Annotated in this window: 106 protein-coding genes and 4 pseudogenes; 48 read left to right on the top strand and 62 right to left on the bottom strand. The window is 49.1% G+C overall.

Annotated features, from left to right (window positions below):
* Positions 1-208: 208 nt before the first annotated feature.
* Together HMPREF2952_RS10200 and HMPREF2952_RS10195 are read left to right on the top strand one after the other, a co-directional pair.
* On the top strand, positions 209-1,192 hold the full coding sequence (locus HMPREF2952_RS10200) for a ribose-phosphate pyrophosphokinase (protein WP_100066646.1): 984 nt from the start codon (positions 209-211) through the stop codon (positions 1,190-1,192).
* Between the two features lie 65 nt (positions 1,193-1,257).
* Positions 1,258-1,830: a 50S ribosomal protein L25/general stress protein Ctc gene (locus HMPREF2952_RS10195; protein WP_004519902.1), complete on the top strand. Its 573-nt coding sequence runs from the start codon at positions 1,258-1,260 to the stop codon at positions 1,828-1,830.
* A 111-nt stretch (positions 1,831-1,941) separates the two neighbouring features.
* Here the strand turns inward: HMPREF2952_RS10195 and hscB are convergent, their stop codons facing one another.
* Positions 1,942-2,442 carry a Fe-S protein assembly co-chaperone HscB gene (gene hscB / locus HMPREF2952_RS10190; protein ID WP_004519901.1) on the bottom strand — a complete coding sequence of 167 codons (501 nt, stop codon included), beginning with the start codon at positions 2,440-2,442 and terminating at the stop codon, positions 1,942-1,944.
* Positions 2,443-2,521: 79 nt separating this feature from the next.
* Here hscB and HMPREF2952_RS10185 point away from each other — a divergent pair.
* Positions 2,522-2,744: pseudogene (locus HMPREF2952_RS10185) on the top strand (alternative ribosome-rescue factor A).
* On the opposite strand, the gene iscA reads toward HMPREF2952_RS10185, so the two are convergent.
* The 7 genes and pseudogenes from iscA to iscR all read right to left on the bottom strand — a co-directional run bounded on the left by iscA (position 2,704) and on the right by iscR (position 6,544).
* Positions 2,704-3,024: an iron-sulfur cluster assembly protein IscA gene (iscA, locus tag HMPREF2952_RS10180; protein WP_003685774.1), complete on the bottom strand. Its 321-nt coding sequence runs from the start codon at positions 3,022-3,024 to the stop codon at positions 2,704-2,706. The pseudogene HMPREF2952_RS10185 and the gene iscA overlap by 41 nt on opposite strands.
* A gap of 70 nt (positions 3,025-3,094) precedes the next feature.
* Positions 3,095-3,339: pseudogene (locus HMPREF2952_RS11565) on the bottom strand (recombinase RecA).
* A 107-nt stretch (positions 3,340-3,446) separates the two neighbouring features.
* Positions 3,447-3,833 carry a Fe-S cluster assembly scaffold IscU gene (gene iscU, locus HMPREF2952_RS10170; RefSeq protein ID WP_049335285.1) on the bottom strand — a complete coding sequence of 129 codons (387 nt, stop codon included), beginning with the start codon at positions 3,831-3,833 and terminating at the stop codon, positions 3,447-3,449.
* A gap of 68 nt (positions 3,834-3,901) precedes the next feature.
* Entirely contained in the window at positions 3,902-4,030 is a 129-nt protein-coding gene (locus HMPREF2952_RS11560) for a hypothetical protein (protein ID WP_004519897.1), read from the bottom strand.
* A 116-nt stretch (positions 4,031-4,146) separates the two neighbouring features.
* The gene (locus HMPREF2952_RS10165; RefSeq protein WP_049335283.1) at positions 4,147-4,755 is read right to left on the bottom strand and encodes a hypothetical protein; all 609 of its coding nucleotides are present in this window, start codon (positions 4,753-4,755) and stop codon (positions 4,147-4,149) included.
* A 76-nt stretch (positions 4,756-4,831) separates the two neighbouring features.
* A complete protein-coding gene (locus HMPREF2952_RS10160) occupies positions 4,832-6,046 on the bottom strand; it encodes an IscS subfamily cysteine desulfurase (RefSeq protein WP_049335281.1) in 1,215 nt (404 codons plus the stop codon).
* A 51-nt stretch (positions 6,047-6,097) separates the two neighbouring features.
* On the bottom strand, positions 6,098-6,544 hold the full coding sequence (gene iscR / locus HMPREF2952_RS10155) for a Fe-S cluster assembly transcriptional regulator IscR (protein WP_004519894.1): 447 nt from the start codon (positions 6,542-6,544) through the stop codon (positions 6,098-6,100).
* Positions 6,545-6,903: 359 nt separating this feature from the next.
* Here iscR and HMPREF2952_RS10150 point away from each other — a divergent pair, with 359 nt between their 5' ends.
* Positions 6,904-8,076: an alpha-hydroxy acid oxidase gene (locus tag HMPREF2952_RS10150; protein ID WP_049344453.1), complete on the top strand. Its 1,173-nt coding sequence runs from the start codon at positions 6,904-6,906 to the stop codon at positions 8,074-8,076.
* A gap of 61 nt (positions 8,077-8,137) precedes the next feature.
* Here HMPREF2952_RS10150 and dsbD read toward each other — a convergent pair whose 3' ends face one another.
* Entirely contained in the window at positions 8,138-9,943 is a 1,806-nt protein-coding gene (gene dsbD, locus HMPREF2952_RS10145) for a protein-disulfide reductase DsbD (RefSeq protein WP_070695637.1), read from the bottom strand.
* Positions 9,944-10,161: 218 nt separating this feature from the next.
* Positions 10,162-10,935: a GTP cyclohydrolase FolE2 gene (gene folE2 / locus HMPREF2952_RS10140; RefSeq protein ID WP_004519889.1), complete on the bottom strand. Its 774-nt coding sequence runs from the start codon at positions 10,933-10,935 to the stop codon at positions 10,162-10,164.
* Positions 10,936-11,113: 178 nt separating this feature from the next.
* Between folE2 and HMPREF2952_RS10135 the strand changes: the two genes are divergently transcribed.
* The 5 genes and pseudogenes from HMPREF2952_RS10135 to HMPREF2952_RS10115 all read left to right on the top strand — a co-directional run bounded on the left by HMPREF2952_RS10135 (position 11,114) and on the right by HMPREF2952_RS10115 (position 15,275).
* A complete protein-coding gene (locus HMPREF2952_RS10135; RefSeq protein ID WP_070695636.1) occupies positions 11,114-12,271 on the top strand; it encodes a trans-sulfuration enzyme family protein in 1,158 nt (385 codons plus the stop codon).
* 49 nt (positions 12,272-12,320) lie between these two features.
* Positions 12,321-12,518: pseudogene (locus tag HMPREF2952_RS10130) on the top strand (hypothetical protein); the annotation flags it as partial.
* A gap of 350 nt (positions 12,519-12,868) precedes the next feature.
* Positions 12,869-13,312, top strand: a complete 444-nt coding sequence (locus HMPREF2952_RS10125) for an META domain-containing protein (RefSeq protein ID WP_070695635.1) — start codon at positions 12,869-12,871, stop codon at positions 13,310-13,312.
* A gap of 98 nt (positions 13,313-13,410) precedes the next feature.
* Positions 13,411-14,190: a ferredoxin--NADP reductase gene (locus HMPREF2952_RS10120; RefSeq protein WP_004519886.1), complete on the top strand. Its 780-nt coding sequence runs from the start codon at positions 13,411-13,413 to the stop codon at positions 14,188-14,190.
* A 77-nt stretch (positions 14,191-14,267) separates the two neighbouring features.
* Complete coding sequence (locus HMPREF2952_RS10115; RefSeq protein ID WP_070695634.1) at positions 14,268-15,275, top strand: adenosine deaminase; 1,008 nt, start codon at positions 14,268-14,270, stop codon at positions 15,273-15,275.
* Positions 15,276-15,329: 54 nt separating this feature from the next.
* Here the strand turns inward: HMPREF2952_RS10115 and HMPREF2952_RS10110 are convergent, their stop codons facing one another.
* The gene (locus HMPREF2952_RS10110) at positions 15,330-15,809 is read right to left on the bottom strand and encodes a DUF302 domain-containing protein (protein WP_003680761.1); all 480 of its coding nucleotides are present in this window, start codon (positions 15,807-15,809) and stop codon (positions 15,330-15,332) included.
* 131 nt (positions 15,810-15,940) lie between these two features.
* A complete protein-coding gene (bioB, locus tag HMPREF2952_RS10100) occupies positions 15,941-16,993 on the bottom strand; it encodes a biotin synthase BioB (RefSeq protein ID WP_070461800.1) in 1,053 nt (350 codons plus the stop codon).
* Between the two features lie 217 nt (positions 16,994-17,210).
* Between bioB and miaA the strand changes: the two genes are divergently transcribed.
* The 3 genes from miaA to hpnC are packed head-to-tail and all read left to right on the top strand — an operon-like array spanning position 17,211 to position 19,748.
* Complete coding sequence (gene miaA, locus HMPREF2952_RS10095) at positions 17,211-18,152, top strand: tRNA (adenosine(37)-N6)-dimethylallyltransferase MiaA (RefSeq protein WP_004519883.1); 942 nt, start codon at positions 17,211-17,213, stop codon at positions 18,150-18,152.
* 3 nt (positions 18,153-18,155) lie between these two features.
* Positions 18,156-18,878: a tRNA adenosine(34) deaminase TadA gene (tadA, locus tag HMPREF2952_RS10090; RefSeq protein WP_004519882.1), complete on the top strand. Its 723-nt coding sequence runs from the start codon at positions 18,156-18,158 to the stop codon at positions 18,876-18,878.
* 54 nt (positions 18,879-18,932) lie between these two features.
* Positions 18,933-19,748, top strand: a complete 816-nt coding sequence (hpnC, locus tag HMPREF2952_RS10085) for a squalene synthase HpnC (protein ID WP_004519881.1) — start codon at positions 18,933-18,935, stop codon at positions 19,746-19,748.
* Positions 19,749-19,796: 48 nt separating this feature from the next.
* On the opposite strand, the gene htpX is transcribed toward hpnC, so the two are convergent.
* The 6 genes from htpX to surE form a co-directional block, all read right to left on the bottom strand.
* Positions 19,797-20,636, bottom strand: a complete 840-nt coding sequence (gene htpX / locus HMPREF2952_RS10080; protein ID WP_004520292.1) for a protease HtpX — start codon at positions 20,634-20,636, stop codon at positions 19,797-19,799.
* A 189-nt stretch (positions 20,637-20,825) separates the two neighbouring features.
* Complete coding sequence (gene hemF / locus HMPREF2952_RS10075) at positions 20,826-21,734, bottom strand: oxygen-dependent coproporphyrinogen oxidase (RefSeq protein WP_004520293.1); 909 nt, start codon at positions 21,732-21,734, stop codon at positions 20,826-20,828.
* A 128-nt stretch (positions 21,735-21,862) separates the two neighbouring features.
* A complete protein-coding gene (locus tag HMPREF2952_RS10070) occupies positions 21,863-22,396 on the bottom strand; it encodes a C40 family peptidase (protein ID WP_004520294.1) in 534 nt (177 codons plus the stop codon).
* 43 nt (positions 22,397-22,439) lie between these two features.
* The gene (locus tag HMPREF2952_RS10065) at positions 22,440-23,963 is read right to left on the bottom strand and encodes a phospholipase D family protein (RefSeq protein WP_004520295.1); all 1,524 of its coding nucleotides are present in this window, start codon (positions 23,961-23,963) and stop codon (positions 22,440-22,442) included.
* A 78-nt stretch (positions 23,964-24,041) separates the two neighbouring features.
* Positions 24,042-24,953, bottom strand: a complete 912-nt coding sequence (locus tag HMPREF2952_RS10060; protein ID WP_049335267.1) for a peptidoglycan DD-metalloendopeptidase family protein — start codon at positions 24,951-24,953, stop codon at positions 24,042-24,044.
* Between the two features lie 93 nt (positions 24,954-25,046).
* Complete coding sequence (gene surE, locus HMPREF2952_RS10055; protein WP_004520297.1) at positions 25,047-25,802, bottom strand: 5'/3'-nucleotidase SurE; 756 nt, start codon at positions 25,800-25,802, stop codon at positions 25,047-25,049.
* Positions 25,803-25,900: 98 nt separating this feature from the next.
* On the opposite strand from surE, the gene HMPREF2952_RS10050 reads away from it, so the two are divergent.
* Positions 25,901-26,239 (top strand): cupin domain-containing protein, encoded by a 339-nt coding sequence (locus HMPREF2952_RS10050; RefSeq protein ID WP_004520298.1) that lies wholly within the window; start codon positions 25,901-25,903, stop codon positions 26,237-26,239.
* Positions 26,240-26,294: 55 nt separating this feature from the next.
* Here the strand turns inward: HMPREF2952_RS10050 and HMPREF2952_RS10045 are convergent, their stop codons facing one another.
* Complete coding sequence (locus HMPREF2952_RS10045; protein WP_003686323.1) at positions 26,295-26,663, bottom strand: rhodanese-like domain-containing protein; 369 nt, start codon at positions 26,661-26,663, stop codon at positions 26,295-26,297.
* A gap of 112 nt (positions 26,664-26,775) precedes the next feature.
* The gene (locus tag HMPREF2952_RS10040) at positions 26,776-27,111 is read right to left on the bottom strand and encodes a carboxymuconolactone decarboxylase family protein (RefSeq protein ID WP_003686488.1); all 336 of its coding nucleotides are present in this window, start codon (positions 27,109-27,111) and stop codon (positions 26,776-26,778) included.
* A 128-nt stretch (positions 27,112-27,239) separates the two neighbouring features.
* Between HMPREF2952_RS10040 and HMPREF2952_RS10035 the strand changes: the two genes are divergently transcribed.
* On the top strand, positions 27,240-28,196 hold the full coding sequence (locus tag HMPREF2952_RS10035) for a cupin domain-containing protein (protein WP_070695633.1): 957 nt from the start codon (positions 27,240-27,242) through the stop codon (positions 28,194-28,196).
* Between the two features lie 101 nt (positions 28,197-28,297).
* Here HMPREF2952_RS10035 and typA read toward each other — a convergent pair whose 3' ends face one another.
* Positions 28,298-30,109, bottom strand: a complete 1,812-nt coding sequence (gene typA, locus HMPREF2952_RS10030; protein WP_070625580.1) for a translational GTPase TypA — start codon at positions 30,107-30,109, stop codon at positions 28,298-28,300.
* Between the two features lie 419 nt (positions 30,110-30,528).
* Between typA and bfr (HMPREF2952_RS10025) the strand changes: the two genes are divergently transcribed.
* Entirely contained in the window at positions 30,529-30,993 is a 465-nt protein-coding gene (gene bfr, locus HMPREF2952_RS10025) for a bacterioferritin (RefSeq protein WP_070695632.1), read from the top strand.
* Positions 30,994-31,023: 30 nt separating this feature from the next.
* Entirely contained in the window at positions 31,024-31,497 is a 474-nt protein-coding gene (gene bfr / locus HMPREF2952_RS10020; RefSeq protein WP_049335261.1) for a bacterioferritin, read from the top strand.
* A 121-nt stretch (positions 31,498-31,618) separates the two neighbouring features.
* Here bfr (HMPREF2952_RS10020) and HMPREF2952_RS10015 read toward each other — a convergent pair whose 3' ends face one another.
* Entirely contained in the window at positions 31,619-32,734 is a 1,116-nt protein-coding gene (locus HMPREF2952_RS10015) for a methyltransferase (RefSeq protein WP_049335259.1), read from the bottom strand.
* A 226-nt stretch (positions 32,735-32,960) separates the two neighbouring features.
* Here HMPREF2952_RS10015 and HMPREF2952_RS10010 point away from each other — a divergent pair, with 226 nt between their 5' ends.
* Entirely contained in the window at positions 32,961-34,754 is a 1,794-nt protein-coding gene (locus tag HMPREF2952_RS10010) for a 2-isopropylmalate synthase (RefSeq protein WP_049330811.1), read from the top strand.
* Between the two features lie 82 nt (positions 34,755-34,836).
* Here HMPREF2952_RS10010 and HMPREF2952_RS10005 read toward each other — a convergent pair whose 3' ends face one another.
* The 5 genes from HMPREF2952_RS10005 to HMPREF2952_RS09985 form a co-directional block, all read right to left on the bottom strand.
* Complete coding sequence (locus tag HMPREF2952_RS10005; RefSeq protein ID WP_004520308.1) at positions 34,837-35,169, bottom strand: hypothetical protein; 333 nt, start codon at positions 35,167-35,169, stop codon at positions 34,837-34,839.
* A gap of 96 nt (positions 35,170-35,265) precedes the next feature.
* A complete protein-coding gene (purE, locus tag HMPREF2952_RS10000; protein WP_003686478.1) occupies positions 35,266-35,751 on the bottom strand; it encodes a 5-(carboxyamino)imidazole ribonucleotide mutase in 486 nt (161 codons plus the stop codon).
* A gap of 80 nt (positions 35,752-35,831) precedes the next feature.
* A complete protein-coding gene (locus HMPREF2952_RS09995; RefSeq protein WP_004520309.1) occupies positions 35,832-36,587 on the bottom strand; it encodes a tetratricopeptide repeat protein in 756 nt (251 codons plus the stop codon).
* 14 nt (positions 36,588-36,601) lie between these two features.
* The gene (locus HMPREF2952_RS09990) at positions 36,602-37,270 is read right to left on the bottom strand and encodes a class I SAM-dependent methyltransferase (RefSeq protein WP_004520310.1); all 669 of its coding nucleotides are present in this window, start codon (positions 37,268-37,270) and stop codon (positions 36,602-36,604) included.
* Positions 37,271-37,281: 11 nt separating this feature from the next.
* Positions 37,282-37,467: a DUF3460 family protein gene (locus HMPREF2952_RS09985; RefSeq protein ID WP_004520311.1), complete on the bottom strand. Its 186-nt coding sequence runs from the start codon at positions 37,465-37,467 to the stop codon at positions 37,282-37,284.
* A 218-nt stretch (positions 37,468-37,685) separates the two neighbouring features.
* Between HMPREF2952_RS09985 and HMPREF2952_RS09980 the strand changes: the two genes are divergently transcribed.
* Positions 37,686-39,038 carry a polynucleotide adenylyltransferase PcnB gene (locus tag HMPREF2952_RS09980; RefSeq protein WP_004520312.1) on the top strand — a complete coding sequence of 451 codons (1,353 nt, stop codon included), beginning with the start codon at positions 37,686-37,688 and terminating at the stop codon, positions 39,036-39,038.
* Between the two features lie 104 nt (positions 39,039-39,142).
* On the opposite strand, the gene rpoD is transcribed toward HMPREF2952_RS09980, so the two are convergent.
* Both rpoD and dnaG read right to left on the bottom strand, forming a co-directional pair.
* Positions 39,143-41,095, bottom strand: a complete 1,953-nt coding sequence (gene rpoD / locus HMPREF2952_RS09975; protein ID WP_004520313.1) for an RNA polymerase sigma factor RpoD — start codon at positions 41,093-41,095, stop codon at positions 39,143-39,145.
* A 194-nt stretch (positions 41,096-41,289) separates the two neighbouring features.
* On the bottom strand, positions 41,290-43,062 hold the full coding sequence (gene dnaG, locus HMPREF2952_RS09970; protein WP_049335257.1) for a DNA primase: 1,773 nt from the start codon (positions 43,060-43,062) through the stop codon (positions 41,290-41,292).
* Between the two features lie 329 nt (positions 43,063-43,391).
* On the opposite strand from dnaG, the gene HMPREF2952_RS09965 reads away from it, so the two are divergent.
* Positions 43,392-44,828: an NAD-dependent succinate-semialdehyde dehydrogenase gene (locus HMPREF2952_RS09965; protein WP_004520316.1), complete on the top strand. Its 1,437-nt coding sequence runs from the start codon at positions 43,392-43,394 to the stop codon at positions 44,826-44,828.
* A gap of 50 nt (positions 44,829-44,878) precedes the next feature.
* On the opposite strand, the gene HMPREF2952_RS09960 is transcribed toward HMPREF2952_RS09965, so the two are convergent.
* Both HMPREF2952_RS09960 and HMPREF2952_RS09955 read right to left on the bottom strand, forming a co-directional pair.
* The gene (locus HMPREF2952_RS09960; RefSeq protein WP_003680720.1) at positions 44,879-45,865 is read right to left on the bottom strand and encodes a malate dehydrogenase; all 987 of its coding nucleotides are present in this window, start codon (positions 45,863-45,865) and stop codon (positions 44,879-44,881) included.
* A 121-nt stretch (positions 45,866-45,986) separates the two neighbouring features.
* Positions 45,987-46,961, bottom strand: coding sequence for a PhoH family protein (locus HMPREF2952_RS09955; protein ID WP_004520317.1), 975 nt, complete (start codon positions 46,959-46,961; stop codon positions 45,987-45,989).
* Positions 46,962-47,063: 102 nt separating this feature from the next.
* Between HMPREF2952_RS09955 and HMPREF2952_RS09950 the strand changes: the two genes are divergently transcribed.
* The 3 genes from HMPREF2952_RS09950 to rlmB all read left to right on the top strand — a co-directional run bounded on the left by HMPREF2952_RS09950 (position 47,064) and on the right by rlmB (position 48,891).
* Entirely contained in the window at positions 47,064-47,774 is a 711-nt protein-coding gene (locus HMPREF2952_RS09950; protein ID WP_070695631.1) for an AzlC family ABC transporter permease, read from the top strand.
* Complete coding sequence (locus HMPREF2952_RS09945) at positions 47,771-48,079, top strand: AzlD family protein (RefSeq protein ID WP_070695630.1); 309 nt, start codon at positions 47,771-47,773, stop codon at positions 48,077-48,079. The genes HMPREF2952_RS09950 and HMPREF2952_RS09945 overlap by 4 nt, the downstream gene beginning before the upstream one ends.
* A 62-nt stretch (positions 48,080-48,141) precedes the next feature.
* The gene (rlmB, locus tag HMPREF2952_RS09940; protein ID WP_070695629.1) at positions 48,142-48,891 is read left to right on the top strand and encodes a 23S rRNA (guanosine(2251)-2'-O)-methyltransferase RlmB; all 750 of its coding nucleotides are present in this window, start codon (positions 48,142-48,144) and stop codon (positions 48,889-48,891) included.
* Positions 48,892-48,944: 53 nt separating this feature from the next.
* Here rlmB and HMPREF2952_RS09935 read toward each other — a convergent pair whose 3' ends face one another.
* The 3 genes from HMPREF2952_RS09935 to pdxH form a co-directional block, all read right to left on the bottom strand.
* The gene (locus HMPREF2952_RS09935) at positions 48,945-50,537 is read right to left on the bottom strand and encodes a vWA domain-containing protein (protein ID WP_070695628.1); all 1,593 of its coding nucleotides are present in this window, start codon (positions 50,535-50,537) and stop codon (positions 48,945-48,947) included.
* Positions 50,538-50,788: 251 nt separating this feature from the next.
* Complete coding sequence (locus HMPREF2952_RS09930) at positions 50,789-51,847, bottom strand: pseudouridine synthase (RefSeq protein WP_070695627.1); 1,059 nt, start codon at positions 51,845-51,847, stop codon at positions 50,789-50,791.
* Positions 51,848-52,006: 159 nt separating this feature from the next.
* A complete protein-coding gene (pdxH, locus tag HMPREF2952_RS09925) occupies positions 52,007-52,639 on the bottom strand; it encodes a pyridoxamine 5'-phosphate oxidase (RefSeq protein ID WP_070695626.1) in 633 nt (210 codons plus the stop codon).
* Between the two features lie 111 nt (positions 52,640-52,750).
* Between pdxH and dut the strand changes: the two genes are divergently transcribed.
* From dut to guaA, 3 genes are all read left to right on the top strand, one after another.
* Positions 52,751-53,203 (top strand): dUTP diphosphatase, encoded by a 453-nt coding sequence (gene dut, locus HMPREF2952_RS09920; RefSeq protein WP_070695625.1) that lies wholly within the window; start codon positions 52,751-52,753, stop codon positions 53,201-53,203.
* Positions 53,204-53,389: 186 nt separating this feature from the next.
* A complete protein-coding gene (locus tag HMPREF2952_RS09915) occupies positions 53,390-53,716 on the top strand; it encodes a hypothetical protein (RefSeq protein WP_039862324.1) in 327 nt (108 codons plus the stop codon).
* A 148-nt stretch (positions 53,717-53,864) separates the two neighbouring features.
* Complete coding sequence (gene guaA, locus HMPREF2952_RS09910) at positions 53,865-55,430, top strand: glutamine-hydrolyzing GMP synthase (protein WP_003686344.1); 1,566 nt, start codon at positions 53,865-53,867, stop codon at positions 55,428-55,430.
* A gap of 70 nt (positions 55,431-55,500) precedes the next feature.
* Here the strand turns inward: guaA and gloB are convergent, their stop codons facing one another.
* From gloB to HMPREF2952_RS11555, 10 genes are all read right to left on the bottom strand, one after another.
* The gene (gene gloB, locus HMPREF2952_RS09905; protein ID WP_070695624.1) at positions 55,501-56,250 is read right to left on the bottom strand and encodes a hydroxyacylglutathione hydrolase; all 750 of its coding nucleotides are present in this window, start codon (positions 56,248-56,250) and stop codon (positions 55,501-55,503) included.
* Between the two features lie 23 nt (positions 56,251-56,273).
* A complete protein-coding gene (locus HMPREF2952_RS09900; RefSeq protein ID WP_070695623.1) occupies positions 56,274-57,359 on the bottom strand; it encodes a hypothetical protein in 1,086 nt (361 codons plus the stop codon).
* Positions 57,360-57,647: 288 nt separating this feature from the next.
* Positions 57,648-58,451: an HNH endonuclease gene (locus HMPREF2952_RS09895; protein WP_070695622.1), complete on the bottom strand. Its 804-nt coding sequence runs from the start codon at positions 58,449-58,451 to the stop codon at positions 57,648-57,650.
* 152 nt (positions 58,452-58,603) lie between these two features.
* Positions 58,604-62,500 (bottom strand): phosphoribosylformylglycinamidine synthase, encoded by a 3,897-nt coding sequence (gene purL, locus HMPREF2952_RS09890; protein WP_070695621.1) that lies wholly within the window; start codon positions 62,498-62,500, stop codon positions 58,604-58,606.
* A gap of 307 nt (positions 62,501-62,807) precedes the next feature.
* Complete coding sequence (rep, locus tag HMPREF2952_RS09885; RefSeq protein WP_049335237.1) at positions 62,808-64,808, bottom strand: DNA helicase Rep; 2,001 nt, start codon at positions 64,806-64,808, stop codon at positions 62,808-62,810.
* 90 nt (positions 64,809-64,898) lie between these two features.
* Positions 64,899-65,834: a dihydroorotate oxidase gene (locus HMPREF2952_RS09880; protein ID WP_049335235.1), complete on the bottom strand. Its 936-nt coding sequence runs from the start codon at positions 65,832-65,834 to the stop codon at positions 64,899-64,901.
* Positions 65,835-66,038: 204 nt separating this feature from the next.
* Positions 66,039-67,220 carry an aspartate aminotransferase family protein gene (locus HMPREF2952_RS09875; RefSeq protein ID WP_070695620.1) on the bottom strand — a complete coding sequence of 394 codons (1,182 nt, stop codon included), beginning with the start codon at positions 67,218-67,220 and terminating at the stop codon, positions 66,039-66,041.
* Positions 67,221-67,332: 112 nt separating this feature from the next.
* A complete protein-coding gene (locus HMPREF2952_RS09870; RefSeq protein WP_004520340.1) occupies positions 67,333-68,277 on the bottom strand; it encodes a class I SAM-dependent methyltransferase in 945 nt (314 codons plus the stop codon).
* A gap of 15 nt (positions 68,278-68,292) precedes the next feature.
* Positions 68,293-68,685, bottom strand: coding sequence for a hypothetical protein (locus tag HMPREF2952_RS09865; RefSeq protein ID WP_004520341.1), 393 nt, complete (start codon positions 68,683-68,685; stop codon positions 68,293-68,295).
* A 21-nt stretch (positions 68,686-68,706) separates the two neighbouring features.
* Positions 68,707-68,910: a hypothetical protein gene (locus HMPREF2952_RS11555; RefSeq protein WP_004520342.1), complete on the bottom strand. Its 204-nt coding sequence runs from the start codon at positions 68,908-68,910 to the stop codon at positions 68,707-68,709.
* Positions 68,911-69,025: 115 nt separating this feature from the next.
* Between HMPREF2952_RS11555 and HMPREF2952_RS09860 the strand changes: the two genes are divergently transcribed.
* A complete protein-coding gene (locus HMPREF2952_RS09860) occupies positions 69,026-70,435 on the top strand; it encodes a DEAD/DEAH box helicase (RefSeq protein ID WP_004520343.1) in 1,410 nt (469 codons plus the stop codon).
* A 128-nt stretch (positions 70,436-70,563) separates the two neighbouring features.
* Here HMPREF2952_RS09860 and leuB read toward each other — a convergent pair whose 3' ends face one another.
* The 8 genes from leuB to leuC form a co-directional block, all read right to left on the bottom strand.
* Positions 70,564-71,634, bottom strand: coding sequence for a 3-isopropylmalate dehydrogenase (gene leuB / locus HMPREF2952_RS09855; protein ID WP_004520344.1), 1,071 nt, complete (start codon positions 71,632-71,634; stop codon positions 70,564-70,566).
* 66 nt (positions 71,635-71,700) lie between these two features.
* The gene (locus HMPREF2952_RS09850) at positions 71,701-72,564 is read right to left on the bottom strand and encodes a DUF1444 family protein (protein WP_049335226.1); all 864 of its coding nucleotides are present in this window, start codon (positions 72,562-72,564) and stop codon (positions 71,701-71,703) included.
* A 38-nt stretch (positions 72,565-72,602) separates the two neighbouring features.
* Positions 72,603-73,064, bottom strand: coding sequence for a NanQ anomerase/TabA/YiaL family protein (locus HMPREF2952_RS09845; protein WP_049335225.1), 462 nt, complete (start codon positions 73,062-73,064; stop codon positions 72,603-72,605).
* A gap of 97 nt (positions 73,065-73,161) precedes the next feature.
* Positions 73,162-73,830 carry a DUF2625 domain-containing protein gene (locus tag HMPREF2952_RS09840; protein ID WP_049335224.1) on the bottom strand — a complete coding sequence of 223 codons (669 nt, stop codon included), beginning with the start codon at positions 73,828-73,830 and terminating at the stop codon, positions 73,162-73,164.
* Between the two features lie 68 nt (positions 73,831-73,898).
* Positions 73,899-74,540, bottom strand: a complete 642-nt coding sequence (gene leuD / locus HMPREF2952_RS09835) for a 3-isopropylmalate dehydratase small subunit (RefSeq protein ID WP_063067850.1) — start codon at positions 74,538-74,540, stop codon at positions 73,899-73,901.
* A gap of 48 nt (positions 74,541-74,588) precedes the next feature.
* Positions 74,589-74,954 (bottom strand): VOC family protein, encoded by a 366-nt coding sequence (locus HMPREF2952_RS09830; RefSeq protein ID WP_049335221.1) that lies wholly within the window; start codon positions 74,952-74,954, stop codon positions 74,589-74,591.
* 103 nt (positions 74,955-75,057) lie between these two features.
* A complete protein-coding gene (locus HMPREF2952_RS09825) occupies positions 75,058-75,312 on the bottom strand; it encodes a hypothetical protein (protein WP_049335219.1) in 255 nt (84 codons plus the stop codon).
* A 129-nt stretch (positions 75,313-75,441) separates the two neighbouring features.
* Complete coding sequence (gene leuC / locus HMPREF2952_RS09820) at positions 75,442-76,851, bottom strand: 3-isopropylmalate dehydratase large subunit (protein ID WP_049335217.1); 1,410 nt, start codon at positions 76,849-76,851, stop codon at positions 75,442-75,444.
* Between the two features lie 264 nt (positions 76,852-77,115).
* On the opposite strand from leuC, the gene gshA reads away from it, so the two are divergent.
* The 7 genes from gshA to HMPREF2952_RS09785 all read left to right on the top strand — a co-directional run bounded on the left by gshA (position 77,116) and on the right by HMPREF2952_RS09785 (position 86,536).
* On the top strand, positions 77,116-78,474 hold the full coding sequence (gene gshA, locus HMPREF2952_RS09815; RefSeq protein WP_004520351.1) for a glutamate--cysteine ligase: 1,359 nt from the start codon (positions 77,116-77,118) through the stop codon (positions 78,472-78,474).
* Positions 78,475-78,582: 108 nt separating this feature from the next.
* Positions 78,583-79,653 carry a magnesium/cobalt transporter CorA gene (gene corA / locus HMPREF2952_RS09810; RefSeq protein WP_004520352.1) on the top strand — a complete coding sequence of 357 codons (1,071 nt, stop codon included), beginning with the start codon at positions 78,583-78,585 and terminating at the stop codon, positions 79,651-79,653.
* Between the two features lie 114 nt (positions 79,654-79,767).
* Positions 79,768-80,250, top strand: coding sequence for an acyl-CoA thioesterase (locus tag HMPREF2952_RS09805; RefSeq protein WP_003686444.1), 483 nt, complete (start codon positions 79,768-79,770; stop codon positions 80,248-80,250).
* Positions 80,251-80,377: 127 nt separating this feature from the next.
* Positions 80,378-83,149, top strand: a complete 2,772-nt coding sequence (gene gyrA, locus HMPREF2952_RS09800) for a DNA gyrase subunit A (protein ID WP_070695619.1) — start codon at positions 80,378-80,380, stop codon at positions 83,147-83,149.
* Positions 83,150-83,213: 64 nt separating this feature from the next.
* Positions 83,214-85,055 (top strand): excinuclease ABC subunit UvrC, encoded by a 1,842-nt coding sequence (gene uvrC / locus HMPREF2952_RS09795; protein ID WP_049335213.1) that lies wholly within the window; start codon positions 83,214-83,216, stop codon positions 85,053-85,055.
* A 27-nt stretch (positions 85,056-85,082) separates the two neighbouring features.
* On the top strand, positions 85,083-85,832 hold the full coding sequence (gene aroD, locus HMPREF2952_RS09790) for a type I 3-dehydroquinate dehydratase (protein WP_004520356.1): 750 nt from the start codon (positions 85,083-85,085) through the stop codon (positions 85,830-85,832).
* Positions 85,833-85,966: 134 nt separating this feature from the next.
* Positions 85,967-86,536, top strand: a complete 570-nt coding sequence (locus tag HMPREF2952_RS09785) for an acetate uptake transporter (protein WP_004520357.1) — start codon at positions 85,967-85,969, stop codon at positions 86,534-86,536.
* A 77-nt stretch (positions 86,537-86,613) separates the two neighbouring features.
* Here the strand turns inward: HMPREF2952_RS09785 and yfaE are convergent, their stop codons facing one another.
* The 3 genes from yfaE to nrdA all read right to left on the bottom strand — a co-directional run bounded on the left by yfaE (position 86,614) and on the right by nrdA (position 90,744).
* Positions 86,614-86,913 carry a class I ribonucleotide reductase maintenance protein YfaE gene (yfaE, locus tag HMPREF2952_RS09780; RefSeq protein ID WP_003686421.1) on the bottom strand — a complete coding sequence of 100 codons (300 nt, stop codon included), beginning with the start codon at positions 86,911-86,913 and terminating at the stop codon, positions 86,614-86,616.
* Between the two features lie 105 nt (positions 86,914-87,018).
* Entirely contained in the window at positions 87,019-88,152 is a 1,134-nt protein-coding gene (gene nrdB, locus HMPREF2952_RS09775; RefSeq protein ID WP_004520359.1) for a class Ia ribonucleoside-diphosphate reductase subunit beta, read from the bottom strand.
* Between the two features lie 312 nt (positions 88,153-88,464).
* On the bottom strand, positions 88,465-90,744 hold the full coding sequence (gene nrdA, locus HMPREF2952_RS09770; RefSeq protein ID WP_004520361.1) for a class 1a ribonucleoside-diphosphate reductase subunit alpha: 2,280 nt from the start codon (positions 90,742-90,744) through the stop codon (positions 88,465-88,467).
* Between the two features lie 391 nt (positions 90,745-91,135).
* Here nrdA and HMPREF2952_RS09765 point away from each other — a divergent pair, with 391 nt between their 5' ends.
* Positions 91,136-91,468: a hypothetical protein gene (locus tag HMPREF2952_RS09765; protein ID WP_039862332.1), complete on the top strand. Its 333-nt coding sequence runs from the start codon at positions 91,136-91,138 to the stop codon at positions 91,466-91,468.
* 51 nt (positions 91,469-91,519) lie between these two features.
* Here the strand turns inward: HMPREF2952_RS09765 and HMPREF2952_RS09760 are convergent, their stop codons facing one another.
* Together HMPREF2952_RS09760 and HMPREF2952_RS09755 are read right to left on the bottom strand one after the other, a co-directional pair.
* Entirely contained in the window at positions 91,520-92,254 is a 735-nt protein-coding gene (locus HMPREF2952_RS09760) for an epoxyqueuosine reductase QueH (RefSeq protein WP_004520363.1), read from the bottom strand.
* Positions 92,255-92,367: 113 nt separating this feature from the next.
* Positions 92,368-93,810 carry a patatin-like phospholipase family protein gene (locus HMPREF2952_RS09755; protein WP_070695618.1) on the bottom strand — a complete coding sequence of 481 codons (1,443 nt, stop codon included), beginning with the start codon at positions 93,808-93,810 and terminating at the stop codon, positions 92,368-92,370.
* A 140-nt stretch (positions 93,811-93,950) separates the two neighbouring features.
* Here HMPREF2952_RS09755 and recO point away from each other — a divergent pair, with 140 nt between their 5' ends.
* From recO to HMPREF2952_RS09705, 10 genes are all read left to right on the top strand, one after another.
* Positions 93,951-94,694 carry a DNA repair protein RecO gene (gene recO, locus HMPREF2952_RS09750; RefSeq protein WP_049335205.1) on the top strand — a complete coding sequence of 248 codons (744 nt, stop codon included), beginning with the start codon at positions 93,951-93,953 and terminating at the stop codon, positions 94,692-94,694.
* Between the two features lie 69 nt (positions 94,695-94,763).
* A complete protein-coding gene (gene pdxJ / locus HMPREF2952_RS09745; protein WP_004520366.1) occupies positions 94,764-95,492 on the top strand; it encodes a pyridoxine 5'-phosphate synthase in 729 nt (242 codons plus the stop codon).
* A gap of 88 nt (positions 95,493-95,580) precedes the next feature.
* Positions 95,581-95,958: a holo-ACP synthase gene (gene acpS, locus HMPREF2952_RS09740; RefSeq protein ID WP_003746639.1), complete on the top strand. Its 378-nt coding sequence runs from the start codon at positions 95,581-95,583 to the stop codon at positions 95,956-95,958.
* A gap of 154 nt (positions 95,959-96,112) precedes the next feature.
* On the top strand, positions 96,113-96,913 hold the full coding sequence (locus HMPREF2952_RS09735) for an NUDIX domain-containing protein (RefSeq protein WP_191620584.1): 801 nt from the start codon (positions 96,113-96,115) through the stop codon (positions 96,911-96,913).
* 1 nt (position 96,914) lies between these two features.
* Positions 96,915-97,337, top strand: a complete 423-nt coding sequence (locus HMPREF2952_RS09730) for a hypothetical protein (RefSeq protein WP_070695617.1) — start codon at positions 96,915-96,917, stop codon at positions 97,335-97,337.
* A gap of 763 nt (positions 97,338-98,100) precedes the next feature.
* A complete protein-coding gene (gene prpB, locus HMPREF2952_RS09725) occupies positions 98,101-98,976 on the top strand; it encodes a methylisocitrate lyase (RefSeq protein WP_070695616.1) in 876 nt (291 codons plus the stop codon).
* 84 nt (positions 98,977-99,060) lie between these two features.
* On the top strand, positions 99,061-100,215 hold the full coding sequence (gene prpC / locus HMPREF2952_RS09720) for a bifunctional 2-methylcitrate synthase/citrate synthase (protein ID WP_070695615.1): 1,155 nt from the start codon (positions 99,061-99,063) through the stop codon (positions 100,213-100,215).
* Between the two features lie 389 nt (positions 100,216-100,604).
* Entirely contained in the window at positions 100,605-103,211 is a 2,607-nt protein-coding gene (gene acnD / locus HMPREF2952_RS09715; RefSeq protein WP_070695614.1) for a Fe/S-dependent 2-methylisocitrate dehydratase AcnD, read from the top strand.
* 117 nt (positions 103,212-103,328) lie between these two features.
* Positions 103,329-104,498 carry a 2-methylaconitate cis-trans isomerase PrpF gene (prpF, locus tag HMPREF2952_RS09710; RefSeq protein WP_004520374.1) on the top strand — a complete coding sequence of 390 codons (1,170 nt, stop codon included), beginning with the start codon at positions 103,329-103,331 and terminating at the stop codon, positions 104,496-104,498.
* 212 nt (positions 104,499-104,710) lie between these two features.
* Positions 104,711-105,922 carry an acetate kinase gene (locus HMPREF2952_RS09705; protein WP_004520375.1) on the top strand — a complete coding sequence of 404 codons (1,212 nt, stop codon included), beginning with the start codon at positions 104,711-104,713 and terminating at the stop codon, positions 105,920-105,922.
* 74 nt (positions 105,923-105,996) lie between these two features.
* On the opposite strand, the gene purM is transcribed toward HMPREF2952_RS09705, so the two are convergent.
* The gene (gene purM / locus HMPREF2952_RS09700; RefSeq protein WP_070695613.1) at positions 105,997-107,031 is read right to left on the bottom strand and encodes a phosphoribosylformylglycinamidine cyclo-ligase; all 1,035 of its coding nucleotides are present in this window, start codon (positions 107,029-107,031) and stop codon (positions 105,997-105,999) included.
* A 203-nt stretch (positions 107,032-107,234) separates the two neighbouring features.
* Here purM and HMPREF2952_RS09695 point away from each other — a divergent pair, with 203 nt between their 5' ends.
* On the top strand, positions 107,235-108,305 hold the full coding sequence (locus HMPREF2952_RS09695) for an AI-2E family transporter (RefSeq protein ID WP_049335191.1): 1,071 nt from the start codon (positions 107,235-107,237) through the stop codon (positions 108,303-108,305).
* Positions 108,306-108,371: 66 nt separating this feature from the next.
* Positions 108,372-109,088, top strand: a complete 717-nt coding sequence (locus tag HMPREF2952_RS09690) for an S-methyl-5'-thioinosine phosphorylase (protein ID WP_049343856.1) — start codon at positions 108,372-108,374, stop codon at positions 109,086-109,088.
* A 46-nt stretch (positions 109,089-109,134) separates the two neighbouring features.
* Here the strand turns inward: HMPREF2952_RS09690 and HMPREF2952_RS09685 are convergent, their stop codons facing one another.
* The 3 genes from HMPREF2952_RS09685 to HMPREF2952_RS09675 all read right to left on the bottom strand — a co-directional run bounded on the left by HMPREF2952_RS09685 (position 109,135) and on the right by HMPREF2952_RS09675 (position 111,511).
* Positions 109,135-109,629: a hypothetical protein gene (locus HMPREF2952_RS09685; protein WP_049328665.1), complete on the bottom strand. Its 495-nt coding sequence runs from the start codon at positions 109,627-109,629 to the stop codon at positions 109,135-109,137.
* A gap of 147 nt (positions 109,630-109,776) precedes the next feature.
* Positions 109,777-110,211 carry a hypothetical protein gene (locus HMPREF2952_RS09680; protein WP_004520379.1) on the bottom strand — a complete coding sequence of 145 codons (435 nt, stop codon included), beginning with the start codon at positions 110,209-110,211 and terminating at the stop codon, positions 109,777-109,779.
* Entirely contained in the window at positions 110,204-111,511 is a 1,308-nt protein-coding gene (locus tag HMPREF2952_RS09675) for a homoserine dehydrogenase (protein WP_004520380.1), read from the bottom strand. Before HMPREF2952_RS09675 ends, HMPREF2952_RS09680 begins: the two co-directional genes overlap by 8 nt.
* A gap of 206 nt (positions 111,512-111,717) precedes the next feature.
* Between HMPREF2952_RS09675 and HMPREF2952_RS09670 the strand changes: the two genes are divergently transcribed.
* Complete coding sequence (locus tag HMPREF2952_RS09670; RefSeq protein WP_004520381.1) at positions 111,718-112,092, top strand: Mth938-like domain-containing protein; 375 nt, start codon at positions 111,718-111,720, stop codon at positions 112,090-112,092.
* 274 nt (positions 112,093-112,366) lie between these two features.
* The gene (locus HMPREF2952_RS09665) at positions 112,367-112,810 is read left to right on the top strand and encodes a histidine phosphatase family protein (protein WP_283120705.1); all 444 of its coding nucleotides are present in this window, start codon (positions 112,367-112,369) and stop codon (positions 112,808-112,810) included.
* Here HMPREF2952_RS09665 and HMPREF2952_RS09660 read toward each other — a convergent pair.
* A pseudogene (locus HMPREF2952_RS09660) lies at positions 112,790-112,975 on the bottom strand (NADPH quinone reductase MdaB); the annotation flags it as partial. The gene HMPREF2952_RS09665 and the pseudogene HMPREF2952_RS09660 sit on opposite strands and share 21 nt — an antisense overlap.

The following is a 112,975-nucleotide window of genomic DNA, read 5'->3' as shown; positions in this document are numbered from 1 at the left end:
ATGCGAAGGTTCGAATCCTTCCTCCCCAGCCAAATAAAAGCGTGTAAGTTTTCTTACACGCTTTTTTATGCTCAGAGCGCAATAACGCTGAAAAACTTTTTTTTACCCGTCTTTACGCGTATAATCGCATAATTAGTGTCTTAGACATAGGGCAAAGGGAAGCGTAATGTTTTCTGAGCGTAAATCAAATCTAGAATCAGGTGAAGATATGGCTGCTTATGACAGTTTAATGGTGTTTACCGGTAATGCAAATCCGGAATTGGCACAACGTGTTGTCAAACATTTGGATATTTCACTCGGTGAAGCCACCGTTTCCAAATTCTCTGATGGCGAAGTAGCCATTGAATTGTTGGAAAATGTGCGTGGTCGCGATGTGTTTATTTTGCAACCTACCTGCGCGCCAACCAATGATAACCTGATGGAAATTTTGACTATGGCCGATGCACTCAAACGTGCTTCTGCCGGTCGTATTACTGCCGCGATTCCTTACTTTGGCTATGCGCGTCAAGATCGTCGTCCTCGCTCTGTTCGTGTACCGATTTCTGCTAAATTGGTAGCGAATATGTTGTACTCCGCAGGTATCGACCGCGTATTGACTGTTGACTTGCATGCCGACCAAATTCAAGGTTTCTTTGATATTCCGGTAGATAATATTTACGCTACCCCGATTTTGTTGAACGACATTAAACAACAACGTATCGACAATCTGACTGTTGTCAGTCCTGATATCGGTGGTGTTGTACGTGCACGTGCTGTTGCTAAATCTTTAAATGCTGATTTGGCCATTATCGATAAACGCCGTCCTAAAGCCAACGTGGCTGAAGTGATGAATATCATTGGCGATATTCAAGGCCGTACTTGCTTGATCGTAGATGATATGATCGATACGGCAAACACCTTGTGTAAAGCGGCTGTAGCCCTGAAAGAGCGCGGTGCAGAACGTGTACTGGCATACGCTAGCCATGCAGTATTCTCCGGTGAAGCAGTGAATCGAATTGCTTCTTCCGAAATTGACCAAGTAGTTGTGACAGATACGATTCCGTTGTCTGAAGCAGCTAAAAAATGTGAACGCATCCGTCAAGTTACCATTGCCGGTTTGCTGGCTGAAACGGTACGCCGTATTAGCAATGAAGAATCCGTCTCATATCTTTTCAATGAAGATGTGATGATTGGCGGCATGTTGCTGCCATAACCCGATGTCGTCTTAAGCTGGTCGCGGCCGATGACGACGATTTTATCTAAATTGGAGTATTAAACATGACTTACGAAATTCAAGCCTCTGTTCGCGAAGCCCAAGGCACTGGTGCGAGCCGCCGCCTGCGTCGCGAAGGCCAAATCCCTGGCATTCTGTATGGTGAAGGTCAAGAGCCTGTTGCTATCGCTGTAGACCACAAAACTGTATTCTACGCATTGGAAAAAGAATCTTTCCATACTGCTTTGATTAAACTGTCTTTGAACGGTGAAACTAAAGACGTTATCGTGCGTGACTTCCAAATGCACCCATTCCGTCGCGAAGTTCAACACATCGACTTCCAAGCTGTAAAAGCTGATCAACCTGTACGCATCCGCGTTCCTCTGCACATTGTTAACGCTGAAAACTCTCAAGCTGTTAAATTGCAAGGTGGCCGCGTATCTCTGTTGAACACTTCTGTTGAAGTAGTTGCTTTGCCTGCAAACATTCCTGCTTTCTTGGAGTTGGATTGTGCATCTGTAGTTGCTGGCGACATTCTGCACTTGTCAGACATCAAATTGCCAGAAGGTGTTGAAAGTGTTTCTCTGAAACGTAATGAAAACCTGGCTGTTGCTACTGTTACTGGTAAAAAACGCTAATAGGTAGTTAATATAAGAAAACCGTATCAGATAAATCTGATACGGTTTTTGTTTTACATATAAAATCATTTGCCATAATAAAACTTAGGCAAATGCAGCAGCATATGTACTTTATAAGATTGAAGCAATTTCATTGCGAAGTTTATTAAGAAAGCGGCCATGCCGTACCCATTGTGCGGCCGATTCATAATCCTGTTGTTCAAATGCTTGTTGTAAATCTTGATATAGGTTGCTTTGTACTTCTTGGATTTCTTGATCCAGCGCTCGGATGGCATCATGGTTTTGTTCCATTTGTGCATCCATCAATGTTTCCCGCCATTCCATCTGCTGCATGAGGAATTCTGGTGAAAACGAAGTGTGTTCAGGTGCATCAGCATCGATATTTTGGCTTTTCAAGAGATAAGCGGCTCGATCAATAGGGCTTTTTAATGTGCGGTAGGCGTCATTAATTGTAGAAGACATCATAACGGCTTGTTTCTGCTCAAAAGCTGAAGCAGAAGCAAATTTATCGGGATGAAAACGGGCAGCTAAAGCTCGATAGATCTGTTCGAGTGCTTCGGTATCAATATTGAAAGATGGCTCAAGCTGAAAGAGGTTGAAGTATTGAGACATGATATCAAAGGAAAAAATCTAAAGAAGAGGATTATTTTACGATATAATCCAGAAACTGTTTATACGAAAGGAAAACAATATGACCGGTAAGGTGCAACACAATAAAGGCAAAATACGAGACAATGCCTTAAAAGCCTTAGTCAAATCTGATTTGTTCCGACACAAAGTAGAACGAAAAAGAAAAGGCAAGGGTAGCTATAATAGGCAAGAAGCCAAAAAATGGCGGGATGGTTTTGATACTTTCTCGCCATTTTTGATATTTTAAACGTGGAAGCTCTCGCCACAGCCGCAGGAATCTTTAACGTTTGGGTTTTCAAATTTGAAACCTTCCTGTAATCCTTCTTTGGTGTAATCGACTTGCGTGCCGTCTAGATAAACCAAGCTTTTCGGATCGATATAAACGCGTGCGCCGTGTTCTTCAAAAATCAGGTCATCCTCGTTCACTTCATCGACAAATTCAAGGTTGTATGCCATGCCTGAGCAGCCGCTGGTTTTCACACCCAAGCGCACGCCCAAACCTTTACCGCGTTTGGTCAGGTAGCTGTTGATGTGTTTGGCTGCGTTTTCTGTGATGGTAATCATGCTTTTTTCCTCATTTCGCAATCATTTTCTGTTTTGTCTGCTTTTTTATTTCAGATGGCCTCTTGAACTATCAGGCCGTCTGAAAACGCTGTTTTGCCCACTCTATTGCGGCAGTAATGGCAGCTTTGGCCTGCGGACTATTTTTCCAACAGGTTGAGCCGGTTAATTGTGCGCCCTGTTCCAAAATATCGTCTAAATCCGCAACCTCCAGAGTGGCAATATCATCAATCCCATTTGCTGCAAACGCTGCAATATGGTTTTACCTATTCCTTTGACAGCAAGTAGGGATTGGATTTCTTCATCGGTAAAAGGCATATCGTCTTCTTTGATTTTGCAGGTACTGGCGCACTTATATGGCAAGTTGGGCCTATCAAGCCGATTTAGACATTAATGTCTGCAAACTAAGTATCTGGCAAACAAGGTTATTTGTTTTCCTGACGTTTGCGATAGTCGGCAACGGCTGCTTTTACCGCATCTTCAGCCAAGATGGAGCAGTGGATTTTTACCGGCGGCAGCTCCAATTCTTCGGCGATTTCGCTGTTTTTGATTGCCAGCGCGTCATCCAAGCTTTTGCCTTTTACCCACTCGGTAATCAGGCTGGAAGAAGCGATAGCAGAGCCGCAGCCGTAAGTTTTAAATTTTGCATCTTCGATAATACCCTCATTGTTTACTTTGATTTGCAGACGCATTACGTCACCGCAGGCCGGTGCACCGACCATGCCGGTACCGACAGATTCGTCGTTTTTGTCGAAAGTACCGACGTTGCGGGGGTTTTCGTAGTGGTCGATTACTTTATCGCTGTATGCCATGATGTGGTTTCCTTTGTGTTTTTAGTGGTGTAAATGGTTTGTTTACGAATATTCAGACGGCCTGAAGTTTAGATTTTGCACGCGCCGCCTTCGCAGCCGTCATCATTCTCTGAATCAACGCCGCCTTCTACGGTAACGCCGTCAAAATCTTCGAGCAGGTTGTCGAGATTGTCGAGGTCGAGTTCTTGTTCGTCCATGGGTTTGTATCCTTAATTTGAAGATTGTGGCTTTTAGGTCGTCTGAAAAGGTATATTTTTAGAGTTTCAGACGTCCTTTTTAATGTCTAAGTTGATTATCTATTACAGTTGTTTTATCAGCCATTTATAAAGGCACATTCTAAAATTGTTTGGGGTTTTCCGTTAACATTAATCGGTTTTAGTTTTGCTTGCAGGGTTTCGTATTCTTCTAAAATCAAACTGTATTTTCGAATAGGGCGGTATTTTCCTTTTAACACCTTGCGTGCCTGTCCCAAAGGTACATCCAACAATAAACGGGTGTAACTGTAACCTGCGGTTTCTACTTGGAACGTCTGGCTGATATGAACCACAGGCAAGCCATAGTAAGTACCGCTGAGTTTCAAACGGGTTTGATCAAGAATAAACGGTTTTCCATCTTCACTAAATTCCGTGCGGTGCAAAGTCATCGGAGGGTGCGCAAGATCACGGTAAGCCTTTGGCAGCTTGACTCTATTGGGATAATTCAAACGCAGGTTTTGATATTTAGAGTCTTTATCGTTCCAGTCATAGCTTACATCACTAAATGGATCCAACAGGTTTTCCAAATGTTTATCGAATTGGCAGCCATTTTCAAATGATTTGAATATAGTTGACCAATCAGATTGTGTCTGTGCTGAAACCAGCGGGGCCGAGCATAGAATCAGACAAGAAAGTAAGTGGCGTATTTTATTTTTTATTATCGTCATTTTTAGTATTTTTCTTGATGAGGTCGTCTGAAAAGGTAAAGGCCTTGTGGATTTTTCAGACGACCTTTTCTCTTGATTAATGCGCCGCCCATTCAATCGAGTTCAAATCGATACCTTCTTTAAACATTTCCCACAGCGGAGACAGTTCGCGCAGTTTGCCGATTTTGGATTTAATCAGTTCTGCTGCGAATTGGACTTCTTCTTCAGTGGTCATGCGGCCGAAGGTGATGCGCAGGGAAGAGTGCGCCAATTCGTCGTTACGGCCGAGTGCGCGCAGGACGTAGCTTGGTTCGAGACTGGCAGAAGTACAGGCGGAGCCGCTGGATACGGCGAGTTCTTTGACTGCCATAATCAGGCTTTCGCCTTCGACGAAGTTGAAGCTGACGTTCAGGTTGTTTGGAGCGCGGTGTTCGAGGTCACCGTTGATGTAGACTTCTTCGATGCCTTCGATACCTTTGAGGAAGATATCGCGCAGTTTCAGGTAGTGCGCCATGTCTTGCTCGAGTTCTTCTTTGGCGATGCGGAAGGCTTCGCCCATGCCGACGATTTGGTGGGTGGGCAGGGTGCCGCTGCGGAAGCCGCGTTCGTGGCCGCCGCCGTGCATTTGGGCTTCGAGGCGGACGCGTGGTTTACGGCGTACATACAGGGCGCCGATGCCTTTAGGGCCGTATACTTTGTGGCCGGACATAGACAGCAAATCAACTTTGGCGGCTTCAACGTCGACAGGCACTTTGCCGCATGCTTGTGCTGCGTCAACGTGGAAAATGATTTTGCGTTCGCGGCAGATTTCGCCAATGGCAGGAATATCTTGAACTACGCCGATTTCGTTGTTTACCCACATTACGGAAACGAGGATGGTGTCTTCGCGGATAGCGGCTTTCAGCACGTCTAAGTCAACCAAACCGTTTTCTTGTACGTCCAGATAAGTTACTTCATAACCTTGGCGTTCGAGTTCACGCATGGTGTCAAGCACGGCTTTGTGCTCGGTTTTCACGGTAATGAGGTGGTTGCCTTTGGATTTGTAGAAGTGCGCCGCGCCTTTAATGGCGAGGTTGTTGGATTCGGTTGCGCCGCTGGTAAAAACGATTTCTTTAGAGTCGGCGTTAATCAGGGCTGCGATGTCTGCACGTGCTTTTTCTACGGCTTCTTCTGCTTCCCAGCCGAAGCTGTGGCTGTTGGAGGCTGGGTTGCCGAAAATATCGGACAGGTAGGGAATCATTTTTTCGGCAACGCGGCGGTCAACGGGAGTGGTGGCGGCGTAGTCGAGGTATACGGGGGTTTTGACGGTCATGGTTTGCTCTTTCGTTTGGTCATCTGCCTGCGGTCTTTGCCGCAAGTCGGTTTAATGAATGTGTGTAAAAGTAACGACATGACTGCTGTCGCTGCAGTTTTTTTGTTCAATGATGCTTTGCAGCGTAACGCTGCTGAGGTAATCATTGATGGTTTTGTTTAAGTTTTCCCAAAGGTCATGGGTCAGACAGGGGGCACCGTGGTGGCAGTTTGCTTTGCTGCCGCATTGTGTGGCATCCAGTCGGTCTTCGGCTGCGGAGATGATTTGTGCAATATTGATTTGCTCGGCGGGTGCGGCAAGGATATAGCCTCCGCCTGGGCCGCGTAGGCTTTCAACCAATCCGGCACGGCGCAGCTTGCTGAATAATTGTTCGAGGTAGGACAGCGATATGCTTTGTCGTTCGCTGATGGCACTGAGTTTGACAGCGCCGGTTTGCGCGTTCATCGCCAAATCTATCATGGCGGTTACTGCAAATCGCCCTTTGGTAGTCAGTCTCATGGTGTGGTTGCCTGTGTGGGGCGTTTTTATTAGTAGGGGAATTGTCTAATATCTGAGTGTTTCAGTCAAGTATGTGGCGGTTCGGTTTGATTGTTTGTTTAAATGGTGGCATGGGCTGATTTTTAAATCGGAAAATATTTTCCTTATTTTTCTGTAATTTGGACTTAAGGCCGTCTGAAAAAAGGCTATCAACCCTACAAATATCAGGGTTAAAATGTTTTGATTTAATATTGATACTGATATAGATTATCAAAATTATTCTTAAAATTTAGTTGTTTTGATGGAGTAAAATAATGAGGTGTTTGAAATGTTCAGACGGCCTTGACCATCCATCTTTACCTTAACAGAGGCAATCGACAATGAAATGTAATTTAAGCAAAATAACCTGTATCGAAGACTTGCGCCTTGTTGCCAAACGTAAAATGCCGCGTATGTTTTATGACTATATTGACTCAGGCTCTTGGACGGAAACCACTTATCGTGAAAACACTTCGGATTTTAAAGACATCCGTTTCCGCCAAAAGGTATTGGTTAATATGGAGGGGCGCAGTCTCGAAACCAAAATGATTGGGCAGGATGTGAAAATGCCGGTAGCGATTGCGCCAACAGGTTTCACGGGTATGGCGCACGCCGACGGTGAAATTTTGGCGGCGCGTGCGGCGGAAAAATTTGGTATTCCGTTTACGCTGTCGACCATGTCCATTTGTTCGATTGAGGATGTGGCTGAAAACACCAGCGCGCCGTTTTGGTTTCAGCTTTATGTGATGCGCGACCGCGAGTTTATGGAAAACCTGATTAAGCGTGCGAAGGATGCCAAATGTTCGGCTTTGGTATTGACCGCTGATTTGCAGGTCTTGGGTCAACGCCACAAAGACATCAAAAACGGCCTGTCCGCGCCGCCGAAACCAACCATTGCCAATTTAATCAATTTGGCGACCAAACCGGAATGGTGTATGAAAATGCTGAACACGGAACGTCGCACCTTCCGCAATATTGTCGGTCATGCGAAAAACGTGGGCGATTTGTCTTCGCTGTCTTCGTGGACTTCCGAACAATTCGACCCGCGCCTGAGCTGGGATGATGTGGCGCGCATTAAAGATTTGTGGGGCGGCAAGCTGATTATCAAAGGCATTATGGAGCCTGAAGATGCGGAAAAGGCAGCGAAAAGCGGCGCGGACGCATTGGTCGTTTCCAATCATGGTGGCCGTCAGCTTGACGATACCGTGTCCGCCATTAAAGCTTTGCCTGATGTGGTCAGCGCAGTTGGCAGCGATATCGAGGTTTGGATGGACAGTGGTATCCGCAGCGGTCAGGATATTTTGAAGGCTTGGGCTTTGGGTGCGAAAGGTACGATGATTGGTCGGGCGTTTCTGTATGGTTTGGGTGCGTATGGTGAAGAAGGCGTAACCCGTGCGCTGGAAATCCTGTATAAAGAAATGGATATTTCCATGGCATTTACTGGTTATCGCAATATTCAAGATGTGGATTCCAGCATTTTGCGTTCTACGCGTTGGGCTCAAGATGAATTTTAATTTTTAAACATAAGAAAAGGCCGTCTGAAAATCTGTTTTCAGACGGCCTTTTTATAGACGGCTATTTCTCGTTTTTGCGATACCATTCGATGAAGGCATCGGGTTTGACAAAGCCTAATAAGGCTTCGCTATGACTGCCGTCGGCGCGGACAACAAACACGCCCGGAGGACCGAAGAGGCCGTATTCTTTCAGTAAGGCCTGATGGTCGGGAGTGTTGGCAGTTACGTCGATTTGGAAGAAGCGCTGCATATCGACCGCTTCGTGTACCTGCGGTTGGTTGAGCGTGTAGGCGGCCATTTCTTTGCAGGATACGCACCAGTCGGCGTAGAAATCAATCAGCACGGGCTTGCTTGGATCGGCTTTCAAGGCGGCATCCATAGCGGCTTTGAGTTCGCTGACATCGGTAAACATCTTGCCGTGGTCGGTTTCTTGTCCGGCTTCGGATGGCGGAACCAGCGTTAAGAAGTGGTGGAGGGCGGTGGTTTGTTTATTGAGGCTTTGCCAGCCAAACCATGAGCCGCCAATCAGCAGTAAAAAGCCCAATACGGCGGCAACCGTTTTCAGACGGCCTTTTTGTTTGCCGGATTTCGCTAAAAGCATAAGGGCGGGAACAATCATCAGCAAGGTGTAGAGGCTGACTACTGCGAAATAAGGCAGATGCGGTGTAGCAAGGTATACGGCAACAGCCAGCAAGATGAAGCCGAATGCGTATTTGATGCCGTTCATCCAGTCGCCTGCTTTAGGCAGGATATGGCCGCCGAATGTACCGATGATGATGAGCGGCACGCCGGTGCCGAGTGCCAAGACATAAAGCGCAAGACCGCCCAATACGGCATCGCCGGTCTGGCCGATATAGCCCAAAGCAAATGCCAGCGGAGGCGCAACGCAAGGGCCGACAATCAGGGCGGACAAAATACCCATGATGAAGACGGAAATGATTTTGCCGCCGGAGAGTTTGTTGCTTTGGTTTTGGAAATAGGATTGGACGGAGTTGGGCAGTTGGATATTGAAGAGGCCGAACATGGACATAGCCAGTACCACCATCAGCGCGGCGGCGGCAAGTACGACCCAAGGCTGTTGCAGCCATACGGTCAACAGCGCACCGGTCAAACCGGCAATCACGCCGACCAAGGTATAGGTCAATGCCAAGCCTTGTACATATACCATAGACAAGGTAAACGCGCGGCCTTTGCCGGCTTTTTTATCGCCCACGACAATACTGGAAACAATCGGCAGGAGCGGATACATACAGGCGGTAAAGCTTAAGCCTAAACCTGCGACAAAAAACGCCAACAGGTTGGCGTTTAAAGTATCCCAAGAGAGCTTGAAGCGGCTGCTGTCGGGATTGTTTGTACTGGGTTGCGTTGGCATTTGGCCGTCTGAAGAGGCGGACGGTTGTAAAAAGCGGTCTTTGGCAGAAACCGGCTCATCGCTTTGCGGCTGATAAACCCCGTTGCCTTTTACGTCAAACTCGGTGTCCACAGGCGGATAACATACACCGGCTTCGGCACAGCCTTGATAAGTCAGCGTCAGTTTGTATTGCGGTGCGGCTTGTTTGTAAGGCAGGTCAACCTGTGCGGTATGGTGGTAAACCGTTTGTTTGCCGAAGAATTCGTCTTCTTTTTCTTCGCCTTTGCTGAATTTGGGTTCGCCTAGGATTTTGTCAGGATTGGTCGCTGCAACGATTTTGGACTGGTACATATAGTAGCCGTCGGCGATTTTGAACTGCACGCTGATGCCTTGGTCGGTTACATTGACTTGAGGTACAAAGGCTTGCTCTGGAGGCAGTAAATCATTGGCATCTACTGCGAATGCGAAGCTGCTCAAGCCTAAAAATGCAATGAGGAAATAAAGGAATTTTTTCATAGTATCTACGGAGTTGCCGTTGAGGAACCGTCATTATAAATGATGGAAAAAACAATCGGCTTAATTTATGTTAAATATTGCGAGAGAAATCTAATGCTTTTGAATTATATCGAAATAGAGTTGCCCATATATGACCGATAGTCTCATGTTATCGTTCAATCTATGCCAAAGGCCGTCTGAAATGTTCAGACGGCCTTTGTTTTTATTCTGCTCGGCTTTTAAGGATAAGCGATATAAGCGTAAGCGGAATGGTTGTGTATCGATTCGAAGTTTTCGCTTTCGACGACGAATGATTCGATGCGTTTGTCTGCAATTAACACCGTGGCCACATCACGAACCATGTCTTCGACAAACTTCGGATTTTCGTATGCTTTTTCCGTTACATACTTCTCGTCAGGGCGTTTGAGCAAACCGTAGAGCTGGCAGCTTGCCTGTGCTTCGACGTAATCGATGATTTCTTCAATGCCTACATCCGCGTTTGCAATAAGACTGACCGTCACATGCGAACGTTGGTTGTGCGCGCCGTATTGGGAAATTTCTTTGGAACACGGACACAAGGAAGTAACCGGAACCATCACTTTCAGGCTGTGGCTGTATGTACCGTTTTTGATTTCGCCGGTCAGGGTAACATCATAGTCGAGCAGCGATTGGATGCCGGAGACGGGCGCACTTTTCTTGCGGAAAAACGGGAAGGTAACGCTGATTTTGCCGGAATGGGAATCCAACAGGGCAACCATATCGGCGGTCAGCTTGTGCAGCGTATCGAAATCCAAAGCATCGGTTTGTTTTTCCATCAGGGCGACAAAGCGCGACATATGCGTGCCTTTTTGGTCGGCAGGCAGGAAAACCGTCATGGTCAGGCGGGCGACGGTGGATTGTTCGCCTTCTTTGCTTTTGAGGGAGATTGGAAAGCGCAGGTCTTTGATGCCGACCTGATTAATCGGCAGGTTGCGTAAATCGCGGCTGGATTGCACGTCTGCAATGGCGTTCATGCGTGGTATGTCCTTCATGATAGGATTGTTGAGATGCGTGTGGAGGGAGTCGGCTCGTGTCGGCCGATTTGCAAATGCGAGATTATATCACTTGCTTTATCCGCCTGCATTGATTGTTTCTATTTTTCAGATAGTGATAAAATCTTCAATTATTCACATCTATATAGGCAGAGACCCAATGAAATTCGCCACGAAAGCCATCCATTCCAGCTACGATTGCGACGAACACAACCGTGCGCTGATGCCGCCGATTTATCAAAACAGTATGTTTGCGTTGCACGAGATTGGCGAAAATGTGCCTTACCGCTACTCGCGCCTGAGCAACCCGACACGTCAGGTATTGGAAGATACCGTTGCCGATTTGGAGCATGGTGCGGCCGGTTTCGCATTTTCCAGCGGTATGGCGGGGATTGATGCCGTGTGGCGCACATTCCTGCGTCCGGGCGATACGATTGTCGCTGTCGCCGATATTTACGGCGGCGCTTATGATTTATTGGTCGATGTTTATCAAAAATGGGGTGTGAACGTTGTTTTTGCCGATTTGGGCAATCCGGATAATCTGGACGAGCTGCTCAAAGCGCACATTGTCAAATTGGTTTGGCTGGAAACGCCGTCCAATCCGCTTTTGCGCTTGGTGGACATCAAAGCCCTTGCAGCGAAAGCCAAAGCAGCCGGTGCGCTGGTCGGCATCGACAACACCTTTGCCACGCCGTATCTTCAACAGCCGTTGGATATGGGTTGCGATTTTGTGTTCCATTCCGCTACCAAATATTTGTGCGGCCATTCCGACGTATTGATGGGCGTAGTCGTTGCCAAAACCAAAGAGCTGGCTCAGCCTTTGCACGACATGATGGTGCATACCGGTGCGATTGCAGGCCCGATGGACTGCTGGCTGGTGTTGCGCGGTATTAAAACGTTGGCCTTGCGCATGAATGCCCATTGCCAAAACGCACTCGAAATCGCGCGCCGTTTGGAAGCCCATCCTGCCATTGAAAAAGTGTTCTATCCCGGCCTGCCGTCGCACGAACATTACGAACTCGCCCAAGCACAAATGCCCAAAGGCATCGGCGGCGTGGTTACGGTTTACCTCAAAAACGACACGCGTGAAGCAGCCAATAGCGTGATTAAAAACATGAAACTGGTCAAAATGGCTTCCAGCCTCGGCGGCGTGGAAAGTCTGGTTAACCATTGCTATTCCCAATCCCACAGCGGCGTGCCGCATGATGTGAAAATGGAAATGGGCATCAAAGTCGGCCTGCTGCGTTTCTCTGTCGGTATCGAAGATGTGGATGATATTTGGAATGATATTTCCAAAGCATTGGATACGACTTTGTAAATAAGGCTTATTGGTAGCTGAAATGTTACCAATCATTATGGAGTGCAAATTGAAAACAAAATCTAAAAAACTTTTTAGGCTTGTTACCTTATTTGTAGCGGCATTCTCCATCTCTACGCCTACGGTAATGTACTTCAGTACAGGCGAAGCGACATTAAATCTTTTTGTTGAGGGTTTTTGGATAATTGGATTACTCCAATCACTCGTTTTTGTTACCATTGTAGACTATTACACCGAATCTAAACACGCACGTAAGTATTTTTCTGCTGCAGTTAAAACAAACATGAGACAAACCAATGGCAAATGGCGGCCTGTTGATATGCCTATTGGTGGTTGGAATTCCAAGATTCAAGGTAATGATCCATTTGCGGAATTTCATGACGAATTTTTTGAAAAAGAAATGAGACAAAACGATCCATTTTACGCTCATGAAGTTGATAACATTTGGCATGGAACGCACTCAGACTCGAGTTCTGAGGAGTATTGGAAATAAAAAAATGGTTAAATTATCTATGTCTCTAATACCTTACCAATTGAAAGACCGTCTGAAGGTAAATGGTTTTTCAGACGGCCTTTAGTAATACATAAGGAATAGATATGAAAACATTATTCGGCGCATTGATAAGTATGGTAGTTTTGGCAGCTTGTACATCTCCTTCAGCATCTAAGCCTGAACAAGCCTCTAAAGTGCAGGTACAAACTCAACAAGCTGCGCAACCTACTTTAGCCGCCAAATGGCGTGTTGTCGCTTTCAATAAATTCACTGAAAAAGAATTGGCAGATAAAAACGCCTATTTGGATTTCAGCAAAATGCCTAAGGCTTATGGCAATATGGGTTGCAACGGTATGATGTTTCAAGCGAATGTAATCGGAGCGGGCAAAATTGATTTTGGCCATATTGCGGTAAGTATGATGCTGTGTGAAGACATGAAGCTGGAAGATGCGTTTTTGCGTAAACAAAGCGTGTGGAACTATCGTTTTGATGGTAACGATTTGATTTTGGAACAAAAAGGCATCAATATCCGTTTGCGCCGTGAATAATCTTAAAGGCCGTCTGAAAATAAATATTTCAGACGGCCTTTTGAATCTTTATAATAAGCCCTATTTGAAACTGATACCGAATATCAAGGAAACCTATTATGGCAGCTTCTCCAGAAGCCAAGTTTACAGAAGAAAAAGTCTTGTGGATCAAACACTATACGCCCAAGCTGATGACTTTTGCCATCAGCCGCCCTGAGTCCTACCGTTTTTCGGCAGGGCAGTTTTCGCGCCTTGGTTTCCGTGACGGCGAGGGCTTTATTTGGCGCGCGTATTCTGTCGTGTCTGCCGAATACGCCGATACGCTTGAGTATTTCGCAGTATTAATCGAAGGCGGCCCGATGTCGGCGCGTTTTGCTGCGATGAAAGAGGGCGATACTATTTTGCTGGATAAAACGGCTACCGGTTTCCTCTTGCCCGAGCGTTTCCCCGACGGCAAAGATTTGGTTATGCTCTGCACGGGTTCAGGCATTGCGCCTTTCCTCTCTATTATTGAGCAGCCTGAAATTTGGCAGCGTTTCGACCGTTTGGTTTTGGCGCATTCCGTCTCTTACGCCGACGAGTTGATTTTCAACCAGCGCCTTGCCGATTTGAAAGAGCATCCGCTGATTGAAGAATATTTCCATAAATTCACTTTTGTTCCGGTCACCACGCGTGAGGAAACGGAAGGCGCATTGAGTGGCAAACGGATTCCCGAATTGCTGAAGAATGGCGGCTTGGAAGAAAAAGTCGGCTTCAAGTTCACCAAGGCCGATACGCGCTTTATGGTCTGTGGCAATCCGGCAATGGTCAAAGACACTTTCCAAGCCTTGATGGATTTGGGCTACGCTATGCACCGCAACCGCATCCCCGGCGAAATCATGATGGAAAATGGTTTTTAACAGATAAATGGTCAAAGGCCGTCTGAAAGTTTCAGACGGCCTTCAATATTAAATATAAACAGAAAATCAGAGAAAATATGAATATCAAACAATTTATCCAAGCCCTGCCCAAAGCCGAGTTGCACGTTCATATCGAAGGGACGTTTGAGCCGGGGCTGATGTTTGAAATCGCCAAGCGCAACCATATAGCAATTCCTTATGAAAATGTCGATGCGGTACGGCAGGCTTATGATTTTCACAATCTGCAGTCGTTTTTGGATATTTATTATGCCGGTGCCGGCGTATTGTTGCACGAGGCGGATTTTTACGATTTGACCCGCGCGTATCTTGAGCGTTGCCGTGAAGACAATGTCGTGCATACGGAAATATTTTTCGATCCGCAAACCCATATTGCGCGGGGTGTGGCGTTTGAAACCGTGATTAACGGCATTGTCCGCGCCTGTCATGAAGCCGGACAGCAATGGGGAATAAGCACGCGTTTGATTATGTGTTTCCTGCGTCATTTGTCGGAAGAAAGCGCATTTGAAACCTTAAATCAGGCTTTGCCTTATAAGGAACACATCATTGGCGTAGGCTTGGATTCGAGCGAGCAGGGGCATCCGCCGTCCAAGTTCGAGCGCGTGTTTGCGCAGGCGCGGGCGGAGGGTTTGTTGACGGTGGCACATGCCGGAGAAGAAGGCCCGCCGGAATATGTTTATGAGGCTTTGGACTTGCTGCATATCCGCCGTATCGATCATGGCGTACGGGCGGAAGAAGATGAGGCCTTGATGGCGCGTTTGATTAAAGAACAAATGCCGTTGACCGTTTGCCCGTTGAGCAATTTGAAATTAAAAGTGTTCCCTGAAATGGCGAAACACAATTTGCGCCGTATGTTGCAACGCGGCGTCTTGGTAACCGTCAATTCCGATGATCCGGCATATTTCGGCGGCTATATGAACCGCAATTTTGAAGCGCTTGCCGAGGCTTTGGATTTGAGTGCGGAAGAAATCAAAACCTTGTGCGCCAATTCGTTCCGCGCTTCGTTTTTGAGCGAGGCGGAAAAGGAAGAATGGATACGGAAGATTGAAGGTTTTGATGCTGAATAACGATAAAAGGCCGTCTGAAAAAGTTTTAGACGGCCTTTTATGTCGGCGACGGGCTTATTCGCCTACGGTTTTTTGTATCAGTTTTTCGGCGTTTGCCAAAGTGTTTGCCACTTCGTCAAAACCGATGCGGCTGCCGGCGATGAGGGCGCGCGTATCGGTATAGGCGGCGCGTACTTTGCCGTCCGTTTCGGTAACGAGGACGCGCAGGGGCAGTTGCAGGGCGAAGGCGGGGTCTTTGACCATCAGCGGCGTGCCGGCTTTGGGCGTGCCGAAGACGATGACTTTTGCCGGCTGCATCGTTAAGCCGTTTCGGCGGGCGGCTTCCTGATGGTCAATGACGGCAAAAATGTCCATTCCTTTGCTTTTTATGGCGGTTTCAAGGCGGCTGACGGTTTCGTCAAAGCTGTATTTTGAGGTGAGGGTATGCGTGGTCATAGCGGTTTCGTTTTGGGTGGACGGTTCGCCGGTAGGATGTGCCGAAGCGGTTGAAATGCAGAGTGCGGATGCGGCAATCAGGGGGAGTATGTGTTTCATCGTATTTCCTTATTGGTTTGTTTATCAGGCTTCGGACGGGGCGGCACGCGCCGCGCCTGATGTTGCGCCGCGTGCCGGAGTGCCGTATGCCGTCTGAAAGCCTGTCCTTTCAGACGGCATTATGATGGCGGTTAATAGTCGACTTTGATTTTGGGTGTTTCCTGCGCGGCTTTGTATTCTTCTTCCAATTCAAAGCGCAGCGGATACAAATTCAATTTTTCCATTAGCAGGCGGTCGCCGTCTTCGTCCGGATTGCCCGTAGTCAGCAGCTTGTCGCCGTAGAAAATCGAGTTTGCGCCAGCCATGAAACACATGGCCTGCATGGATTCCGGCATATTGCTGCGGCCTGCGGACAGGCGGACGTAGCTCTCGGGCATGGTAATGCGCGCCACAGCGATGGTGCGGACAAATTCTGTCCAGTCCAAATCTTCGGCATCGGCCAGCGGCGTGCCTTCCACTTTGACCAACTGGTTGATCGGCACGCTTTCGGGTTGCGGGTCGAGGTTGGCAAGGCTGGCAATCAGGCCTGCGCGTTCGGCGCGGGTTTCGTTCATGCCGACGATGCCGCCGCAGCAGACTTTCAAACCGGCATTGCGGACTTTGCCCAAAGTATCCATGCGGTCTTCGTGTTTGCGGGTGTGGATGATGTCGTTGTAGCGTTCAGGGTCGGTGTCGAGGTTGTGGTTGTAGTAGTCCAGACCGGCTTTTTTGAAGTCTTCAGCCATGCCGTCTTCGAGCATGCCGAAGGTGCCGCACACTTCCATGCCCAAGCCTTTCACCGCGCTGATGATTTCGGAAACGACAGCCACGTCTTTGGGTTTGGGGCCGCGCCATGCCGCGCCCATGCAGAAACGGCTGGCGCCGCGAGATTGGGCAATTTTGGCTTTTTCGACGATTTCGTCCACATCCATCATTTGCTCTTTGCCCAGATTGGTGTTGTGGTGTGCCGATTGCGGGCAGTAGGCGCAGTCTTCGGGGCAGCCGCCGGTTTTGATGGAGAGCAGGGTGGAAAGCTGGATTTCGCGCGGGTTGAAGTTTTGGCGGTGGATTTCGGCGGCTTGGAAAACGAGGTCGAGGAAAGGCAGTCCGAATAAAGCCTCGACATCGCATTTTTTCCAATAACGCGCAGTCGGATGCGGCTTGCGCTCGGTTTGACGGCGCAAGGCTACGGGAGATACGGTCATAGTGTGTTCTTTCGTGTTTACAGCGACGCAGTGTCGCTGACGGCTTGACTGCCGGCGCAATGACGGCAGCAGCAGGTTTGAAATCAATATAAAAGGCCGTCTGAAACGGCGCAGCAAGTGTAACGCTTTTGATAATGTAGAGCAAATGTTTCAGACGGCCTGAAATATGGTTTGCCCGGGTTTGCTATAATCGCATTTTTAATTTTTCCGTTTTCTTATGAACGCGCCCAAAGCCTTCGCCGTACTCGGCCCGACCGCCGGCGGTAAAACCGCACTGGCCTTAAATATTGCCCGATCGTTGCCGGTAGAAATCATCAGTTTGGATTCCGCGCTGGTGTATTGCGGCATGGACATCGGTACGGCCAAGCCGACTGCCGAAGAGCTTGTTGCCGTACCGCATCATTTGATTGATATTATCTCGCCGCTGGAAAGTTACAGCGCGGCGGATTTTGTCGGCGACTGCGTGCGCTTGGTGAACGAAATACATGCGCGCGGTCGCTATCCGCTGATTGTCGGCGGCACGATGATGTATTTCCATGCGCTGACGGAAGGTTTGAACGATTTGCCCGGCGCGGATGCGGCGGTGCGCGCACAGCTTCAGGCGGAAAAAAAAGAACACGGTTTGGCAGGCCTGTATCGCCGTTTGCAGGAAGTTGACCCGATAACGGCAGGCCGTCTGAAAGCCAATGACAGCCAGCGTATTGAGCGCGCTTTGGAAGTCTATCTTCTGACCGGCAGGCCTTTGAGCGAACATTTCACAGAGCAGAAGCAGGCTGCGTCTTTATTGGATTTATGCACGGTTGCCCTTATCCCCGAAGACCGCCATTTGTTACACCAGCAAATCGAAAAACGCTTTTTAAGTATGCTGGAGCACGGTTTCCTAGATGAAATACACGCCTTACGCCGCGATTATCCGCAACTGCATGCCGATATGCCGTCTATGCGCTGCGTGGGCTACCGTCAGGCTTGGGATTATCTCGAAGGCGAAACCGATTATGACACCTTTGTCGAAAAAGGCATTATCGCCACGCGCCAGCTTGCCAAACGCCAGTTGACCTGGTTGCGGAAAATTCCTTTGGCGCACACGTTAGATCCTTACGCAGACAGCGATTATGTTCAAACGGCCTTAGCCTTGGCGCGTCAGCATTTTCAGGAATAATCCATGCTGACTACGCCACCACTTGCCCCTAAAGCATTGACCGCGCTAAAAGAATTGGGTATTTGTACGCTGGAAGATTTACAGGAAATCGGCGCAGTCCACGCATTTCTATTGCTGAAAGCGTCGGGTTTGACCGTAACCAAAAGCACCTTATGGCAACTGGCTGCGTTGGTTTCAGGTGTGGATGCCCGGCGTATTTCCGAGGAGAGAAAGACGGAGCTGTGCGAGGATTTGAAAAAACATCCGCCTGTTGCCGTTTTCCCTTCGCAAAGCGATATGGAAACCTTTATGCGGTTGGCGATAGAACAGGCCAAACAATCGGCGGTATTGGGCGAAGTGCCGGTTGGCGCGGTCATCGTATATCAAGGCGAGGCAATCGCAGCGACACACAATACCTGCATTGGCGACCACAATGTCAGCCATCATGCCGAAATCAACGCGCTTGCCGCCGCAGGTAAGACCTTGCAAAACTACCGTTTGGAAGACTGCGACGTGTACATTACCTTAGAGCCTTGCTCCATGTGCGCATCTGCCTTGATACAGGCGCGGGTCGGGCGTGTGATTTATGGTGCGGCTGAAGCTAAAACCGGTGCGGCAGGCAGCGTGGTCGATTTGTTTGCCGACAAACGTCTGAACAAGCATACCGCAATTTTGGGCGGCATATTGGCAGAAGAATGCCAAAGCGTATTGCAGGATTTCTTTGCGGCCAAACGTAAGGCCGTCTGAATTTCAGACGGCCTGTCAGCAAAAACACTTTATTTTAAATTTTCGGATTTCCCCATGTCAGTCAATCATTACGAAAACTTCCCAGTCGGCTCTATTGTGCTGCCGCGCCGTTTGCGCAAGCCGGTTCACGCCGTTTACGCTTTTGCGCGGACGGCGGACGATATTGCCGACGAAGGCAATGCCGAAGCAGTCGAACGCCTGCGCCAACTGGACGAACTGAAGGCAGAGTTAGACCGCATTACACAAGGTGGGAAATCGCAAACAGCTTTGATGCAGCGTTTGTACAACGAAGCGATTGAGCCGTTTCAATTACCGTTGCAGCTGTTTTACGATTTGTTGGCGGCGTTCAGTCAGGATGTGGTCAAAAACCGTTATGAAAATTTTGGCGAATTGATTGCCTATTGCCGTTTGTCCGCCAATCCGGTGGGGCGCATTATGTTGCATTTGTACGGGCAAACCGATGAAGTGAGCATAGCGCAAAGCGACGGCATTTGCACTGCCTTGCAGCTGATTAATTTCTGGCAGGACGTGGCGGCAGATTGGCAGAAAGGGCGCGTGTACATCCCTCAGGAAGATTTGCAGAAGTTCAAAGTCAGCGAAGAACAGATTGCGGCCGGCAAAGCCGACTTTGCTTTTCAACGACTGATGGCACACGAGTGTCAACGTGCCTTTCAAATACTGAAGGCCGGTTCGCCGTTGGGCAAAACCCTCAAAGGACGAATCGGTTTTGAGTTGCGCATGATTATTGTCGGCGGCCAGTTGATTTTGCAGAAACTGGACGGTTGCAAATATGACGTGTTTAACCAGCGGCCGCTGTTGGATAAGAAAGACTGGATGATTATCATCAAACGGGCTTTGATGAAGAAATAAAAAAAGGCCGTCTGAAATTGATGTTTCAGACGGCCTTGATGTTTTCGATTAGCGGTTTTTCAAACGGTTGATGCGGTTGTCCAAAGAAGGATGGGTGCTGAACCAAGAATCTTTGGCTTCGCTGGCAATGCCCATTGCGGTCATGGTTTGCGGCAGATCGCTGGTGCTGCCTTTTAAGCGTTGCAGGGCGGCAATCATTTTCGGCGCGCCCACCAGTTTTGCAGCGCCCGCATCGGCGCGGTATTCGCGTTGGCGGCTGAACCACATCACAATGATGCTGGCGAGGAAGCCGAATACGATCTGCAATACCATGCTGACCATGAAATATGTACCTTGCGACGTACTGCCGTCATTGTTGCGCGCCACCATGCTGGAAACAATACGCGCCAAGAAGACAACAAAAGTATTCACAATACCTTGAATCAGTGTCAGCGTTACCATATCGCCGTTGCCGACGTGTGCCATTTCATGCGCCAAAACGGCTTCGACTTCATCGCGGGTCATGTGGTCGAGCAGGCCGGTGCTGACAGCGATGAGCGAGCTGTTTTTGGTCGCGCCGGTTGCAAAGGCATTAGGCTCTGGGGAGTCGTAAATGGCTACTTCGGGCGTTTTCAGATTCCATTGGCGGGCTTGCGCTTCAACAGTTGCCAACAGCCAAGCTTCTTCTTCGCTTTGGGGCTGGTCGATGACGACGGCGCCGACCGAATGTTTGGCAATGGTTTTCGACATCAGCAAAGAGACAATCGAGCCGCTGAAGCCGACGACTGCGGAATAAGCCAACAGGCTGCCGACTTGGTCGGTACTGTTGATGCCCAAGATGGCCAAAATAATACGGATGACAACCAGAACTGCGATATTGGTTGCGATAAATAAGAAAATGCGTTTCACCGATTATTCCTTTTTAGTGTGGTTTGTGAGGTGATTTTTATATGGGCGCATTGTCTCAAAAACTCTATAGAGATGAAACAGCATGATAGGCAAAGGTATGCAAATTCAAAGCAATTGAAGCAAAGGCCGTCTGAAAAGGTAGTCTCAACCAGTGAGAATCGCTTTTCAGACGGCCTCTTATAGGTAAAACTATCTGCCGGCTTCTTCCAGCCAGTTGCGCGGTATAAGGAATTGATTGAGGCGTGCTTCGGGTGAACCTTCTTCCGGCACATATTGATACTCGAAGCGTACCAAAGGCGGCATGGACATCAAAATGCTTTCCGTACGGCCGCCGCTTTGCAGGCCGAACAGCGTGCCTCTGTCCCAAACCAAGTTAAACTCGACATAGCGTCCGCGACGGTAGAGTTGGAAATCTCGTTCACGTTCTCCATAAGGCGTGTTTTTACGTTTGGCCACAATCGGCAGATACGCTGCGATATAGCCTTCCCCAACCGCCTTGATAAAATTCAGGCAGGTATCGAAATCCCAACGGTTTAAATCGTCAAAAAACAGGCCGCCCACGCCGCGTGTTTCGTTACGGTGTTTCAAGTAGAAATATTCGTCACACCATTGTTTGAATTCAGAATAAACCGATTCGCCAAATGGCGTGCATACGTCTCGCACCACTGTGTGCCAATGCACGATATCTTCTTCAAAAGGATAAAACGGCGTCAAATCAAAGCCGCCGCCAAACCACCAAACCGGCTCGGCATTTTCAGGATAGGCAATAAAAAAGCGCACATTGGCATGGCTGGTCGGGACATAAGGATTTTTCGGATGAATGACCAGCGACACGCCCATGGCTTCAAACGCCGCGCCTGCCAATTCAGGACGATGGGCAGTGGCAGAAGCCGGCATTTTGGTTCCCTTTACATGCGAAAAATTTACACCGGCCTGCTCGAATACTGCGCCGTTTTTCAATACGCGGGTTTCGCCGATACCCAGTTTCCCCGTCCACGCTTCATGCACAAATTTGGCTTCGCCATCTTCTTGCTCCAGCGCGGCGCAGATTTGGTTTTGCAGGGTTTTGAGGAGGGTTAGAACGGATTCTGTGTGCATGATATTTCCTTGATGGTGTTTTGTTATGGGTAAATTTTTGCAGGGCTTATCTTGTAATCAAGCTTGACTCATCAGCAATAGATTGAAAGGTATCGATGATGTGGCGATACCTTTCAGACGGCCTTGATTTATTCAGTAAAAAAGGTATGTGCGCCCAAATAGTTTTTGGCGTAGAACGGGGTGGAAAGTTTTTCGGTTTTGATGGTTTTGCCGCTGCTGGGGGCGTGGATGAATTCGCCGTTGCCGATGTAGAGGCCGACATGGGAATATTTGTGTGCGCCGCCGGTATTGAAAAAGACAAGATCGCCGGCTTTTAATTTGTCATCGGAAATTTTACGGCTGGCTGCGGCCATATCGCGTGCGGTGCGTGGCAGATTGACATTGAGGGCGTTTTTATAGACGAATTGGATCATGCCGCTGCAGTCAAAGCCTGTGGCTGTGGTACTGCCGCCCCATTTGTAGGGCGTGCCGATCAGGCCCATGCTGTGAAGCATCAATTCCTGCGAACCTTGTGTGCGGTCAATATGGGAAATGCGGACAGGTTGGACTTTTCTGGCGGTTATTTGCGGCTTGTGGGATTTGTGTTTGCTGGTGGTGCCGCAGGAGGCCAACAATAGGCTGGTGGTACAAACAAATAGGGTTTTGCAGATGAGTCGAGACATGGTGAATTTCTCCGGTCGCATGATTTATGTTTTCAGACGGTCTCTATAATAATCCTTCTATGGGCAGGATGGACAGGATTTTTGAAGTAACCCGTTTCCAGAATTTGGCTTCTGGTTCTTGTGCGTAAGTTCGTTTTTCACTTGGGTCATACCAGTATAGTTTATTGTAATTGCCAAGCGTTACCTGATAGGCGTAGTTTGGGGTGGTCGTAACGAGGGTGCGCTGCATTTGGCCTGCGATTTGGGGACTTTCGATGACGACACCCATTTCGGTATTGAGGCGTGCGGAACGTGGGTCGAGGTTGAATGAGCCGATGAAAATGCGTTTCTCGTCCACGATGAATGTTTTGGCGTGCAAGCTGGTGGCGGAGCTACCGGTCAAGCCGCGGTCTTTGGAGGTCGGAACGGCGTGGTTGGGCTGGAGCTCATAGAGTTTGACCCCAGCTTTAAGCAAGGGCTTGCGGTATTTGACGTAGCCGGAATGGACGGCGGCAACGTCGGTTGCTTGGAGCGAATTGGTCAAAACGGTAACGTCCACGCCGTTGTGAATCAGCTTTTCTATGGCTTTAACGCCCGATTTTGTGGGCACAAAATAGGGTGAGACAAGGTAAACGCTTTTTTCAGGTTGCTTGAGGGCGTCTTGTAGGCGTTCGGAAATAGGCGGTTTATGCCGGTCACGGTCTAAGCCTTTGGCCGGGTCATCGCTGATCAGGCGTGTGCTGACACTTTGCCACTCCATAAGGTTGCTCTGTATTTTTTGATAGAGGTTGGAGTGTTCAATGCTTTGACGGTAGCGGATGAGCGTTTGGTTTTTATCTTGGTCGGTGTAATTAAGTTCGGCTAGTCCTTTTTGCAGGTTTCCCCGTTTGATTATGCTACTTGCATTGTAGGCGGAATGGCTTGCCCAGTAGCGGTCGAAGTCTTGGGACACTTCTGTTACTACGCGTCCTGTTGCGAGGATATCGAGGTCGGCAAAGATGGTATCGTCGTTAACCTTAAAATATTCGTCGCCGATATTGCGTCCGCCCAAAATGGTGGCACGGTTGTCGGCGGTAAAGGATTTGTTGTGCATTCGGCGGTTAAGTCGCGGAAAGTCGGCAACGTAGCCGAGCGCACGCCATTTTCTGAAAATGAAGGGATTAAACAGACGGACTTCGATATTGGGATGATTGTCGAGTGCCAGCAGGAGATCATCCATGCCGTTGGTGTTGTTGTCGTCCAGAAGCAAACGCACACGGACGCCGCGTTCGGCCGCGCGATGAATCAGGTTGAACAAAAGCTTGCCGGAGATGTCGTTGTGCCAGATATAGTACTGCAAATCAAGAGTATGGTCGGCGGCTTCAATTAAGGCTGCTCGGGCAACAAAGGCTTCATGGGCATCGTTCAGCAGATAGATATGGGAAATATCGGCCTTGGAGGGGGTAGAAGGAATACCTAAGGCGCTGTCCAGTCGCGGCGTTGAAGGGATGTCAAGATAACTGCTTTGGGTGCGTTCGTCCAATGATGGCAAAAACGCGGCGCAACCGCCCAATAGCAGGGTATAAAGAAGAGGAAGATGAAATTTCATGGGAAACCGGTACAAACAATCCCTACCTAAATGATATTTAGGCAGGGATTGAATTGAAATTAGGTTGCTTGAATCAGCTTAGAAGGCAACATAATTTGCCGGATTGACTGGTTTGCCGTTTTGACGGATTTCAAAGTGCAACTGAGTGCGGGATGCATCGGTATTACCCATGTGCGCAATGGTTTGACCGCGTTTCACGGTTTGGTTTTCATTAACCAGCAGGCGTTGGTTGTGACCGTATGCGCTCAAGAATGAGGAGTTGTGTTGGATGATGACCAAGTTGCCGTAACCGCGCAAGCCTGAGCCTGCGTAAACGACTTTACCGTCTGCCGCTGCAACAACAGGCTGGCCTTGCGTACCGGCGATATCCACACCTTTGTTGCTGCCGCCGAAGTTGGCGATAACGTTACCGGTAGTCGGACGCTGCCATGTGATGCCGCTGACGTTGCGGCTGCTGCCGGTAGATACGGTCGGTGTATTGGCAGGCGTGCTTGGAGTCGGAGCAGTAGTTGTAGTTGTTGGAGTAGAAGGTTTGCTTGCAGAAGCTGCAGGTGCAACGTAGCCTTCAGGTTTCACACGGAGGGTTTGACCAATGCTGATGGTGTTGTCGGCCAAGTTATTCCATGCACGCAGATTGTCTTGGGTAATGTTGTAGCGTTTGGAGATGTTGTAAACGGTATCACCACGAACAACGGTATGTGTCGCTGCATTAATATCAACAGGCGCATAAGAAGGCGTGTAAGTGCCGGTGCTGCCGCTGTTGTACGTTGGAGCAGGTGTACTTACCGGCGGAGTGTATGGAGCATCTGCCGCTGGGCTGGTGTTGGTATTGTAAGGCGCTGCACCGTAAGGATTGTCAGCGGTAGAGCTTGTTGTTGAACCACCGCTTTGTGTGCCGACGACTACAGGAGCCGGTTGTTGGCTGGCACAGGCTGCAAGTAATAAAACCAAAGCTGCCGATCCGGCATAAGATACACTTTTTTTCAACATGTTAATGACTTTCGTATTCGGGTAATTGTTCTCGTCGGGGCATATCATAATAAAAATATGCTTGTTTCTCAAGTGTTCGGCTGTTAGGGACTGTTAAGGCGCAGGGATTTCTGACCAAAAGGAAGCGGTTTGCTCCATTTGTCCGTAGGCAGTCAAATCGACTTGCAGGGGGGTAATCGTGATGAAGCCGGATGCGCATTCGCTAAAGTCGGTACCTTCTTCGCTGTCGGAAACATCGCCGACCGGCCCAATCCAATAAATTTGTTCGCCACGTGGATTATACATGGGAACAATGCTTTGTTCATGATGACGGCGGCCGAGCCGTGTAATTTTTATGCCTTGGATATCCTCAGGTGCGACGGCAGGGATATTGATGTTCCATAAGATGGGTTCGGAAATAGGGCGTTTGAGAAAGTAGGAAAGCAGTATCCAAGCGGCTTTTTCCGCGGTTTCCCAATAACGGGCGCTGGAGTCGGCGAGGGAGAAAGCAATGGCGGGTATGCCCATCAGGTAGGCTTCCGTCGCAGCGGCAACCGTACCGGAATAAAGCGTATCGTCGCCCATGTTTGCGCCGTTGTTGATGCCGGACAAAACTAAGTCGGGTTTGAAATCGGCAAGGGCGTGTTGGCCGACATGAATGCAGTCGGTAGGGGTGCCATTCACATAGTAAAACCCGTTTTCCGCCTGTTTCAGTTGTAAAGGACGGTCTAAAGTCAGGGAATTGCTGACGCCGCTGCGATCGCGTTCGGGCGCAACCACCCTGACATTGGCAAATTCTGCACATACTCTTGCCAAAACAGCCAAACCGGGCGCAAGATAACCATCGTCGTTTGAGATTAATATGTTCATGTGACAATATTGTGTCTATCGGTAAGATGGGCCGTATTGTACTGGTTTGCTTGAGCGATTGTCCATGAATCGGCAACGTTTGGGCGGAAAGGATAATAATGAAACATTATGAATTAGACCCCAAAGCTTTATTGGGCGGCGTGATTGCTTCAGACGGCAATCAAGAGATTGTTCAGCTTTCACTGCAGAAGAATAATGAAATTCCGGCATATGAGGCGGATGCGATTATTTTGCTTTTGGTTTTAAACGGCAAAGCCGAAATCAAAACGGTGGACGAAGTTTTGCAGACCGAAGGCTTGCAAGTTATCCGTCTTGAGCCGATGGAGGCGCACAGCATTCGCGCGTTGGCCGATAACACCAATATTTTGGTTATCAAACAATTAATTCACGAAACCGGTCTCAGCAAACGTTTGAGATTTGGAAGTTGCTGTCTGTAATGGCAATAAAGGCCGTCTGAAAAGTCTCAGACGGCCTTTTTAAAATCAACTAGATTTATTTCAAACCTTTTTTCACCAAATCTTCATAACCGCCATGGTTGGTTACGTTGGTGTAGCCGGCTTTTTTCAGCTCAGTCAGCGCAGCTTCTGCTCGGCGGCCGCTGCGGCAGTAGAGGTTGACCGGTGCGTTTTTATCCGGGCTCACGGATTTGATGCGGTCAACGATTTGGTCGTGCGGAATATTGAGTGCACCTTGCAAATGACCTTCTTTGAATTCTTCGGCAGAGCGGACATCAATCCAAACCCCTTTTGCTTTTGCAGGCTGTGCCGCGCTTTTTTCAACCTTAGGCATAGAGGCTGCGGAAGCGGCCAAAGGAGTGGCAATAGCGGCGGCAAAAAGTACGGCGGTCAGCAGTTTCTTCATGGTTCAATCTCCTATCAGACAGAAAACAATATGATAACTTTATCAGTTTAGCATTTCATCAGGCCGTCTGAAAGGGGAGTCGTCTTTCAGAAGGCCTGATTTTACAAACCGATTAGCGTTGGGTTTCTACTGCTTCCAAAGCGCGCAAAGCGTATGTATAAGCGGCACCTGCGTTCAGTGCGATAGCGGTGGCCAATGCGCCGGCGATTTCGCTTTCGGTTGCACCTGCCTTGGCTGCAGCGGCGGCATGCACGCTGATGCAGCTTTCGCAACGTGTGGTAATGGCAACGGCGATGGCGATCAGTTCGCGAGTTTTGGCATCCAGTGCTTCGGCAGCGGCTGCTTGATCCAGTGCGCCGTAGGCTTGCAGCATTTTAGGATGGTTTTTACCCAGTTCGCCGAATGCTTTTTTTACCAAGGCGGTATGTTCAGGCCAGTCTTTAAACATGATATGTCCTTTCTTAATGTGAGTGGATAAGATAAAAAATCCTATCCGTTTGTGTTTGGTGTGTGTATTATTGCAATAATTTGAAGATTTAAATCGTCAAAACATCTCATTTATTGGTAAAAAACACTATGGATATTTTGGATAGGCTGGTCGAATTGGCGCAGGTAAAAGGCAGCGTGGATGTTCAATGTCTGTTTCGGGGGGAGTGGTATGTGCGGCATGAACCAAAGCGTGCGCATGGTTTGGTGCATATCGTAACTGCCGGTTCGGGTTATATCCGAATTGATGGGGAGCAAGAGGCAAGGCTGCTGAGTGCGGGGGATATCATTTTTTTTCCGCGCAGCGTAGGGCATACTTTGAGCAGTGACAGCAGTTGTGAAAATCTTGGTGTTAATGTGCTGACGAGTGAAAAAGGCGCATTTAAAGTCAAGCGAAGTCATGCAGGAGGCGATGCGGCTTTGCATCTTTTCTGTGCACGGTTTGAATATGAAGCGCAGGCGGATATTATGGCGGGGCTGCCTGACACGGTTTTGCTGAATATCAACCATCCTTCTTTGCAGTATTTGGTGGCATTGTTGCAGTATGAGAGCGGTCAAGCCTTGTCCGGTTCGGTAGCGGTTGTGAACGCATTGGCTTCGGTGTTGTTGGTATTTCTACTTCGAGCCAGCCTGGAGAAAAATGGGGAAGCGCAATTAAGCGGTTTGTTGAATGGTTGGCAGGACAAACGCCTGCGGAATCTGCTTCAGGCAGTAGTGGATAAGCCGGAAGAGGAATGGAATATCGAGAAAATGACCGCAATTGCCAACTTGTCTCGCGCCCAGTTAATGCGGGTATTTAAGCAGCAGACGGGCACAAGCCCGCACGCCTTTGTTAACAGTATTCGCTTGCAACAGGGAGCATTATTGTTGAAACAGACGGCGGATTCGGTTTTATCGGTTGCACTATCGGTCGGTTTTCAATCAGAAACGCATTTTGGCAAGGCATTTAAAAAGCAATATGGGATACCGCCGGGGCAATATCGTAAAAATGATCGCGCTGATGAAGCGGCAGTAAAAGCGGAAGAAATGCCGATTTACTTTATTTGAACGGATGATAAAAGGCCGTCTGAAAGCGTAAAAATGAAATCTAGGATTTCTAAAACACTTTTCAGACGGCCTTAATTTTAAAATGCGTCAATCAAACAGAATTAGTCTAGTTTTTTGAAATGACGGCGACGTTCCAATTCGCTCAGGTAGCGTTTACGCAGGCGGATGGATTGTGGCGTGATTTCAACCAGTTCGTCATCGTCGATGAACTCAACTGCGCCTTCCAAAGTCAATTTGATAGGCGTAGTCAGGCGCACGGCTTCATCTGTACCGCTGGCACGGACGTTGGTCAGTTTTTTACCTTTCAGAGGGTTTACCACTAAGTCGTTGTCGCGACTGTGAATACCGATAATCATGCCTTCGTAGACTTTGTCGTTTGGAGAAACGAACATACGGCCGCGGTCTTCCAAGTTCCACAGGGCATAAGCAACAGCTTCACCTTGCTCTTGAGAAACCAGTACGCCGTTGTGACGGCCGGGCATATCGGGTTTAACCGGTGCGTAGTCGTCAAAAACGTGGCTCATCAAGCCGGTACCGCGGGTCAAAGTCAGGAACTCGCCTTGGAAACCGATCAGGCCGCGGGCAGGAATGTGGTACTCCAGGCGGGTACGGCCATTGCCGTCGCTTTCCATATTGGTCAATTCGCCACGGCGACGGCCAAGCTCTTCCATAACGGCACCTTGGTTTTCATCCGGCACATCCACAGTCAGGTTTTCGTAAGGCTCGCATTTTTGACCGTCAATTTCACGGAATACCACGCGCGGTTTGCCGACTGCCAATTCAAAGCCTTCGCGGCGCATGTTTTCCAACAAAATGGTCAGGTGCAATTCGCCACGGCCGGAAACGCGGAATACATCAGCGTCGGCAGTATCTTCAACACGCAGGGCAACGTTGGTCAGCAATTCTTTTTGCAGGCGGTCGCGGATTTGGCGGGAAGTCACGAATTTGCCTTCAGTACCGGCCAAAGGAGAAGTATTGACCATAAAGTCCATGGTCAGGGTCGGCTCGTCCACGCTCAACATAGGCAAGCCTTTAGGATTGTCTTTGTCGGTAATGGTTACGCCGATACCGATGTCTTCGATACCGGAAATAATCACGATGTCGCCGGCTTCAGCTTCTTCCAAAGGTACGCGTTCCAAGCCTTGGAAACCCAACAGTTGGTTGATACGGCCTTGGGCAACTTGTTCTTCATGATTCATCACGGCAACGACTTGGCCGGGTTTGATGCGGCCGTTCAGGATGCGGCCGATACCGAGGCGGCCGGTGTAGTTGTCGTAGTCCAGTTGGGAAATTTGGAGTTGCAGCGTTTCGTCTGCGCTGCCGCTTGGAGGAGGCGTGTGTTTCAAAATGGTCTCGAACAGAGGACGCATGTCGCTGCTCTCGTCGTTTTCATCCAATTTGGCAAAGCCGGACAGGCCGGAAGCATAGACGATAGGGAAGTCCAATTGTTCGTCAGTTGCGCCCAAGTTGTCGAACAATTCGAATGTTTGGTCGATAACCCAGCTTGGACGGGCAGACGGTTTGTCGATTTTGTTGATGACAACGATAGGTTTCAGACCCAAAGCCAAGGCTTTTTTGGTCACGAAACGGGTTTGCGGCATAGGGCCTTCTTGTGCGTCAACCAACAGTACGACGCAGTCAACCATGCCCAATACACGTTCCACTTCGCCACCAAAATCGGCGTGTCCCGGGGTATCTACGATGTTAATGTGGTAGCCTTCATATTCGATGGCGGTATTTTTAGCGAGAATGGTAATGCCGCGTTCTTTTTCAAGATCGTTGCTGTCCATGACGCGTTCTTCGACTTGCTGGTTGGAACGGAATGTACCGGACTGACGCAGCAATTGGTCAACTAATGTGGTTTTGCCATGGTCGACGTGGGCGATGATGGCAATATTGCGGATTTGTTTCATGATGATTTATGTGTTTCAGCTAGGTGCTTAAAAAAAAGATAACTGGTAATTATAGCACGATTCCTAAATGTTGACGGAGTGGATGATTAAAAAAAATGAGGCAAAAGCAGTTGAGAATAATTCATAATTAAATTTGATTGATTTTGTTGGATTATTTGCTTTTATTTATGGTTAACGAATGTAAATGTTTTTGAATAATGCAATGGATTCTTAATAACAATGTCAAAAAATTGTTATTAAAAACAGGGGATTAATTTTTCAGACGGCCTTTTAGGCAGGTTAAATTTTTTGATAATTGTTTGTATTTTAAATAGAAAATTTGTCAAAAGTGCTACTTGTGCATACAATTACCTCATTCCCTAACAACACACGAATCTTCATTTCGTGATTATCAACTTTTAAAAGAAAGAGAAAGAATTATGCAAGGCAACCAAGCAGTTATTGATTACATGAACGAATTATTGTCTGGTGAGTTGGCTGCTCGCGACCAATATTTTATTCACTCTCGCATGTACTCTGAATGGGGTTACACCAAATTGTTCGAACGTTTGAGCCACGAGATGGAAGAAGAAACCACTCACGCCGAAGACTTCATCCGTCGTATCCTGATGTTGGGCGGTACGCCTAAAATGACACGTGCCGAACTGAACATCGGTACTGACGTAATCTCTTGTCTGAAAGCAGACTTGAACACTGAATACGAAGTACGCGATGCGCTGAAAAAAGGCATCAAATTGTGCGAAGAAGCTCAAGACTACGTTACCCGCGATTTGATGATTGCCCAACTGAAAGACACTGAAGAAGATCACGCTCACTGGTTGGAACAACAACTGCGTCTGATCGAATTGGTCGGCGAAGGCAACTACTACCAAAGCCAACTGTAATCTAGCGTATAACATATTAAGGAGCTGAATATGAAAGGCGATCGCTTAGTTATTCGCGAGCTGAACAAAAACTTAGGTTTGTTGCTGATTACCATTAACCAATACTTCCTGCATGCCCGCATTTTGAAAAACTGGGGCTTTGAAGAATTGGGCGAACACTTCTTCAAACAATCCATCCGCGAAATGAAATCCGCAGACGATTTAATCGAGCGTATTTTGTTCTTGGAAGGTCTGCCTAATCTGCAAGAATTGGGTAAACTGTTGATCGGTGAATCTACCGAAGAAATCATTGCCTGCGATCTGAAAAAAGAGTATGAAAAACATGATACTCTGGTTGCAGCCATCGCTCTTGCAGAAGAGCAACAAGACTATGTCAGCCGTGATTTGTTGGAAAAACAAAAAGACATCAACGAAGAACACATCGACTGGCTTGAAACTCAGCAGGAATTGATTGGTAAAGTTGGTTTGCCAAACTACCTGCAAACAGCGGCGCAAGAGGACTAAAATACAAACCACTGCCAAATATAGCAGTCCCTGCTCCCATCGACGGCATATCTTTACGGATATGCCGTTTTCTTTTATAAAAATGCTTAAAGGCCGTCCGAATGTTCAGACGGCCTTGATTTTATATCGCTTTCAAACGGTATAGATAAGTAGTTTCCTTGTTTCTGGCAAACGCCAAAGGATCGGATTCATCTATTGCTTTTTTGTGTTGCGGTTTAGTTTTCAAAATATCGACTACATTGAGTGAGGCCGTCTGAAAGCATTGGTTTAGAAAGTCTTTGTTGCGCAAATGTAAGTGTTCTGCCAAGTCGGAAATAATTAACCAGGCTTCGCCGTTTGGATTTAAGTGCTGGCGTACGCCGTTGAGGAACGCGGTTAACATGGCATGATTGGGGTCGTAAAGGGCGGTCTCGATGGCAGAGGTCGGTTTTGCCGGCAGCCAAGGCGGATTGCAGACGATAAGGTCGGCGCAAGTTTCGGGAAATAAATCAATCGATTGGATGTTGACAGCTTTATCCAGGCTTAGACGCTCAAGGTTTGCTGTGGCGCAGGCTATTGCTTTTGGGTTGGTGTCTGTGGCAATGATGTCGGGTATGCCTCGCTTGGCCAAAATTGCGGCAATAACACCTGAGCCGGTGCCGATGTCAAAGGCCGTCTGAATATGGGGAGCGAGTGGGGCTTGTGTGATTAAATCCAAATACTCGCCGCGCAGTGGAGAGAATACGCCGAAAGGAACATGGATTTTTCCATCAAGCTGAGGAATGTCTATGCCTTTTTTGTGCCATTCGTGTGCACCGATAAAACCCAATAATTGATTTAGCGGCAAAAGAAACGGTTTGTCGTTTAGTGTGTCGTAAACATCGCACAAGGCGGCGTAGATGTCGGGTGCGCGTGCATTGTCCAGTTGAAAATTAGGTTGGATTTCGATGGCAAGCATATTGAGCAAACGGCTTTGTTGCGCCTGTTTCATACGGTGGGCATGAAAGGCTGTCTGAATATCGGCAGGTGCGCCTTTCTTTTTTTCAGACGGCCTGCGGATACGTTTTTTCATTGCAGATAAGACTTGCTTGGCATTGTGAAAATCGCCAGTCCAAACAGTTGCAGTTTGCGCGTGGGCATTTTTTAAGATTTCTGTTGCGCCTGCTTCTTGTATGTAAACCGCCTGCTTGGGTGGCTTTTGTGTACTTTCGTTGCGCCATTCGATGTCGGAGCGGTTGGTAGGGATGGTATGGGGCATAATGTGTTTCAAATCGGGGAAATAGGGGATTAGTTTACTATATTTAGGATGTGTTCGGTTTGAGAGGAGCTTTTAATAGTCCAAATTAGACAAAATGTATAAAAATTTCTCAAGTTTTAAAATTTATACCAATATTTTGATAAAAATAGATTGTCGTTTTGTCTAAAATGAGTATAATGCAAAACCAGAACACAATAATCTTAATCAGATTTGGACAAGGAACATCATGCAATTAGACATTGACCGTTTGGTTGCCTATTTTGGCGGCGTAAACGCGCTGGCCGAAGCTCTGAAACAGCACGACCCGGAAAATGCTGCGACCACAGCGGCTATCTACAAATGGCGTACACGCGGGTCCCTGCCTTTGGCTCAGTTGCAAAAACTGACCGCTTTGGCGGAAGCGCAAGGCAGACCGCTTGATTTGAATGCTTTTTTACAAAAAAATGAATCTCTGGAGAGAACAGAAATGACACAAACCAACCGCGTTATCATTTTCGATACCACCATGCGCGACGGTGAGCAGTCCCCCGGCGCATCCATGACCAAAGAGGAGAAAATCCGTATTGCCCGCCAGTTGGAAAAGATGGGTGTCGATGTGATTGAGGCAGGTTTTGCAGCAGCCAGTCCGGGCGATTTTGAATCGGTTAATGCGATTGCCAAAATCATTACTAAATCTACAGTTTGCTCATTGGCGCGTGCCGTTGAAAACGATGTGCGCAAAGCAGGCGAAGCTGTTTCCCCTGCTCCGAAAAAACGTATTCACACTTTTATCGCCACCAGCCCCATCCACATGGAGCACAAACTGAAAATGAAGCCGCAGCAGGTCATCGATGCGGCGGTCAAAGCGGTAAAAATTGCCAAAGAATATACTGACGATGTGGAATTTTCCGCCGAAGACGCCGTGCGTTCGGATTTGGACTTTCTCGCCAAAATCTTTACGGCGGTTATCGAGGCAGGCGCAACCACCATCAATATTCCCGATACTGTCGGCTACTCCATCCCTTCCGTATGGTACGAGCGTATCAGTAACATCATCAAAAGCGTGCCCAACGGCGACAAAGTAGTCTGGTCGACCCACTGCCACAACGACTTGGGTATGGCGGTTGCCAACTCGCTGGCCGCTGTTCAGGCAGGCGTGCGCCAGGTGGAATGTACCATCAACGGTTTGGGTGAACGTGCGGGTAATGCCAGCCTTGAAGAAATCGTGATGGCGTTGAAAGTGCGCCACGACCTTTTCGGCTTGGAAACCGGCATTGATACCACGCAAATCGTGCCAGTATCCAAACTGGTATCTACTATTACCGGCTATCCGATTCAGCCAAATAAAGCAGTAGTCGGCGCAAACGCCTTTGCACACGAATCAGGCATCCACCAAGACGGCGTGTTGAAACACCCTGAAACCTATGAAATCATGACTGCCGAATCAGTTGGCTGGTCAACCAACCGCCTGACTTTGGGTAAACTCTCCGGCCGTAATGCTTTCAAAACCAAGCTGGCAGATTTGGGTATTGAGTTGGAAAGTGAAGAGGCGTTGAATGCGGCATTTGCACGCTTCAAAGAGCTGGCGGATAAGAAACGCGAAATCTTTGATGAAGACCTGCACGCTTTGGTGTCTGACGAAATGGGCAATATGAATACCGAAAGCTACAAATTCATTTCCCAAAAAATCAGCACTGAAACTGGTGAAGAGCCGCGCGCCGATATTGTGTTCAGTATTCGCGGTGAAGAAAAACACGCTTCCGCTAGCGGCTCAGGCCCTGTTGATGCCATCTTCAAAGCCATTGAAAGCGTAGCACAAAGTGGCGCAACCTTGCAGATTTACTCTGTCAATGCGGTAACTCAAGGTACAGAAAGCCAAGGCGAAACTTCCGTCCGCCTGCAACGTGGCGACCGTGTGGTCAACGGCCAAGGTGCGGATACCGACGTATTGGTGGCAACTGCCAAAGCCTATTTATCTGCGCTGAGTAAATTGGAATTCGGCCAAGCCAAGCCAAAAGCGCAAGGCAGAGGCATGATTTAATTTATTGAAAAGGTTAAGGCCGTCTGAAATCGTAGTGATACGTTTCAGACGGCCTTTTTTATTTGGTTAGAAAATAGTTTATTTATTGAAGTTTAAGCAGTCGGTCTTGTTCGACCGACAATACGCCATTTATTTTTTTGAAATAGGCAATGGCATCTTCAATCTTGGTCTTGGAAGACGGACGAATAGCAATGCCGTTCAGGTTTTTGTATTCATAAATCAAACTTGCACCCGAGGTTTTCACTGCTTTTAGCAATGGCGCAGAACCGGTTTGGGCATCATAGAAGATAATCAGGTTTCCATTTGTATCTTGGGCTTGTTGCTGAGATGGGATGGCAGTTGATTGAGTAGGAGTACTTGGGCTTTGGCAGGCGCAAAGCAGGGTGGAGAGTAGGATGAATGCTAGGGTTTTCATGGCATTAATTCAATTTGATAAAACACTAAGGCCGTCTAAACAATCGTAAAACGAAATCAAAGTTTCCCTTTACAACTTTCAGACGGCCTTTGTCAGTTATGCTTCAGGCAATTCCATGGCTAGAACGGTTTGCTCTTGTTTGGCACGGAAAGCCGCCAATTTTTCAGCCAATTCAGGATTTTCATTGGCCAAAAGTGAAATAGCAAACAGCGCTGCATTGGCCGCACCGGCTTCGCCAATGGCAAATGTGGCAACAGGAACGCCTTTGGGCATTTGTACAATCGAAAGCAGGGAGTCTTCGCCGCGCAGATATTTGCTGGGCACGGGAACACCCAAGACGGGCACCGTGGTTTTGGCTGCAACCATGCCTGGCAAATGCGCTGCGCCGCCTGCGCCGGCAATGATGGCTTTGATGCCGCGTTCGCGTGCGGTTTCGGCGTATTCAAACATCAAATCAGGCGTACGGTGTGCAGAGACGACACGCGCTTCGTATTCAACGCCGAATTCTTTGAGAAATTGTGCTGCCTGCTGCATCACCGGCCAATCGCTGTTGCTGCCCATAATAATGCCGACTTGGATCATGAAGAGTTCCTTTTGCTTGAATGGATTAAGGGTAAAAAAATATTCAGACGGCCTTGGGGATGACAAGGCCGTCTGAACGTTTATCTTTGTTTGAGACTGATGGAAGCGCGTTTTGCCGCTTCGCTGTTGGGGAAGCTTTGTATCAGTTTGCGCCATGTGCTGCGGGCGATGTCTTTTTGTTGCAGTTTGTATTGGCATTGGCCGATGCTGTACATGGCATCGGGAGCTTGCGGGCTGTTGCGGAATCGGTTGGCGTAGCGGTTGCCGATTTCGATAACGGATTCGCAGTTGCCCAGACGTTGTTGGCTTTGCAGGAGCAGGTACATATTGCGGCGGGCAATTTCGCTGCCATTGCCGCCGTCAGCCTCTTTCAAAATGGCCACTGCGGCGGAATAGTTGTTACGCTGATAGTATTTTTGCGCCTGATTATAAAGGCGTAATTCGTTTTGTGCGGCTGAGTCTGTTTCAGACGGCACGCCGCCGCCATTTGCCAAATAGTTCATTTTCAGCTTGCGGTCGTCCAATCGCTGGGCTTTGGGATTGGAAGCAGAAGTAGTCGGACGTTTGATAGTCCGTTGTTGTTCCAATGTGTGCAAGCGTTGATTTAATTCTTCAACCGTGCGTTCCAGTCGGGCAATTTGTATACCTAAGTGGTCAATCTGGGTTTGTGCGTCCAAACGCGGATAGGGAATACTTTTTTCAGGCAAAGGCTCACGCGGAATATCCGGCAGGACGAAGTTAGGATTATCGGCTGGTTGAAGAGGATGGGAAACGGCGCACGATGTGGCCAATAGAGTAAGCGGCAAAAGAAACAGGGAATGTGATAATGTTTTCATCGGATTGTGTCGTTTTATTTTTTTAGTAGCAGTGTCAAACCGTCGCCGACAGGCAGGGTAATGGGAATAATGCGTGTATCGCGCGGCAGATTTTGGTTGAAATGGCGCAGGATATCCAAGCTTGGCGGATCATTTTCGGCAGCTTCATTCATGACGCGCCCACCCAACAAGATATTATCGATGGCAATCACGCCGCCACTCCGTACCAGTTGCAAACAGCGTTCGAAATATTTTGGCGTAGGCGGTTTGTCGGCATCGATAAGTGCCAAGTCGTAGCTTTCCGATTCGCCTTGCGCAATCAAATCGTCCAAAGTCAGCAAAGCTGGTTGCAGATGAAGCGAGATTTTATGCGCTATACCTGCTGCCTGCCATGTTTCTCGGGCAATATCGGTAAAGGTTACATTAATGTCGCAAGCCGTGATTTTGCCGTCTTCGGGGAGGGAAAGCGCCATGGCGGTGCTGCTGTAACCGGTAAAGACACCAACTTCCAAATATTTTTTAGCATTCAATAATTTGGCCAACCACACCAACATGGCTGCCTGCTCTTGGGCGATGGCCATCTTTCCCAGACGATGTGATTGGGTACGCTCACGCAATGCGGTCAAAACGGGATGTTCGTGCTGACCGATGCTGTTGAGGTACTGCTGTAACGCCGGATCGGTATTGTGGGTGTTGGTCGTCATACCGATACGGGTTAGTCTTGATAGTAGGTGTAAGGTTTTTTGTTGACTTTGGCCGCTTCAAATTCAGCCTGTTCGGCCGGATTAAGGGTTACATCCCACAGTAAATGGCGGTTTTCGAGGCGTTGCGCTTCTAATTCGGGATGGTCGGACATGAGTTTGTCGAGGAATTGGGTAGCTTCGGATTTGTAGTGGTACATGATGTTTTGCCTGAATCGTTGTCAGACCGTCATTATAGCCGATATTTTTTGCCAATACGCTAATTAATCGAACTTCCATAAGGTATAATGGCACGTCTTTTTTAGGCTGTCTGAAGCCTTTGCTCAATGTTTTGTCTTTAATCTACGGCAGGATATTGTGCAAAGGCTTAAGCCGGACAAGTTTCAGACGGCCTTTTTTATCGTGAAAAGAGCTGCTTATGTTAAAAAAATGGCTGCATAAAGTGTTGCCTAAAAAACACGTCAAGTCGTTGCCCGAAAAGGAGATTATTCCGCTTGAGCAACATGGTATCCATGCGGATATGTTGAGCTTTGCCGCTGAGAAAATTGCCAAACGCCTGCATGAAGCCGGTTTTCAGGCTTATGTTGTAGGGGGAGCCGTTCGGGATTTGTTGCTCGGGGTTGAACCCAAAGATTTTGATATTGCAACCGATGCCACGCCGGAGCAAATCCGTAAAATATTCCGCCGCAGCCGCATTATCGGCCGCCGCTTTCAAATCGTTCATGTGATGATTGGTCCTGAAACTATTGAAGTGACGACGTTTCGCGGTGGCGATAAGGTTCAGCAAAATGCGCAAGGCCGCATTATGAAGGACAATACTTACGGCAGCATTGAAGAAGATGCCATGCGCCGCGATTTTACTTGCAATGCGCTGTATTACGACCCGATTAAAGAGGAAATTTGGGATTTCCATCAAGGCGTGGCTGATGTTGCCGATAAGAAATTGGTGATGATAGGTAATCCTGCTGAACGCTATCAGGAAGATCCCGTCCGTATTCTTCGCGCCGTCCGTTTGTCGGGTAAGTTGGGCTTTGAAGTGGAAGAGCAAACGGCTTTGCCGATTGCCGAATACGCAGGCCGTCTGAAAAATGAACCGGTGGCCCGTCTTTTTGACGAAATCATGAAAATCCTGTTTTCCGGCCATTCCCGTGCCTGTTTGAAACGGTTGAACGAGTTGGGTATTCCCGAAGGCATCCATCCGCTTTTAGATGCCTTGAAAACTGCCGAAGCAGCCGACAAACGTATGATTATGTTGGCTTTGAAAAATACCGACGAGCGTCTTCGTGCGGATAAGTCCGTTTCTGTCGGTTTTGTATTGGCGGCGGTATTGTGGCCGACACTAAACGCCATTTGGCAACGCAATCAAAGCCATGGTCAAAAACCTGTCCCTGCGCTGATGGATGCGATGAACACCATGCGCGATACGGTGGAGAAAGGTTGGGGCGTACCGCAAAGATTCTCTGCAACCATGCGTGAAATCTGGCAATTTCAGCCGCAATTCGACAATATGCGCGGTGCGCGCCCGTATCGTCTGTTGGCTCAAGCCCGTTTCCGTGCCGCTTATGACTTCCTGATTTTGCGTAGCGAAGTTGGCGAGGTTGATAAAGAGATGGCTTCTTGGTGGACAACTTTCCAGCATGCCGATGAGGAAACCCGTCAGCAAATGACTGCGGCCAATGAGCGCAAACGTCAGAAACAAAGTGGATCAACTGACGGCAAACCCAAACGTCGCCGCCGCCGTCCAAAAAAGAAAACCACTGAGGCTGAATAAAATTTAAGGCCGTCTGAAACCATTAAATCTTTTGAGATTTGGTTTTCAGACGGCCTTTTTGTATTTTAATAAAAACCGCAGGTCTTTCAACCTGCGGTTTGCTTTTACGATTTGTTTTCTTCGCTGTCGAGGAAGCTGCGGAGGCGGTCGCTGCGGGTAGGATGGCGCAGCTTGCGCAGGGCTTTGGCTTCGATTTGACGGATACGTTCGCGGGTTACGTCAAATTGTTTGCCGACTTCTTCCAAAGTGTGGTCGGTATTCATATCGATACCGAAACGCATACGCAACACTTTGGCTTCGCGCGGGGTCAGGCTTTCGAGGATTTCTTTGGTTACTTCGTGCAGGCTGGTGTACATCGCAGCTTCTGCCGGCGCAACGTTGTTGGCATCCTCGATGAAGTCGCCCAAGTGCGAATCGTCGTCGTCGCCAATCGGTGTTTCCATGGAAATCGGCTCTTTGGCGATTTTCATGATTTTGCGGATTTTGTCCTCCGGCATTTCCATCAACTCGGCCAGTTTGGCGGAATCAGGTTCTTCACCGGTTTCTTGCAGGTATTGGCGCGAGATACGGTTCATTTTGTTGATGGTTTCAATCATGTGAACCGGAATGCGGATGGTACGCGCTTGGTCGGCGATGGAACGGGTAATCGCTTGACGGATCCACCATGTGGCGTAAGTCGAGAACTTGTAGCCGCGACGGTATTCGAATTTGTCCACCGCTTTCATCAGACCGATATTGCCCTCTTGAATCAAATCAAGGAACTGCAAGCCGCGGTTGGTGTATTTTTTGGCAATGGAAATAACCAAACGCAAGTTGGCCTGAATCATTTCCTGTTTGGCTGCTGAGGTTTCTTTCTCGCTCAGTACCATGTTTTTGTTGATTTCTTTCAACTCTTCGATGGAAATGCGGGTTTCGGTTTCCATATTGGCCAGCTCGGCTTGTTTTTCTAGGATGGCGTGGCGGAAACGATCCAATGCGTTTGCCCATACACGGCCTTTGGCTACTTCTTTTTCAACCCATTCCAAATCGGTAATAGCAGGCAGGAAGTTTTCGATGAAGTAGTCGCGTTCCATACGTACGCGGTCGATACAGATATCGCGGATTTCGCGTTCGAGTTTGCGGATGTTTTCAACGCGACTGCGTAGGTTGCTGCTCAAATTTTCGATTTGACGTGTGGCAAAACGGACTTCTAACAGTTTGTTGGCAATGGCATCGCGGTGTTTCAGGTAGTTGGCGTGCTGACTGCCGTGTTTTTCCAACTGCTTGATCATTTTGCCGTATTCGCTCTCGATAAAGGCGAAGTGTTCCAAAACTTTTTGTTTCAGTTCGGCTAAATGGGCGGCGGATATGGCTTCAGAGTCGTTACCTGAATCGTCTTCATCTTCCTCGTCGCCATCTTCATCATCGCTATCGGTTTCACCTTCTTCATCATCAGGTTTGGCATTTTCCAAATGACCTAAGCCCAATTCGTTCAACAAAACTTCATTAGGGTCGATGATGGCTTCAACGACCTCATCCACACGGATTTCGTCGTTGCGGACTTGCTCGATCAACGCCAGAATTTCGGCAATCGAACCCGGGCAGGCGGAGATTGCCTGCACCATGTTTTTCAGTGCATTTTCGATTTTTTTGGCGATGATGATTTCGTCTTCACGCGTCAACAGATCGACTTGCCCCATTTCACGCATATACATACGCACAGGGTCGGTTGTGCGGCCGAATTCTGAATCTGCGCTGGAGAGTGCTGCTTCGGCTTCTTCAACAGCATCGTCGTCGGTCATGGCGGCGGCGTTGTCGCTCAAGAGGATGTCTTCAGCATCGGGGGCTTGCTCGGTTACTTGGATGCCCAAGCCGGAAATCATGCTGACGATGTTGTCGATTTGTTCGGCATCGGACATATCGTCGGGCAGAGCGTCGTTAATTTCAGAATAAGTGATGTAGCCGCGTTCTTTACCCATGATAATGAGTTGGCGCAGACGCGCGCGCTGCTCTTCGATACTCAAGGGACGGTTGTCATCTTGGTCTTGGTATTCTTCGTAGTTTTGGTTTTTAGACATGGATTGCTCTCTAGGTTGATAGGATGCCGACGGTTTACGGTGATGTGGCCGTACCTGAAGGCGGAGCAGAGCTTTTTGTTGTGAAATCAGATTTCACTTTAATACTCTGAGGCTGTCTGAAAATATTACAGATGGAGTGTTCTGCGTGTCATGTTTCGCAGCGTGTGTTTAGATTGTTCAGACGGCCTGAGGGGTTAGTTTTGCTTTGCCGTCAAAAGCGACAGCAATAGTCTTTTTTCATTTTCAGTCAAACCAGTTTGAATACTTTTTTGCTTTAAAGTTTCGATTTGACTGTATTTTAATTCATTTAACAACTTTTTCATGCCGATTTGGAAACTTTCGCAATCTTCTTCGTTATCCCCTTCCATTTCTTCAGAGTGAAGGGTCGATAAAAAGATTTGATTGACGGTTTCCTCATAGGGCGAACCGCGCATATATTCAAACACTTGTGCAGTTGCAGGAGTCGTGTCGTGATGCTTGATGGTTTCGGCCAAATTGGCAAGGCAGGCAAAATCGCCGCTTAACGCCAGATAATCGGGCAGGTCTATATATGAAGCCCAAGCCGGATTTATCAAGAGGCTTCGTATCTGTCTTTGAACCAGTGTCAGCATGGTTGGCTGTTTGACAGAAATAGGCGGCAGTTTGTAACTTTTTTGTTTGACGTGCCGCTTGGGCGCTTCTTGTCCGAGTAACTGGGCGAGGTTGTCAGGATCAATACCCACCAACTCACTAAGTTTTTGTTTCAGGAGATAGCCCAATGCCGGCGCGGTAATTTGCGCTAAAAGCGGAGAACTGGTTTTGACCAATTCTGCTTTGCCTTCTTGCGTATTGAGGTTGAGGCCGTCTGAAAGATGTTCCCAAAAGTATTCCGATAGGGGCTTGCTTTGGTTTAACAAGGCATCTTCAAATTGAGCCTTGCCATAGGCACGGATGTAGCTGTCTGGGTCGTGTTCTTCGGGTAGGAATAGAAAATGCAGCGATTTATCGTCTTTTAATTGCGGTAACGCATTTTCCAGCGCGCGCCAAGCCGCTTTACGTCCCGCGCTGTCGCCATCAAAACAAAAATAAATACTGTCGGCCTGACGCATCAGGATTTTGACGTGTTCCGCCGTGGTTGCCGTACCCAAAGCCGCTACGCCGTAGCCGACGCCGAACTGCGCCAATGCGACCACGTCCATGTAGCCTTCGACCACCAAAATCCGTCCTGCCTCTTTTACGGCAGCACGCCCTTCATATAGCCCGTAAAGGTTTTTCCCTTTATCGAACAAAGGGGTATCGGGAGAATTCAGGTATTTGGGTTTGGAGTCATCCAATACGCGGCCACCAAAGCCGATGACCTGTCCGCGAGGATTGCGGATGGGGAACATAACCCGATGGCGAAAGCGGTCATAATGTTTGCCTTCGTTATCAATGACCATACCCGTATCCACTAACGCAGTATTCGGATAGGGTTGGAATACTTGCGCCAAAGGTTGCCAACCGTCAGGCGCATAGCCCAAACCATAATGCGCGATGACTTCCGCACTCAAGCCGCGCTTATCCAAATAAGCCTTCGCCACCGGATTGAATTTCAACTGTTGCGCATAAAAATCCGCCGCCGCCGCCGTCGTTTCTTCCAAAGTTTGTTGCTTTTTTTTACGTTCGGCACGGATTTCGGGGTTGTCTTCCTGCCCGCGAACTTTAGGCACTGTCATACCGACGCGATCAGCCAAAAACTGCACCGCCTCCGGAAACGACAGCCCCTGATGTTCCATCACAAAACCAATCGCCGAACCATGAGCCCCGCAACTGAAGCAATGGTAAAACTGCTTGGTCGGGCTGACCGAAAACGATGGCGTCTTTTCCTTATGAAACGGACAGCAGGCCATATAGTTCGCCCCGCCTTTCTTCAGCGGAACCTGTTCGTCGATAATATCGACAATATCGACTTTGGACAAAAGCTCGTCAATGAAATCAGATGGAATCATGGTTCGGCAGAAGAGGATGGACGGAAAATATTTCAGACGGCCTTATAAACAGACAAAGGCCGTCTGAAAATGGAATTTTAGATGAGGGTCGAGATGAGTTTTGTATTATAGCAAATAGTTGTAATACATGTGTCTTATCCTTTTGAGGTAGGGTATTAATAATCGTATTTCATTCGTTATTAAGATAGATATGATGTCGTTAAAGCAAAGGCCGGCTATAAGATATTCAGACGACCTTTGCTGTTGTCTTATTTTGCGATTCAGTTGCGCTTTCATGGTATGAATATGATAATGAACGTATATCCTCGGTTTTAGAAAGGTCGTTTCTCATGAAAGATTTTGCACGTTTGCTCAATCATCCCGATATTTCCTTTTCTCCGATTCCAGATGCCATTAAAGTTGATAACCCTGCAACAGGTGAGGCTTTGGCGTTTGTCCGTAAGACTGATTCAGACGGCCTGAAGCTTTTGATTCAAAAGGCAGAGGCGGCACAAAAATTATGGGCGGCAAAAACTGCGTTGGAGCGGGCCGATGTGTTGTGGCGCTGGTATTTTTTGATTAAAGAAAACAAAGAAGAACTCGCGCGTATCATGACGATGGAGCAGGGCAAAAGCCTGACTGAGGCGCGTGGTGAAATTGATTATGCGGCTTCGTTTGTGCGCTGGTTTGCGGAAGAGGCGCGGCGGATTGACGGCGATGTGCTGACAAGTGTGAAAGCGTCGCAAAAACTGGTTGTACTGAAACAGCCTGTCGGCGTTACCGCTGCGATTACGCCGTGGAACTTCCCGTCTGCGATGATTGCGCGCAAGGCTGCGCCTGCTTTGGCGGTGGGCTGTGCGATGATAGTTAAACCTGCATCGCTCACGCCTTTGAGTGCGTATGCATTGGTCGTTTTGGCTTATGAAGCCGGCGTGCCGCAGGATTTGTTGCCTGTTGTCAGCGGTAGTGCTTCGGAAATCAGCCATGAATTTGCCACGAATCCGACTGTGCGCAAAATCAGCTTTACTGGCTCAACCGAAGTCGGCGCGAAGATTTTTGCCGACAGCGCGGCAGACATTAAAAAACTCAGTTTGGAACTGGGCGGCAATGCGCCGTTTATCGTGTTTGACGATGCCAATTTGGACAAAGCCGTTGAAGGCGCTCTGGCCAGCAAGTTCCGCAACAGCGGTCAGACCTGCGTCTGCACCAACCGCGTTTACGCTCAATCCGGCATTTACGACGAATTTTGCAGCAAATTAAGTGAAAAAGTGGCTGCGCTCAAATTGGGCAACGGCTTGGATGAAGGCGTCAACCAAGGGCCATTGATTGAGGAAAAAGCGGTGGAGAAAGTCGAGCAGCACATCGCCGACGCGCTCTCCAAAGGCGCGGTTTGCCTGACTGGCGGCAAACGCAGCGCGTTGGGCGGAACATTTTTTGAGCCGACTGTTTTAAGCGGCGTTACGGCGCAAATGGCGGTAGCTCGCGAGGAAACCTTCGGACCTTTGTGTCCGGTGTTCCGTTTTGAAACCGAAGCCGAAGTTATCGAGGCTGCGAACAATACGGAATACGGTTTGGCAGCTTACCTTTTTACCTCTGACACCGCCCGTCAATGGCGCGTCGGCGAAGCCTTGGAATACGGCATGGTCGGCATCAATACGGGCTTAATCAGTAATGAAGTAGCACCGTTTGGCGGCGTAAAACGCAGCGGTTTGGGACGTGAAGGCAGTAAATATGGTGTGGACGAATATTTGGAATTGAAATATTTGTGTATTGATATGGCGGAATAAGGCTGTACAGTAAAGGCCGTCTGAAATTTGGTTTTCAGACGGCCTTTGTTTTAGAGTAGATCCTGGATGGCTGAACGCTCTTCTTCCAATTCGGCCAGCGTAGCGGCGATACGTTTTTGGCTGAATTCATCCGACAAGTCCAAGCCTTGGACGATGCGGTAGCTGCCTTCGTCACAAATGACGGGGAAGCCGAAAATCAAACCTTCGGGAATGCCGTAAGAGCCGTCGGATGGAACGCCCATGGTTATCCATTTACCACTGCTGCCGAGCAACCAGTCGCGCAGGTGGTAGATGGCGGCATTGGCGGCAGAGGCAGCGGATGATGAACCGCGTGCGGCAATAATGGCGGCACCGCGTCCGGCAATTTTCGGCATGAAGACTTCGGTGTTCCAGTCGGGTTCGGTAATCATGTCTTGGACGGACTCGCCGTTGCTGGTGGCGTAGCGGTAGTCGGCGTACATAGTCGGGCTGTGGTTGCCCCAGACACACATTTGCTCGATGGAAGTAATCGGGCGGTTGATTTTTTCGGCAATTTGGCTGACGGCGCGGTGATGGTCGAGACGCATCAGGGCGGTAAAATTTTCCGGAGGGATGTCGGGTGCAGATTTCATGGCGATGTAGGCGTTGGTATTGGCCGGGTTGCCGACAACGAGGACTTTAACGTTGCGATTGGCAACTTTGTTCAACGCCGCGCCTTGTACTTTGAAAATTTCGCCATTGGCGTGCAGCAAGTCGGCGCGCTCCATGCCTTGCGTACGCGGGCGCGCTCCAATCAAGAGGGCGATGTCGGCATCTTTGAAGGCGACTTCGGGGTCGTCTGTGGCGAAGATGTCGGCAAGGAGCGGGAAGGCGCAATCCTGCATTTCCATAATCACGCCGCGCAATGCCTGTTGTGCCTGCGGCAGGTCGAGCAGCTGTAGGATAACGGGTTGGTCGCGTCCGAGCATGATGCCGCCGGCGATACGGAAGAGGGTGGCGTAGGCGATTTGGCCTGCCGCGCCGGTAACGGCAATTCGGACGGGTGGCTTGAGGGTCATATTTTTCCTTTTGAAGTCGTTGTTTTACTTGATTTTCGGATTATAGCAGTATTATGGGGAGAATGATGTAGTAAGGCCGTCTGAAATTTGATTTTCAGACGGCCTTAAGTGTTTGAAAAGATTATTCGCCGTTTTTCTTTTCGGCTTGTTCTTCGGCAGCTTCATAGGCTTCGACGATTTTTTGCACCAAAGGATGGCGGACGACGTCTTCGCTGGTGAAGGTGTGGAAATACAGGCCTTCTACATCGCGCAGTTTTTCGCGTGCATCTTTCAAGCCGGATTTGATGTTGCGCGGCAGGTCGATTTGGCTGATGTCGCCGGTAATGACTGCTTTGGCACCGAAGCCGATACGGGTCAGGAACATTTTCATTTGTTCGGGCGTAGTGTTTTGCGCTTCGTCCAAAATGACATACGCGCCATTTAAGGTGCGGCCGCGCATATAGGCCAGCGGCGCAATTTCAATCAAACCTTTTTCCATCAGTTTGGTTACACGGTCGAAACCCATCAAATCGTAAAGCGCATCGTAAAGCGGTCGCAGGTAGGGATCGACTTTTTGCGCCAAATCGCCCGGCAGGAAGCCTAATTTTTCGCCTGCTTCGACTGCTGGGCGCACCAAAACGATGCGTTCGATTTGATGTTTTTCCATGGCATCGACGGCGGCGGCAACGGCAAGATAGGTCTTACCCGTACCGGCAGGGCCTAAGCCGAACACGACATCGTGGTTGAGCAAGGCGCGGATATAGCCGTTTTGGCGCGGGGTGCGGCCGCCGATGCTGCCGCGTTTGGTGCGGAAATAGTATTGTTGGTCGTGGTGTTTCTCTTCGTGTTTTTCATCTGCGGTTTTGGCTTCAACGGCCGCTAGGCTGATGGCGTTGTCGTCTAAGTCGCCTTTTTCTGCGGCTTCGGCAAGCGACAGCAAGGCACGGCGGCCGGCGTGTGCCAGTTCGCCCATGAAGGTGAAATGTTCGAAGCGGCGGCTGATTTGGATATCAAGGGCTTTACCTAAGGCTTCGAGATTGCTGTCGAGCGCGCCGCACAGGCGTTGCAACACGGTATTGTCAATTTCTTCAAACTGCAGATGGACGGTGTGGGTCATATTGGTTTCCGTAAATAAATCTAATTTTTCCGTATTATACCCTTGTTCAGACGGCCTGCTTTATAATACGTCGCTTCTTTTTAATAAACCGTTTCAATCAAAATGAATCACACTGCTTCTCCTCAATCGGAATTTCTGCGCGGTATCAAAGAATGTTCCCCCATGCTGATCGGCTTGTTGCCGTGGGCGCTGATTTTGGGCATGCAGGGCGGGCAAAAGGGCATGAGCTGGCTGGAAATGCTGTTGATGACGGGCATGAACTTTGCCGGAGGTTCGGAATTTGCCGCAGTCAATTTGTGGGCAAATCCTTTGCCAATTATGCTGATTGCAACAGTTACGTTTATGATTAATTCGCGCCATATCCTGATGGGTGCGGCGATTGCGCCGTATATGAGGGATATGCCGCTGAAAAAGGCGATGCCCGCGCTGTTTTTTATGTGTGATGAAAGCTGGGCAATGGCATTTGCTGAAATTCAAAAGCGTAAGGCGGCAGGTTTGCCTGCATTCAATATGCCGTTTTATGCCGGCGTGTGTTTTATTTTGTATGTAACGTGGATTGGTTTTGCGGCGTTTGGCGCGGCAGTCGGCCCGATGTTCGGCGATGTGGCGGCTTGGGGCTTCGGCATGGCGTTTCCTGCGGTGTTTTTGGTGTTGCTGCGCGGGATGTGGAAGAGCTTTGCGGCTTCGCGCCCTTGGTTTGTCAGCCTGATTGTGGCGTGCGCAACCTATTTGACCGTGGATGGCGCATGGTATGTTCCAGCCGGAACGTTGTCGGGCTTGTTGGCGGCGTATTTGTGGGGAGAGCAAAAATGAAGGATTTGTTGTCGCTGCAATCGTTTCTGCTGTTTTTAAGCATGTTGGCTGTTACCTATTCAACCCGATTAATCGGCTTTTTTGCATTGCGCAACCGTACATTGAGCCGTCGTGCGCAAGTAGTTATGGAGGCTGCGTCGGGCTGCGTGTTGATTTCCGTGATTGCGCCTTATTTTGTGTCGGATAAACCGCATGAGCTGATTGCCATTGCTTTGACGGTATTGGCAGCCAGCCGGTTTTCGATGTTGGTGACGGTATTAATCGGGGTCGGTACTTCGGGCATACTCGGTTATTTGATGAAATAAAAAATTTTCAGACGGCCTTACTTGTTATAATGGCCGTCTGAATTTTTTGATAAAGCAAAAACATGGCAAACCAACGACTCATCTATGGCTTTCACGCCGTCAATGCCCGTTTGTGGCAAAACCCGAAATCGATTACCGAACTCTATATCCAAGAGGGCAAATCCGATGCACGCACCCGCGATGTATTGGATAAAGCGGCCTCTGAAAACGTACGCGTGCATTTTGCCGATGCCGACCGCCTGAATGCCATCAGCAAAGGGGCGCGTCATCAGGGCGTGGTCGGGTTTATCGATGCTTCCAAAAACCATGTTCATTTGGAAGATGTGTTGGAAAACCTGAGCGAACCACCGTTTTTGCTGATATTGGACGGCATCACCGACCCGCACAACCTCGGCGCGTGCCTGCGTACTGCCGATGCGATGGGTGTACATGCCGTGATTGCGCCCAAAGACAAAAGTGCCGGCCTGAATGCGACCGTCAGCAAAGTTGCCTGTGGCGCGGCGGAAACCGTGCCGTATATTACCGTAACCAATCTTGCCCGTACTTTGCGTGAATTGAAAGAGTACGGCATTTGGATTGTCGGCACAGACATGGGCGGCGACTCCGACCTTTACCACTGCGACTTGCCCGACAGCGTGGCCTGGGTAATGGGCAACGAAGGCGAAGGTATGCGCCGCCTGACGCGCGAGCATTGCGATATGCTGGTATCGATTCCGATGTTTGGCACTGTAGAAAGTATGAACGTTTCCGTCAGCGCGGGCATGGTATTGAGCGAAACCCGCCGTCAACGGGTGTTGAAATCGGAAAAATAAAAAGTTTAATTAAAAGGCCGTCTGAATGTTCTTCAGACGGCCTTTTTCAGGTTTTATTCTTTAACCAAAGGACCTGATTTCTTTTCGCTACCGGCGGCAATGCGTACCAATTGGAGAAACTCCGATTTCAGTTCAAATGGATCATTGCCTTGGACTTGCTGCGCCATTTTTTCGATGTCGCTCCAGCCCAGTTTGCCGTTGTATTCGCCGCCGCGCAGGGCTTGCGCGTAAGAGGCTGCGGCAAGAGCGAGCAGGGTGTCTTTATTGGCTTGCTCCAGCGGTTTGCTGCCAACGGGGATTGCTTGTTCCATCAGCTTGCTGTCTTTTTCCCCAGGCAGCTTATAGCGGACTTTGACAAAGGCGTATTCGTTTTTACTGCCTTTAGCGGCAGGGGCTTTTTGATAGCGTGATTTGTTCAGCCAGCCGTTTTTGCCTGCCGGAATGATTTCATAGATGGCGGTCACGCTGTGGCCTGAGCCTATATCGCCCGCATCTACTTTGTCATTGTTGAAGTCTTCATTGCGTAGAGTGCGGTTGGTGTAGCCGACCAAGCGGTATTCTTTGACAGTGGCAGGATTGAATTCGACTTGGATTTTGACATCTTGCGCAACGGTGGCAAGCGTGGAAGTCAGTTGCTGCTGCAGAACTTTTTTCGCTTCTTTTTCGTTGTCGATATAGCTGTAATTGCCGTCGCCTGCATCGGCAATTTGTTCCATCATGTCTTCGTTGTAATTGTCCGTACCGAAGCCTAGCGTGCTGAGTGAAACGCCGGTTTTACGTTTTTCGGCAACCATGGATTTGAGCGTCTCGGTATCAGATACACCAACATTAAAGTCGCCATCGGTCGCCAAAAGGATACGGTTGATGCCGTTGGGTACGAAGGCTTTTTGCGCTTGCTCATAAGCCATTTGCAGTGCGGATTCGCCGTCTGTTGCGCCGCCTGCTCGCAGCTTGTCGATGGCGTTCAGGATGGTTTCTTTATTTGCACCTGATGTGGGCGGGAGTACCAGATCTTCACCTGACGCATAGGTAATCAAGGTCACTTTGTCTTGCGGGCGCAGTTGTCGGGTTAGGATGCGCAGGGTTTCTTGAACCAGCGGAAGTTTGTTTTCTGCATTCATACTACCGGATACGTCCACAAGGAAAACGAGGTTGGCAGGCGGCAGGTCTTTCTTTGCCGTGTCTTGTGCTTGGATACCGATTTTGATCAGCTTGGCTTCCGGTTGCCATGGAGAATCAATGGTTTCAGTATGAACGGCAAATGGACGGCCGTCAGTAGGCAGCGGATAGTTATAAGGGAAGTAATTGACGATTTCCTCAATCCGTACAGCATCTTTAGGCGGCTGTTTGCCGCTGTTCAGAAATCGGCGGACGTTGGCGTAGCTGCCGGTATCGACATCGATGCTAAATGTGGAAACAGGTTCTTGAGCAACGGATTTGACCGGTTGGTCGGGTTGGTCTTGGTAGCGTTCAGTGTTTCGAACATTGACAGTAGGTGTTTTAACCTTCTGTATGGCAACAATTTGGCTTTCCTTGAATCCTAGAGAGGGACCAAAAGAGGGGTTCGAGTATTCTTTTGAGTCAGAACATGCAGTCAAAGCTGCCAAAGTGAGTATGGAAACGGTTTTCAGGAAGAAACGGGGCATGATTTAAGCTCCTGGGAAATATCACATGCTGATTATTAAAAGTGTTGATGGCAGTGTATTGGCAGAGTTAACGCTGGTGCTGAGTCACTTTTTTTGAATTTTAATGTGTGAATAGTGGGTTAAGTTTAAATCAGGACAAGGCGGAGCAATGCGGTACTGGTTTAAACTTAACCCACTATGTTTATGACTTGTGCAAGATTTTGTCGGGCTGAGACGATTTTGTAAAGGCCTCAGCCCCGATTTATCTTACATTAACTTTTCTTCCGGCGACGTTCGCCCGGCAACAGCATATCTGCCCATTTGATGATGTTGGCGACTTCTGCAGGATTGAGTTCGTAGAATTGGCCGCGTTTGAGGCGGTTTGGCAGGCCGATGGGGCCGAAGCCTACGCGGACGAGGCGGCTGACGGTCAGGCCTTGGCTTTCAAAAATACGGCGTACTTCGCGGTTGCGGCCTTCTTTGATGACGACGTTGTACCATTTGTTTGCGCCTTCTCCGCCTTGTTCGTAGATGCGTTCTACTTTTGCTAGACCGTCTTCTAGCATCACACCTTCTTCGGTCAGGACGCACATTTGTTCGGTGGTCAACTCGCCCAATACGCGCACGGCGTATTCGCGTTCGACTTCAAAGCTGGGGTGGGCAAAGCGTTGAACGAGTTCGCCTGAAGTGGTCAGAATCAAGAGGCCGCTGGTATTGATGTCCAAACGGCCGATGGCCACCCAGCGGCTGCTGGCTGCTTGCGGCAGGCGGTCGAAAATGCTGACGCGGCCTTGCGGGTCGTCGCGGGAAACGATTTCGCCTTCTTGTTTGTAGTAGAGGATGATGCGTGGCAGGCGGTCTGCCCATTTGAGTTTGATGATGCTGCCTTTGACGGTAACATGATCGTCGGGCGTAACTTTTTCACCCAGTTGGGCTACACGGCCGTTGACCGTTACCCAGCCGTTGCTGATCCATTCTTCCATTTCGCGGCGTGAGCCGACGCCGGAAGCAGCCAGGACTTTTTGCAGGCGCTCGGGTTCGAAGCGGGAAAGGTCGCTGCGGCGTTCTTTCAAATCGCGGGCATGCTCCATGATTTTTTGGTTTGGGTTGCGGACAACCAGTTTTTTGGCTTTGGCGGCACGTTGTTTAGGCGCGGTATTTTGAGCTTTGGGGCCGTCTGAAACTTTTTGGTTGTAAGGTTTGCCTGATGTTTTTCGATCGTCGTCGGGACGTTTCTTATTGGCAAAGGATTTGGCCGGTTTGGAAGGTTTTTTGGCGGTAGAGGATACGCCGTCGCGCCATTGGCGTTTGCTGGAAGGCTGTTTGGACATGATTTTTCCTAACTCGCTTGAAAAAGCGGTTCTTCTGCGGCGGTTGCGGCAGGGGTTGGATTGGGGGAAAAGGCCGTCTGAAAATCAAATTCAGACGGCCTGCTGATGAAAGGTTGTATTGTAACTCAACCAGTAAATTTTTGTTTGAAAATCCGAAAATTATGGTGAAAGGCGTTCGCGTATCCAGTTGCCGTCAACCAGGCGGTATTGGATGCGGTCGTGCAGGCGGCTGGGGCGACCTTGCCAGAATTCGATGCGGTCGGGGATGACGAGGTATCCGCCCCAATGCGGCGGGCGGGGGACATGTAAGGGATGTTTGACGCCGACAGCTGCGGCTTTGGCCACCAAAACAGCTTTGCTGGAAATCACTTCGCTTTGATCGCTTGCCCATGCGCCGATACGGCTGGTATACGGGCGGCTTTCAAAATATTCGTCCGAAGCGGCGGCGTCGAGTTTTTCAATGCGTCCTTCAACGCGCACTTGGCGTTCGAGTTCCGGCCAGAAAAAAGTCATGGCGGCAAAAGGGTGTGCCGTATAGGAGCGGCCTTTGCGGCTGTGGTAATTGGTAAAGAAAACAAAGCCTTTGGGGTTGACTTCTTTCAGCAGTACCATGCGGCTGTTGGGCCTGCCGTCTTCGCCCACGGCGGCAACGTTGACCGCGGTCGGTTCGTTGACTTCGGCGTGAATCGCTTCGTTCAGCCATTGCTCGAATTGGACAATCGGGTCGGCGTGGCATTCGGCTTCCGACAGCTCGCGTTTGCTGTAATCTTCGCGGATATTGTGCAGATCCATGATTTTTCTCCTTAGGTCTGACTGAATCATACTCCGTTTTTTCAGGCGGCCTCAAGGGCATTTGTGTATAATCGTAGCCCTTTCCAATATAGAACAATACGGAGTCCTGTCATGCAAACCGAAGTCGAACTGAAAATCTTAAATCCGAAAATGGCCGATTCCCTGCCTGCTTATGCAACGCCCGGTTCTGCCGGTTTGGACTTGCGTGCCTGCCTGGATGAAGCCGTTGTGTTACAGCCGGGCGATGTATATCTTGTTCCGACCGGTTTGGCGGTGCATTTGGCCAACCCTGTTTACGCAGCCGTTTTGTTGCCGCGTTCCGGTTTGGGCCATAAACACGGTATTGTTTTGGGTAACTTGGTCGGTTTGATTGACTCGGATTATCAAGGCGAATTGAAGGTTTCTCTGTGGAACCGTGGTAAAGAAGCGTTTACCATCGAGCCGATGGAACGAATCGCGCAAATGGTGATTGTGCCGGTTGTCCAAGCCGCGTTTAAGGTTGTGGACGAGTTTGCCGCCAGCGAGCGCGGTGAAGGCGGATTCGGCAGTACCGGCAAAGCCTGATTCTTTAAAAGGCCGTCTGTAACAGGAAAAATTGAAATATTCGATTTCGATTTGCCGCTGTTCAGACGGCCTTTTGGTTGAGACAACCTTTGCATAATTACACACAAGATTGCATTTTTATATCTTGCCTGCATGGCCGACGCACCCAATAATACAGGCCGTCTGAAACCTTTACGGAGCGTTGTTATGTCCCGCCCCTCACTTTTTCTGCCTTTGTTTTTGATTATCTTTGGTGCGATTTGGTTTTTACGCGCTACGGATATTTTGCCTGCGACATCGACAATGATTGCCGGCGCATTAATTATTTTGGGCTTTGCCGTGTTGATTATGGACGGCATCAACAAACAGTCCATTGTTTCCGGCCCGATGCTGGTTTATATCGGTACAGCCATTTATCTGCACATGAGCTACTGGATTTACCTCTCGCCGTTGCTGGCCATCGGCATGGTCGTGTTGGGTTGCCTGCTGTTGCTCTCGCGCAGCGATATGATTCCTGAGAAACACACAAAATAGAAAGATGAGAGATTTGGGTTTTGCCCTATAAAGGCCGTCTGAACAATGGTATAATCCGCCGTTTCAGACGGCCTTTTTTATTGTGGTTTAAATTTGAAATTTACCCTCCCGGCCGCACCGTTTTCTTACATTTTGCAAAGTTTCCGCCATGACTCAAGATAAAATCCTTATTCTCGACTTCGGCTCGCAAGTTACCCAGCTGATCGCCCGCCGCGTGCGCGAAGCCCACGTTTACTGCGAACTGCATTCTTTCGATATGCCTTTGGAAGAAATCAAAGCCTTCAATCCGAAAGGCATCATCCTCTCCGGCGGCCCTAATTCTGTATACGAATCCGATTATCAAGCCGATACCGGTATTTTTGATTTGGGCATTCCGGTTTTGGGCATCTGCTACGGTATGCAGTTTATGGCGCACCACTTGGGTGGCGAAGTTAGCCCGGGCAACCAACGTGAATTCGGTTATGCGCAAGTGAAAACCATCGACAGCGAGCTGACACGCGGCATTCAAGACGATGCGCCTAATACGCTCGACGTATGGATGAGCCATGGCGATAAAGTTTCCAAACTGCCTACCGGCTTCTCTGTCATCGGCGATACCCCGTCTTGCCCAATTGCCATGATGGAAAATGCTGAGAAACAATTCTACGGCATCCAATTTCATCCTGAAGTGACCCACACCAAACAAGGCCGCGCGTTGTTGAACCGCTTTGTCTTGGATATTTGCGGCGCACAACCAAGCTGGACCATGCCGAACTACATCGAAGAAGCCGTCGCCAAAATCCGCGAACAAGTCGGCAGCGATGAAGTGATTTTAGGTCTGTCCGGCGGCGTGGACTCTTCCGTAGCCGCCGCGCTGATTCACCGCGCCATCGGCGACCAACTGACCTGCGTGTTTGTTGACCACGGTCTGTTGCGTTTGAACGAAGGCAAAATGGTGATGGATATGTTTGCCCGCAACTTGGGCGTACGCGTGATTCACGTTGATGCCGAAGAGCAGTTTTTGGCGAAACTTGCCGGCGTGACCGACCCAGAGAAAAAACGCAAAATCATCGGTGCGGAATTTATCGAAGTCTTTGACGCTGAAGAGAAAAAACTCACCAACGCCAAATGGTTGGCGCAAGGTACGATTTACCCTGACGTAATCGAATCTGCAGGTGCAAAAACCAAAAAAGCCCATGCCATCAAATCGCACCATAACGTCGGTGGACTGCCCGAAAACATGAAGCTCAAGCTGCTTGAGCCTTTGCGGGATTTGTTCAAAGACGAAGTGCGCGAATTGGGCGTCGCTTTGGGTCTGCCTCGCGAAATGGTGTACCGTCATCCGTTCCCGGGACCTGGTTTGGGTGTGCGTATTTTGGGCGAAGTGAAAAAAGAATACGCCGACTTGCTCCGTCAGGCAGACGATATTTTCATTCAAGAATTGCGCAATACTACCGATGAAAACGGCACATCTTGGTATGACCTGACCAGCCAAGCCTTTGCCGTATTCCTGCCTGTGAAATCCGTTGGCGTGATGGGTGACGGCCGCACTTACGATTACGTTGTAGCTTTGCGTGCCGTGATTACCAGCGACTTTATGACTGCGCACTGGGCTGAGCTACCATACTCGCTGCTCGGCCGTGTGTCCAACCGCATCATCAACGAAGTCAAAGGCATCAACCGCGTAGTTTATGATGTCAGCGGCAAACCGCCTGCCACGATTGAATGGGAATAATCCCTAAATAATAAAGGCCGTCTGAACAGATATTGTTCAGACGGCCTTATTTTTTAGGAGTTAAGCCTAATTAAAATTGATTTTTCAATTCACGCAAGGCAGCGAAGACTTCGAGTTCGCTGTTTAATTTTCGTCCGCTCAATTCTTCGGCGCGTGTCTGAACTTGGGGCAGATGTATGCGGAAAAACGGGTTGACTTTGCGTTCGTGTGCCAGGCTGACAGGCAGTGTCGGCGTGTGTTCGGCTGCGGCCAAGGCCGTCTGAATGTCGGCATTGTCCGGCTCGATATGCTGGGCAAAGCGCAGATTGGAGGCGGTGTATTCGTGCGCCGGATAAAACAGCGTTTCTTCGGGCAGCTGGTTGAATCGGTGGAAGCTGTCGTAAAGCTGCTCGATTGTGCCGGTAAATACGCGGCCGCAACCAGCGGAGAACAAGGTATCGCCGCAGAAAACGTGCAGGCCGTCTGAATTTTCCAGCAGATAGCTGATGTGGCGGTCGGTATGGCCGGGGGTTGCCCAAACGGTAACCAAGCCTTCGCCAAACGGGAACTGCGTACCTGCGGTGACGGTATGCGTCGCTACGTCGATGTCACTTTCGCCATAGATTGGGGATTCTAAAAAGCCGTGGAACAGGCTTTTTGCGCCGCCGGTATGGTCGGGATGCGGATGGGTAATCCATGTTTGCGCCAGCATCAGGCGGTTGTGGACGAGGAATTTCAAAACGGGCGTGGCATCGGACGGATCGACGCAGGCAGCATGGTTGCCTTCTTGAATCATCCAGATGTAGTTGTCGTTTAGGGCTTGGATTGGCGTGATTTTCATATGCTTTCTTCTGGTTTGGGGTTTCAGACGGCCTCTAAATAATCTTTGATATTAGGGCTTTGGCCGAATACGGCTTCATGGGCTTGCTGGATGCACAGTCGGTTGAACAGCAATCTTTGGGTTTGATCGCCGTCGATAATCCGCACTTGGCCTTGCAGTTTGGGCGCGTCGTGATGAAAGGTATTCTTAAACGCGTGCCAACGGTCGGTTTGCAGATGGACGACGGCAAACATATCGTGTGAAATATTAACGCCGACACTGAATAGCTTGGCCGAGGCTTGCAGGCAGAAACTGCTGTCGCCAAACAGGCACAGCCCCATGTTTTCCGGATAGCGGAACAATTCGATTTTCACGGCTTCGGGTGCGGCAAAGATGTTGCAAAACAGCCGTTCAAACAACGATGGCTGCGCCACGCCTTCGCTCAACATGCCGTAAAGCCCACCCAGCCAATCGACATAGCCGAGAAAAGTGAAACGGTAGTCCTGCATAATGGCTTCGATGCGCTTGGGGTCGCGTTTGCTGATCAAGCGGACAAATTCAAAACCGACTTCCGGCAGCCGTGCCCGAAGTGTTTGGTGCAGGCGGTGGGCAAACAGGTTTTTATGGTTGTGCGGATTGCGCAGAATACCGAGGAATTTCAGCCGCAATATCCGCCACAAGACATCCGGTACTTTGACGGTGTCGGCATTTGCCGTAGGTGTTTTCAGACGGCCTGCAGGCAGGGTGCGCAGATGGTTGCAGGCATCTTCGTAGCCGCTTTCATGACGGTTGAACCAGCTTTCCAAATTGTATTGGTTGGCGGAGTCTTCGACAAAGGTCAGCGTATAGAGGTTTTTCGCTGTCAAGTTGCCGATGATGTTGACGCTTATCGCTTCGCTGCGGTTTTGTTCTTTGCCGCGGGCTTTTTCGCCAGTATGGAACATTGACAAGGGCAGCTTGTAAACATTCTGATTCTGCGGGCTGACCTGCGGATTATGCGCATGTTGCCGCTGCTCGGTTTGAGCGATGAAGTGGTGTTCCTTCGTCGGATTCGCGGTCAACAGGGCGTAAGGCTTTTCTCCGCATTCGGAAAATTCGCAATCGCTGAGGATAAAGGCTTGTCGAGTCATAATGTCGGGAAAGGCCGTCTGAATATGTCGATTATAGCTGATGGGGAGCTAAGGGGGATTATGATTATACGGAATGATGCTTCTGCTTGCAGAACACGCTAATGGAATGCCGATAATGGGAATCCAAAAAAACACTTCGCCACCGTCATTCCCGCCTACGCGGGAATGACGATGGTCGGTTTGGTCTTTATATGCAAAAGGACGCAAAAAGGTCGTCTGAAAACAGGTATAGAGTGGTTCGCTAAATCGTTTTCAGACGACCTTAAATCAACAGACTGTTCAACCCATCTATTCTTCTTTTTGGAAGACATGGTTGCGGTGATACTCGAAATATTTTTCGCTTTCCGGTCGAATTTTTAATTTCATATCGGGAGAAATTCCCAACCGCTTTTGATTTTCCGAATCGATTGTCGGGCTGATTTTTATCGTACCGTCGGTATCAAACGTAATCAGTCCATTATCGAATAATCTGTCGATATTGGGTGCGAGCATCAGACCATTGAAGCGACATAAACGCTCGTTATCATCGCACACGCTCCAAGGTTTAATATGGCTGGCAATGAGTAAAGGCTCGATATCTAGACCGGTCAGCGGGCAGCTTGGATACAGTTTGAGTAGTTTTTGTCGGAAACTGCCTTGCCCTTGACGGGCTTTTATCAAAGTCTCAATTTCGGTTCGTTTTGCTGAATTGGTCTCAGATACTAAACATTCTTTGAGTTCGTCTATATCAGATTTTAAGGACAGGGCAGAAGCCGCCTGAAGATTTTTTATTTCTGCGTACCATGCCACTAATAATCCTCTTTTCTTACAGGTTCTGCATGGAGTTAGTTCTTTGTTGTATGTGTTCAAGCTCCATCGTTCAAGTTCTTCGATTGAGTTTGAGCAAACTTTGAAATATTTTTTAGTTGTGCGCCCCGGCCTTTTATTTAGTTGGCCACAATTAGCAAAATGTATTTTGGGATAATCTTTATAAATCTTAGAAGGGTCTTTAGTTTGATCTATATTTAATACAAATCCATTTGAGTTTTCTTCAATCCATTTAATATATTCATCATCATTCGGCTTGTTTTTAAAAATTACTTTGTCAGACATAAGCTTCTCCAAATCTTTCTATAAATTCAATTAAGTTTTTTTGTATATAGGTTCGGGATAAAAAATCTAGGCCGTCTGAAACAGGTTGGAGCGAAGTCCGATGTGCCTATTTCAGACGACCTTTTCTTTAAAGCCGAATCAAATCAGCCTGGTTAACCCAAAGCTTTTCTTGCGCCGGCAAAGAGGCGGTACCAGCCGGACAATTCCGTCCAGTCTTCCGGTTTCCAGCTCATTTGTGCGGCGCGGTACACGCGTTCCGGATGCGGCATCATGATGGTAACGCGGCCGTCGGCGTTGGTCACACCGGCAATACCTTGAGGCGAGCCGTTAGGGTTGAGCGGATAAGTTTGGGTCACTTGGTTTTGACCATCCACATATTGCAGCGCAATGCCCAAATCGGCAGAAATGTTGCCGCCGTGAAGTGCGAAGTCGGCGCGGCCTTCGCCGTGGCTGACCACGACAGGCAGGCTGGAGCCTTGCATTTCGTTCAGAATCAGCGACGCGGATTTCGGAACATGAACCATACTCAGGCGCGCTTCAAACTGTTCGCTCAAGTTGCGTTTGAACTTCGGCCATGTTTCTGCGCCCGGGATAATTTCGGCAAGGTTGCTGACCATTTGACAGCCGTTGCACACGCCCAATGTCAGCGTGTTCGGATCGGCAAAGAAGGCGGCAAATTGATCGCGCAGAGCAGGGTGGAACAGAATCGATTTCGCCCAGCCTTCGCCTGCACCGAGTACATCGCCGTAGCTGAAGCCGCCGCACGCCGCCAGCATTTTGAAGTCGGCAAGGTGGACGCGGCCTGCCATCAGGTCGGACATATGCACGTCGTAAGCATCGAAACCGGCGCGGGTGAAGGCGGCGGCCATTTCAATTTGCCCGTTTACGCCCTGTTCGCGCAGGATGGCGATTTTGGGTTTCGCGCCGCTGTTGATGAATGGCGCGGCGATATCTTCGTTTACATCAAACTTCACGTCGGCAAACAATGCGCTGCGTTCGTTGTCGTCAATCAGGGCAAACTCGCTGTCGGCGCAGGCAGGGTTGTCGCGCAGGCGTTGGATGGCGTGGCTGGTTTCCTGCCATGCGCGTTGTAGGTCGGCGCGGTTTTGTTCCAATACGATGCCTGCTTGGTTACGGATAACGATTTTCTCGTCAGTACCGATGGTCGCAACGGTATGCAGTGCCAAATCAGCTTCTTTAAACAAGGCTTCTACGGCCGCTACATCTTGTTTGGCAATTTGAATCACTGCGCCCAGCTCTTCATTGAATAATGCGCAAATGCTGGCTTCGTTGGCATCGGCTTGGTTGGTAACCAGCGAGGTCAAATCCACATTGACGCCGATGCGGCCTGCAAACGCCATTTCTACCAAAGCGGCAAACAAGCCGCCGTCGCTGCGGTCATGGTACGCCAAGAGTTTGTCTTCGGCGACAAGCTGTTGAATCACGTTGTAAAACGCTTTCAGACGGCCTGTATCGTCTAAATCAGGCGCGTCGCCGGTCATATTGTTGTAAACCTGACCGAATGCAGAGCCGCCCATGCGCGCTTTGCCGTTGCCCAAGTCAACCAGCAGCAATACGCTGTCTTCGACGTTTTTTAATTCAGGCGTAACAGTCTTGCGTACGTCTTCCACCGGCGCAAACGCCGAAATAATCAGGCTTAAAGGCGAAACCACGGATTTTTGTGCGCCGTTATCCTGCCATACGGTTTTCATCGACAGGCTGTCTTTACCCACCGGAATGCTCAAATCCAATGCCTGACAGGCTTTGGAAACGGCTTCGACGGTGCGGTAGAGTTTTTCGTCTTCGCCTTCGTTACCGCACGCAGCCATCCAGTTGGCGGAGAGTTTGATGTTGCCGATGTCGCCGATATTGACCGCAGCGATGTTGGTGATGGCTTCGCCGACGCACATTCTGCCCGAAGCAGGCGCGTCAAACAGGGCGACGGTTGGTTTTTCGCCCATAGACATCGCTTCGCCGCGATAGGTATTGAAGCCCATCATGGTAACGGCGCAGTCGGCTACGGGGGTTTGGTATTTGCCGACCATTTGGTCGCGGTGGGTCATGCCGCCGACGCTGCGGTCGCCGATGGTAATCAGGAAGTTTTTGGCGGCTACGGTAGGCAGGCGCAAAACGCGGTAGGCGGCTTCGGTAATGTCAATATCGCCGGCGTTAAACGGTTTTTCAGACGGCGTAACTGTTTTGTCGGTACGCGTGGTTTTGGGCGGTTTGCCGAGCAAAACGTTCAACGGCAAATCGACAGGATTGTTGGAGAACAAGTCGTCGCGCACTTTCAAATGGCCGTCGTCGGTCGCCGTGCCGATTACGGCAAACGGGCAGCGTTCGCGTTCGCAGATGGCGCGGAAGGTCTCCAAATCTTTTTCCAAAATCGATAACACATAACGTTCTTGCGATTCGTTACACCAAATCTGCAACGGATTGAGGCCATGTTCTTCCAGCGGTACTTCACGCAGCTTGAATACCGCGCCGCGTCCGGCATCGTTGACGAGCTCGGGGAAGGCGTTGGACAAGCCGCCTGCGCCGACGTCGTGAATGGAGATAATCGGGTTCTTATCGCCGAGCTGCCAGCAGCGGTCGATCACTTCTTGCGCGCGACGTTCGATTTCGGGATTGCCGCGTTGGACGGAGTTGAAGTCCAAAGACGCATCGTTCGTGCCGGTATTCATGGAAGAAGCCGCGCCACCGCCTAAACCGATAAGCATACCCGGGCCGCCCAGTTGGATCAGCAATGCGCCTTCGGGGATTTCGTCTTTGTGTGTTTGCTGCGCCTGAATGCTGCCCAAGCCGCCGGCAATCATAATCGGTTTGTGATAGCCGCGAACCTGACCGTCGAACTTCTCTTCAAAAGTGCGGAAGTAGCCCAAGAGGTTCGGGCGGCCGAATTCGTTGTTGAATGCCGCGCCGCCGATCGGGCCTTCAATCATGATGTCTAAAGGAGAAGCAATATGGCCGGGTTTGCCGTAGGCTTGTTCCCAAGGCTGCTCCAGGCCCGGAATATTCAGGTTGGAGACGGTAAAGCCGGTCAAGCCTGCTTTCGGACGTGAGCCTTTGCCTGTTGCGCCTTCGTCGCGGATTTCGCCGCCCGCGCCCGTCGCCGCACCCGCAAACGGCGCGATGGCGGTCGGGTGGTTGTGTGTTTCCACCTTCATGATGATATGGGTGTCTTCTTCGTGGAAACGGTAGCCTTGGTTTTCCGCCGCATTCGGATAGAAACGCTCGACTTTTGCGCCTTCGATCACGGACGAATTGTCTTTATAGGCAACGACTGTGCCTTCGGGATGCGCATTGTGCGTATCGCGTATCATGCCGAAAAGGGATTTCGGCTGTTTTTCGCCGTTGAGGATGAAGTCGGCGTTGAAGATTTTGTGGCGGCAGTGTTCGCTGTTTGCCTGCGCGAACATCATCAATTCAACATCGGACGGATTGCGGTTTAAAACTTGGTAGTTTTCGACCAGATAATCGATTTCGTCAGCGGAGAGTGCCAAACCCATTTCGGTATTGGCTTTGACCAATGCCTCTTTACCGCCGCGCAATACATCTACGCTGGAGAAGGTTTCCGATTGGATGTGGTGGAACAGTTGCGCCGCTGCATCGATGTCGGTCAACACGCTTTCGGTCATGCGGTCGTGCAATAGGGCTGCCCATTGTTGTTTTTGCCCGTCGGTAAGCGCACCTTCCAACCATACGGCCATGCCGCGTTCAATACGCTCAATGCCTTCCAAACCGCAGTTTTCGGCGATATTGGTCGCCTTGGAAGCCCACGGCGAAATCGTACCCAAACGGGGCGTTACCAAAAATAAATGCAAGCCCTCGCGCGCTTTGGGCGTTTGTTCAACGCTTTGCGCTGCCAGTAAGGCTTGCAGTTTTTCGACTGTCGCGGCATCAAGTGCTTTTTCGCTACCGACAAAATACCAAAATTCGCTGCTTAATTTGACTTCGGGCAGGCCGAGGGCGGCTGCTTTTTGGAAGAGTTTTTCAACACGGAAATCGGAAAGGGCGGTTACACCGCGCAAGGGCAGAACAACAGACATGGATTCAGCTCACAAAATGCAGTTGGGGAATCCTTTATTATACCTGAAAAATGCAATTTTGCTTGTGAATTTATACTTCAAGTGTTGACAATTTTTGCTTGTAAATTGAAGGGGAATGAGGCGATCGTGTCACCTGCTTTTTTATTTTGTACCTGATTATTCGATTATTTTTGTTTATTTTTGAAGAATCTGGAGGAATGGAAATAGATGGGCATAAAGGTATTAAAGTAAAAATTATTTGATTGTTGTCTTTGACATTTTGCTGACAATAAGGCCGTCTGAAATTCTGTTTTCAGACGGCCTTGCTTTATCCCTTTCTTTTGTTTCCCAGCATATCCAGCAAACCTGCCAGATTGCTTTTCCCTTCTTCCTTACTCACAAGCGGCTCGCCGCCTTTGCGGCCTAGGATTTTGATGTCTTCCTGTGGCATTTCATCTATGAAACGGCTCGGCTCGGGGAATTGCCATGTACCTTGTTTTTTGCGTTTGAGGCAGTGGGTTAGTGTAAGCTGGCGTTTGGCGCGGGTAATGCCGACGTACATCAGGCGGCGTTCTTCTTCGACGTTGTCTTCTTCTATGCTGTCATTGTGCGGCAAGATACCTTCTTCGCAACCGACGAGGAAGACGTAGGGGTATTCCAAACCTTTGGAAGCGTGCAGGGTCGAAAGTTTGACGGCATCGACTTCTTCTTCGCTTTTTCCCTCCAAAAGTGTCATCAGGGCGATGGTTTGGGCAAGCTCGATGATGTTTTTGCCGTCCTGCTCGCCTTTGCGTTCCAGCCAGCCGGTCAGGTCGGTAACGTTGCGCCATTTGATTTCGCCTGCTTTGCCTTCCTCATTGGCTAGCAAGTGGTTTTCGTAGTCGATTTCTCTCAGCAGGTTATGGATAAGCTCGCCTGCTTCGCTGGTTTCGGCTTTGGCGCGGTAGTTTTCAATCATATCTATGAAGGCTTGCAGGTGTTGGCGGTTGGTATTGTTCAACAGGGCAAGCGCTTCTTCGGTTTGCGCGGCTTCATACAGGCTGCATTCGTGTTCGTGCGCGTAGGTGTTGAGCTTGCCCAATGTAACGTCGCCGATGCCGCGTTTAGGCGTGGTTACAGCACGCAGGAAGGCGGGATCGTCGTTGGGGTTGGCAAGCAGGCGCAAATAGGACAAAACGTCTTTGATTTCGGCTTTGTCGAAAAAACTCTGTCCGCCGGAGAGCTGGTAGGGAACGCGCGCGCTGCGCAAGGCTTCTTCAAAAATCCGCGCTTGATGGTTGCCACGGTATAACACGGCGAAATCGGCGTATTGGGTTTTATCGCCGCCGACCAGCTTCTGCTTGACGATTTGGCTGACAACCCAGTCGGCTTCGTGCTGCTCGCTTTGACAGGCAACGACTTTGACGATTTCGCCTTCGCCAAACTGTGACCAAAGTTTTTTGGTAAAGAGTTTGGAGTTGTTTTCAATGACTTTGTTGGCGATTTTGAGAATGCGCGCGGTGGAGCGGTAGTTTTGCTCCAGCTTGATGACCTTCATCTGCGGATAGTCTTCTTGCATTTTACGCAGGTTTTCCATGTTTGCGCCGCGCCATGCGTAGATGGACTGGTCGTCGTCGCCGACGGCGGTAAACATGCCTTCCGCGCCGGTCAGAAGCTTCATCAGGGTGAATTGGCAGGTATTCGTGTCTTGGCATTCGTCAACCAGCAGATAACGCAGCCGCCGCTGCCATTTGTTGCGCACTTCGCTGTTTTGCTGCAACAGCACGGCAGGCAGGCGGATTAAGTCGTCGAAGTCTACTGCCTGATAGCTTTGCAGGGTTTCCTGATAACTTGCATAGACGCGCGCTGTTTGTTGTTCCCACACATTAGAGGCCGTCTGAACGACATCTTCAGGCGTTTTTAGATCGTTTTTCCACAGGGAAATTTGGTGTTGCGCTTTGAATATGGCTTCTTTGCCCGTACCGCCCAAAAGCTCGCCGATGATTTTCGCGCTGTCGGTAGAGTCGAGAATGGAAAAGTTTTTTTTATAACCGATTTGATTGGCTTCTTCGCGCAGAATCTTCATGCCCAAAGAGTGGAAGGTGCAAATCGTCAGCCCGCGCGTTTGCGACTTAGGCAGCATTTTAGAGACGCGCTCCTGCATTTCTGTGGCGGCTTTATTGGTAAAGGTAATCGCGGCGACGGTATGCGGCAGATAGCCGACGTTGACAATCAAATGCTTGATTTTTTGCGTAATCACACCGGTTTTGCCGCTGCCTGCGCCGGCAAGGACGAGCAGGGGGCCGCCTAGATATTTGACTGCGGCTTGCTGTTGGGGGTTGAGTTTCATTGAAGGGGAAGACGGGTAATGTGGGGAGCAATTATACAACAAGGCCGTCTGAAATTTTCAGACGGCCTTGGGTGTTTTTTAGCGTAAACCCTATGCAAAATATTTCAATTTGCCTTTGAAGTCTTCTATTTTTTCATAACCCTTTTGCGCCATGATGGCTTTTAACTCAAGGGAGACCCGCTCAAAAATGTCTACGCCTTGCTGGTGTAGCGCCGTGCCGATCTGCACCATGCTTGCGCCGCACAAGATGTGTTCAAATGCATCACGGCCGCTGTAAACGCCGCCTGTTCCAATGACTTGGATAGACGGCTCCAGTCTTTGATAGAACGCGTGGACATTGGCGAGCGCAGTCGGTTTGATGTATTGACCACCTATGCCGCCGAAGCCGTTTTTCGGGCGGATCACGACAGATTCATCTTCGATATACATGCCGTTGCCAATGGAGTTGACACAGTTGACGAATTTTAAGGGATGGCGGTTAAACACTTCCGCCGCTTGATCGAAATGGACAATATCGAAATACGGTGGCAGTTTGATGCCCAAAGGCTTGTCGAAGTAGGCAAAGGCTTCGCTCAAAATCCGCTCGGTGGTTTCAAAATCATAGGCGATTTGCGGCTTGCCGGGGACGTTTGGGCAGGAAAGATTGAGTTCGGTAATGCCGTTGAATCCACTGTTTTGCACTTTTTTTAACAACATATGCGTTTCATCGGGCGACATACCGACCAGTGAGAGGAAAAAAGCCCTTTTGGGATGAGACTCTTGAAGGGTAAGCAGGTAATCCAGATAGTAATCAATGCCTTGGTTTGGCAAGCCCATCGAATTGATGCTGCCGAGAGGGACATCGTGATAGCGCGGTTCGGAGTTGCCTTGACGGGGGGTAAGCGTTGCGGTCTTGGTAACGAAAGTGCCTGCCGAAGACTGTCTGACTGCTTCCAATTCCTCAACAGTCATACACGCCACACCAGCGGCATTCATCAGGCAGTTGTCAAAAGAAAAACCGGCGATTTGGGTTTTCAACGATACCATCTCCTGCTCCTTTTCTCTGTAAAATCAAAATGTTTGACAAGCGTAGCACGAAGAGGCGGCACGATTTTTAACAAACATCAAATGACAAAGCATGTAGGCGGATGTTGTTTTCAATATTGAAAAAAGGCCGTCTGAAAAACTCAAACGGTCTTTCAGACGGCCTTCGCTAAGCTGTCGGCTGATTTGGCTATTGGGTTTTGAAAATCAGGCCAACCATTCGTTCAAGGCCGCTTCAAAACGTTTCAAGCCTTCGGCCATGTCTTCATCGTTCAGCAGAAGGCTGGGGGCGAAACGCACCACATTGGCTCCGGCAACCAGTACCATCAGGCCGTGTTTCAAAGCGGCGGCGGTGATTTCCGATGCCTTGCCTGCGTATTTGTCTGCCAATACGCAGCCGAGCAGCAAACCCATGCCGCGGACTTCTTTAAATACGCCGGTTTTTACGCCCAATTCACGCAAGGCCGTCTGAAGTTTTTGGCCTTGTTGCTGAACGTGTGCCAATGTTTCGGGCGCATTGATGATGTCAAACGCACGGCCACCGACCGCGCATGCCATCGGATTGCCGCCGAAGGTTGAACCATGTGTTCCGGGGCCGAAGGTTGGGGCGATTTTATCGGTAGTCAGTATCGCGCCAATCGGGAAACCGCAACCCAAGGCTTTGGCGGAGCTGATGATATCGGGTGTGATGCCGTAATGCTCGTAGGCAAACAGTTTGCCTGTATGGCCCATGCCGGTTTGCACTTCGTCCAAAATCAGCAAGGCGCCGTGTTTGTCGCACAAACGGCGCGCGGCTTGCAGGTATTCTTTAGTGGCAGGCAGAATGCCGCTTTCACCTTGAATCGGCTCGATAATCACGGCGCAGGTTTTGTCGCCGACGGCGGCTTCCAATGCGGCAATATCATTAAATGGAACATGGGTAATATCTGACGGCAGCGGCGCGTAGTCTTTGCTGTATTTGGGCTGGCCGCCGACGGATACGGTAAACAGGGTGCGGCCGTGGAAGCTGTTGAGGCAGGAGATGATTTCGGTTTTGTGTTCGCCAAAATGATCGCGGCCGTATTTGCGTGCCAGTTTCAGTGCGGCTTCATTGGCCTCTGCGCCGGAGTTGCAGAAAAACACTTTGTCGGCAAAGGTGTTTTCGACCAATTTTTTGGCCAATTCTTGTGCCGGTTGGGTGGTGTAGATATTAGAAATGTGCCAGAGTTTTTGCGCCTGTTCGGTTAAGGCTGCGACTAAATCGGGATGGCAATGCCCCAGCGCGTTCACTGCAATACCGCCTGACAGGTCAATGTATTCTCGTCCTTCGGTATCCCAAACCCGGCTGCCGAGCGCGCGTTCCGGAATCATGGGGGCGAATGAGAAATTGGGCGTCAGGTAGTTTTGCATGTTCTTTTCCTTTTGATATTGTCAACAATTTCTTCAATTATGCGCCTATTGATTGAGAGATTCAATATGGTAATCAGGCCGTCTGAAAACTGGCTTTCAGACGGCCTGATGCTTATTTATGCTTGATTTCCCAGCATTGATGGATTTTTTTGTTGCGGAAATCGTCGGGAACGGACTGCTTGGAAATGTCTTTGACGGTGTATTGTTCCGCGACCGAATCGTCCAACACAAAACTGCGCAGGTTGTTGGAGAAATACAGAATGCCGTCTGAAGCGAGCAGGCTCATTGCGCCGTCAATCAGCTTTTTATGGTCGCGCTGGATGTCGAGGATGTCGAGCATCTTTTTGCTGTTGGAAAAGCTGGGCGGGTCCATGACGATCAGGTCGAACTTTTTGCCTTCGTCTGCGGCATTTTGCAGGTATTGGAACACGTCGGCGCGGACGATTTTGTGTTGCTCAAGGTCGATGCCGTTGAGTTCGAAATTGCGTTTTGCCCACTCCAGATAAGTATTCGATAAATCGACGGTTTCGCTGGATACTGCACCCCCGGTTGCGGCATAGACGGTGAAGCTGCCTGTGTAGGAAAACAGGTTGAGGAAGCGTTTGCCCGCTGCGGTGTCGCCGACCTTTTTGCGCGTATTTCGGTGGTCGAGGAAAAGGCCGGTATCGAGGTATTTGTCGAGGTTGACCCAAAACTTGCGGCCGTTTTCAGTGATGACGAAATCGTCGCCGGTTTTGCCGGTTTTTTCGTATTGCTGCAAGCCTTTTTGACGTTCTCGGCGTTTGAGGTGGATTTGTTCGGGCGCAAAACCGGTCACAAAACCAATAGCTTCCAATACATCGGCAAGCCATGCTTCGTATTCTTCGGGCTGCATCAGCCAGCCGGTATCGTATTCCTGAAGATGGATTTGGTCGCCGTAAACATCGACGGCAAAGGGAAATTGGGGAATATCGCGGTCGTAAATGCGCCAGGCTTCGATATTGTTGCGTTTGGCCCATTTCATAAGATGTTTGATGTTTTTGCCCAAGCGGTTGGCAAAGGGGGTAATGTCGGTCATGGTTTTCAGACGGCCTTATTGGGGAAGTTTCCAGAATTGATCAGTAGGGACGTAGGCGTGGCGGTCAAGCATATAGAGAATTGTATCGTCAGGCGCAACTATGGTGGCACGGTCGGTCTTGCCTTTAAACGGGAACACGATTCGTGCTTCCGAGGCGTTTTTGATGTCGATGCCGTAGCTGGTTCTGCCGCTTTCTAATTTGTATTGGTTTTGAGTGTATTCGTAAACGGTTTCTTTGCCTTTTTCGTCTTTGACAGTAAAGCTTTTTTCGGCAAAGGTGATTTCGGCTTTGCTACCGTCGGACGCAACGGCCTTCCATTCGCCGCGATAACTCTCCGAGCCACTGCACGCGCCAAGCAACAGGGCGGCAGCAAGTGCAGGTAATAAGGCGGTTTTGAAAAACTTCATGTCGGATTCATCCGTGCTGATTCAATAAAACGGCATTATAGCTTGATTTTGCACTCGCAGCCTGTTTTGCTTGACCTGGGCGGTTTTCTCCTTTATTATCCGCCCTTCGCCTTTTGATACGAAGCCATCGTCATCCAACCTAAACCGCCGTTTCGGGCGCGTTTCTTTTATTGCTTGCATATTTGCAAAGCCTTTTCTGTGCAGGTTGTCGTCGATGTTAACCACAAGCAAGATGCTTGCGACAACCCTGTAACTTCACATTTCCCGTATCGTTACTTTCCTTTGCTTCAGGTCGTCTGAAATTGTTCAGGCGTGCGCGTTGTTGTCTCTTAGGATAGATATGTCTATTAAATTTGCCGATTTGAACCTTGATAAAAACATTTTGTCTGCCGTAAGCAGCGAGGGTTATGAAAGCCCGACCCCGATTCAGGCGCAAGCGATTCCGTTTGCTTTGGACGGCCGCGACATTATGGCTTCGGCACAAACCGGTTCAGGCAAAACTGCAGCCTTCCTGCTGCCGACTTTGCAAAAACTGACCAAACGCAGCGAAAAACCGGGCAAAGGTCCGCGCGCTTTGGTATTGACCCCGACCCGCGAACTGGCGGCTCAGGTAGAAAAAAATGCACTGGCGTATGCTAAAAATATGCGTTGGTTCCGTACTGTCAGCATTGTCGGCGGTGCATCTTTCGGCTACCAAACCCGTGCCCTGAGCAAACCGGTTGACCTGATTGTCGCCACTCCGGGCCGTCTGATGGACTTGATGCAGAGCGGTAAAGTTGATTTTGAACGTTTGGAAGTGCTGATTCTGGACGAAGCCGACCGTATGTTGGACATGGGCTTTATCGACGACATCGAAACCATCGTTGAAGCAACGCCGAGCGACCGTCAGACTTTGTTGTTCTCCGCCACTTGGGACGGCGCGGTGGGCAAACTGGCGCGCAAACTGACCAAAGACCCTGAAACCATCGAAGTTGAGCGTGTGGACGATCAAGGCAAAATCGAAGAGCAGCTGTTGTACTGCGACGATATGCGCCATAAAAACCGCCTGCTCGACCACATTTTGCGCGATGCCAATATCGACCAATGCGTGATCTTTACATCCACCAAAGCCATGACCGAAGTCATTGCGGATGAGTTGTACGAAAAAGGTTTTGCCGCCAACTGCCTGCACGGCGATATGCCGCAAGGCTGGCGTAACCGCACGCTGATGGACTTGCGCAAAGGCCGCTGCAAAATTTTGGTTGCCACCGACGTTGCCGCACGCGGTATCGACGTACCAACCATTACCCACGTTATCAACTACGACTTGCCGAAACAGGCTGAAGACTACGTTCACCGTATCGGCCGTACCGGCCGCGCAGGCCGCACCGGTATTGCGATTACTTTTGCCGAAGTGAACGAATACGTCAAAGTACACAAAATTGAAAAATACATCGGCCGTAAATTGCCTGAGCTGACCATCGAAGGCATGGAGCCGACACGCAAACGCAAATCTGCCGGCGCTAAACCGAAAGGCAAAGGCGGCTGGGGCGATCGTAAATCCGGCGGCTGGCGCGGCGATAAGAAACCGGCTAAAGAAGGTTTCGGCGGTAAAGCTCGCGGCGAAGGCCATAAAAAAGACGGTTTCAAGAAAGATGGCTTTAAGAAAGATGGTTTCAAAAAAGCTGATGGTTTCAAAAAAGGCGGCGAAGGCTTTAAAGGCAAGCGTAAGTCTAACGACAGCTTTGGCGGCAAACACAAAAGAGGTTGATTTTTTCAATCTTAAGGCCGTCTGAAAAAGACATAAGGGCGTGTGAAGACACGCCCTTTTTTATGGTTTCAAGTTTTCGCATATAAAAAAGCGCGGGATTGATCCCACTCTTTTTTCAGACGGCCTTCTTACAAAGCAGCCAATACGGCATCGCCCATTTCGGAGCAGGAAACCAGTTTGGTACCTTCTTCGTAAATGTCGCCGGTACGCAAGCCTTGTTGCAGTACTTTTTGTACGGCGTTTTCAACTTGTTGCGCGCGGGCTTCGTCGTTCAGGCTGTAACGCAGCAGCATGGCAAGAGACAATACGGTCGCCAGCGGATTGGCTTTGTTTTGACCGGCAATGTCGGGAGCTGAGCCGTGAGATGGTTCGTACAGGCCTTTGCCGTTTTCGTCCAAAGAAGCAGAAGGCAGCATACCGATGGAACCGGTCAGCATGGAGGCTTCGTCGGAGAGGATGTCGCCGAAGATGTTGCCGGTGGCAATCACGTCAAATTGTTTGGGCGCGCGTACTAACTGCATGGCGGCGTTGTCGACGTACATATGGGAAAGCTCGACATCAGGGTATTCTTTGCCGATTTCTTCAAAGATTTCGCGCCACAGTTCGGTGGTTTCCAAAACGTTGGCTTTGCCTACGGAGCAGACTTTTTTGCTGCGTTTTTGGGCAGATTGGAAGGCAACGTGGGCGATGCGGCGGATTTCGCTTTCGCTGTATTTCATGGTGTTGTAGCCTTCGCGTTCGCCGTTTTCTAAAACACGGATGCCGCGCGGTTCGCCAAAATAAATATCGCCGGTCAGTTCGCGTACGATAAGGATGTCGAGGCCGGCTACGATTTCCGGTTTCAAAGTAGAAGCATTGGCCAGCTCTTTATACAAAATGGCAGGGCGCAAATTAGCAAACAGATTCAAGTCTTTACGAATGGCCAACAAGCCGCGTTCAGGGCGCAGCGGACGGTCGAGATTATCGTATTGAGGAGAACCGACTGCACCAAGCAAGACAGCATCGGCTTTACGGCAAAGGTTTTGCGTGAATTCTGGATAAGGATGGCCGTATTCGTCATAGGCTTCGCCGCCCAAAGGTGCGTATTCGTAGCTGACATCCAAACCTTGTTCGATAAGTTTGTCGAGTACACGGACGGTTTCTGCAACGATTTCAGGGCCGATGCCGTCGCCGCGCAAGATAGCGATATGTTTGGTCATTTCGGGTTTCCTTATGAGAAGGTTTTAGGTAAAGGGCAGGTCGTCTGTTTTTCAGACGGCCTTAAATCAATTTGCTCTGAAAACGCTGATTGTACCATTATGGTACTGGTAAAGCTGGGTAGAAATCGCGTAGGCAGAATCTTCAAATGCCTGCAGGGCAATATTCGCCATCGCCTGCAAAGCCTCTTCATCGGACGGGCTGCAAACGAGCAGGGCGTTGCGTGCCGGGACTGCAAAAACAGGGTTGGCCGGCAGCATAGAATCGTCTTTAAGTACTTCGTCCAAAAGCAAAATCAGGGAAGCATCATAGTCGTTATCCAAATGGATTTGAGCCAATGACCAACCTTCAGCATGATGAATTTGGACATGTCCATTCATCTGTTGGCGCAAATTATCCATGGCGGTACGATACAAGGCGTCTTCATCTTCAATACCGGCCTCTTTCATATGCTCACGATTGAGTGTATGCATGGATTCTTCCGTATCCACCATATAAAGCAACATGATATCGCCGGCAATTGGTTTGTATACCAGGTAATCGGCAGGCTCGTCTTCGTCCGTATTTGTAATCAGTCTGACGTTTTCCAGATAAATTGTATTTTTAATCGTCGGAAGAATTTGTTGTGCTGAAACACTGGCATCAGAGTCCTGAAGCTTATCGATAACCGCTAAATTGGCTGCAACAATAGCTTCCAAGGCCTCGGGATTTTGCAGATAACTTGTGTAATGGTTGCTCAAATATGTGCTGAACGATGCTTCATCGTCTTCGGAAAACTGGACAATGATGGGCGAAGACGCAATATTTTCACCCCAGTCGATTTTCGCCTCAAGATCCAATTCTTCTTGGATGCGACGGGCAAAGTATTCGACAAATTCCTGCCAAGTCATTAATTTAGGTTTGGAGCGGAACAACCTGCTGAAAAAAGACATATTGTGTCCTGAATAAGGGGATAAGGCCGTCTGAAAAATTATAGACGTTCGGTTTCAACACGGATTTTAAAAACGACTTTGCGTATGTTCGGCCTGTCGCCAACCAATGGGGCATGCGCATCATTCGGGAAGAATAGCGTAAATTCACCTGGCTCCAAGGTCAGCCAGGTTTCCGGCTCGCAGTCGAAAAATTCGATATCGCGCTTTTCGTTGTAGCCTAAACCGTTTTTCAGACGGCCTCTGTCTATCCAGCCATATGTTTCGCTGCCATCAATCGGCGTTTGAATATCAATATGTTTTAAGTGCGCTTCAGGCTGGGCTTCTCCCTTAGTCCTCATCGGCTCGCTACCGATAAAAATACGGATATTGGGATTCTCGCATGGTACTTGGCCGTCCGGCAGCTTGGCAAAATTTAGGGTCTGCAACAGATGGAAGGCTTCGGCAAAGTCGGGATGCAAGGCAGCGTAGCGGGTGGCATTGCTTATGGTGTCGGTAATCATGGTGTGGTTAGGTAGAAATTAAACTTCAGGATGTGAAGAATACGTTTTAAGGACGCTTTATTGAGATTATGACAACAAGGCCGTCTGAAAGGGCTTTTTATGGAGTTGTGTTTTGCAGATTCAAAGTGGAAGCATAATGTTCAGCAATAGGAATACGCTTGCGGCTGACTTGGTTTATATCGCTGCCTTCTTCAGCCCATAAAAACGGAAAGAACGTGTAAACGCTGTCGCCATTCAAATCATGGATTTCTTCGCGCCAATTTTCCCAACGCAGGTTTTCGTAAAACAACTGTAAATCGCCGGTCAATGCCCAATTTAAGAAGTCGCCATAACCTTTACCGCAATCTTCCCATTCCAGTGTATCCGGTGGTAGGTAGAAAACATTACCTACTTTGCCATTCAATCCTCCGCCATTAATCGCAAAATAGCCTCCAGCAACATCATCGGCAAACAGATAATAGGGAGCAGGGCCTGCTGGCTCGGATTGTGTACGGTTTAGATTCCAACTTCCCAAACCACGAGGTAGCTTCGCGCTGCTAGAACCAAGTATCCGTAACCAGCCGTCATCGATAAGGATACCGCCGGTTTCATAAACGACAGCACCCATAAACGAACGTATCGTTACTTGGGTTTTGACAAGTTCTTCCTTTGCCTTTTCAAGCGTACGTGGCAGAACTTCAACGCTGTTTACCGCTTCTGTAAGCCACTCTTGAATCAATGGCCACGCAGGGTCTTGGGTTTGGATTAATTCGTCGAATGATCTCATGGTCTATCCCAAAACATTCAGTAAAGGCCGTCTGAAACACTTAAATTTTTCAGACGGCCTTTTGTATGTCAACCGTTAAACAGCCAAGGCTGGCTTTGGCGGCGTTTTTCTTCGAAGGCGTGAATTTCGTCAGCGTGTTGCAGGGTCAGGCCGATTTCGTCCAAGCCGTTTAAGAGGCAGTGTTTGCGGTGTTCGGTAACGTCGAATGTGAATGTTTCGCCGCTAGGGGTGGTCAGGGTTTGCTCGGCAAGGTCGATGGAGAGCTGATAGCCTTCGTTGGCTTCAACTTCTTTGAAAAGCTGGTCAACCTGTTCTTCTGTCAAAACTATAGGCAAAAGGCCGTTTTTGTAGCAGTTGTTGAAGAAGATGTCGGCGAAGCTGGGGGCGATGACGGCGCGGAAGCCGTAGTCGTCCAATGCCCAAGGGGCGTGTTCGCGTGAAGAGCCGCAACCGAAGTTTTTACGCGTCAACAGGATTTGTGCGCCTTGATAGCGTGGCTGGTTCAGGGAGAAATCAGGATTCAACGGGCGTTTGCTGTTGTCCATGCCAGGTTCGCCGTGGTCGAGGTAACGCCATTCATCAAAGGCATTGGGGCCGAAGCCGCTGCGTTTGATGGATTTCAGAAATTGTTTGGGGATGATGGCATCGGTGTCGACGTTGCTGCGGTCGAGCGGGGCAACGATGGCGGTAATTTTGGTAAAGGCTTTCATGTCAGATTCTTATAGTAATAATGGGAAATTATTTTATGGCTATTCGGGTTAGCGTGTGCTGTGCAAACCGATTCGGTTGCCTTCTGTGTCTTCGATAAATGCTGCAAAGCCGTTGGCAATGCGGAATTTCTCTTGTAACAGTTTGCCGCCTGCTTCAACGGCTTTTTCTGCTGTTTCGGCGCAATTCGGGCAATTAAAGAAAATGGTTGTACCGCCGTGGCCGGGCTGGGCATTGCTGTCGTGCCAAATCATGCCGGCCGTACCGTGTTGGGTGTAATCGGCTGGGAAAATGATGAAACGGAATCCGTTGCCGCCAACGTCTTGCAGGGGCTTACCGAATACGGATTCGTAAAAGGCTTTGGCGCGATCCAAATCATGAGCATGAATACCAAACCAGCTTGACGGATTACTCATTGTTTCTTCCTTTGCTTTGAATCGTGAAAATGTCTGAAAAATTAATAATGTATCAGGCCGTCTGAAACGGAGTCAGGAGCTTCAGACGGCCTGATTTACCGAATTATTCGGTAGCGGCTTCGATTTTTTCTCCAACATGGCTCATGCCGCGGCCTACTGCATTGCCGCCTTTTTTAACGGCTTCGCCGGTTTTGTCGGCAACGTGTTCTGCCGTTTCTTTGGTTTTATCGGCTACACGCTCGGCAGTCTCTTTGGTTTTGTCCCAATTGCGGTTGGTATCGTCTTTTGCACCGGACCAAGTGCTGGAACAAGCTGACAGGATGAGGGCTGCGGCAGCTAATGCAAACAGTTTTTTCATACTAGATTCCTTTCAAGTTATCAATGATTAAGAAGGTTTTCGGACGTTTTTCGCAATACAATAGGAAAACTTACTTGAGCAAGGTATTGTTTCAGACGGCCTGATCAATAAAGGCCGTCTGAAAATACTTTAAGCCATAGTGCGGATATCGGTAAAGTAGCCGGTCACTGCGGCTGCGGCTGCCATGGCAGGGCTGACGAGGTGGGTGCGTCCGCCGTTGCCTTGACGGCCTTCAAAGTTACGGTTGGAAGTAGAGGCACAACGTTGTCCCGGGGTCAGGCGGTCGGCATTCATGGCGAGGCACATAGAGCAACCCGGCTCGCGCCATTCAAAACCGGCTTCTATAAACACTTCGTGCAAGCCTTCTTTTTCTGCCTGCTCTTTAACCAAACCGGAGCCGGGGACAATCAATACGCGTTGTACATTGTCCGCTTTTTTGCGGCCTTTGGCGATAGCGGCGGCTTCGCGCAAGTCTTCGATACGGCTGTTGGTGCAAGAACCGATAAAGACGATATCGACAGGGATTTCGTTTAATGGCGTACCGGCTTCCAAACCCATGTATTCAAGGGCGCGTTCCATGCCGCTGCGTTTGACCGGATCGGCTTCTTCGGCAGGATTAGGCACTTTGCCGCTGATGTCTAAAACCATTTCAGGCGAGGTGCCCCAAGTTACTTGAGGCTCGATGTCTTCGGCTTTGAAGTGGTATTCTTTATCAAATACGGCACCTTCGTCAGACACCAGCGTACGCCAGTACTCGACGGCTTTGTCCCACGCTTCGCCTTTAGGTGCGAAAGGTTTGCCTTTTACATAGTCGATGGTGGTTTGGTCGACGGCAACCATGCCTGAGCGCGCACCGGCTTCGATCGCCATATTGCACAAGGTCATGCGGCCTTCCATAGAAAGGCTGCGGATGGCTTCGCCGCCAAACTCGATGGCGTAGCCCGTACCGCCTGCCGTACCGATTTGGCCGATGATGTAAAGTGCCACGTCTTTGGCAGTAACACCGGGTTTCAGACGGCCTTCAACGGAAATCAGCATAGATTTGGATTTTTTTGCGGTAATGCACTGGGTCGCCATGGTGTGTTCGACTTCGGAAGTGCCGATACCGTGCGCCAATGCGCCGAATGCGCCGTGGGTAGAAGTGTGCGAGTCGCCACAAACGACGGTCATGCCGGGCAGGGTAGCGCCTTGCTCCGGGCCCATAACGTGCACGATGCCTTGGCCTTTATCCATAAACGGGAAGTAGGCGAGTGCGCCAAACTCTTTAATGTTTTTGTCCAAAGTATCGACTTGCAGTTTGGAAATCGGATCTTGGATACCTTTGTCCCAGTCGCCGGTCGGGGTGTTGTGGTCGGCTGTGGAGACCACGCTGTCGATACGCCAGAGTTTGCGGCCGGCCATTTTCAAGCCTTCAAATGCTTGCGGGCTGGTTACTTCGTGAACCAGGTGGCGGTCGATGTAAAGCAGGACAGTGCCGTCTTCTTCTTCGCGGACAACGTGGCTGTTCCAAAGTTTATCGTAAAGGGTTTGTGCGCTCATGATGAGTATTCTTTGCTATTGGTAGGTATGAATGATGGTTTGCGTTTATGGGCGGATTTTAGGCTTTTTATAGGGGCTGCGCAATAGAAATTTGTCCAATTTTTAAAATTTGTCGCAAAGTTTCAAAAACGCTTATCAAAAATTGGACAAATTGTAGAATTGTTAACAAAAAGATGCATCTTATCTGAAAGAATGCTTGTCGAAATGCACTAAAAAGTTCTATCATTCTCACTCAACATCCACACTTACCAAGAGGTATAGAGAATGAAATTACCGGTAATGGCTCCTGAGCATCTGACTCAATTACGGGAATTTGAGAAAAAAGTCCTTGCCAATCATGCCAAAATCGAAGCATGGTTCCGTTCGCATTGGAACGAACACCGTCCGCCGTTTTATGGCTCGGTTGACATCCGTAATGCCGGTTACAAAATTTCATCTATCGATATGAACCTGTTTCCGGGCGGCTTCAATAATTTGAATCCCAACTTTATCCCGCTGGCGGCGGTTGCCGCGCAAGATGCGGTACAGCGCGCATGTGAAACGGCAAAATCCGTATTGATTATTCCTGAAAACCACACGCGCAACACATTCTATCTGCAAAACGTTTACGCCCTCAGCGAGATTTTGCGTTCGGCAGGATACGAAGTGCGCTTGGGCAGCTTGAATCCTGAAGTGACTGAGCCAACCGAGTTTGAAACCGCATTAGGCAACAAAATTTTGCTTGAACCTTTATTGCGTACCCGTGAGCGTGTACATCTTGCCGACGGTTTCTCGCCTTGCGTTGTTTTGTTGAACAATGACTTGTCTGCGGGTGTTCCTGAAATCCTTAAAGGTATCAACCAAACCGTTTTGCCTCCATTGCACGGCGGCTGGACGACTCGCCGTAAAACCGAACATTTCGGCGCGTACAACCAAGTTGCTGCCGACTTTGCCAAGTTGATTGATATCGACGAATGGCAAATCAATCCTTATTTTGAAAAAATCAGCGGTTTGGATTTCCAAGAGCGTGAAGGCGAGGATGCGTTGGCAGACGCGGTAGAACGCGTATTGGCGAAAATTCAAGCCAAATACGATGAATTGGGCATTACCGACCAGCCTTTCGTTATTGTGAAAGCCGATGCAGGTACTTATGGCATGGGCGTGATGAGCGTTAAATCTGCGGATGAAGTGCGCGGCTTGAACCGTAAAAACCGCAACAAAATGGCGAAAGTCAAAGAGGGTTTAGAAGTTAGCGAAGTCATTGTCCAAGAAGGTATTTATACCTACGAAACCATGAACGGCGCCGTGTGTGAACCTGTCGTTTATATGATGGACCGTTTCGTTATCGGCGGTTTCTTCCGTGTACACGAAGGCCGTGGTGCAGACGAAAACCTCAACGCCGGCGGCATGGTATTCGTCCCGCTGTCCAACAGCATCCCCACCGGCAGCGGCGACAATTCCCAAGAAGCGCCCGAAGCCTGCAAGCGCGTATTTGAACAATGGGACTCGCTCGGCATGCCACGTTCTGAAAAAGACTGCGACGTCGACAATGAACACAACCGCCTCTACGTTTACGGCGTAATGGCGCGCCTGTCCTTGCTTGCTGCCGCATTGGAATTGGAGAAAACCGCGCCTCAAGCCTAATAAAGCATAAAGCGTTGATCGATATTGTCAGGCCGTCTGAAAATTTGTTTTCAGACGGCCTTTTCTGTCTGTACAATTCATTCTAACTAAAAAACATGATTTATTTTTATGAGCAAACCAGCCAATCCAGTTGAGACAACCGACAATCTGCAAGACCAAACCATGCAGCGCAGCAATACCGACAATGCGCCGCGTTCTGCTATCCATCAAACCTTGTATTCCGCCGATACCTTTGTTCAGCATGATTATCTTGCCGGAAAAAATTTGCCCGATATTGCCCATCCGCAAGAAGGTCAAATCAACTGGCTGCATTTTGTCGGTATTAATGATGTCGTCTTGCTCAAACACGCGCTTGAACCTTATGGTATTCATGAGCTAGTTATTGAAGATATTCTCAGCCGCAAGCAGCGTCCGAAAATCGAAGACTACGGCAACTATGTATTTACTGCCGCACAGGTATACCACTATACCTCTACGGGCAAACTCCATTCTGACCAAGTGTATGTGATTATCGGCAAAGATTTTGTGTTGTCTTTCCAACAAAAACCGTTGGGCTTGTTCAGCCATCTCCGTCGGCAGATGCACGAAAATCCGCACAATATTTTGAACAAAAATACGGCGTTTCTTGCTTATTGCCTGCTTGACCGTATTGTGGACGACTATTTCATTGTTTTGGAGTCATACAACAACCGCGTCGAAGTCATAGACAAGTCCCTGTTTAAAAATGAAAACAGCGATATTCTCAGTAAGATTCACCGCCTCAAGCGAGATGCCGTCCGTCTGCGACGCACGCTTTTACCATTGCGCGATGTGTTCTATCAACTGGCCGTGCGCGGCGATTTTGCCATTTTCAAAGGCGAGTCGACCGTCTATCTGCGCGACGTGTACGACCACAATATGCAACTTATCGAATCGCTTGATGCCTCGCGTGATATGGTGTTGAGCATGATGGACATTTACCTTTCCTTCCAATCCAACCGCATGAACCAGCAAATGCGCGTGTTGACGGTTATTACCATCATCTTTATGCCGCTGACCGTCATCACCGGCATCTACGGCATGAACTTCGACAATATGCCCGAGCTGCATTGGCATTACGGCTACTTCATGGTTTTGGGTATGATGCTGTGCATTATTATCGGACTGCTGATTTTCTTCTCACGTAGAAAATGGCTGTAAACAGGAAGGCAATGGGTTGAAATTCAACGATTAAAAACGGTAGAATGATTTTGCACACGTGCAGTCTGAAGTTTTCAGACAATTTTAAAATAAATATCAAAAGGAGAATAAACGATGAAACCGGAACGCCAACTACCTTCCCATGAACTGATTATGTCCGAACTGATGATGCCTTATACGGCAAACTTCAGCGGAAATGTTCACGGCGGCGATCTTCTGCGCCTGCTCGACCAAGTAGCATATTCCTGCGCCTGCCGTTACAGCGGTACCTATTGCGTTACTCTGTCTGTTGATAAAGTATTGTTTAAAGAGCCTATTCATGTCGGTGAGTTGGTAACCTTTTACGCCAGTATCAACTATACCGGCCGTACTTCTATGGAAGTCGGTATCCGTGTGGAGGCGCAAAACATCCACACAGGCGAAGTGCGTCATACCAACAGCTGCTACTTCACCATGGTTGCCGTTGAAGACGGTAAGCCGGTTCCTGTACCACCTTTGGAAATCAATACACAGCGCCAACGCTGCCGTTATGAAAGGGCTAAAAAGCGTAAAGAGTTGAGTTTGCAGGCTGCGAACGAAGATTCTGGCTGCAACTAAATTAAATTTATTAAATAACGAAGGCCGTCTGAAATCCTGTTTCAGACGGCCTTCACGCAAAAGCCATAAACCGCTTGTTTTGTGGTAGAATCAACAAGATTTTTGCCATACGAAATTACAGATAATCATGACCGACGCAACCATCCGCAACGACCATAAATTTGCACTTGAAACCCTGCCTGTCAGCCTTGAAGACGAAATGCGCAAGAGCTACCTCGATTACGCCATGAGCGTGATTGTGGGACGAGCCCTGCCGGATGTCCGCGACGGTCTCAAGCCGGTACACCGCCGCGTGTTGTACGCGATGCACGAGTTGAAAAACAACTGGAATTCCGCCTATAAAAAATCGGCGCGTATCGTCGGCGACGTTATCGGTAAATATCACCCCCACGGTGATATAGCCGTTTACGACACCATCGTCCGCATGGCGCAAGACTTCTCCATGCGTTATGTACTGATTGACGGTCAGGGCAACTTCGGTTCTGTCGACGGATTGGCCGCAGCAGCCATGCGTTATACCGAAATCCGCATGGAAAAAATTTCCCATGAAATGCTGGCGGATATCGAAGAAGAAACCGTCAATTTCGGTCCCAACTATGACGGCAGCGAACATGAGCCGCTGGTATTGCCGACCCGTTTCCCGGCGTTGTTAGTCAATGGTTCGTCCGGTATTGCCGTCGGTATGGCAACCAATATCCCGCCGCACAATTTGGGCGATACCATCAATGCTTGCCTGCGTTTGTTGGATGAGCCTGAAACTGAAATCGACGAGCTGATCAACATTATCCAAGCACCCGATTTCCCAACCGGCGCAACTATTTATGGCTTGAGCGGCGTGCGCGAAGGCTATAAAACCGGCCGCGGCCGTGTAGTGATGCGCGGTAAAACCCATATTGAGCCTATCGGTAAAAACGGCGAGCGCGAAGCCATCGTTATCGATGAAATCCCATATCAAGTAAACAAAGCCAAGCTGGTTGAGAAAATCGGCGAGTTGGTACGCGAAAAAACGTTGGAAGGCGTATCCGACCTGCGCGACGAGTCCGATAAATCCGGTATGCGTGTCGTGATCGAATTGAAACGCAATGAAAATGCCGAAGTCGTTTTGAACCAACTCTACAAACTGACCCAGCTGCAAGACAGCTTCGGTATCAACATGGTGGCCTTGGTTGACGGCCAGCCGCGCTTGCTGAACCTGAAACAAATCCTGTCCGAATTCCTGCGCCACCGTCGCGAAGTCGTTACCCGTCGTACTTTATTCCGCCTGAAAAAAGCGCGTCATGAAGGCCATATTGCCGAAGGTAAAGCAGTTGCCTTGTCTAATATCGACGAAATTATCCGCCTGATTAAGGAATCTGCCAATGCGCCGGAAGCCAAAGAAAAACTGCTGTCCCGCCCATGGCGCAGCAGCTTGGTTGAAGACATGCTCAGCCGTACGGATTTAGACCTGCACATGATGCGCCCTGAAGGCTTGCCAGAGAATTTGGGCCTGCATAGCCAAGGCTATTACCTGAGCGAATTGCAAGCCGATGCCATTTTGCGCATGAGCTTGCGTAACCTGACCGGTCTCGATCAGGAAGAAATTGTCGGCGAATATAAAAACCTGATGAGCAAAATCATTGATTTCGTGGATATTCTTTCCAAACCTGAGCGCGTTACCCAAATCATCCGCGAAGAATTGGCAGACATCAAAGCCAACTTTGGCGATGAGCGTCGCAGCGAAATCAATCCGTTTGGCGGCGATATCGCCGATGAAGACCTGATTCCGCAACGTGAAATGGTCGTTACCCTGACTCATGGCGGCTACATCAAAACCCAGCCGACTACCGATTATCAGGCGCAGCGTCGCGGCGGCCGCGGCAAACAGGCAGCGGCAACCAAAGACGAAGACTTTATCGAAACCCTGTTTGTTGCCAATACGCATGATTATTTGATGTGCTTTACCAATTTGGGCAAGTGCCATTGGATTAAAGTGTACAAACTGCCGGAAGGTGGCCGCAACAGCCGTGGTCGTCCGATTAACAACGTTATCCAATTGGAAGAGGGCGAAAAAGTCAGCGCGATTTTGGCCGTCCGCGAGTTCCCGGAAGACCAATACGTTTTCTTCGCCACTGCACAAGGCATGGTGAAAAAAGTCCAGTTGTCTGCGTTTAAAAACGTCCGCAGCCAAGGCATTAAAGCCATCGCGCTTAAAGAAGGCGATTACTTGGTCGGCGCAGCGCAAACCGGCGGTGCGGATGACATTATGTTGTTCTCCAACTTGGGCAAAGCCATCCGCTTTAACGAATATTGGGAAAAATCCGGTAACGATGAAGCAGAAGATGCCGATATCGAAACCGAAAACGAAGATTCAGACGGCCTGGATGATGAAAATGCCGAAAACGCATTGCCAAGCGGCAAACACGGTGTCCGTCCGTCCGGTCGCGGCAGTGGCGGTTTGCGCGGTATGCGCCTGCCGGCCGATGGCAAGATTGTCAGCCTGATTACCTTTGCCCCTGAAGCCGAACAAAGCGATTTGCAAGTATTGACCGCTACCGCCAACGGCTATGGCAAACGTACCCCGATTGCCGATTACAGCCGTAAAAACAAAGGCGGCCAAGGCAATATCGCTATCAATACCGGCGAGCGCAACGGCGATTTGGTTGCCGCAACTTTGGTCAGTGAAACCGACGACCTGATGCTGATTACCAGCGGCGGTGTCCTGATTCGTACCAAAGTTGAGCAAATCCGCGAGACCGGCCGCGCTGCCGCAGGCGTGCGTCTGATTAATTTGGATGAAGGCGAAACCTTGGTCAGCTTGGAGCGCGTGGCCGAAGAGGCTGAAGATGAAGCCGCTTTGGAAAGCGATGCAGCTGAAAACCAAGTGGTAGAAGCTGAAGATACTCCGTCTCAAGAATCTTAAACGTCAATGAAAAAGGCCGTCTGAAAAGTTTTCAGACGGCCTGCTTATTCCAAAAGAAAATCCCGTGAGCGCAACCGAACCGTTCGATTTACCTCTTTTTCTGAAAAATCTGCCCAATCTACCGGGCGTGTACCGTTTTTTTGACGAAGACAACAATGTTTTGTATGTCGGCAAAGCGGTCAATCTCAAGCGGCGCGTTTCCAGCTATTTCCAAAAAAACGACCATTCGCCGCGCATCGCATTGATGGTAAAACAGGTTCACCATATCGAAACCACCATCACGCGTTCTGAAGCCGAAGCGCTGATTCTCGAAAACAACTTCATCAAAGCCTTGTCGCCGAAATACAATATTCTTTTCCGCGATGACAAAAGCTATCCTTATTTGATGCTCAGCGGCCATCAATATCCGCAAATGGCGTATTACCGCGGCACGCTGAAGAAACCAAATCAATATTTCGGCCCATATCCTAACAGCAACGCCGTGCGCGACAGCATTCAAGTGTTGCAAAAAGTCTTTATGCTGCGTACCTGCGAAGACAGCGTATTCGAGCATCGCGACCGTCCTTGTCTGCTGTACCAAATCAAACGCTGCACCGCGCCTTGTGTCGGCCACATCAGCGAAGAAGATTACCGCGACAGCGTGCGCGAGGCCGCAACTTTCCTCAATGGCAAAACCGACGAATTGACGCGCACCTTGCAACACAAGATGCAAACTGCCGCCGCGAATCTGCAATTTGAAGAAGCTGCCCGTTACCGCGATCAAATCCAAGCACTCGGCATCATGCAGAGTAATCAGTTTATCGACAGCAAAAATCCGAACAATCCCAACGATATTGATTTGCTCGCGCTGGCGGTTTCAGACGGCCTGGTTTGCGTACACTGGGTCAGCATACGCGGCGGACGGCATGTCGGCGATAAAAGCTTTTTCCCTGACACCAAAAACGATCCCGAGCCAAACGGGCAAGATTACGCCGAAGCCTTCGTCGCTCAACACTATCTGGGCAAAAGCAAACCCGACATCATCATCAGCAACTTTCCCGTTCCCGATGTGCTGAAAGAGGCTTTGGAAGGCGAACACGGCAAGCAGATGCAATTTGTCACCAAAACCATAGGCGAACGAAAAGTCTGGTTGAAAATGGCGGAACAAAACGCACAAATGGCGATTGCACAACGCCGCCTGCAACAAAGCAGTCAGCAACACCGTATTGATGAACTGGCCAAAATCCTCGGCATGGATTCAGACGGCCTCAACCGCCTTGAATGTTTCGATATCAGCCACACGCAAGGCGAGGCCACTATTGCGTCCTGCGTTGTGTACGATGAGCAAAACATCCAGCCTTCACAATACCGCCGCTATAATATCACGACCGCCAAGCCTGGCGATGACTACGCCGCCATGCGCGAAGTGTTGACGCGCCGTTACGGCAAAATGCAGGAGGCCGAAGCCAACGGCGAAAGCGCCAAATGGCCAGATGTCGTGTTGATTGACGGCGGCAAAGGGCAAATCGGCGTAGCCGTATCAGTATGGGAAGAACTTGGGTTGCACATTCCTTTGGTCGGTATCGCCAAAGGCCCTGAGCGCAAAGCCGGTATGGAAGAACTCATACTGCCTTTTACCGGCGAAGTCTTCCGCCTGCCACCCAACAGCCCGGCCTTGCATTTATTGCAAACCGTACGCGATGAATCGCACCGCTTTGCAATTACAGGCCACCGAAAAAAACGCGACAAAGCACGCGTTACTTCATCACTCAGCGAAATCCCCGGTATCGGCAGCAAACGCCGCCAAGCATTGCTTACCCGATTCGGCGGTCTGCGCGGTGTGATTGCAGCCAGCCGCGAGGACTTGGAAAAAGTGGAAGGCATCAGCAAAGCCTTGGCGGAAACCATTTACGAGCATCTGCACTGATTGGCTTGAACAGCAAAAAGGAACAATATGAAACCTGTCATCATCAAAAATATCGAGATCGGCAAAGGCCTGCCTAAAATTGCCGTGCCGCTGGTGGCCGCCAATACGCAGGAATTGGAGCAGGCTTTGCGCGTATTGAAAGAGACGGCTTTTGACATTATTGAATTTCGTGCAGATTTTTTTCAAGAAGCGCTTGATGCCGATTTTATTACCGAACAATTAGGCATTGTCCGACAGGCTTTTCCTGACAAGCCTTTACTGTTTACGTTTAGAAGGGCGCAAGAGGGCGGCAATACACCTTGTTCGGATGACTATTATTTTGAATTATTGGAAAAAATCATCCGTTCCAAACAAGCTGATATGATCGACATTGAGCTTTTTGCCGAGGAAAATGGCGTAAAACAAACCATAGCTTTGGCACATGAACATCAAACTGCCGCCTTGCTTTGCAATCACGATTTTCAAGCCACGCCGTCTTTGGTAGATATTACAGGCCGTCTGAAAACAATGGCCGAGTGGGGCGCGAATATCTGCAAAATTGCCGTGATGCCGCAATCGTCGCAAGATGTATTGACCTTATTACAGGCAACATATGATGTTTCACAAATTATCGACCGCCCGATTATTACTATGTCTATGGGTAAAATCGGAGCTGTCAGTCGCTTGGCCGGCTCGACTTTCGGCTCGGCCGTTACCTTTGGTGCGGCACAAAAAACGTCGGCCCCCGGCCAAATTGATGCCAACGAATTAAGGAAAATCTTGGCAATTTTGGGATAGTTTAATTATTAATATTCAAGGCCGTCTGAAAAATATTTTTCAGATGGCCTGATTTTTTTAAATTTATTTCTTTTAATTTTAAATAAAATAGGTAACAATGGGTTTCCTATTTTAATAACCAGAGGAGAAATAAAATGACTACTACTAAAGAAAACCTGGCGAATCCAGGTCCAGTAGGCCTGTGTGGCTTTGCATTGACAACTTGGTTGCTCAGCCTGATTAACGGCGGCTTTTTTACTGCTCAAGAGGGTGTCGGCTTAGTTTTGGGCATGGCTCTCGCCTTTGGTGGTATCGCCCAAGTTATTGCCGGCATGTTTGAGTTCAAGAAAGGTAATACGTTTGGCTTTACCGCTTTTATCAGCTATGGCGCCTTCTGGTGGACATGGGCTTTGTTTACCATCTTTTTTAAAGGTGAAACAGCCCCGGCATTTATCGGTTGGTATCTCTGCGCATGGGGTATGTTTTCGCTAATGATGTTTGTGGCCACCTTGACCAAGCCTAAAGTATTGAGCGGTATTTTCTTTTGCTTGACACTGACTTTCTTTGCATTGGGTATTGGCGATGGCATGGAAAATCATAGCATCGTCCATATCGGCGGTTGCTTAGGCTTGGTAACTGCACTTGGTGCGTTCTACTTGGCAGCGGCAGAAGTCATCAACGAATCTTTCGGCAAGACGGTTTTGCCGGTTGGCGAACGTAAGTAAGCTTGACCATACAAAATGCCGTCTGAACGGTGGAAATGAAATCAAAGATTTCGGCCACAATGTTCAGACGGCATTTTTTATTTATCTTCAAATAAATCGACATCAAATAAGTCCGGCTCTTTGATGCGCTCCCGACAATCGAGCTTGATGTCTTCAGTAACCCGACAGCAACACGGCAAAATTTCTCCGGGCGCGACAAAAGCGAGCGGAAAATTATCATAAGAGACTTTTCCATCCAAGATTTTGACCCGGCATGAACCGCAATAACCGCTGCGACATTGGTATTCAACCTCGTGACCGGTGCGCTCCAAGCCCTCCAATAAGGTTTCGCCTTGTTGGAGTTGGAAGGTTTTGTCGTGTGTGCTGATGAGTGCCATATGATTTGTTTGGATTGGAAAGGCCGTCTGAAACGGTGTAAAGACGAAATCAAAGATTTCTGCCACACCGTTCAGACGGCCTTGATCATAAAACCGAATGTTCGATTACAGCTCGAAATCGCCCAAATCGTCGGCATTGACTTCCGAATCAATCTGACCAATCAGGTAAGAGGAAATTTCTACTTCCTGCGGCGCAACCTGTACATTGTCAGAAGACAGCCATGCGTTAATCCAAGGAATCGGATTTTGAGTCGCACCTTCAAATCCAGCAGGAAGGCCAACCGCCTGCATGCGCAGATTGGTAATATATTCAACGTATTGAGCCAAAATTTCTTTATTCAGGCCAATCATGGAACCGTCTTTAAACAGATATGCCGCCCATTCTTTTTCCTGCTCGGCTGCTTTTTTGAAGAGATTGAAACACTCGTCCTGTAATTCATTTGCAATTTCAGCCATTTCAGGATCATCGGCACCGGCACGCATCAGGTTCAGCATATGCTGGGTGCTGGTTAAATGCAGTGCTTCATCGCGGGCAATCAGCTTGATGATTTTGGCGTTGCCTTCCATCAATTCGCGCTCGGCAAAGGCGAACGAGCAGGCAAATGAAACGTAGAAGCGGATGGCTTCCAATACATTAACGCACATCAGGCAGAGATAGAGTTTTTTCTTCAGCTCACGTAAAGACACGGTAACAAGCTTGCCGCCGACATTGTGTGAACCTTCGCCCAACAGATTGTAATATTGGGTGTATTCAATCAAATCATCGTAATAGCAGGCAATGTCTTCAGCACGGGCGATGATGTATTTGTTTTGCACAATATCATCGAACACGACTGACGGATCATTTACGATATTGCGGATGATATGAGTGTAGCTGCGCGAGTGGATGGTTTCGCTGAAGCTCCACGTTTCAATCCAAGTTTCCAGCTCGGGAATAGACACCAAAGGCAAGAACGCGACATTCGGGCTGCGGCCTTGGATCGAATCGAGCAGGGTTTGGTATTTCAGATTGCTGATGAAAATATGTTTTTCATGTTCGGGCAGATTGGCGTAGTCAATACGGTCGCGCGACACGTCGATTTCTTCCGGACGCCAGAAGAAAGACAATTGTTTTTCGATCAGTTTTTCAAATACTTCGTATTTCTGCTGGTCATAACGGGCGACATTTACCGGTTGACCAAAAAACATCGGCTCTTTCAGCGCGTCGTTTTTGGTTTTGGAAAAGGTGCTGTATGACATGGTTAGGTGTTCGCAGGACATAATGTCTCTCTTTTTAAAAATTAGTCGACTTTTCTATTAATTGTTAATTCACCATATGAAACATGTTGAATTTTATCAATAAAGTGCCATCCTAAAATAGCGAAGACTAAAAGAACACTAATAAATACATAAAATTTATATTCAGCTAAGAATGACCAAATGGCATCCATATTTTTCCTTTTCTGGAAAATAACAACTTAGCTTCATATAGTAGTAGGTTTTAATTTAAGAAAATCCTTAAAGCCTTCTACTATCTAGAAGCCTTGGATATATTTCAAAAATCAGCCTATTTTAAATCTTACAAGCCCCGCCCGAACAGCCGTCATCTTGAATATCGGTCTGCGTATCGTCTGCGCCATCACGGGTGTTGTGGTAGTACAGGGTTTTGACGCCGTATTTATAGGCGGTCAGCAGGTCTTTGAGCATTTGTTTCATGGAAACTTTGCTGCCTTCAAATTTGTTCGGGTCGTAGGCGGTATTGGCGGAAATCGATTGATCGACAAATTTTTGCATTACACCGACGAGTTTCAGGTAGCCTTCGTTACCCGGAAGCTGCCACAGGGTTTCGTAGGCATCTTTCAGGGTTTCAAATTCCGGTACGACTTGTTTCAAAATACCGTCTTTTGATGCTTTAACGCTGACCAGGCCACGTGGAGGCTCGATGCCGTTGGTGGCGTTGGCAATTTGCGAGCTGGTTTCAGACGGCATGAGTGCGGTCAGGGTAGAGTTGCGCAGGCCGTATTTGACGATGCCAGCGCGCAGGCTTTCCCAGTCGTAATGCAAAGGCTCGCTGCACACGGCGTCCAAGTCTTTTTTGTAGGTGTCGATAGGCAGTTTGCCTTGCGAATAAACGGTTTGGTTGAAGAGCGGGCATGCGCCGTATTCTTTGGCAAGGTTTACCGATGCTTTGAGCAGGTAATACTGCATGGCTTCAAAGGTACGGTGGGTCAGGCCGAGCGCGGAATCGTCGCTGTAACGTACGCCGTTTTTCGCCAGATAGTAGGCGTAGTTGATGACGCCGATACCAAGCGTGCGGCGGTTCATGGTTGCGGTGCGTGCTGCTGCAACCGGATAGTCTTGATAATCCAACAGGGCATCAAGTGCGCGTACGGTCAAATCGGCAAGCTCTTCCAGTTCGTCCAAGTTGTTCAATGCGCCCAAGTTGAAGGCAGACAAGGTACACAAGGCAATTTCGCCGTTCGGATCGTTGATGTTATCCAAAGGCTTGGTCGGCAGGGCGATTTCCATACACAAGTTGGACTGATGAACAGGCGCAACGTGTGGATCAAACGGGCTGTGCGTGTTGCAGTGGTCAACGTTTTGGATGTAGATTCGACCGGTACCGGCGCGCTCCTGCATCAGGGTAGAGAACAATTCTGTTGCCGGCAAAGTACGTTTGCGGATGTTTGGATCTTGCTCGTATTGAGTGTAGAGGCGCTCGAATTCGTCTTGATCGGCGAAGAAGGCATCATACAAACCCGGAACTTCATTCGGCGAGAACAGGGTAATATTGCCGCCTTTGATCAAGCGGGTGTACAGCAGACGGTTGATTTGCACGCCGTAGTCCAGTTGGCGGATACGGTTGTCTTCTACGCCGCGGTTGTTTTTCAATACCAACAGGCTTTCGGCTTCGATGTGCCACAATGGGTAGAACAAGGTTGCCGCGCCACCGCGTACGCCGCCTTGCGAGCAGGATTTAACCGCCGCTTGGAACATTTTGAAGAATGGGATACAACCGGTGTGTTGTGCTTCGCCGCCACGGATTTCACTACCCAAGCCACGGATACGGCCGGCGTTGATGCCGATGCCTGCTCGTTGGGAAACGTATTTCACAATCGCGCTGGTGGTGGCGTTGATGGAGTCAAGGCTGTCGTCGCATTCAATCAACACGCAGCTTGAGAATTGACGGGTAGGCGTACGCACGCCGCTCATGATAGGTGTAGGCAGCGATACTTTGAATGTGGAAACGGCATCGTAAAAGCGTTTGACGTAATCCAAACGGGTCTCTTTCGGATATTTGCTGAAGAGACACATGGCGACCAAAATATATAAGAACTGCGGCGTTTCATAAATTTGGCGGGTAACGCGGTTTTGAACCAGATATTTGCCTTCCAGCTGTTTTACGGCTGCATAAGAGAAGGTCATATCGCGGCTGTGGTCGATATAGGCATTCAGCTCGTCGAATTCTTCGCGGCTGTAATCTGCGATGATGTGGCGGTCGTATTTACCTGCTTCGGTCAGTTTTTTAACGTGATCGTAGAGGTGGGGCGGTTCGAATTCGCCATAAGCGATTTTACGCAGATGGAAAATGGCGAGGCGGGCGGCCAGATATTGATAATCAGGCGTATCTTGTGAGATCAGGTCGGCCGCGGCCTTGATGATGGTTTCATGGATGTCGTCGGTACGGATACCGTTGTAAAACTGAATATGTGATTTGAGCTCGACTTGCGATACGGAGACGTTTTGTAAGCCTTCCGCCGCCCAAGTAACAACACGGTGGATTTTGTCTAAATTGATATCTTCCAAGCGTCCGTCGCGTTTGGTTACTTTAATATTCGTTGCTGCATTCATTGTTCAGTCTTCCCATTAAAAAACACAAGATACGGTATGTGATTGCTTTGAACGGCACAATATAATGTATTTTTCTTTGTTTAACTAGACTTGACAATGCGCTTTTTTCGGGGTGTGGATTAGGGGATGGGAGGCTTAAACTAGATTTTATGTGGCTTTGTGGCGATTTGGCATTATTTTGCGTTTGCATCACATTTTGCCAGACATTGGCTAGAGGCTTATGAAATAAAGAAATTTATATTCAGGTTTCGTCTAAATGGAAGGAGTGTTAAATTTTGCAAAGCAAGTAGTATGATGTAGTAATTAACCACATTTTTGTCATGTAAAAAATGGGCGTTTTGCCGGTGCCCTGGCGAAACATATAATGGAAAAACTATTTAGGAGGCGAATCATGTTAATGTTGAAAAATTTAGGTTCCGCACTGACGGCGGTTGCCGTATTGAGCTTGGGTACTTATTCTGCCGAAGTTGCGGCCAAACCGCATGGCCATCATGTGAGCAAACACCAGCAGGCAAAGAAAAACAAATTGCATCCTGCTTGTAAGAGATACCTTGAGCGCCGTGCCGCTTGGTATCGCTACAAAGGCAATAAGGCCGAGTTGAGGGAAAACCGTAAAGCGGCAAAAGCGTTCCGCGGTTTGTCTTATGCCGAGCAAAAAATTCAATGCCAAGCTGCTTATCAGGCATTTGATGATTTTGATCACGGCAAATTCCGCCGCCGTTAATCGTCTGATTTAAACAAAGGCCGTCTGAATGTTTCAGACGGCCTTTGATATTTATTTCTCAACAATGATTTTGTTTTCGGCTTGAGGCTCGTATTGGGTGGATTCATCACCGTAATACAACACGCCCAGCTTGATGGGGATGCGGCCTTGCGATTTGCGGTGGGCATTGGAGTCACGCAGGGAGTAGGCGCAACCGCAATATTCTTGTTGGTAGAAATGCTCGCGCTTGCTGATTTCAATCATGCGTGCGCTGCCGCCGCCTTTGCGCCAGTTGAAATCCCAATAAACCAAGTCATCGTACGGCTCGGCAGCGCGATGGCCGCAGCCGTTAATTTGTTTCATGTCTTTCCAGCGTGAAATGCCCAGTGAGCTGGTGAAGACATGAAAGCCGTTTTCATGGGCGTATTGCGCCGCTTTTTCAAAACGCATGTCGAAACACATGGTGCAGCGGATACCGCGTTCGGGTTCGAATTCCATGCCTTTGGCTTTGGCGAACCATTCTTTACGGTCGTTTTCGTAGTCATCGTCTTTATCGACAAAAGGGATGCCAAATTTGTCCGCAAAGCGCATATTTTCTTCTTTGCGCAACATATATTCTTTGTGTGGATGGATATTGGGGTTGTAAAAATAAATGGTGTATTCGATGCCGCTGGCAAGCATGGCTTCCATCACTTCGCCGGAACATGGGGCGCAGCAGGAATGCAGCAGGACTTTTTTATGGCCGCCGGGCGGAACGAGAATAGGGCGGTCAATATCGGTAACGATAGGCGTGGTTTTTTCGGTCATGGTTGTATTCTGTTTTTGATATTTTTTCAGACGGCCTTTATCTCTGAGGCCGTCTGAAGGGGTTGAAATCTATTTGTCTATTTTAACAGAGCAATACTTTATGGAACAGTTTGTTACTGCTTTTTCTTTTCGTTCAATGGCTTGAACTCTTGTTCATCCAGAGGCGGGGCTGCGAAGATGGTGTCTGGATTGGGGTGTGCCGCAAATTCTGCCAGCAGGTTGCGATAGTCCAGCGACTGCTTCATCAGTTCGGCCGCGGCGGTGCGCAGGTTGTCCACATCTTCTGGTGGCAGATAAAAACTGGTCGGAATGTTCAATACTTTTTCCCTCAACTCGGAAGGAGGGAGGTCTTTGAGGTTGAGGCTGACGAAGGAGAAGCTGATGCCGTCGGTTTGTTTGTCTTTATTCCACTGATCGACGAAGGCACGGAAACGGCGCAGGGATTCTTGCGAGTTTTGGTCAATGGGGATATTGACGATGGAGGAGACGACGTCGCGGAAACCGGGAACGGCCGCAGTTTTGTCCAAATTGCTGCTGACTTGGTTTTGCGCATTGACGTTGATGACGACGATATGGCGGATGTTGTTTTGCAGGATTTTGTTTGTCAGGATTTTTTCCGGGTACATTTCCGTCATATCCAAAAGGCTACGCATACCCAGATTGTCGGTCAGGCCGCCGTCTATCAGGTAGATGTAGGGTCGGTTTTTCCCGTCTGCGTATTTTTGGAAGCGCTCGTAAAATTCTTTTATGGTGCGGCTTTGTTGTCTGCCTGTTTCGCTGTCGTCTGCATCTTCGATTTTGATCGGCGGCGTGTAGTTGCAGCGTCCGCCGTTGTTGTTTAGGGTGATCGGTGCAAAGACCATGGGGACGGAACTGGATGCGGCGACGGCGCGGGCAAGTCGCAAGTCGCCCAAGTCGATACACATCGGGTCGAAATATTCCTGCGTGAAATTGAAACGCTCGCCTATGCCCATATCGGTGGCGGAAATGATGGCAAACGGGCCCTTGGCATTTTTTTCCAAATCGCGGAAAGTGGTTTTGCCGAAAAGGTAGTTTTCAAACTGCTCCTGCAACAGATCGCCGCGTCCGTATTCAGGCGAGGCCAGTCGGGGCAGGTTGGACATGGAAAACGCTTGTTTGACGACTTGGCGTTGGAAGTTTTGGTGTAGGAAACGTTTATAAAACAAGGGAATGGTTTCTTCGCCCTTGAGTGCAAAATAAGCTGCCAAAACCGAGCCGCCGGATACGCCGACCACTACATCGACATTCGACATCAAAGACTGTTTTTTGCCTCCGATAGTAATCTGCTGCTTATGAAGCTGCTCCAACACGCCATAACCCAAGGCCGCCGCGCGCGTACCACCGCCGGAGAACATCAACACAATAAGCGTATCGTCTTCATCGTTGTGCTGAAGCCGGCTGGTTTCAAAGCGGTAGCCGCGTTGCAGGTCGACCGTATCAATACTGGCAACAGGCTGATATTTCACCAGCGAACAGGCGGATAATAGGGCTGCGGAGAGCAGGGAAAGGGCAGATTTAAAAGGGAATTTCGGCATAAACACAGGAAAGTCGGTTGTTCATTCAAAACGGATTATAAAGGTTTTTAGACGGCCTTTATAGAAGGCGGACTTTTAGACGGCCTTTTTGCATCGATTTTCCGTTATAATCGACACAATCTTTATCTTTCCAAACCCTTATGGCGCAACCAAACCGCATCAACCACGAACCTATCTTTCTGCTTGCCTCCGCCCCGTGGCGCGAGAGCAGCTTGTGGGTGGAAGCTTTCAGCCGCCGTTATGGGCGGGTGGCTTTGTTGGCCAGAAGTGCGCGCAAACGGCAGAGCGAATTGCGCGGCGTGTTGGTGCCGTTTGTGCCGGTGAGCGCGTCTTGGTATGGTTCGCAAGAGTTGAAGACCCTGCATCGCGCCGAATGGATAGGCGGTTGGCCGCAGCCGCAGGGCAGGGCTTTGTTCAGTGGATTGTATGTGAACGAGTTGATGCTGAAATTGACCGTCCGCGAAGACCCGTTGCCCGAGCTTTATGATGTTTTGGCAAAGACCATGAAAACCATCTGTTGCGAGGCCAACCATATTGCCACTTTGCGCCGTTTTGAATGGTCGCTGCTGACACGCTTGGGCTTTGCCCCCGATTTGTTCCATGACGGCAACGGAAATGAAATCAACGGTGAAGAAACTTATTGGCTCACACCGGAAGAGGCTGTGGTTCCCCTGGCCGAGGCCGACCGTTTCCATGCGCTCAATAAGGGCGTTGCCGTATTGGGCGCGACGTTAATTGATTTGAGGGAAGGCAGTTTCGTTCATCAGGAAAGTCTGGGGCAGGCTTTGAAAGTGACGCGGCTTTTGATTGACAACCTTCTGCCCGAGGGCATCAAGTCTCGGCAGGTTTTGCAGCAGTTGCAGCAGTTTGGCTTGGGCAGTTGAATTTTTTTCAGACGGCCTGTGATATGAGCAGGCTCAGGCCGTCTGAAACTTTAATGAAAGGACATTATTATGTTGTTAGGCGTAAACATCGACCATATTGCCACCGTCCGCAATGCGCGCGGTACGATTTATCCCAGCCCTGTCGAAGCGGCGCTGATTGCGGAAACCCACGGCGCAGATTTGATTACCATGCACTTGCGTGAAGACCGCCGCCATATTAAAGATGCGGACGTGTTCGCTGTTAAAAACGCCATCCGCACGCGCCTGAATTTGGAAATGGCGCTGACGGAAGAAATGCTGGAAAACGCGCTTAACGTCATGCCGGAAGATGTGTGCCTCGTGCCTGAAAAACGTCAAGAAGTAACCACCGAAGGCGGTTTGGACGTATTGGCGCAACAGGATAAAGTGGCCGAGTTCACCAAAATCTTGACCGACGCAGGCATCCGCGTGTCCTTGTTTATCGATGCCGATAACGCGCAAATCCAAGCCGCTTATGATGTCGGCGCGCCCGTTATCGAGTTGCATACCGGTGCGTATGCCGATGCACACGGCCACGCCGAGCAGATGAAACAATTCGAGCGCATTCAAAACGGTGCGCATTACGCCAGCGATTTGGGCTTGATCGTCAACGCCGGACACGGCCTGACCATTCACAACGTAACGCCGATTGCCCAAATTCTCGCCATTCGCGAGCTGAACATCGGCCATTCGCTGATTTCCCAAGCACTCTTCCTCGGCCTGCCTGAAGCGGTCCGCCAAATGAAGGAAGTCATGTTCAGAGCCAGAATGCTGCCTTAAGGGCATCAGCCATACCGGCTAAAGCGGTTTGCTTTGGCCGGTAGCCGCATTTTCAGACGGCCTGACTATTTAAACAAGGAGCAGACCCATGATTTACGGAATAGGCACGGATATTGTTTCCCTCAAACGCATTATCCGCCTGAACAAAAAATTCGGACTGGCATTTGCGCAACGCATTCTCAGCCCGGAAGAACTGTTGGAGTTTCCACAGGCAGGCAAGCCGGTCAACTATCTTGCCAAACGCTTTGCCGCCAAGGAGGCTTTTGCCAAAGCCGTTGGTACGGGCATACGTGGCGTGGTGTCCTTCCGCAATATCGGTGTCGGGCATGACGCATTGGGCAAGCCTGAATTGTTTTTTGCACCGGCTTTGAGCAAATGGCTGGAAGAGCAGGGTATCCGCGGCTGCCATCTGAGCATGAGCGATGAAGAGGATACCGTCATGGCTTTTGTCATTGCGGAAAAATAAGGCCGGATTTAAGTATTCTGGAATAGAACATCCTTTTCAGACGGCCTGAAGGATTAGATTTTTGTTAAAAGTCGGGCGTATGGGCCCGACATCGTTTTTTTACGCACAAATCGGCAGGTGTCGCCGCCTGCCGCATAGTAAGAATAATCTCATGATGACTGAAGACACACGTCCCTTGGTGCAAGTGGTTGCCGGGATTTTGCTCGACCAAAACGGCCGCTACCTGCTCAGTTCCCGCCCGGAGGGCAAGCCGTATGCCGGCTATTGGGAATTTGCCGGCGGCAAGGTGGAAGCTGGCGAAAGCGATTTTCAAGCTTTGCAACGCGAATTTGAAGAAGAACTCGGCATCCATATCCTTGCCGCTACGCCGTGGCTGACCAAAGTCCATTCCTACGAACACGCACATGTACGCCTGCATTTTTTATGGGTAGAAGCCGACCAATGGACAGGCGAAATCCAATCGAGGGAAGGGCAGAAATGGGCATGGCAAAAGGCAGGGGATTTTACCGTTGCGCCGATGTTGCCTGCCAATAGCGCATTGTTACGCTCACTATCTATTCCGCGCCAGCTTCAAGGCCGTCTGAAAAGCGGCTTGAGCGGTCAAAACAACATGGGCGAATATCATGTTGCGCCATATGGATTGGCTCATCAAACCGCATCGGCGGTATTACTGGAGTTTGCCGATTGGCAGCAAGACAAGCTGCAAGAAGCGTCCAGCGTGTGGCCAATCATTGAGAATGCCGAACAATGGCGGCAGGTGCAAAATGCGGATGCCGTTGTTTGGAAAGTGGCTGACGAAGCGGCCGCCGGGCAAGTTGCCGATATTTTGGCACAAGGCGTGGCGATGCCGTTGATTGTGGCAGCTCCGGAAAGTATGGTTTTCATTTATCGCGAACAGTGGCAGAGCATGGGTGCGCATGCCGTTTTGACCGATAATGACATTGAGGCCGTCTGAAATGAGTAAAAATCAAAAACTACTGATTACCGCTGTTTTACTGATTGTGTTTGCGGCGGCCAAACTGCTGCTCTTGGATTGGTGGCAGCAACAGCAATCAAAAACGAAAGTAGTCGAATGTAATTTAATACAAGGTTGCATCTTGCCTGACGGTTCAAAAGTGCGTGCGACATCCATCAATACGCACGAGCCGTTTGATATTGTGATAGAGAATGTTCCGCAAAATGCGGGCGCGGTCAGTATCAGTTTCAGCATGAAAAACATGGACATGGGCTTCAACCGCTATAACCTGACGCAACAATCGCCACAAAGTTGGCAGGCTGCGCAAATCCGCTTGCCGTTTTGCGTCGAAGGCCGCCATGATTACACTGCCGACATTACTATTGGCAAACAGACTTTTCAGACGGCATTTAGTGCAGAGTAGTCATCATGCAAAGGCCGTCTGAAAATTCAAAGGCAAAAATTTTAATTTTTTTAGACGGCATATTTAAAAGTTCTTTATAAATGAATCAATTATAAATTATTTTTAGACAGATTGTTTACAATTATTCTGACTATCAGCTAAAAGCACAAAACGGGCAGAAGCTAGGCCACATAAGGGTTTGATGTGGTACAGCCTGTCCGTTTTTTACATTTGTTGCAAAAAAATCGTTTATTAATAACTGAATTTTTTATAATTTTTTTGAAAAAAGTGTTTGACAAGACCGGTTTTATTTTTTAAATTTGTTTCCATAAATAAAAACTACATCGCACTACAAAGGAACATCATCATGAATCTGTATCAAACCACTCTCTCTTGTTATAGATTTTCTCCCATCTCTGCCGCTCCCGTCGTCGCCAGCTTACTGGCAGTCCCGACGGTCTGAAGGCTCTCGACCCGAATCTAGTTTCCGCATTCCTACAAACGCTTCGGGTTTTAAAATATCTGTATTTCCAATCGAATTCATGTTTTGATTAATAAAAATTAAAAAACGTACGCCTCCGCTTCAGCCTTATTGTATTTATTGGTTTTTATAACTATTTGTATTTATTGATTTTAAATTTTCAGATGGTTGATGATTGAAATTTTACAGGCCGTCTGAAAACAGTTTTTAGAACGATTGTTTCTTTTTAAACGGTTCGTTTCAAGTTGTGAAAAACCGAGCCGTCCGATTAATACTGAAAAAAGTCTATAAAGGAGAAATATGATGAGCCAACACTCTGCCGGAGCGCGTTTCCGTCAAGCTGTGAAAGAATCGAATCCTCTTGCCGTAGTCGGTTGCGTCAATGCTTACTTTGCACGATTGGCCACTCAAAGCGGTTTCAAAGCGATTTACCTGTCCGGCGGCGGCGTGGCAGCCTGCTCTTGCGGTATCCCTGATTTGGGTATTACCACAATGGAAGATGTGCTGATCGACGCACGACGCATTACGGACAACGTGGATACGCCTCTGCTGGTGGACATCGATGTGGGTTGGGGCGGTGCATTTAATATTGCCCGTACCATTCGCAACTTTGAACGCGCTGGTGTTGCAGCGGTTCACATCGAAGATCAGGTAGCGCAAAAACGCTGCGGCCACCGTCCGAACAAAGCCATTGTTTCTAAAGATGAAATGGTCGACCGTATCAAAGCTGCCGTAGATGCCCGCGTTGATGAGAACTTTGTGATTATGGCGCGTACCGATGCGCTGGCGGTAGAAGGTTTGGATGCCGCTATCGAACGCGCTCAGGCTTGTGTTGAAGCCGGTGCGGACATGATTTTCCCTGAAGCCATGACCGATTTGAAAATGTACCGCCAATTTGCAGATGCAGTGAAAGTACCTGTATTGGCCAACATTACCGAGTTTGGTTCTACACCACTTTATACCCAAAGCGAGCTGGCTGAAAACGGCGTGTCACTGGTTCTGTATCCGCTGTCATCATTCCGCGCAGCAAGCAAAGCTGCTTTGAATGTTTATGAAGCGATTATGCGCGATGGCACTCAAGCGACGGTGGTTGACAGTATGCAAACCCGTGCCGAGCTGTACGAGCATCTGAACTATCATGCCTTCGAGCAAAAACTGGATAAATTGTTTCAAAAATAAGTAACCGCTTTCAGACGGCCTTTCAACAAATCCGCATCGGCCGTCTGAAAAATAAAACCCATAAAAATACAAAGGAGAAATACCATGACTGAAACTACTCAAACCCCGACTTTCAAACCTAAAAAATCCGTTGCGCTTTCTGGCGTTGCGGCCGGTAATACCGAATTGTGTACCGTTGGCCGTACCGGCAACGATTTGAGCTATCGCGGTTACGACATCTTGGATTTGGCACAAAAATGCGAGTTTGAAGAAGTCGCCCACCTGTTGATTCACGGTCATCTGCCCAATAAATTCGAGCTGGCCGCTTATAAAACCAAGCTCAAATCCATGCGCGGCCTGCCTATCCGTGTGATTAAAGTTTTGGAAAGCCTGCCTGCACATACCCATCCGATGGACGTAATGCGTACCGGCGTATCCATGCTGGGTTGCGTTCATCCTGAACGTGAAAGCCATCCGGAAAGTGAAGCGCGCGACATCGCCGACAAACTGATCGCCAGCCTCGGCAGCATCTTGTTGTATTGGTATCAATATTCGCACAACGGCAAACGCATTGACGTTGAAAGCGACGAAGAGACCATCGGCGGTCATTTCCTGCACCTGTTGCACGGCAAACGTCCAAGCGAATCACACATCAAAGCCATGCACGTTTCACTGATTCTGTATGCGGAACATGAATTCAACGCCTCCACTTTCACCGCCCGCGTGATTGCCGGTACGGGTTCGGATATGTATTCCTGCATCACCGGCGCCATCGGCGCGTTGAAAGGTCCGAAACACGGCGGCGCGAACGAAGTGGCTTACGATATTCAAAAACGCTACCGCAATGCCGACGAAGCTGAAGCCGACATCCGCGAACGCATCGGCCGCAAAGAAATCGTGATCGGTTTCGGTCATCCGGTGTACACCATTTCCGACCCTCGCAACGTTGTTATTAAAGAAGTGGCACGCGGTTTGAGCAAAGAAACCGGCGATATGCGCCTCTTTGACATTGCCGAACGCTTGGAGAGCGTGATGTGGGAAGAGAAAAAAATGTTCCCGAATCTGGACTGGTTCTCTGCCGTTTCCTACCAAAAATTGGGCGTACCGACTGCTATGTTCACACCGCTGTTCGTAATTTCCCGTACAACCGGTTGGAGCGCACACGTTCTCGAGCAACGCAAAGACGGCAAAATCATCCGTCCGAGCGCAAACTACACAGGCCCTGAAGATTTGGCATTCGTGGAGATTGAAAACCGCTAATACGCGTAACAGCAGGGTGGGCCGCCAGCCTGCCCCATCTCGAAATGCCGTTTGAAAACAATGAATAAATTAAGTTTTCGTTTTTCGACGGCCTAGTGCAGTATGCGAGAGAGAGAGCCGGCCGTTTGGAAAACATGCTGCTCTGCTGTCGTCATTCCCATACAGGCAGAAATTCAAAAGTTGAAATGTTCTGCTGTAAAGAGTGCTGAAAGATTTAAGTTTGGATTTCCGTCTATACGGGAATGATGGTAGCGGAGCAGCAATTTTTTTTCATACCGCGAATAGATTTCAGACAACAAGCAATAAAACAGAATTTATGGTTTCAGACGGCATTAAGGGCCGTCTGAAATCCCAAAACCAAAAAAAGAATAGATTTTAGGAGAACCGACATGACTGCCAACCAACGCTACCGCAAAGCTTTGCCCGGTACGGATTTGGAATATTATGACGCGCGTCAGGCGTGTGAAGACATCAAACCAGGCTCTTACGACAAGCTGCCTTATACAAGCCGTATCTTGGCTGAGAACTTGGTCAACCGCGCAGGCAAAGTCGACCTGCCTACGCTGCAAAGCTGGTTGGGCCAGCTGATTGAGGGAAAACAGGAAATCGACTTTCCTTGGTATCCGGCGCGCGTGGTGTGTCACGATATTCTGGGTCAGACAGCGTTGGTGGATTTGGCAGGACTGCGCGATGCGATTGCCGAAAAAGGCGGCGATCCTTCCAAAGTGAATCCGGTGGTGCAAACCCAGCTTATCGTTGACCACTCTCTGGCCGTTGAATGCGGCGGCTACGATCCTGATGCTTTCCGTAAAAACCGCGAAATCGAAGATCGACGCAACGAAGACCGTTTCCACTTCATCAACTGGACAAAAACCGCATTTGAAAATGTGGACGTGATTCCGGCGGGCAACGGCATTATGCACCAAATCAACTTGGAAAAAATGTCTCCGGTTGTCCAAGTCAAAAACGGTGTAGCGTTCCCTGACACCTGCGTCGGTACTGACTCACATACGCCGCACGTTGATTCATTGGGCGTGATTTCCGTAGGCGTGGGCGGTTTGGAAGCCGAAACCGTAATGTTGGGCCGTGCCTCCATGATGCGTCTGCCTGATATTGTCGGCGTTGAGCTGACCGGCAAACGCCAGCCGGGCATTACTGCCACCGACATCGTGTTGGCACTGACCGAATTCTTGCGTAAAGAGCGCGTGGTTGGTGCATTTGTCGAATTCTTTGGCGAGGGCGCAAGAAGCCTGTCCATCGGCGACCGTGCCACCATTTCCAATATGACCCCTGAGTTCGGCGCGACTGCTGCGATGTTCGCTATTGATGAGCAAACCATTGATTATTTGAAACTGACCGGTCGCGACGATGCGCAAGTGAAATTGGTGGAAACCTACGCCAAAACCGCAGGCTTGTGGGCAGATGCCTTGAAAAACGCCGTTTATCCTCGCGTATTGAAATTTGATTTGAGCAGCGTAACGCGCAATATGGCAGGCCCAAGTAATCCGCATGCCCGTTTTGCGACCGCCGATTTGGCCAGCAAAGGCTTGGCTAAACCTTACGAAGAGCCTTCAGACGGCCAAATGCCTGACGGTGCAGTGATTATTGCCGCGATTACTTCGTGTACCAATACTTCCAATCCGCGCAACGTTGTCGCCGCCGCGCTGTTGGCACGCAATGCCAACCGCCTCGGCTTGAAACGCAAACCTTGGGTGAAATCTTCGTTTGCCCCGGGTTCAAAAGTAGCCGAAATCTATTTGAAAGAAGCAGGCCTGCTGCCTGAAATGGAAAAACTCGGCTTCGGTATCGTTGCCTTCGCATGTACCACCTGTAACGGCATGAGCGGCGCGCTGGATCCGAAAATCCAGAAAGAAATCATCGACCGCGATTTGTACGCCACCGCTGTATTGTCAGGCAACCGCAACTTTGACGGCCGTATCCATCCGTATGCGAAACAGGCTTTCCTCGCTTCGCCTCCGTTGGTCGTTGCCTACGCGCTGGCAGGCAGCATCCGTTTCGATATTGAAAACGACGTACTAGGCGTTGCAGACGGCAAAGAAATCCGCCTGAAAGATATCTGGCCGACCGATGAAGAAATCGATGCCATCGTTGCCGAATATGTGAAACCGCAACAATTCCGCGACGTTTATATTCCGATGTTCGATACCGGCACAGCGCAAAAAGCACCAAGCCCGCTGTACGACTGGCGTCCAATGTCCACCTATATCCGCCGCCCACCTTACTGGGAAGGAGCACTGGCAGGGGAGCGCACATTGAGAGGCATGCGTCCGCTGGCGATTTTGCCCGACAACATCACCACCGACCACCTCTCGCCGTCCAATGCGATTTTGGCCAGCAGTGCCGCAGGCGAATATTTGGCGAAAATGGGTTTGCCTGAAGAAGACTTCAACTCTTATGCAACCCACCGCGGCGACCACTTGACCGCCCAACGCGCAACCTTCGCCAATCCGAAACTGTTTAACGAAATGGTGAGAAACGAAGACGGCAGCGTACGCCAAGGTTCGCTGGCACGCGTTGAACCCGAAGGTAAAACCATGCGCATGTGGGAAGCCATCGAAACCTATATGAACCGCAAACAGCCGCTCATCATCATTGCCGGTGCGGACTACGGTCAAGGCTCAAGCCGCGACTGGGCTGCAAAAGGCGTACGCCTCGCCGGCGTGGAAGCGATTGTTGCCGAAGGCTTCGAGCGTATCCACCGCACCAACTTGATCGGTATGGGCGTGTTGCCGCTGCAATTCAAACCGGGTACTAACCGCCACACCCTGAAACTGGACGGTACGGAAACCTACGACGTGGTCGGCGAACGCACACCGCGCTGCGACCTGACTCTCGTGATTCACCGTAAAAACGGCGAAACTGTCAAAGTTCCGGTTACCTGCCGCCTCGATACTGCAGAAGAAGTATTGGTATATGAAGCCGGTGGTGTGTTGCAACGTTTCGCACAAGACTTTTTAGAAGGAAATGCAGCGTAAGGTAAATCGGGCATGATCAAAATGTCCGGGCTACGCTCAAAAAGGTTTTCAGACGGCCTCGAATGTTTGAGAGGCCGTCTGAAAAAACCATACTAGAAATACAAAGGAGAACTCGAAATGCCGCAAATTAAAATTCCAGCCGTTTACTACCGCGGCGGTACATCTAAAGGCATTTTCTTCAAACGCACCGATCTGCCGGCAGCTGCGCAGGAAGCAGGCGAGGCACGCGACAAAATCCTCTTGCGCGTACTCGGCAGCCCCGACCCTTACGGCAAACAGATTGACGGTTTAGGCAATGCCAGTTCGTCCACCAGCAAAGCCGTAATTTTGGACAAATCCGAACGCGCCGATCACGATGTTGATTACTTGTTCGGACAAGTTTCCATCGACAAACCTTTTGTCGATTGGAGCGGCAACTGCGGCAATCTGACTGCCGCCGTGGGCGCATTTGCCATCGAGCAAGGCTTGGTCGATAAAGACAAAATCCCTTCAGACGGCCTGTGTACCGTCAAAATTTGGCAGAAAAACATCGGCAAAACCATTATTGCCCATGTACCGATGCAAAACGGCGCAGTTTTGGAAACAGGCAATTTTGAGCTTGACGGCGTAACGTTTCCGGCAGCCGAAGTACAAATCGAATTTCTTGATCCGGCCGACGGCGAAGGCAGTATGTTCCCAACCGGCAATTTGGTCGATGAAATTGATGTGCCGAATATAGGCCGTCTGAAAGCCACGCTTATCAATGCCGGCATTCCAACCATTTTCCTGAATGCCGCAGATTTGGGCTATACAGGCAAAGAGTTGCAAGACGATATCAACAACGATGCCGCGGCTCTGGAAAAATTTGAAACCATCCGCGCGTATGGTGCGCTGAAAATGGGTTTAATCAGCGACGTATCCGAAGCCGCTACCCGCGCCCATACTCCGAAAGTCGCTTTTGTCGCCCCTGCGGCCGATTACACCGCTTCAAGCGGCAAAACCGTCAAAGCTGCCGACATCGATTTATTGGTACGCGCACTGAGCATGGGCAAATTGCACCACGCCATGATGGGTACTGCTTCAGTCGCCATCGCTACCGCTGCCGCCGTGCCCGGTACGCTGGTCAACCTTGCAGCCGGAGGCGGAGCGCGTAAAGAAGTCCGTTTCGGCCATCCGTCAGGCACACTGCGCGTTGGTGCAGCCGCCGAATGTCAGGACGGACAATGGACGGCCACCAAAGCAGTCATGAGCCGTAGCGCACGCGTGATTATGGAAGGACAAGTCCGAGTGCCGGAAGATTGCTTTTAAGTTTTCAGACGGCCGCAGCACTAAACAAGGCCGTCTGAAAACCAAATAAGCAGATTTTAGTCAGGTAGCGATACCTGCAATGGAGATTATGGTTGGGCATAAAGCCTGACTAAACATCAAACCAAAGGCAATCTGAAAAGCTCTCAAATGTTTTTGCTCTTTTCAGACGGCCTGAAGCCAAAAAAACAATCAAAAATCAAAGGAGAAACACCATGTCCAACCAACTCATTCTTGTTCTAAACTGCGGCAGCTCTTCACTCAAAGGTGCTGTTATCGACCGTAAAAACGGCAAAGTTCTCTTAAGCTGTCTCGGCGAACGTTTGGGTACGCCCGAAGCAGTCATTACGTTCAGCAAAGACGGCAAAAAATGCCAAACAGCCTTGACCGGCCGTAACGACCACGCCGGTGCAGTAGGTATGTTGCTGAAAGAACTTGAAAAACACGGCCTGCACGACCGCATTAAAGCCATCGGCCACCGCATCGCCCACGGCGGCGAAAAATACAGCGAATCTGTTTTGATCGATCAAGCAGTAATGGACGAACTCAATGCCTGCATTCCGCTCGCTCCGCTGCACAATCCTGCTAATATCAACGGCATTTTGGCTGCGCAAGAGCATTTCCCGGGTCTGCCCAATGTCGGCGTGATGGATACTTCGTTCCACCAAACCATGCCGGAGCGTGCCTACACTTATGCCGTTCCGCGCGAATTGCGTAAAAAATACGCTTTCCGCCGCTACGGTTTCCACGGTACCAGCATGCGTTACGTTGCCCCTGAAGCCGCACGGATTTTGGGCAAACCTCTGGAAGACATCCGTATGATTATTGCCCACTTAGGCAACGGCGCATCCATTACCGCCATTAAAAACGGCAAATCCGTTGACACCAGTATGGGCTTCACGCCGATTGAAGGCTTGGTGATGGGTACCCGTTGCGGCGACATCGACCCGGGCGTGTACAGCTATCTGACTTCACAAGCCGGTTTGGATGTTGCCCAAGTTGATGAAATGCTGAACAAAAAATCAGGCTTGCTCGGTATTTCTGAACTCTCCAACGACTGCCGTTCTTTGGAAATCGCTGCGGATGAAGGCCATGAAGGCGCACGCTTGGCTCTGGAAGTGATGACTTACCGCCTTGCCAAATACATTGCTTCGATGGCAGTAGCTTGTGGCGGCATTGATGCACTCGTGTTTACCGGCGGTATCGGCGAAAACTCGCGTAATATCCGAGCTAAAACTGTTTCCTATTTGGATTTCTTAGGTCTGCACATCGACACCAAAGCCAATATGGACAAACGCTACGGCAATTCAGGTATTATCAGCCCGACCGATTCTTCTCCGGCTGTTTTGGTTGTTCCAACCAATGAAGAGCTGATGATTGCCCACGATACGGCTCAGTTAGCCGGCTTTATGGAAGAAGCAGGCTAGGGCGGAGATTCCCCTAGATCATAAACAATAAAAAGTGCGGATTCATCATCCGCACTTTTTTAATTACATCTCAATCAAGCCACTTGGGTTTGATGTTCGTCGCCGTTGCGCTCACGAACTGCGCCCAAACGGTAAACGGTTTCGCCTTGTTCGCTCAAGAATGCCTGTACTGCATCGGCATCTTCTTTAGCAATGATAACGACCATGCCGATACCGCAGTTGAATGTACGGTACATTTCTTGGGTTTCCACATTGCCTGCTTTTTTCAGCCATTGGAACAGTTTAGGCAATTCCCACGCTTTGGCATCGATTTGTGCAACGGTATTTTCAGGCAAAACGCGAGGTACGTTTTCGGTAATGCCGCCGCCGGTAATATGGGCCATGCCTTTAATGGTGAATTTTTCCAAAGCGGCAAGGATAGGTTTCACATACAGGCGGGTAGGGGCGATAATGGCTTCGCGCAAAGTTTTACCGTTGTCGAATTCCGCGTCCAAATCAGGATTGTCGCGCTCGATGATTTTGCGTACCAAAGAGTAGCCGTTGGAGTGTGCACCGTTGGAAGCCAAGCCCAAAACAACGTCTCCGGCCTGAATGCTGCGGCCGTTAATAACGCGTTCTTTTTCAACCACGCCGACGGCAAAACCTGCCAAGTCGTATTCGCCTTCGGGATACATGCCCGGCATTTCGGCAGTTTCACCGCCAATCAAAGCGCAACCGGATTCTTCGCAGCCTTGGGCAATGCCTTTAATCACATCAGTCGCGCGGGCAACGTCCAGCTTGCCGCAAGCAAAATAGTCCAAGAAGAACAAAGGTTCTGCGCCTTGAACCAAAATGTCGTTGACGCTCATGGCAACCAAATCGATGCCGACGGTATCGTGTTTGTCCCAGTCGAATGCCAGTTTCAGCTTGGTGCCGACGCCGTCCGTACCGGAAACCAATACCGGATTTTTGTATTTTTTGCCGATTTCGACCAAAGCGCCGAAACCGCCCAAATCACCCAACACTTCAGGGCGCATAGTACGCTTGGCAAAAGGTTTGATGTTTTCGACCAGTTGATCGCCTGCGTCGATATCCACGCCTGCGTCACGATAGCTCAAAGAAGTGCTCATTGGATTTCCTTATTCGGGTATGGGTAGATTGTCGGAGCGTATTTTATCTTAAATTAGAGGATTCAGGCTGAATTTTTTGGCATTATTGTCAACAATTTTTATTTTATCTTAATAGCCGTCACGCGTTCAGACGGCCTTTGTGAATCTGTTATACTGCTTATTGATTTTGAAAACCTTAAACATCAATTGGGAAATACCTTTTTATGTATCAAAAGAAAACGCGCGGCGCAAAACCGTGGATTATTATGGCTTGCGTTATCGCGGCCTTTATTTGGCTTTTATATGCCTTGGGCGATGTTTTGACGCCGTTTATCGTAGCTGCCGTTTTGGCCTATGTTTTGAATCCCTTGGTCGAATGGCTGCAACTGAAGCGTATCCGTCGCGCGCCGGCCTCTATGATTATTATGGCACTGGCTTTGCTGATATTGCTGTCGTTGGTGCTGATTATCGTGCCTATGTTGTTGAACCAGTTTAACAATCTGGCCGAACGCCTGCCACAAATCGTAGGCTTTGTTCAAAACAAATTGCTGCCGTGGCTCAATAGCGTCAGCGGGGATTATATTCAAATCGATCAAGAATCAATTATTGCATGGTTGCAGTCGCATACGGATGAGTTGAGCAATACGCTCAAAGAATGGATTCCTACCTTGATGCGTCAAAGTGGTAACGTCATCAGCGGCGTCAGCAATTTGGTGTTGTTACCTTTGCTGCTGTATTACTTCTTGTTGGATTGGAAACGCTGGTCTTCCGGAATCAGCAAATTGGTTCCGCGCCGTTTTATCGAAACTTACACGCGTATCAGCGGCAATATGGATGAAGTTTTGGGCGAGTTTCTGCGTGGCCAGCTGATGGTGATGATGATTATGGGCTTGGTCTATGGCTTGGGCTTGATGCTGGTCGGTTTGGATTCCGGCTTTGCCATCGGTATGATTGCCGGTATTTTGGTATTTATTCCGTATTTGGGTGCATTTACCGGCCTTTTGCTGGCGACAGTTGCCGCGCTTTTGCAATATGGCTCATGGCAGGGTTTGTTGATGGTCTGGGCTGTATTCGGTGTCGGACAATTCTTGGAAAGCTTTTTCATTACGCCTAAAATCGTCGGCGACCGCATCGGTTTGTCTCCGTTCTGGGTGATTTTCTCGTTGATGGCTTTCGGACAACTGATGGGTTTTGTCGGTATGCTTGCCGGTCTGCCGCTTGCCGCCGTAACATTGGTTTTATTGCGTGAAGGTGCATCTGCCTATTTCGGCAGCCATTTCTATAAACATAAATAAATCGATGATATTAAGGCCGTCTGAAATCCAAGTTTCAGACGGCCATTGATAACAAAGGAAGTCTATATGTTAGCCATTATCGGCGGCAGCGGTTTGACCAAACTGCCGGAACTCGAAATTACTGAACGAAAAATCGTACGCACTCCATACGGCTTAACCAGCAGTCCTATTTTGTTCGGCAGGTTGGGGCGCTTGGACATTGTTTTTCTCGCCCGACACGGCTTCAGCCATACCATCGCGCCGCATGAAATCAACTATCGCGCCAATATCTGGGCATTGCACTCTTTAGGCGTTGAAAACATTATTGCCATTTCTTCAGTCGTCGGTATCAACCCTGATTTTGAAAACGGCAGTCTGGTGTTGCCGGACGATTTGATTGACTATACCTATGGCCGTAAAGATACTTTTTTTGAAGGCCAAGAATGCCCTGTCGTCCATACCGATTTTTTCAACCCTTATTGCAATGAATTGCGACAAAAGTTATTAAATATCACGAAAGCGCACAATGTGCCGATTTACGACACAGCAGTATATGGCTGCCTGCAAGGCCCGCGCCGTCCAACTCGCGCAGAAATTGCCCGTTATCGCAATGATGGTGTAGATGTACTTGGTATGACCGGTATGCCCGAAGCTGTTTTGGCCAGAGAGTTGAAAATGGCCTATGCCCACTTTTGCAGCGTCAGCAGCATTGATTGCTTTGATAGCGGAGTAGGGACTGTAGGCTGTAATGAACAGACTTCTATGGCGATGACGAAAATCCGACAATTATTGAATGGTTTGTAATTGATCATGCCGTCTGAAATGATGTTTTCAGACGGCATTGTTTTAGTTAAGAAGCCGTTTCACGCGCCCAATGAGGCAGGGAAGCTTTTTGTTTGCGGAACGAGGCAAGTTGCATGCCCCGACATTTTTCAAAAATCAATTCGACCCCGCTTTGCAGCTGTAAAATCAAATTGGTATGCGTTTCCGTTTTAATAAAGTCAATATTGCGTTGTACCAAGCGCTGAATGACGGCATAAACATCAAGGCAGCCATTTGCAAAAAACCACGGATTCAATTTTACCCAACGGCCGCCGCTTAGTGCAGCATCAGGCTGAAAATCAGCGCGAATCTGTGTCAAACGATTGTCGGAGAAATGCAGTTCGATATCGCCATAAAGCCAAATATTCCAGCCTTTTTGTACCAACAAGCCTTTAGGGACGCAATCAGGCGCAGGAAACATCTGCAAAATAGACTCTGCCGATTGTCCGATTTCCAGATAGTCAAACCGGCCGGTATACAAAAAATCATAAATATCAACGGCAATAGGAAAGTGGTAACGCATGGCAACAACCATAGAAAAGCAATTAACCAAGCTATCTTAAACTTAAAATATAATGAAATCAATTCTTATTACTATTTATTCAATATAAGAAAGGCCGTCTGTTGTCCAGACGGCCTTATAGCTTTGGCTTAAACCGATAATTTTGGTTTACTCAGCCTTTAAATCAGCCACGCATTGCTTATCGCGTGCCTCAAAAGCTTCCGCGCCACCCAAGAGTTTGAGTTGCTCCTCAGGGCTGATTTTGCCGAAGTTTCGGATTTGCTCGTCAGAGAGTTTGCTTAAAGGCTGATCCCACATGCAGACACAATAGTCTTGAGCCAATTTCTCGTTTTGCGCATCCAAACCTTTTGCCTTCAAATCAGTTTGCCATTTTTCAGCAAAAGGAATGTTTTTCACACAAGATTCCACCACATTTTGCTTCATCTGCGGCTTGTTCATGGCGCATTGTGAGAGCAGGGCGGTCAGAGCCAGCAAAGACAAAATAATCCATGCCCAAATGCGGATGGTGCGGATTTTTGCCTTGGCTTTCTTTCTGGCCGCCAGTTGTTCTTCAGACGGCCTTTCCGTTTGTTGCTCAGTCATGCAGGCTTTCCATGCGGATCATGGTGATCGGAGCATCCACGCAGCTCAACGCCTCAATCGCTGCGATAGCGCGTTTGACATTGTGTTCCACCGTGGTGTGGGTCAGAATCACGATTTCAGCAGTGCTTTGATTAATCACGCCTTTTTGAATCAAAGCTTCGATAGAAACATTTTCTTTGGCCAAGAGTGCGGCAATTTGACCCAAAGTTCCTGGTTCGTCAGTTGCTTGAACGCGCAGATAGTAGCTGCTGGTGATTTCATCCATAGGCAGAATATTTTGCACTTGAACTTGTGAAGGTTGGAATGCCAAGTGAGGGACACGATGGTCAGTCTCAGCTTCAATCAGGCGGGCAATATCAATGATATCGGCAACCACGGCAGAAGCCGTTGGCAATGCACCGGCGCCTGCACCATAATACAAGGTTTCACCAACCATATCGGCATTGACGCGGACAGCATTCATCACGCCGTTAACGTTAGCCAGCAGACGGCTTTCAGGAATCAGAGTAGGGTGTACGCGCAACTCGATGCCTTTGTCGGTTTTACGGGTAATCCCCAACAATTTGATACGGTAGCCAAGTTGTTCAGCGTATTTGATATCGCGGCTGTCGAGTTTGCTGATGCCTTCCAAATAGCAGGCAGAAAAGTTCATCGGCGTACCAAATGCCAATGCGCTCATAATCGTAATTTTATGGCCGGCATCATGACCTTCGATATCAAAAGTGGGGTCAGCTTCTGCATAGCCCAAAGCCTGAGCTTCTTTCAATACGTCTGCAAACGCGCTGCCTTTTTCACGCATTTCAGTCAGAATGAAGTTGCTGGTACCATTAATAATACCGGCGATACTGCGGATTTGGTTCGCAGCCAAGCCTTCACGCAAAGCCTTGATAATTGGTATACCGCCGGCAACAGCAGCTTCAAACTGCACCATGACATTTTTTTCTTCCGCCAAAGGGAAAATTTCATTGCCGTATTCGGCCAGTAGTTTTTTATTGGCAGTAACAATGTGTTTGCCGTTTTCAATCGCTTTCAATACCGCATCTTTGGCAATACCGGTACCGCCAAACAATTCCACAACAACATCAACATCTTGATGTTGAACCAGCTCAAACGGATCTTTGATAAAAGCAGCATTCGGGCAAATTTGTTTGGCTTTTTCTTCGCTCAAATCACAAACAGCAGAAATACGGACTTCTCGTCCCAAGCGGCGGCTGATTTCCGCAGCGTTGTCCTGCAATACAGTAGCCGTACCGCCACCGACTGTACCCAAACCTAAAAGACCGATATTTACTGGCTTCATTGTGTCTCCTTTTGAGCCGATACTTTAAAATAATCACGAAAAACCAAGGCTTGTTATAATCGCTTGCAATCGTAAATTCAGAGCAAAGCATCAATGCACAAGGTCAAACGTTGAATCCTACCTGATATTGCTTGATCTTGCACCTTTTTTTGCAAGTTTCCCAAGGCCGTCTGAAAAATCGTTCTACCATAAAAACAGGAATTGCCATGAAAATCACAGAAAACCATATTGATGAAACCGCATCATTTTTTTCATCCTCACAAGGCATATTGCAAATCGGTGAACAAACATATTCAGAACCCATTTGCTGGCAAGATGGCAAAGTGAGCATCATTCCTCAAACAACCATCGGAGAATTAAACGAACAAATTTTTATATCAGCAATTGAAACAGCAGAAAACCGTCCAGAAGTCATTATTATAGGTACAGGAGAAAAACAAAAATTTCTGCATCCCAAAGTTGCTGCAGCCTTATCAGCCTACGGAATCGGCCTCGAATGCATGAATACAGCCTCAGCTTGCCGAACTTTAGTTTTGCTGCAAGGCGAAGGACGAAGCGCATGGGCTTGGTTGTGGCCATAATTTGCAGAAAAGACTATTGCATCATGCTAGCTTAGGTTCGCATAATTTATATTATGTTAAATTCATAATGGCAGCATTTTAGCCTACTAACTCCTGTTTCGCTCAGTAGTACAATCACTTACAAAATTCAAAAGTAAAAGGCCGTCTGAAAGGTTTTTCAGACGACCTTTTATCAAATGCTCCAGCTTTTTCTCAATAAATCCCTTGTTGTTAAATCCCCGGTTCTTTCAATTTCATCCAGCATCCTTTTAGTTGTAATAACAAAACGGTTGTAGTGCAGCCTGTTCTTTTCATTCAAGGAATTACAGGAGCTCAGAAAACCGGCGTAGCGCTACAACAAGTAGAATTTACCGCTGCTTATTCCAGCATTTTACAACGTGCCATTGATACGACTAGCCATATTATCGGCCAGCGTCCCATCCCTCTTTTTCAGCACTGTGGACTAAATGAGCAATCATTTGGAAGTTGGGAAGGTATGCAGATCTCTGACCTGCGGAAGCTAACCGAATTCAAACAATTAACCAATGACCCGGCAGCTTATAAAGCATTAAGCAATGGTGGCAAAACCTTTGAACAATTAGCAGTACGTGCAATGGCCGCCCTTTACGATATCGTTAAAGTACATCAATCGGGAGCCAATATTTTAGTGGTATCGTATGGCAAAAAAGGTGGGAATTTTTACCCACCTTTTTTGCCATTAGCCGAACACTTTTTCTAAATGTGCTTGGTAATCGGATAAGTATTGTTCTACTTGTGGATTTTTAATCACATCGTTACATAAGAATGTCGGCAGACGGGTCAAACCGATGAACTCATTAAGTTTGTGGAAGTGCATATACACCGCATCCGCACCTTTACCTTCGAAGAAGTCGCCTTCGCGAGT

The sequence above is a fragment of the Neisseria sp. HMSC068C12 genome, from assembly GCF_001814095.1.
Lineage (GTDB): Bacteria > Pseudomonadota > Gammaproteobacteria > Burkholderiales > Neisseriaceae > Neisseria > Neisseria perflava.
The sequence above is the reverse complement of the archived record's forward strand: the minus strand, read 5'-3'. Positions and strand labels throughout refer to the sequence as shown.

Coding starts and splice junctions, on each gene's coding strand:
- tadA (WP_004519882.1), top strand. CDS start 18,156: ATGCTGACTACGCCACCACTTGCCCCTAAAGCATTGACCGCGCTAAAA.
- HMPREF2952_RS10110 (WP_003680761.1), bottom strand. CDS start 15,809: ATGAAACACATACTCCCCCTGATTGCCGCATCCGCACTCTGCATTTCA.
- acnD (WP_070695614.1), top strand. CDS start 100,605: ATGACTGCCAACCAACGCTACCGCAAAGCTTTGCCCGGTACGGATTTG.
- HMPREF2952_RS09930 (WP_070695627.1), bottom strand. CDS start 51,847: ATGTCCAAACAGCCTTCCAGCAAACGCCAATGGCGCGACGGCGTATCC.
- prpF (WP_004520374.1), top strand. CDS start 103,329: ATGCCGCAAATTAAAATTCCAGCCGTTTACTACCGCGGCGGTACATCT.
- HMPREF2952_RS10070 (WP_004520294.1), bottom strand. CDS start 22,396: ATGTCTCGACTCATCTGCAAAACCCTATTTGTTTGTACCACCAGCCTA.
- gyrA (WP_070695619.1), top strand. CDS start 80,378: ATGACCGACGCAACCATCCGCAACGACCATAAATTTGCACTTGAAACC.
- gloB (WP_070695624.1), bottom strand. CDS start 56,250: ATGAAAATCACGCCAATCCAAGCCCTAAACGACAACTACATCTGGATG.
- hpnC (WP_004519881.1), top strand. CDS start 18,933: ATGTCAGTCAATCATTACGAAAACTTCCCAGTCGGCTCTATTGTGCTG.
- HMPREF2952_RS09690 (WP_049343856.1), top strand. CDS start 108,372: ATGTTAGCCATTATCGGCGGCAGCGGTTTGACCAAACTGCCGGAACTC.
- dnaG (WP_049335257.1), bottom strand. CDS start 43,062: ATGATTCCATCTGATTTCATTGACGAGCTTTTGTCCAAAGTCGATATT.
- HMPREF2952_RS10005 (WP_004520308.1), bottom strand. CDS start 35,169: ATGAAAACCCTAGCATTCATCCTACTCTCCACCCTGCTTTGCGCCTGC.
- HMPREF2952_RS10045 (WP_003686323.1), bottom strand. CDS start 26,663: ATGAAGAAACTGCTGACCGCCGTACTTTTTGCCGCCGCTATTGCCACT.
- pdxJ (WP_004520366.1), top strand. CDS start 94,764: ATGTTGTTAGGCGTAAACATCGACCATATTGCCACCGTCCGCAATGCG.
- HMPREF2952_RS10015 (WP_049335259.1), bottom strand. CDS start 32,734: ATGCCCCATACCATCCCTACCAACCGCTCCGACATCGAATGGCGCAAC.
- HMPREF2952_RS09680 (WP_004520379.1), bottom strand. CDS start 110,211: ATGACTGAGCAACAAACGGAAAGGCCGTCTGAAGAACAACTGGCGGCC.
- HMPREF2952_RS09950 (WP_070695631.1), top strand. CDS start 47,064: ATGAATCACACTGCTTCTCCTCAATCGGAATTTCTGCGCGGTATCAAA.
- HMPREF2952_RS10050 (WP_004520298.1), top strand. CDS start 25,901: ATGAAACATTATGAATTAGACCCCAAAGCTTTATTGGGCGGCGTGATT.
- HMPREF2952_RS09900 (WP_070695623.1), bottom strand. CDS start 57,359: ATGACTCGACAAGCCTTTATCCTCAGCGATTGCGAATTTTCCGAATGC.
- HMPREF2952_RS10040 (WP_003686488.1), bottom strand. CDS start 27,111: ATGTTTAAAGACTGGCCTGAACATACCGCCTTGGTAAAAAAAGCATTC.
- leuB (WP_004520344.1), bottom strand. CDS start 71,634: ATGACCAAACATATCGCTATCTTGCGCGGCGACGGCATCGGCCCTGAA.
- iscA (WP_003685774.1), bottom strand. CDS start 3,024: ATGATTACCATCACAGAAAACGCAGCCAAACACATCAACAGCTACCTG.
- purL (WP_070695621.1), bottom strand. CDS start 62,500: ATGTCTGTTGTTCTGCCCTTGCGCGGTGTAACCGCCCTTTCCGATTTC.
- HMPREF2952_RS09880 (WP_049335235.1), bottom strand. CDS start 65,834: ATGGTATCGTTGAAAACCCAAATCGCCGGTTTTTCTTTTGACAACTGC.
- leuD (WP_063067850.1), bottom strand. CDS start 74,540: ATGAAAGCCTTTACCAAAATTACCGCCATCGTTGCCCCGCTCGACCGC.
- yfaE (WP_003686421.1), bottom strand. CDS start 86,913: ATGGCACTCATCAGCACACACGACAAAACCTTCCAACTCCAACAAGGC.
- purM (WP_070695613.1), bottom strand. CDS start 107,031: ATGAGCACTTCTTTGAGCTATCGTGACGCAGGCGTGGATATCGACGCA.
- prpB (WP_070695616.1), top strand. CDS start 98,101: ATGAGCCAACACTCTGCCGGAGCGCGTTTCCGTCAAGCTGTGAAAGAA.
- HMPREF2952_RS09965 (WP_004520316.1), top strand. CDS start 43,392: ATGAAAGATTTTGCACGTTTGCTCAATCATCCCGATATTTCCTTTTCT.
- HMPREF2952_RS10035 (WP_070695633.1), top strand. CDS start 27,240: ATGGATATTTTGGATAGGCTGGTCGAATTGGCGCAGGTAAAAGGCAGC.
- gshA (WP_004520351.1), top strand. CDS start 77,116: ATGAAATTACCGGTAATGGCTCCTGAGCATCTGACTCAATTACGGGAA.
- HMPREF2952_RS09865 (WP_004520341.1), bottom strand. CDS start 68,685: ATGAAGTTTTTCAAAACCGCCTTATTACCTGCACTTGCTGCCGCCCTG.
- HMPREF2952_RS10060 (WP_049335267.1), bottom strand. CDS start 24,953: ATGTTGAAAAAAAGTGTATCTTATGCCGGATCGGCAGCTTTGGTTTTA.
- bfr (WP_070695632.1), top strand. CDS start 30,529: ATGCAAGGCAACCAAGCAGTTATTGATTACATGAACGAATTATTGTCT.
- HMPREF2952_RS09840 (WP_049335224.1), bottom strand. CDS start 73,830: ATGAGATCATTCGACGAATTAATCCAAACCCAAGACCCTGCGTGGCCA.
- nrdA (WP_004520361.1), bottom strand. CDS start 90,744: ATGAATGCAGCAACGAATATTAAAGTAACCAAACGCGACGGACGCTTG.
- HMPREF2952_RS09915 (WP_039862324.1), top strand. CDS start 53,390: ATGTCCCGCCCCTCACTTTTTCTGCCTTTGTTTTTGATTATCTTTGGT.
- HMPREF2952_RS09685 (WP_049328665.1), bottom strand. CDS start 109,629: ATGCGTTACCACTTTCCTATTGCCGTTGATATTTATGATTTTTTGTAT.
- aroD (WP_004520356.1), top strand. CDS start 85,083: ATGAAACCTGTCATCATCAAAAATATCGAGATCGGCAAAGGCCTGCCT.
- surE (WP_004520297.1), bottom strand. CDS start 25,802: ATGAACATATTAATCTCAAACGACGATGGTTATCTTGCGCCCGGTTTG.
- iscU (WP_049335285.1), bottom strand. CDS start 3,833: ATGGCATACAGCGATAAAGTAATCGACCACTACGAAAACCCCCGCAAC.
- HMPREF2952_RS10115 (WP_070695634.1), top strand. CDS start 14,268: ATGAATATCAAACAATTTATCCAAGCCCTGCCCAAAGCCGAGTTGCAC.
- pdxH (WP_070695626.1), bottom strand. CDS start 52,639: ATGGATCTGCACAATATCCGCGAAGATTACAGCAAACGCGAGCTGTCG.
- guaA (WP_003686344.1), top strand. CDS start 53,865: ATGACTCAAGATAAAATCCTTATTCTCGACTTCGGCTCGCAAGTTACC.
- hemF (WP_004520293.1), bottom strand. CDS start 21,734: ATGCACACAGAATCCGTTCTAACCCTCCTCAAAACCCTGCAAAACCAA.
- HMPREF2952_RS09955 (WP_004520317.1), bottom strand. CDS start 46,961: ATGACCCACACCGTCCATCTGCAGTTTGAAGAAATTGACAATACCGTG.
- HMPREF2952_RS09860 (WP_004520343.1), top strand. CDS start 69,026: ATGTCTATTAAATTTGCCGATTTGAACCTTGATAAAAACATTTTGTCT.
- rep (WP_049335237.1), bottom strand. CDS start 64,808: ATGAAACTCAACCCCCAACAGCAAGCCGCAGTCAAATATCTAGGCGGC.
- HMPREF2952_RS09735 (WP_191620584.1), top strand. CDS start 96,113: ATGACTGAAGACACACGTCCCTTGGTGCAAGTGGTTGCCGGGATTTTG.
- HMPREF2952_RS09990 (WP_004520310.1), bottom strand. CDS start 37,270: ATGACGACCAACACCCACAATACCGATCCGGCGTTACAGCAGTACCTC.
- HMPREF2952_RS10195 (WP_004519902.1), top strand. CDS start 1,258: ATGACTTACGAAATTCAAGCCTCTGTTCGCGAAGCCCAAGGCACTGGT.
- HMPREF2952_RS09705 (WP_004520375.1), top strand. CDS start 104,711: ATGTCCAACCAACTCATTCTTGTTCTAAACTGCGGCAGCTCTTCACTC.
- HMPREF2952_RS09980 (WP_004520312.1), top strand. CDS start 37,686: ATGTTAAAAAAATGGCTGCATAAAGTGTTGCCTAAAAAACACGTCAAG.
- HMPREF2952_RS09760 (WP_004520363.1), bottom strand. CDS start 92,254: ATGACCGAAAAAACCACGCCTATCGTTACCGATATTGACCGCCCTATT.
- HMPREF2952_RS09755 (WP_070695618.1), bottom strand. CDS start 93,810: ATGCCGAAATTCCCTTTTAAATCTGCCCTTTCCCTGCTCTCCGCAGCC.
- HMPREF2952_RS10125 (WP_070695635.1), top strand. CDS start 12,869: ATGAAAACATTATTCGGCGCATTGATAAGTATGGTAGTTTTGGCAGCT.
- HMPREF2952_RS09675 (WP_004520380.1), bottom strand. CDS start 111,511: ATGAAGCCAGTAAATATCGGTCTTTTAGGTTTGGGTACAGTCGGTGGC.
- folE2 (WP_004519889.1), bottom strand. CDS start 10,935: ATGAACGCCATTGCAGACGTGCAATCCAGCCGCGATTTACGCAACCTG.
- iscR (WP_004519894.1), bottom strand. CDS start 6,544: ATGAGACTGACTACCAAAGGGCGATTTGCAGTAACCGCCATGATAGAT.
- HMPREF2952_RS09995 (WP_004520309.1), bottom strand. CDS start 36,587: ATGAAAACATTATCACATTCCCTGTTTCTTTTGCCGCTTACTCTATTG.
- HMPREF2952_RS09695 (WP_049335191.1), top strand. CDS start 107,235: ATGTATCAAAAGAAAACGCGCGGCGCAAAACCGTGGATTATTATGGCT.
- rpoD (WP_004520313.1), bottom strand. CDS start 41,095: ATGTCTAAAAACCAAAACTACGAAGAATACCAAGACCAAGATGACAAC.
- hscB (WP_004519901.1), bottom strand. CDS start 2,442: ATGTCTCAATACTTCAACCTCTTTCAGCTTGAGCCATCTTTCAATATT.
- HMPREF2952_RS09945 (WP_070695630.1), top strand. CDS start 47,771: ATGAAGGATTTGTTGTCGCTGCAATCGTTTCTGCTGTTTTTAAGCATG.
- leuC (WP_049335217.1), bottom strand. CDS start 76,851: ATGAGCGCACAAACCCTTTACGATAAACTTTGGAACAGCCACGTTGTC.
- HMPREF2952_RS11560 (WP_004519897.1), bottom strand. CDS start 4,030: ATGGACGAACAAGAACTCGACCTCGACAATCTCGACAACCTGCTCGAA.
- HMPREF2952_RS10150 (WP_049344453.1), top strand. CDS start 6,904: ATGAAATGTAATTTAAGCAAAATAACCTGTATCGAAGACTTGCGCCTT.
- HMPREF2952_RS09935 (WP_070695628.1), bottom strand. CDS start 50,537: ATGCCCCGTTTCTTCCTGAAAACCGTTTCCATACTCACTTTGGCAGCT.
- HMPREF2952_RS09895 (WP_070695622.1), bottom strand. CDS start 58,451: ATGTCTGACAAAGTAATTTTTAAAAACAAGCCGAATGATGATGAATAT.
- HMPREF2952_RS09825 (WP_049335219.1), bottom strand. CDS start 75,312: ATGAAAAAACTGTTTGCATTAGCTGCCGCAGCCCTCATCCTGTCAGCT.
- bfr (WP_049335261.1), top strand. CDS start 31,024: ATGAAAGGCGATCGCTTAGTTATTCGCGAGCTGAACAAAAACTTAGGT.
- bioB (WP_070461800.1), bottom strand. CDS start 16,993: ATGACCGTATCTCCCGTAGCCTTGCGCCGTCAAACCGAGCGCAAGCCG.
- HMPREF2952_RS09765 (WP_039862332.1), top strand. CDS start 91,136: ATGTTAATGTTGAAAAATTTAGGTTCCGCACTGACGGCGGTTGCCGTA.
- HMPREF2952_RS09870 (WP_004520340.1), bottom strand. CDS start 68,277: ATGACCGACATTACCCCCTTTGCCAACCGCTTGGGCAAAAACATCAAA.
- HMPREF2952_RS09670 (WP_004520381.1), top strand. CDS start 111,718: ATGAAAATCACAGAAAACCATATTGATGAAACCGCATCATTTTTTTCA.
- HMPREF2952_RS09830 (WP_049335221.1), bottom strand. CDS start 74,954: ATGAGTAATCCGTCAAGCTGGTTTGGTATTCATGCTCATGATTTGGAT.
- dut (WP_070695625.1), top strand. CDS start 52,751: ATGCAAACCGAAGTCGAACTGAAAATCTTAAATCCGAAAATGGCCGAT.
- HMPREF2952_RS10200 (WP_100066646.1), top strand. CDS start 209: ATGGCTGCTTATGACAGTTTAATGGTGTTTACCGGTAATGCAAATCCG.
- HMPREF2952_RS10165 (WP_049335283.1), bottom strand. CDS start 4,755: ATGACGATAATAAAAAATAAAATACGCCACTTACTTTCTTGTCTGATT.
- nrdB (WP_004520359.1), bottom strand. CDS start 88,152: ATGTCATACAGCACCTTTTCCAAAACCAAAAACGACGCGCTGAAAGAG.
- HMPREF2952_RS09785 (WP_004520357.1), top strand. CDS start 85,967: ATGACTACTACTAAAGAAAACCTGGCGAATCCAGGTCCAGTAGGCCTG.
- HMPREF2952_RS09805 (WP_003686444.1), top strand. CDS start 79,768: ATGAAACCGGAACGCCAACTACCTTCCCATGAACTGATTATGTCCGAA.
- prpC (WP_070695615.1), top strand. CDS start 99,061: ATGACTGAAACTACTCAAACCCCGACTTTCAAACCTAAAAAATCCGTT.
- rlmB (WP_070695629.1), top strand. CDS start 48,142: ATGGCAAACCAACGACTCATCTATGGCTTTCACGCCGTCAATGCCCGT.
- HMPREF2952_RS10010 (WP_049330811.1), top strand. CDS start 32,961: ATGCAATTAGACATTGACCGTTTGGTTGCCTATTTTGGCGGCGTAAAC.
- HMPREF2952_RS10120 (WP_004519886.1), top strand. CDS start 13,411: ATGGCAGCTTCTCCAGAAGCCAAGTTTACAGAAGAAAAAGTCTTGTGG.
- HMPREF2952_RS09850 (WP_049335226.1), bottom strand. CDS start 72,564: ATGTCTTTTTTCAGCAGGTTGTTCCGCTCCAAACCTAAATTAATGACT.
- corA (WP_004520352.1), top strand. CDS start 78,583: ATGAGCAAACCAGCCAATCCAGTTGAGACAACCGACAATCTGCAAGAC.
- typA (WP_070625580.1), bottom strand. CDS start 30,109: ATGAAACAAATCCGCAATATTGCCATCATCGCCCACGTCGACCATGGC.
- HMPREF2952_RS09875 (WP_070695620.1), bottom strand. CDS start 67,220: ATGCAAAACTACCTGACGCCCAATTTCTCATTCGCCCCCATGATTCCG.
- HMPREF2952_RS09960 (WP_003680720.1), bottom strand. CDS start 45,865: ATGACCCTCAAGCCACCCGTCCGAATTGCCGTTACCGGCGCGGCAGGC.
- recO (WP_049335205.1), top strand. CDS start 93,951: ATGGCGCAACCAAACCGCATCAACCACGAACCTATCTTTCTGCTTGCC.
- HMPREF2952_RS09845 (WP_049335225.1), bottom strand. CDS start 73,064: ATGATTACCGACACCATAAGCAATGCCACCCGCTACGCTGCCTTGCAT.
- HMPREF2952_RS10065 (WP_004520295.1), bottom strand. CDS start 23,963: ATGAAATTTCATCTTCCTCTTCTTTATACCCTGCTATTGGGCGGTTGC.
- miaA (WP_004519883.1), top strand. CDS start 17,211: ATGAACGCGCCCAAAGCCTTCGCCGTACTCGGCCCGACCGCCGGCGGT.
- acpS (WP_003746639.1), top strand. CDS start 95,581: ATGATTTACGGAATAGGCACGGATATTGTTTCCCTCAAACGCATTATC.
- HMPREF2952_RS09985 (WP_004520311.1), bottom strand. CDS start 37,467: ATGTACCACTACAAATCCGAAGCTACCCAATTCCTCGACAAACTCATG.
- HMPREF2952_RS09730 (WP_070695617.1), top strand. CDS start 96,915: ATGAGTAAAAATCAAAAACTACTGATTACCGCTGTTTTACTGATTGTG.
- purE (WP_003686478.1), bottom strand. CDS start 35,751: ATGATCCAAGTCGGCATTATTATGGGCAGCAACAGCGATTGGCCGGTG.
- dsbD (WP_070695637.1), bottom strand. CDS start 9,943: ATGAAAAAATTCCTTTATTTCCTCATTGCATTTTTAGGCTTGAGCAGC.
- HMPREF2952_RS10160 (WP_049335281.1), bottom strand. CDS start 6,046: ATGACCGTCAAAACCCCCGTATACCTCGACTACGCCGCCACCACTCCC.
- HMPREF2952_RS10135 (WP_070695636.1), top strand. CDS start 11,114: ATGAAATTCGCCACGAAAGCCATCCATTCCAGCTACGATTGCGACGAA.